The organism is Sphingomonas paludis (genome assembly GCF_053502515.1).
In genome coordinates, this window is record NZ_CP187558.1 from 1,511,215 (window position 1) to 1,624,422 (window position 113,208).

Here is a 113,208-nt window from a genome sequence, read left to right on the forward strand (position 1 = left end):
GTCGATCAGATCGGCCGCCAGCAGATCGCCGAGGAAGTCGTGACCCTCCTGCGTCGGATGCGCGCCGTCCGAGGCGTTCCAGAAATCGGTATTGCCCGTGCCGGTCAGCGTGCCCGCGCGGCCGCCAACCGTCAGCAGCTCATAGCCCGCGCCGCGCGTCTCCAGGAAAGCCGAGCGGCGACCATTGGGATCGTGGATTGCCTGTGCAGCCAGGAAGCCCGCGCGCACGGCGTTGTTCTTGCTGTCGGCAGGATTGACCAGGGCCGCACGCAGGATGCCTGTCTGGACGAAGTACATCGCGGCATAGGCGGGGGTGGTGAAGGCCTGGACCCAATAAGCGAACACCTCGGCCTGCAGGTCGGCATCGGCCGCCCCGCTGTCGTTGATGCTGCCCTGGGTCAGGAGGATCGCGGGGGTCAGCGGGTTGGCCGGCATCCGCGCCGCCAGATCGCCAAGGCGCTGGCGATAGGTGCTGACCGTGCCGCCATTGGTCGCCAGAAAGCCTGATCCGCCCCGTCCATTATGCCAGACATCGTCGATGCCGAGCCGCTGTCCGATGCGCCAGGGATAGCCGCCGCCCGCATAAAGCTGGAACGTGTCGCCATAGCTGTCCGTCATGACGAACAGCCGGGGACCATTGATCGGCCAGGGGCGCACGATGGAATGCAGTGGCACACGCAGCCCCTTGACCTTGCTGTTGGAGCTGAAGATCTCGAAGCGCCGCACGCGTCGGGTGCTATGGTTCGAAAAACGCGGATTGTTGTTGGTCAGGGTGAAGGTCGCGCCGACGCCTGCGCCGCTGCTGACCGTGGCCGCTCCCGCGCCAGGCAATGCCGTGTAAACCCCATAGTCGCGCACATACCAGCGCAGCACAGCGCCGGAGCCGTCGACGCCGGTGACGACGACGACCATCGGCCGACCGTTGTTCGTGCCGCCCTGGACGGTCAGCACGTCGCCGACGGCATGGCCGCTGCCGCCCGATCCCAAGGTCTGCGCAGCCACCTCGCCCTGGGCATTCGCGCCGAAGTCGACCCGGATGTACCGGCTCCCGCCCGCATTCGGCATCAGGATATTGACCGACCGGGCGACGGCCTGCCCGTCGACCGTTACCGCGAAGTGGCTTGCGCCCAACCCGTCGATCACCTCCAGTTCGAAGAACGGAGCATCGGTCATGAACCGCTGCGACCAGACTCCGCCTGCCGTGTTCGGCCCGGCCGGGGTGGTAACCCAGCCATTGGAGACCGAGCCGTTATAGGGAACGCCGGTGCCGACGACGGGCACGCCATGGGCATGGACGATGCGACGATCGGCAAACCCGATGTTTTCGCCATCGGCGATCGTGGTGGCAAAGGCTGTGGTCTGCGACAGGCGCGGCGGCGCTGCCATTAGCCCCATCGGCTCTCCATAGCGCAGCTGTCGAAGTGCCGCGATGCGCGGATTGGCACCGTCCTTGGCTGCCTGTGCATCGGCACGGGCCTGATCAAGCTGCGCCCATGCATCCGACCCGTCAGCGCGCAGCAGCTTAGCGATGATGACGCCACCACGCAGCTGGTCCCAGCCAAGCATGATCCGGCCGAACCGGTCTCGCCATGCCGTCAGGAACCGGCTCGTTTCGCCGCTTCGCACGGTCGAAACGCCAAAGGTCAGCTGGCGGATGCCGGCCACCAGCTGCGCGGCGAACCGGGGAGCGAACAGCCCGGTATCCTTGTTCAGCGATCCGTCGAGCAGCCGCCCGAACCGGTCGCGATACTGGACCAGCCATCCGCCCACCGATTCGATCCGCGCGATGATTGCCCGGATGCCGGCCAAAGCGGTTTCAGCCGCCGCGACCTTGGCGTCGAGCGCAGCGTTGGCCTCCGCGACCGCCTCGACGATGTCGGCGACCTCCAGATTGGCCAGCCGTACCCAACCCGTCCCCGGACGCGCCGAATAGATGCCCGTGTTCGGCACGGCGGTGCCCGAGCCGGGATCGATATGCGTCCCCGGGTCCGGGCCGTAAACCTTTGCCGCCTTGCCACGCTCGAACCGATCGGCGTCGATCGTGGCCAATTCGGGCCATTGCATGACGGCAATGCCTTCGCCCAGTGCCTGGGACAGAGCACCGACCAGCCCTTCCAACCGATCGGTGTTGATGGCGTCGCCCAAGGTTACCGTGGTGGCCAGCGCGGCGAGCTGATCGGCCAGTCCCTGGTCGCCCGCGACGCGCGCGTTCTGTTCGGCGGCGATCAGCGCCTGCAGGGTGGTGTCGCCGAGTGCCCGTTCGCCGGATACCGCTGCGACCTGGCTGCCCGCCGCTTCTTCCACCCCCGCAATGCTTGCGCGCAGTTCGTCGAGCACGACCTCGACCGCCGCAAGGCGGATTTCCAGATCGCTCGGCGCGCCTGATCCAAACACGCTCATGGGCAGACGCTCCGGCCGTCGATGATCCGCTGCTCCAGCTGCTCCTCGCGTGCGAAGCGCCGCCCGACATAATCGAGCGAAGCCTCGTCGCCGGTGATCGCCGCGCCTTCGGGCATGGGGATTGGATCCGGCAGCGGCGCTGTCAGCTCCGCCGGGCACACCATCTCGCGCAGGGTGCGGGTCTCGACCACCGGATCAGCGGCGATCGGCAGTGGGCGGGCGTCCGGCGAGCGTCCGCAGGCAGTCAGCATCGCACATGCGGCGGCCGTCATCAGCGCGCGGCGCACGTTCAATCGCAAGAGCATTGTCCCTGATCCTTTGTGATGTGGTTGCGCCGCGCAATTCGGCTCGGCCGACGGCCTGGTCCTGACTGCGGCGTGCTGCAGCCAGATCGGCGACAAGCCGGTCGCGCTCGCCTGTGGCGGCATCCAGCGCCGCCAGGGCGCGTTTGGTGGCAGCGCCACAGGCCGAGCGCTGGACGAACAGGTCGCCTGTGTTGATCGCCCGCTCGCATGCTGCCGAGCGGCGGCTGAGCGCAATGGCATCGGCCACTGACTGCGCGCAGCTGGTCACAGCGAGCTCATCATTGCCGGCAGCCTGCTCGCAGGCGCGCTGGCGGTCGACGATCGCGTCGAGCCGCTGCTGATCCATGAACAGCAGGACCAGGGCCAGCGCGCCAGCGACAGGCAGTGCGAAACGAAGGGCCGAGAGCCAGCTCATGCGCCCAGCTCCGCTGCGCGCCGCAACCATCCCTTCAGGAACACCGACTGCGACGGGTTCACGGCGACAATGCCGCGATACCGATCGGCCGCCGCCTCGCGATAGGCGGCGATCATGGCGGGCATGCCAAGGCCCGGTCGCTTGATTACCCAGTCCAGCGCATCGCGCGTCAGCGGCCCGATGTCTGCGTCCTGCTCCAGCATCGCTGGACGATCCGGTGCGCCTGCCTGCGGCTTGAACAGGCAGATGTTGACCGCCCGCTGAAGCAGCCGTCGCGCTGCCATCAGCCCGCCATTGACGCCCTGGTCGAACATCATCTCGCCGATCGGCGCGGCGAAGCTCTCGCAGTCCAGGCGCAGCCAGAAGCACGACTGGAACAGCCACTTCGCATCGGTGACGGTCAGCGCGCGGATGTCCGCGCCATCGATGTCGCCGTCCATGTCCAGGTCGAAGTCCCAGACGCCGTCGAAATCCTTGTCGACCTTGCCCTCGGCCACCAGGAAGCGGAGCGACACGCCGTTCTTGGTCTCGCCACCGCGATCAGCGGGGTGATTGACATATCCGCCCTCGATGCGGATGACCCGGTTGAAGGCGCGGAGATAACGCGGGCTGAATGCGTTGACGACGATGTCCGGGTGCTGGTCCATGGACCAGTCTATGGATGATCGGGAACCAGCGTCTGACGTCGCATATGCGACTTGAAGGGTTATCCGAACAGGCTCAGCTGGCCGTCGTCCAGTTGGCTCCGAATGTCCTTCAACATCCGGTAAATCTGGCTGCGGGTATAGTCTGTCGCGCGGGCGATCGCGTGGACCTGTGCCTCGGTGGTGCCGCCTTCGGCCTCGCTGGCCATCAGCATCTCGATCGCGCGCTGGCGGCGATGATGCGCCTTGGGCACGGCGATGACCATGCCATGCTTGAACTCGGCCAGCACCTGCGCGCGCTTCGGTCCGATTGCCAAGGCGATCTCATGATTCGCAGGGATGGTTCTGGGGACATAGACGGTGGTGCCGCCCAGCGTGTCGCACAAAGCGCGCGCGCCGTCCTCGCCGATGATACCGGCAAGATCGGCGAACACGTCGCTCGAGGTGCGGCTGCTGGCCATGATCAGTCGTCGGCGTCCGGCGATCCGCTCGCCAGCGGCAGGGCGGTGGCACAGCGTGGGCATTCGGCTGAGATGCGCCCGACGACCCAGTGACGCCCGCCACAACTCGGGCAGCGGGCACCTGAATGATACAGCGGCACTGGGGGCCGTTGCTGGATGGGCGAATGCGCGTTCATCGGCCGAACTCCCTCAGCTTCGCCCCCAGCGCGGCGGCAATGTCATCAAGTTCGCTGCTGCTCAGGAGCAGCAGATCTCGCACCTCGATGCCGCAAAGCCGCCACGCGGCCTCCGTCAGCCGCCAGTGCGCTGGAATCACGCCGCGATCGGCCAGCAGCGCCATGATCCGCTCGACCAGGCGGCGGCGCAGCACGATCGGCCCCGCTCCAGGTGCCAGCCCCTCGGTCGACTGGCTCCAGCCATGACGCTCGGCCATCGCTTTCAGCGCCTCGATCAGTCGAAAGGCGAGACGCTGGTCGGCAAACTGCAGCCGCTCGCATTTGAGCTGCCGCCGGGCGAACGCCTCCAGCGCCATCTCGCCGGCATCGTCGATCGCGCCCAGATGGTAGAGCGAGATCCATAGCGCCCGGGCTTTCGCCGCTACCTTGTGATCGGCAGCGCGAGCCTGGCGGCGCTCGCCGGTCCGTCCACGCGGGCTGGCGGGCTTCCATCCCAGTCCCTTCAGCCGGTCGAGCACTGCGCTCAGCTCGGCGTCGGTGCATTTCTTCGCGCTGTCCTTGCCGGTGACGCCGAACAACAGATCGAGATAGGCGTCGCCGACCAGGCCAAGGTCTTTTGCGCCCAGATGGACCTTGGCCAGCATGGCGTTGCGACGCTGATCGGCGGGGCTGCGCAGCTGCGCGGGAGCGTTCATGGCCTGCCCCCTAGTTCCTCGACCAGGCGGTCGGTCAGCATCCGGAACGCCGGATCGCGGCCCCGTCGCGCTTCGGCGCGGCGGCGCGCGACCAGGACCGATGATGGGTCACGGTTGCCCAGGACGCGGGCGGTCGCAGCATTGGATCGGCCGAGCTCGCCCGCAATCCATGCAACGGCATCCCGCGCCCGCACCAGCGTTGCCATGCGTAGCGGACCAATGATCAGCCGGCCCCTTTGGCCGGTTTCGAACGCGACCCGCTCGACGATGGAACGGACCGACGGCGGCGCTACCACCAGCTGCTGATCGTCGAGCAGTTCGGCACGGATCCGCGCGATGGCTTCGGGCGTCGCTTCGCCCTCGAGGATGACAGCCGCGATCCTCATGCCATCACCGCTTGGGTCGACAGCTGCGCCCAGGCATCCTGCAGATGGTCGACGGCAAGCGGCGACTGCTCGGATGCGGCGATCATCGTGGCCAGCTCCATCATGTGCGTTGCCCCGCGAAGGCCACCCGGCAGCGCACAGACCTTGCGGATCTCGGCCAGTTCCTTCGCGCCCCCGACGCCCCATGCCGCCGCCAGTGCATCGGCATCGCCCTGCAGGGCCGTAGTGCGGACCAGTCGCATGCCGATCCGGCTGTAAAGCTGGGCAAAGGCTGCCTTGCGCGACCCGCCTTCAATGCGCTGCATGACGCCGATGTTGCCAAACAGCGCGATGCCGACGCCGGTCATGTCGTGCCAGCTGCGCGCCTCCTCGATCGACTTTTCCGACAGGTGCTGGGCCTCGTCGAGGATGATGACCGGGTTCGACAGATCCTTGACCCGGTCGCGGATGCGGCGGCTCAGCTTCTGCGGCGTTCCGACCGCATTCGGCTCGCCCAGCGCCTCCAGCAGCTCGATCTGCATGTTGTTCACGCCGGCTGTCGAGGGCGACATGGTGGCGCGGAAAACGTTCGGGAAATAGCCCTGGAACTGCTGGGCGGTCTTCGTCTTGCCCAGGCCAGCGCCCATCGCCGCGACGACGATCCGGCCGCGTTGCGCCCAGCCGAGCAGTCGCATCAGCTGCTGGCTTGTCGGTGTCTCGTACCACACCGGCACGTCCGGCGCTTCGACCGCGATCGACGCCTGCTGGACGAGCAACTGGCGATACCGGGCGATCGTTTCCGCCAGATGTGTCTCGTCGGCATTGTAGTTTTTGGTGCCGAACAGGCTCAGCGTCTGATGCTTGATGCCGATTCGACCGCCAAGATCGCGCCAGCTCGAATTGGTCGAGGTCTTGTGATCGAGCAACCACTGGCGCTGCTCCTCGATGTCGATCTTGTGTTCCGCTGGGTCGTTCATGCTATTCAACTCCTGTCTCGCTTGGGACCAGGCGCGCGGGGGTGGTTCCTAGGCGACCCCCGTGCGCCGCTTCATTCGCCGCCCTCGATCACTCGAAGGGCACCGAAAACTCGGGATTCTCGTTTGGCTGCTGCCTCTGCGCGTGTTTCCGCGATCGGCTTTGCGGCGATTGCGACGTTGCCACGATGGCGGACCGGGCGGAGCGCCGGTGGCTCCGGGATCGCCGGTGCACTGACGCCGGGGGACATTGCCGCCAGCTGCTCGCTGGTCAGCAGCTGCTCGGCCTCCACGCCTTCGCGGATCTTGCGCCGGTAATCGGCTGCCCGCTTCGCGGCGGACTTCGCGCCATCGACCGTGCCCCAGGGGCTGTCGGCGATCAGCTGGGCGGTCAGCAAATAGGTCGGTCCGTCATATAGGTGGACGTCGCCGTGCAGCTGCTCGGGATCGAACCGGACGGTGACCAGCTGTCCGCGCAGCCGGTCCATGCCGTCGGCCCAGTAGCGGTTGCCAAACAGGCTGATCTCGCCCGTCTGGCGGTTCACCCGCACTTGGTCATGGGCCAGCAGCGCCAGCCGCAGGTGCTCCGGGGTCGCCCGGCCGACATCGCGCAGCGTGTCGATGAACACCTGGTCGAAACTCCGACCGCGATAGTCGCGCCCTGTCCGACCCAGCCGGGCATTGTGGCGGTTGACGCATCGCTCGACATGGGCGCGGAACGCTTCCCAGGGCATCGCCTTCGTCCGGTAGTTCTCGGGCTTGGCCAGGGGATTGGGGCCGGTATAGGCACCTTCGCATTCCGGCGCGCGCGACACGCGGTCGGCCAAGTCGCGGAATGCGCGCTCGATCGGCTTGGACTGGCCGCGCCCCGGGATCGCCCAGTTGATCTCCACGCCCAGCGCGGTCATCAGCCCGGTCGGCTCGTTCTCAAGGATGCTGAACCGGAAGCGGGTCGTCTGCCCGCCGCTGAACAGTTTGCTGGCGAATGCGCGACCATTGTCGCTGGTCATCCGCTTGGGAATGCCGAAATTCTTCAGCATGTCGGCGACCGCCAGCCGGGCCAGGGTGGTGCTCTCGGTCAGCCCCAGCCGCCATCCGACGATCTTGCTCGACCGCACGTCCTGGATGGCCACCATGATCGGCCGAACGGGATCGCCACCTTCGGGCGGGATGACCCAGACGTCGAACTTGTGCCCGTCGATATTGACCACTTCCATCGCGGACAGATGCTCGACCGTCCGGCGCTCGGCGGGGATCGATCGGCGCAGTGCCTCCTCGCCTTCGCGCTTCAGCAGGCGGATGGCCGGTTCGACCTCGCGCTCGAACCGTCGGCGCATCGTCCGCTCGGCGGGCATCGAAAGGCCCAGTTCCACCGCATATTCGGCCGTCCGCTCATAGCAATGGGTCAGGCTCGGCTTGGACAGGCTCAGGGCATAGCTCTTGTAATACTGCCAGACGCGCGGATCGATCTCGGCCGCTCGGCCGCCGCCCTTCCGGCGCGGGGCGAGCGCCGGCAGCCGGTCGCTGCTGGCCAGCCCATCGATCAGGCCCAACCAGTTCCACAGCGTCGCGCGGCTGACCCCGTGCTCTTCCATCACATGCGCGATCGCAGCGGTGCGGGTCATGCCAGCGGATTCGAGGAGCAGGATCTGGTTGACGATCGCCAGCCGCCGCTCCGCCTCGGCGCGCACCGCTCCGCTCTGAGCCTCCAGCCACCGCCAGCCGCCTTCGGTTTCGGCGCGCACCAGCGCGATCGCCGGAGCCTCCGTCTGGCGGAGCAGCGATGCGCGCCGTTCCAGCTCCAACCGGGCGGCGGCGGGCAGCAGCGTGACATGATATTCGACGCCGCCGCCCCGTCCCGCGCGCGGGCGAACCAGCGCCAGCCCGTCGGGACCGGTGCGGTTGATCCAGCGGTCCTGGTCGGCGCGCCGGTTGATCGACCGCTTGTCCCCGGGCAGGCCGGGCAGCGCCAGCGCCTCCAGCTCGGCCGCGCTGTACCATTCCAGGCGCGGATCGGGGGTGGCGACGGTCGCGGTGGGAACAGAATACTCAACCGCGCGACTAGCCATGCTTCCCCCCGGAACGGATCATCGGAGCGGAATCGGCGATCTTCGCGCGCTCCGCCTTCAGCGCGGCGATATGGCGGTCGATGTGACCCAGCCGCGCTGTGTGGATTTCTTCGCCGACCAGCGCAGCCGCGCCGATCTCGCGCAGCAGCTGGTCGAGAATGTCGTGGCGATCGGTGACCGCGATCAGCGCCCAGAAGCGCGACATCGGCACCTTGTGCTCCAGCCGCGCCGGGCTCGAATAGGCGTCCAGCATGGCCCGGCTGATGTCCTCGCCCAGCTTGACGCTCATCTCCGCCGCGATCACCTCGCGCGGGCGGCTGTCGCTGGCCAGGATCACGCCGACCGCCGAACAGATGCGCTGCTCCAGCCCCGCCAGCGCCGCCGGCAGCGTCGCCGCTTTGGGCGGCTCGAAGCAGAATGCGATCTGCTCGGTCTGGGCGCGCGCCTTGGGCATCAGCTGGCTGCAAATCCCTTGCTCTGCGCCAGCTCGACCAGATCGGCGGCACCGAAGGTGTTGGGATAGCCCGACACGTAATAGCGGGTGCCCTGCCAGCTATGGCTGGCGACCGACACGCTGATCCGCTGCCCACGCAGCCAGTCGAGTGCGGCACTGGCCTGCTCGATGGCGCGCGGCGAGATTCGTGCCGGGGTGGCGGGTGTCACAGCGCCCATCCGAATCCGGCCTGAAACAGTGGCAGGACCGGACGGCGCGATCGCCGCCGCCCGGCCTGCCTCCGGTGCATCCATGGCATCGATCGCCTGGACGCTTTGTGGCGGTTGGCAAGCGCCCGGTGCGCTCGCCTCATCACTGCCGCCTTCAGGGCAGGGTCGGCTGTCCGGCCGCACCGCCTGCTCCCGCTTAGCGAAGGGGACCGATCCCCTGGTGCCGGACGCGGGTTGAACTGTTGCTCCGGACGCCGCCGCGCGCCGCTCGGCGAGCAGCTGCACTACGTGCGCGACGATCGCAGCGTCGACTGTTCGGTAGGAGCGAGTCTCGATCACTGGGCGCGCTCCGGGGCCAGAACTGAGGTAATGGCCAGCAGCTTCGCCTCTGCCGCTTCGGCCCGCGCGATCGCCGCCTCCAGCGTCGTCGTGGTCGACAACCGGCTCACCAGCTCGTCGAGCAGGTCATCGGACGAAACGTCCGCCAGATTGAGCAGCGCCTGTGGTGCTTGCGGGGCTGTCGCACCGCCGGACAATGCTTCGTCGATCAAACTGATCGCGGCCTTGCCGAGCGTGATGGACCGCTCAGCGGCCCGTGCCCGCACCGCCTTCAGCGTGTCGCCGCGAAAATGAACGCTGATGTTACAGAAATTCGCAGGTTCGTCGGCCATGGCGATCACTCCTGTTCGGATTTCGGCGGCAGCGTTTCGACCAGGGCGCGGATTACGTCCGCGACCATCGGGTCGATCCGGGTGGGCTTGATGTTCATGAAGCCCGTTGGGGCCATTGGCGCGCTGCGGCGCACGGGCGCTTGGCGCGCCTTCAGGTGCTGCTCGGGTGTGCCGAGCGTGATGTTCAGCGCTGATGCCATGGTGCGTCCCAATCGGTCGGGTGGATGGTCGGCAGCGCCGGGGCCTCGGTGCCGCACAGCGGCGAAGCAGGCAGCGGCGACGATGGTTCGGACAGGGCGGCAGCGAACCGCTGGCGACGCTCTTCGCGCAGCAGCTGCTTGGCGACGCGCATCGGCACCTGATCGGCGAGGGACCGCTCGAACAATTCCCGCGCCGCGCGCAGTCGTTCAGCCTGACGATCAGGCGCGCTCATCGTCCGACCCTCTCGAGATGGATCTTGGTGTCGCTGAACGCCGCCTGGTAAGCGAATGTATCGCGCGATCGGAACGCGCCGATCAGCCGCTGCTGCATCCTCGGGGGCAGCATCCGCCAGTGCGTCAGGCAATACAGTTTGCCGCGCTCGACCACTTCGCCGCAGCCGTCATGGGCACAGGTGACCACCACGTCGCGGGCGATCGGCCGGGGCCGCGCCAGCGATGCCATCGTCACGCCGCGCCGTGCCAGCTCGGCCTTCAGCACTTCGGTGTCGACCAGCTGCAGGTCCGGCGCAGCCGGCAGCGCCAGACCGCGCGCCCGCTTCGGGTGGCGAACCAGCTTTCCGGCGTCGACCAGACTGTCGATGATCTCCGCGATCCGGCCCTTGCTGGTATCCGCCATGCCCAGGTGGCGGGCGATCTCGACATAGGTTGGGGCCAGCCCGAACCGGCCGATCTCGTCGCGGATGAAATCCAGCGCCTGCAGCGCGCGCGGGGTCATGACAGCATGCCCCAAAATGCCAGCCCCAGCACCACGATGCTCAGCACGATCGCGGCGACCAGCGCTCGCATCGCCAGCCGATCCGCATCCAGCCACGCCTGCGCCTCGTCCTTGCCGGGCCGCATCACAGCTTGCCCTGGAAATGCAGGATAATCAGCAAGATCAGCACCAGCTCGATCAGCGCCGCCGCCGCGATCACCGCGAAACCGGTCATCCGGTGCCAGTCGATCTCGATCGGCTCAGGCGAACGCCACACTTGCTGGACCGTCCAGCGGACCTCGTCTTTACGCTCGGGCATCGGTCGCCTCCCCGTGTCCGGCCAGGGCTGGGATGGCATGCCGCGCGTCCGACCGGTTGAGCGGCGGCAACCAAAGGATACGGGTTGAGCCCGGCGCGGTCGGACGGCTGACGTCCCACACGAACCAGGCATAATCGATCGTCCCGCCGTTGAAGGCGCGGCGCCCCATCAGGTCGATCATGTCGCCCGGCGGCATCGACGGCCGCTGGGTCAGCACCATCACCGACTGCGGCGGATGGTCTTCCATGAACAGCCGATACCGGCCCTGGCTCGCCAACCACTTGAGCGGCAGCACCATGCAAACCCGCCGTGATGCGACGCGCAGCGCCTGACGCACGAACGCCTCGGCGATGTTCTCGATGTAGCTATAGGGCGGATTGCAGACGATGCTGCAGCCCGGCCAGCGATTGCGGCCGCCGTCCCCCTCCAGGAAGTCCGCCTTGAAGAACATCGGCACTGGCGCGGATCCGATATTGGCCGATTCCGCCAGCATGGGCCGGTCGAGCCGGTCGACCAGGTCCGACATGGCGACGCGGTGCCCCTGTTCCAAGAACGCGCACATCGTCCGGCCGCTGCCGGCGCACGGGTCCCAGATCAGCTCGAACGAGGCCCTCTCCTCGGCGAATCCGCCCAGCGCGTCGGTCAGCTGCCACGCGACCCAGCTTTCATCGACATACCAGTCGACGGGCTGGCGCTTGGCCTTGCGCCCGGTGCCGACTTCAGCCCGCGACATCGCCCAGCTCCTCGTTCAGCCGGTCGCGCAGCTGGCGCTTGACCTCGATCGACTTCAGGGCGCGGACGATGCCGTCCACATTGTGCTTCTGCTGGGCAGCGGTCAGGCGGCTGAGCCCGCCGACAAAGGCGTTGACCGCCTTCTGCTCGGCGGTCGGTGCCGGACCGCCCAGCGCATCGATGCCGACCTCGACGCGGGCTGCATCGGCGCTCAATTCCGGATCGGCCAGCAGCGCCTCGATCACCCGGCGGCGATCCGCTTCGATCTTCACCTGGGCGACCTGGCGCAGCTGGCTGGCATTCTCGCCGACCACCGGATGGCGCGACAGCGCCTCGGCCAACGCCGGAAACGGCTCGATGATCAGCCGGTAAAGCTCAAGATCCCGGTGGATCGAGCGGCGCGCCATACCGAGGGCTTCGCCGACCGATTCCTCCCAGCCATATACTTGTGCCATCGTGGCACAAGTATCGCCGACCTCCTCAGTTAGGGCGTCGTCGGCGCGGGTTTCTCCCGCTTTTACGCGCTGCCAACGGAGCTTGATGCCCAGTTTCTGGTGGCTGATATTGCCATGCTCGCGCGCGATCCGCGTTTGCGCCGCCTGCACCAGTGCGGCGGTGAACTTGGCCCGCTCGATGGGTGCCAGCGGGCGGCGATGCAGATTCTCGCTCGCCTCCAGATCGGCCAGGTCCTCTGGCTTGCCGCTCACCTCGATGGCGAACACCGGAATGCACTCGATCCGCGCACCGATCAGCCGGTGCATGCCCGTCACCAGCCGCCAGGGCTTGTCCGGGTTCTTCGGATTGGCGACGACCTTGATCGGGTCGCGCTGCCCGTCGACCGCCATCAATCGACCGATCGCAGCTGCCTTGTCCTCATGCAGGAAACCGATCCGCTCGCCCTCGTCGACCAGGGTCGGCGACAGCTCGAGCAGGTTCGCACCGGAAAGCAGAGACGCGCCGCTCATTCCGACGCTCCACTTAGACGATGCGAATCGCTCGCTTGCCGGGCAACAACTGCCGCAGGAGGATAGTCCCGTGGATAGATGTCAGGCCGCAGATCGTGCCGCGAAACACCGAATAGCTGCTCCGCCTTGAGCACGTACTCGGCGGGCAGCCGCTTCGATGATTGAAGCCACTTCCAGACAGCAGCCTGGGTGACCTCTAATGCGCGCGCCAGGGCGCTTTGCGATCCGGCACGCTCGACCAGATCGGTCAGCGCTTCGAAGGGTGTAGGTGCCATAACCATGGTTTTAGCTAAATCCATGGTTATAGATAGTCAACACCAAAAGTGGGCGCGCGTTATTAAAGCGAAGGTTGTAGGTCGTGCCCTATGAGCAGGGTAGATTCCGACCGTCTAAAGCGGCTGATCGAAGAGTGCGGGTTGAGCCAGTCGGAGCTGGCACGGCGCGTCGGCATTTCCCAGGCTTCGGTGAACAAGCTCACCAGTGGCGAAGGCCAAGGTAGCAAGTATCTTCATCATATTGCTCGGGAATTGGGCACATCGGTCGAGTATCTGCTTGGCGAGACGGACGATCCAGGCATCGGCTCGGCGCCAGCGCCACGGCCAGCCCATGACGCAACCACATCTGCAGATCGGTCCGACCTGGTCGAGATCGCTCAGATCGACCTCAGCTACGGCATGGGGGCGACCTATCTGGAGGACAGCCCCGACGGGGAAGGTCGCGTCTTTTCTCGCGCCTGGCTGCGCCAGTTTACCGACAGCCCGCCTGAGCTGCTGTTCTGGGCAAAGGGGCAGGGGAACTCCATGTCTCCCACGATCGACGATGGTGAGATCGTGCTGATCGATCGCCGGCAGAACACGCCGCGCATGGCCGACTTGATCTGGGCGTTTGGCTTTGGCGAGATCGGCATGATGAAGCGGCTTCGCCCGATGCCCGACGGCAGCGTCAAGATCCTGTCCGACAACCCGTCGGTCCCGATCGAGACCGGCCACGATGGCGAGGTACAGATTATCGGCCGCGTAGTGGCGGTTGTGAAGAGGGTCTAAACGATGCGTGTGCGGATCGAGGCAACAATGCTGGCCTTGCTGATGCTCTCGTCACTGATTTGCGGCTGTGGATCAGCCCCGCCGCCTACGGCGGTTGAGAACGATCAGGACCGGCAACTGTCAACAGCCGCATGGTCTGAACCGCCGAAGTCGGCCGCGCGGTTCGACCCGAAGAAGGTCGCTGCCGCAAAGGAAGCAATCCTGGCCGAGCCGAAAGTCCGCGATCTGGTGTTTCAGGATGGAAAATACGATGTCGAATGGCAGGTTGGCATCATCCCCGACGGCACGCCTCGGCACGGCTATGCGGGTTACCTGTGCCAGACCCTGAGCGAGATCGGGTTGATCGACGACGATGTCAGCGTCCGGGTGATTGATATCTATGCGGTAGAGCGCGGCGCGGATTTCAGGACCGCCAGCCTTGGTCATGTTCGCTGCCATGACGGTGCGAACCTGGGGGTGTGAAACTCGGCCCTTGGATAACGGCGCTGCCCCGCACTGAGGTGCCCGAGTTAACCGAGCTGGCAGCGCTGTGCGATCGCCACGGCCTCCGCTGGCGATGGCGAGCTGAGCAGCTGACCTATGGCTGGCGCGCAGAGGTGAACGCCGGCTTTTTCGACGAACAATGGCAACGCCGGGGTGCGACGCCCCGCCACAGTGGTTCGGGTCCGACCGGGCCGGTCGCGCTCGGCCGTGCCGCCGCATCTGCCCTCCATTACTGGCAGCTGGAACGCAAAGAGCGCTTCCCGGGGCGCTAGAAAAATGTCCCAGTTCGACTGCCCGAACGACGCTTCCTGGGCGCGCCTTCATCGCGCTCAGCGCGCCGATTTCTGCGGGCTTCTGCCGAACTTGGACGCGCCCAGCGAACTGGGACACCGAATGTCCCACTTTCGTCCCGGTTCGATTTGCCCAGTCATTGCTGATCGACTGCTCAGAAGCCTCTCAACGCCCGTTTTTCCGCAATTGAGAGGCTTCTTGGTTGGTGTATGCCGAGTCCAGCTGCTCTTGGCCGCCATCGTCTAAATTAAGCAGGAGTCTAGACAGTGACGCGCACCGCACATCCCGCCGAAGGCAAAACGTGAAAACGGCCAATTTGCGTGGGTTCCATCCCACACAATCCCGCAATACCCCGCTTAATCCCGGCAACCCATGCAGTCTAAACCCTCGTGTCAACTAACAGCGGGCCATCACCCTCTCCAAGCTCTGCCAGCCGCTCTCGCGGCAAGCTGCGCTATCCTCCCCCGTTGAGGGGGAGGAGGGTTCAGCCGAATCGTCCTTTCAGCATCGCCCAGGCCGCACGCATTCCCAGCGCCTCGCCGCCCTTGGGCCTTCCGGCGCGGGGGGCGGGGCGCCAGGCAAAGGTGTCGAGATGCGCCCAGGGGATGCTGCCCGGCACGAAGCGCCGCAGGAACAAAGCGGCAGTGATCGCGCCCGCAAAGCCGCCATCGGGCGCGTTGACCATGTCGGCGATGTCGGAACGCAGCATGTCGTCATAGCCGTCCCACAGCGGCAGCCGCCACAGCGGATCGTGCGCCGCGTTCGCCGCCGTCATCAGGTCCGCCGCCAGCGCGTCGTCGTTGACGAAGGTCGCAGGCAGATCAGGCCCCAGCGCCACGCGCGCCGCACCGGTCAGGGTGGCGAAATCCAGCATCAGCACCGGCTTGCCCTCGACCGCCTTCACCAGCGCATCGCCTAGGATCAGCCGACCCTCGGCATCGGTATTGGTATTCTCGACCGTAATCCCCTTGCGCGTCTTCAGCACGTCGCCGGGGCGAAAGGCGTTGCCCGCAATCGCATTCTCGACCGCCGGGATCAGCAGGTGGAGCCGCACCGGGAGCCGCTGGCCCATCACCAGCGCCGCCAGCCCCAGCGCATGTGCGGCACCGCCCATGTCCTTCTTCATTAGCGCCATCGCGCCGCCGGGCTTGATGTTCAGCCCGCCCGAATCGAACACCACACCCTTGCCGATGATGGCCACGCGGGGATGGGCGGGATTGCCCCATTCCACCTCGATCAGGCGCGGCTCGCGGCCCCGCGCCGCAGCCTGTCCGACCGCATGGATCATCGGATAGCCGCGCTCCAGCTCCAGTCCCCTGGTCACCGTCAGCGTGCCGCCGTGGCGATCCGCCAGCGACTTCGCCTCTGCCTCCAGCTCAGCGGGGCCAAGATCGGCGGCGGGCGTGTTGACCAGGTCGCGCACCGTCGCCACCGCCTGCGCCAGCGCGACGGTTTCCGCGATCCGCGCCGGCTCGCTCGTCAGCAGCACGCGCGGGCCGGTGGGGGCAGGGTCCTTGCGATAGGCGTCGAACCGGTGCTGGGCCAGGCACCAGCCGAGCATCGCCGCGCCCGGCTCCCCGCTTGCCATCCGGTACGTCCCCTCGGGCAATTGCTCGCCCAGCGACGCGATCCGCCAGGGCGAGGTCTCCGCCTCGTCGCACACCAGCAGCATCGACCAGTCGTCCGCCCCCTCGCCGGGCAGCACCGCACGGTTGCCCGCCTTGCCGGCCAGCCGGTGCGCGGCAACGGTTGCCCGGATGCGCGGCGGCTGTTCGGCCAGCCATCCGTCCCATGCCTCCGGGCGGACGACATGGATCAGGCGCGCGGGCTGGCCGCGATCGGGCTGGAGCAGGGCAGTGAAGTCGGTCATCCGCCTTAGCTAGAGCGGATGACCGCGTTTCGCCAGATCAGCGTGGGACGATGATCTGGCGGCAGGTCTCCGGCGCGCTGCGGGCAGCGGTATTCCATGTGACGGTGCCGCCACTACGCTGCATCCGCTGGCCGCTGCGCCCCTCGAAGCTGTTTCCGTCGATGGACGGGGCGGGCAGCATCACGATGGTCTGGCTGTCATTGACGCGAACGATCGCGCCGCGATCCCGGTAATCCACCCGCAGTTTGGTCCCTCGGTCGCATTCGTAAAAGCTGCTGCCGCCCGGCGTCCCGATGGGCTGCATGCAGCCGGAAAGCGCCATGAATGCAGCGGCGCCCACGATCGTCTTTCGCATCGTTATCCCTCCCCTCCGCTTCTCAATTTCCCGTGCGTGTGCACAGCACGTCGGCAAGCATCACCCGGCGGCTGACTGTTTCCAGCGCCTGGCGTGCCGATCCGGTCCAGCCGCGCTGACGACAAAAGGCATCGGCGGTTTCCGCCGCGCACTGCGCGGTTGCGTTGCCGCGCGGACAGGCGGGGATGCGCTCGCCGAACCGTCGCGGGGCGGGGAAGAACTCCGCCGCCATGCCGCGCAGCGACGGTCCCGGGTTCCCGGTATCGCCACCGCCGCCGCCGCCCGCCCTGATCGGCCGGATCGAACCCAGCTGACTGCGCGGGCCGAGCCGCCCGGCGATATTGGCTTCGCTCCGGTCGACGGTGATGCAATTGCCCCGGAAATTCGGCTCGGCACACAGCTGCCACCGCCCCCGCGTCACCTGGATGCTGGTCACCGGCCAAGCCAGGCGCAGATTGGGCTGCGCCTCTTGGACGGCCATTGCCGGTCCCCGGTAGTTCAGGTCGCGATAGATGGTCGCTTCCGGACCGCCGCTTTGCGCCAGCATCATCGGGGCCGCCAATGCCGTCAGCATTGCTGCCCATGCGGTCTTCGCCCTCATGTCACCCGCTCCCCACGCAACATGCCGCGACTCGGACGGATCCGGTCCGGCCCGATCCAAAGGTTAGCCGCGCCCGAAACGATTGCCAGAGCGAAGGTGGTAAAGGATCAATTGGGTACGCCGTACAGGTCGTGTTCGTCCGCATCCTCGATGGATACCGGCACAATGTCGCCGACGGACAGGTGCCCGGCATCGCGCAGGAATACCTCGCCGTCGATTTCGGGCGCATCGGCCATGGACCGGCCGGTCGCGCCACTGTCCTCGTCGACCGCATCGATGATGACGTCCAGCGTCCGTCCGACCTTGGCAGCCAGCTTTTCCGCCGAAATGCGCGCGGTCAGCTCCATCAGCCGGGCATAGCGCTCTTCCTTGACCGCTTCCGGCACGGGATCGGGCAGGTCGTTGGCGGCGGCACCCGCCACCGGCTCGAAGCGGAACGCGCCGACCCGGTCCAGCCGCGCCTCGGCCAGCCATTCCATCAGATATTCGAAATCCGCCTCCGTCTCGCCAGGGAAGCCGACGACGAAGGTGGAGCGGATGGCGATGTCCGGGCAGATCTTGCGCCACCCATGGATGCGCTCCAGCACCTTGGCCTCGTTCGCTGGACGGCGCATCGCGCGCAGCACGGACGGGCTGGCATGCTGAAACGGAATGTCGAGATAGGGCAGGATCAGCCCATCGGCCATCAGCGGGATGACCTGATCCACATGGGGATAGGGATAGACATAATGGAGCCGCACCCATGCCCCCAGCTGGCCCAGCTCGCGGGCCAGATCGGTCATGTGCGGCACGACCTCGCGCCCCTTCCACGCGCGCGGTTCGCGGCGGATGTCGATGCCGTAGGCCGACGTATCCTGGCTGATGACCAGCAGTTCGCGCGTGCCCGCCGCGACCAGCTTTTCCGCCTCGCGCAGGATCGCGTCGGGCCGACGGCTGACCAGATCGCCGCGCAAGGACGGGATGATGCAGAAGGCGCAGCGGTGATTGCAGCCCTCTGAAATCTTCAGATAGCTGTAGTGTCTGGGCGTCAGCTTCAGCCCCTGTTCGGGGACCAGATTGACGAAGGGGGAGGGCGGCATGGGTGCCGCCTCGTGCACCGCGCTCACCACCTGCTCATATTCGTGCGCGCCGGTGATCGCTAGGACATTGGGGAACCGGTCGCGGATCACCTCCGCTTCCTTTCCCATGCATCCCGTCACGATGACGCGGCCGTTTTCGGCCAGCGCCTCGCCGATCGCCTCCAGCGATTCCTCCTTGGCGCTGTCCAGGAAGCCGCAGGTGTTGACCAGCACCACGTCCGCACCCGCATAATCGGGGGACAGTTGATAGCCATCGCTGCGCAATTTGGTCAGGATGCGTTCGCTGTCGACCAGGTTCTTGGGACAGCCGAGCGATACCATGCCCACGCGGGGCGGCTCGGGAAGAATGGTTGCCATGATCGGCGCGCAGATAATGCGAATGGCGTGATTTTGATAGTCCCCGCCGCGACTGGACTTGCAGAGGCCATCATCGGGGCGCAGCCTGTGCCGCAACAGAGACTCGTGCCGACCGCTGATCGATCAAGTTCGATCACTCTGATGCGATTTCCTGATTGGACCTTGCGGGCAGGCGGCATGATCTTGGCGACAGGATAAACAGGCAAAACGACTGGAGGAGCCATGAACGTCGAATCGAAATGCCCGATGCACGGCAACGAAATGGACGGCAACGCCGTCCTGTTCGGCATGACCAACCGCATCTGGTGGCCGCATCAGGTCGATCTTTCGATCCTCAACAAGAATTCGCCGCTCGTCGATCCGATGGGCGAGGATTTCGATTATGCGGAGGCATTCAGCAAGCTGGACCTGGCGGCGGTAAAGGCCGACATCGCAGCGCTGATGACCGACAGCCAGCCTTGGTGGCCGGCCGATTTCGGCCATTACGGCCCGCTCTTCATCCGCATGGCCTGGCACGCGGCCGGCACCTACCGCATCGGCGACGGTCGCGGCGGCGCGGGCGCGGGGCAGCAGCGGTTCGCCCCGCTCAATAGCTGGCCGGACAACGCCAATCTCGACAAGGCGCGGATGCTCCTGTGGCCGATCAAGCAGAAATATGGCCGGTCGCTCAGCTGGGCCGACCTGCTCGTCCTGACCGGCAACGTCGCGCTGGAGACGATGGGCTTCAAGACCGCCGGGTTCGGCGGTGGCCGCGCCGATGTCTGGGAGCCGGAAGAAGACGTCTATTGGGGTCCCGAGCGCGAATGGCTCGCCGATACCGGCCGCTATTCCGGCGAGCGCGAACTCGAAAACCCGCTGGGCGCGGTTCAGATGGGCCTGATCTACGTCAATCCGGAGGGGCCGAACGGCAATCCCGATCCGCTGGCGGCCGCGCACGACATCCGCGAAACCTTCAGCCGCATGGCGATGAACGACGAGGAAACCGTTGCGCTGATCGCCGGTGGCCACACCTTCGGCAAGACGCATGGCGCGGCGAACCCGGAGGAATATGTCGGACCCGAGCCGGAGGGCGCGGCGCTCGAGGCACAGGCGTTCGGATGGTCGAACAGCTATGGCAAGGGGCACTCCGAACACACCATCACCAGCGGTCTGGAAGTCACCTGGACCCAGGAACCGACGAAATGGACCAACCTCTATTTCAAGAACCTGTTCGAGCATGAGTGGGAGCTGACCAAGAGCCCCGCCGGTGCGCATCAGTGGGTGGCCAAGGACGCAGCAGAGGACGTGCCGGACGCGCACGTGCCCGGCAAGTTCCATCGGCCGACCATGCTGACGACCGACCTGTCGCTGCGCTTCGACCCGGCCTATGAAAAGATCTCGCGCCGATTCTACGAGAATCCGGACGCGTTCGCGAAGGCCTTTGCCGAGGCGTGGTACAAGCTGACCCACCGCGACATGGGCCCGGTCGAGCGGCTGCTCGGTGCCGAGGCGCCGACTGAACCGCGCATCTGGCAGGATCCGGTCCCTGCGGTCGATCACCCGCTGATCGACGGGGCGGACATTGCTGCGCTGAAGCAGAAGCTGCTGAACAGCGGCCTGTCCGTCTCGCGTCTGGTCAAGACGGCCTGGGCGTCGGCGGCCACCTTCCGCGCCTCCGACAAACGCGGCGGGGCCAATGGCGCGCGCATCCGGCTGGCCCCGCAAAAGGACTGGGCGGTGAACGAGCCGACGGAACTGGCCCACGCGCTGTCGGTGATCGAGGGCATCAAGGCCGAATTCGACGCCAATGCGGTCGGCGGCAAGAAGGTCAGCATCGCCGACCTGATCGTGCTGGGCGGCTGTGCGGCGGTCGAGGCGGCGGCGAAGGCAGCCGGCCACACCATCGACGTGCCGTTCACGCCGGGCCGGACCGACGCGACGGACGAGATGACCGATGTCGACAGCTTCAAGCCGCTGGAGCCGGTGTTCGACGGCTTCCGCAACTATGCCGGGCATCAGCCGGTGCGGACGCTGGAGGAAAACCTGGTCGACCGGGCCAATCTGCTCGGCCTGACCATGCCGGAAATGACCGCTTTGGTCGGCGGCCTGCGCGTGCTGGGAGCCAACACCAACGACAGCCCGCATGGGGTGTTCACTACCCGTGTCGGCACGCTCAGCAACGACTTCTTCGTCAACCTGCTCGGCTCGAGCTTCGCAGCGAAGTGGGAACCGTCGGCGGACGAGGACGGGGTGTTCCATGCCAAGGACCGCACGACCGGCGAGACGAAATGGTCGGGAACGCGCGTCGACCTGGTGTTCGGTTCCAACTCGGTGCTGCGCGCCCAGGCCGAGGTCTATGGCCAGAGCGACGGCGAACCGCACTTCGTCAAGGCGTTCGTCAAGGCATGGGTCAAGGTGATGGAGGCCGACCGCTTCGACCTTCACCGCTGACCGAATGGACAGTGAACGAAGACGGCCCGGTGTCCCCCGACACCGGGCCGTTTTCCTTTCGAGTGTCCGGCAATCGCGCGGGACGCAGCCCTGGCTGGCCGCGACCGGCGGATCGGGCGGTTCAAGCGGGCAGGATCACCTGCCCCCCGGCACCGCGACGCAACGGCGCGGCGGCGATCACCTGGCCATGGGTCAAGCGACCATAGAGGTGCGGGAACAGCGCTCCGCCGCGCGATTCCTCCCACCGAACCCTGCTGCCCAGCGCGGCCAGGTCCACTGCCGCAATCCACAGATGGGTTTGGCCGGCGAAATGCCGGTCCACCGTTTCCGTTACCTGATCGTCGGTCGACAGGTGGATATAGCCATCGGCGACGTCGATCGGTGCGCCATCGAACCGGTCCTCGGCCAGCGCGGCCATCTGCGCCGCGGTCAGGATCTTGTAGGCGGTGGTGGGGTGGCTCATGCCTCGCCCTCGCCGTCGTCCTGCTCTGCACCGGTGCCGTCATCGACTTCGATCGTCTTGTCCGGGTCGACCGGCGGGTTCGCCCGTTCCTCGGCGATGATCGCCTCGGCCGGGGTTTCCGGCTCCTCGTCGTCGTCGATCCGTGCCGCACCGACCACCTGCTCGCCGTCGCCGACATTGAACAGACGAACGCCAGCCGACCCGCGCCCGATGACGCGCAGCGAGGACAGCGGCATCCGAATGAGCTTCGCCTGATCGGTCACCAGCATCAGTTGCTGGTCGGTCGTCGCCGGGAAGCTGGCGACGACGGGGCCGTTGCGGGCGATATTGTCGATGTTGACGATGCCCTGGCCGCCGCGGCCGGTGCGCCGATATTCATAGGCGGACGACAGCTTGCCATAGCCGTTGGCACAGATGGTCAGGATGAACTGCTCGCGCGCCTGCATCTGGGCCATGCGTTCCGGCGCCAGCGCGGGCTCGCCGTCCCGCTCGCCCTTCCACGGGGCGAAGCGGAGATACTCCTCGCGCTCCTCCGGGCTGGCGCCGGACCGGTGCAGGATCGACAGCGAGATGACCGCATCGTCGGGCTTCAGGGTCATGCCCCGAACCCCCGTGGAATTGCGGCTCTGGAACTCGCGCACATCTTCTGCCGGGAACCGGATCGCCTTGCCGTCGCGGCTGGCCAGCAGCACGTCGTCGCCTTCTTCCAGCAGCGCGACGCCGATTAGCTTGTCATCGGCATCCTCGCCCTCGAACTTCATGGCGATCTTGCCGGCCGTGGGCACGTTGGTGAACGCATCCATCGAATTGCGCCGCACATTGCCCTTGGCGGTGGCGAACATAACGTGCAGCTTGCCCCATTCCGCCTCATCCTCGGGCAGCGGCAGGACGGTGCTGATGGTCTCGCCCGCCGCCAGCGGCAACAGGTTGACCATCGGCCGCCCGCGGGTCGCAGGGCCACCCTCGGGCAGCTTCCACACCTTCATCCGGTACACGCGGCCATGGGTGGAAAAGAACAGGACCGGCGTGTGCGTGCTGGTCACGAACAGGTTGGTGACCGCGTCCTCGTCCTTGGTTGCCATGCCGGCGCGCCCCTTGCCCCCGCGCGCCTGGGCGCGGAAGGTGGCAAGCGGCGTACGCTTGATATAGCCGGCGAGCGTCACGGTGACGACCATGTCCTCGCGCTCGATCAGGTCCTCGTCCTCGATCCCGTCGGCAGCCGCCGTGATCTCGGTGCGGCGCGGCGTCGCATAAGCATCGCGCACCGCCGTCAGTTCCTCGACCATCACCTCATAGAGGCGGGCCCGGTTGCCCAGGATTTCCAGCAGCTCGCCAATCGTTTCGGCCAGCTTGGCCAGCTCGGCCCCGATCTCGTCGCGGCCAAGCGCGGTCAACCGGTGCAGGCGCAGGTCCAGGATCGCCCGCACCTGAATGTCGGACAGGCGATAGACCGTCGCGCCTTCGTCGCTGACCGTCGCCTCGACCAGGCGGAGATAGGGCGCGATGTCGCCGATCGGCCATTCGCGCACCAACAGCCGTTCGCGCGCCACGGTGGGGCTAGGCGAACCGCGGATGATCCGCACGACCTCGTCCAGATTGGACACGGCGATGACCAGGCCGAGCAGGATGTGTGCCCGGTCCCGCGCCTTGGCCAGTTCGAACTTGGAGCGCCGGGTGATGACCTCTTCGCGGAACTTGACGAACGCCTCGATGATGTCGCGCAGGTTCAGCAGTTCCGGCCGCCCGCCACGGATCGCCAGCATGTTGGCCGGGAAGCTCGATTGCGCGGGCGTGTTGCGCCAGATCTGGTTCAGCACAACGTCGGGCGTCGCATCGCGCTTCAGGTCGATGACGATGCGCACGCCTTCACGGCTGGATTCGTCGCGGATATCGGCGATGCCGTCCACGCGCTTGTCCTTTGCCGCCTCGGCGATCTTTTCGACGAGCGCGTTCTTGCCCTGCTGGAACGGGATTTCGGTCAGCACGATCGACCGGCGCTCGCCGCGCTGCTCGACGGTGTGGCGGCTGCGGACGATGATCGATCCGCGTCCCGACTGATAGGCGGCGCGGCAGCCCGCGCGGCCCAGCACCAGCGCGCCGGTCGGGAAATCCGGCCCCGGCACGATCTCCATCAGTTCCTCGACGCTGATCCCGCCATTCTGGATATAGGCCAGACAGGCGTCGATCACCTCGCCCAGGTTATGCGGCGGAATGTTGGTCGCCATGCCGACCGCGATGCCGCCCGCGCCGTTGACCAGCAGGTTGGGGAAGCGGGCGGGCAGGACGGTCGGCTCGCTTTCTGAGCCGTCATAATTGTCCTGGAAATCGACGGTATCCTTGTCGATATCGTCGAGCAGCGCGCCCGCAACCTTGGCCAGCCGCGCCTCGGTATAGCGCATCGCGGCGGGCATATCCGGGTCCATCGATCCGAAATTGCCCTGTCCGTCGATCAGCGTGACCCGCATCGACCAGTCCTGCGCCATCCGAGCCATGGCCATGTAGATCGAACTGTCGCCGTGCGGATGATATTTGCCCATCACGTCGCCGACCAGACGGGCGGACTTGCGATAGGGCTTGTTGGCCAGATAGCCGCCCTCCTGCGCCGCATAGAGGATGCGGCGATGCACGGGTTTCAGCCCGTCGCGCACGTCCGGCAGGGCGCGGGCGACGATGACCGACATGGCGTAGTCGAGATAGCTCGACCGCATCTCGTCCACGATGCTGATCGGGGTGATATCGGAGGGGTCGGCGAGGATGGTCTCGTCGGTCAATTCGCGGCGCTTTCGGGATGTTGCGTTTCGGTGACTGTCTTAGCCGCGCCGTGCGCCCCTGCCAAGCGGAACGACATGGGGGACTGTTCAATCCTGCCGATCCGGCGCTATGTCCATCGCATAATCGTCAGGGCGCCGATGCGCCGCGGGGAGGGGTATGGGTACGTTTCTGGGCGGTCCGCAGAATGATGTCATCAACGGGACGGAGGAAGCGGACTATGCCGCCGGGTTCGGCGGCAACGATACCATCGACGGCAAGGGCGGCGACGACGACCTGCGCGGGGGCGACGGCAACGACGCGCTGACCGGTGGTGCCGGGAACGACAGGCTGGACGGCGAGGGGGGCGACGACGTCCTGAACGGCGGCGACGGCAATGACCAGATCTTTGCCTATGACGGGCTGGACCGGATCAATGCCGGGGCCGGGGACGACCGGATCGTGCTTGGTTACAGCGTCGATCTTGGCACGCTGGCGCAACTGGTGGGCGGTGCGGGGCGCGACACGCTGGTCTTTGACAATATCGCGACTCCTCTCGATCTGCGCGCCGTCACCCTGCCTGCCGATATCGAGGTGCTTGAGGCCAATTCTAGCGTCGAGATGACCGAGGCACAGCTGCGCTCGTTCGAGCGGATCAGCGGCCAGTTCCGCTTTTCGACCGCCGTCGACATCAGCTTTGCGGGCATGAACCTCGGCTTCATGGGGCTGGTCACATCCAACGGCAACGACCGGATCGATTTCGGCGGCGTCACCGTTACCGGCGTCGGGCAGGGGCCGATCGGCGTCAGCGTCTATGCCCAGGGCGGCAACGACACCGTCATCGGCAGCACGGGCGCCGACACGATCGAGGGCCGCGAGGGCGACGACGTGATCGAGGGGCGGGAAGGCAACGACTATCTGGTCGGCGGCACCGGCGTCGACCGGATCGACGGGGGTGCGGGCGACGACACCATCTATTTCGGTTCGCCGATCGAGGTGAATGCCGGCGACAGGGTGACGGGCGGCGCCGGATATGACCGGGTCGTCATCCGCAACGACAATTTCGCCGAAATCGATCTGACGGCGCTGACCATCGACCGCGATGTCGAGGTCCTGGTTGCCGAAGGTGGATTCGTCACCATCGGTTTCGCCACTCTGGCTCAGCTGAACGCGATCGAGGGGCTGTTCCGGATCACCGGATCGGGCCTGGTCGATCTGACCGGCAATCGCTTCACCAGCGGCTGGCTGCAGCCGGGCGACGGCAACGACCGCGTGACCCTGGCCGGAAACAGCGGGCCGAACACCGTGATCCTGTCCGGCAATGGCGGCGACGACGAACTGATCGGCGGCGAGGGGATCGACAATCTGGACGGAGGCGCTGGCGTCGACCTGATCGAGGGGCGCGGCGGCAACGATACGCTGTCCGGCGGCGACGGCAACGATATCGCGCGGGGCGGCGCGGGCAATGACGATTTCTTCGACGGGCTGGGCGACGACCGGATGGAAGGCGGGACCGGCGACGATCAATTCCGCGTCAAGCTGAACGAGGGCTATTCGGTCCGCGACGTGATCGATGGCGGTGACGGCAACGATCTGTTGTGGATCCAGGATGCCGATGCCGGCACCGTGTTCGACTTCGGCGCCTATCAGTTGACCAGCATCGAGGGGGTCTGGGGCCAGGGCCGTCTGGTGATCAGCATGGCTCAGGCCGGTGCGCTGCGACAGCTCGACATGGGTTCCATCCAGTTCACCAGCGCGGGCAGCTTCATTGCCGCCGTTGGGCGCGCTGCCGGGGCCTATGTGCTCGCTAACGGCACCAACAGCCTCGACCTGCGGGAATCGACGTTCAACGCCGTCATTCGTGTCGACGGCGGATCGGGCGCGGACACAGTGCTGGGCACGGGTGGCGGCGACCGGTTCGCGGGCAATGGCGGCGATGACGTGTTGCAGGGGCTGGGCGGCGCGGACGAACTGCGCGGTGGTGCGGGCGTTGACACGCTGGACGGCGGCGATGGCAACGATCAGCTGATCCTGGCCGATGGCGAGGCCGTATCGACGGGCGACCGCTTCATCGGCGGTGCGGGTACGGACACCATCCTGATCGAGGGCGATCCCACGCGCACGACCCGCGGACTGCGCGATCTGTCTGCCGCCGTCATCGATGCCAGCGTCGAGGAAATCCGGGCGACCGGCAACGACGCGATCCGCGCCACCGTCGCGCAGCTTGCGGCCCTGCGGCTGATCCAGGCTCCTGAGGTCAGGCTGGCCACCGGCGGTGCCATCGATTTCACCGGCATCGTGACCGGCGGCGAACTGACGCTCAGCGATGCCGGCAATCAGGTGGTGCTCGGCGCCGCGACCAGCTTCGGCGACAGCTTCTTTGCGGTCAATGGCGGCGCGGGCAATGACGGTGTGCTCGGCACCGGGCGCGGCGAGACGATCCGCGGCAATGGCGGCAATGATCGGCTGGAGGGCCGCGGCGGTGACGATGTGCTGATCGGCGGCGCAGGCGACGACCTGGTGCTCGGCGGCGACGGCAATGATTCGATCGAGGACGGCGCGGGCATCGACCGATATGACGGCGGCGCGGGCGACGACATTTTCACCATCGGAACGGGCACCGTCGCCGGGGACAGCTTCATCGGCGGCACCGGGTTCGATTCGATCAACGTGCTGGGCGAAGGGCCGATCAACCTGTCGGGCCTCAGCTTCTCGGCGGATATCGAACGCATCGTCGGCGGCGACCTGACGCTTACATCGACCCAGGCGGACGGCTTTGCTGAAATCAGCGTCAGCACCCTGACCCTGGCCGACGGCGGAACCGTCATCTTTGGTCCCAACGGCTTTTTGGGGCGGCAGATCACGCTCAGCAATTCGGGCAATTCCATCGACCTCAGCCAGGTCACGCTGGCCGCGCCGACGGTCATCGGCGGGACCGGGGCCGATCTGATCATCGCATCGGCGGTGGCCGGGGGCCAGCTGAACGGGGGCGGCGGCAACGACGTCATCTTTGGCAGCGCGGGGACCGACTTCATCAGCGCGGGCACTGGCATCGATGCGCTGGTCGGAGGCGGCGGCAACGACTTCTATGTCGTCGATCGCGCCGATGACATCATCTATGAAGGCGCTGGCGGCGGCATCGACACGGTCCGTTCGACCGCCAGTTACTATCTGTGGAGCCAGGTCGAATATCTGGAACTGCTCGGCTCCGGCGATCTGTTCGGCGTCGGCAACGAACTGGACAACCGGTTGATCGGCAATGGCGGCAGCAACCTGCTGATCGCGGGTGCGGGCAACGACGAAGTGGGCGGCATGGCCGGAAACGACCAGCTGTTCGGCCAGGATGGCGACGATATCCTCGCCGGCGGCACGGGCATCGACTATCTGGTCGGCGGCGCCGGGGCCGACACGCTGGACGGCGGCGATCAGGCCGATGCCCTGTACGGAGAGGCGGGCAACGACATCCTGCGCGGCGGCGAGGGGTTTCACACCGACATTCTGGTCGGCGGGGCGGGCAACGACGATCTGTACGGCGCGTCGGGTCTGGGCGATTATGACCTGCTCGACGGTGGCGAAGGCGATGATCGCTACTTCGTCGATACCGGTGCCGATCTGACGTTCGAGGCGGCGGGCGGCGGCACCGACACGGTGATCGCCGACATCGCCGATGGCGGCTATTACCTCTATGCCAATGTCGAAAATCTGGTGCTGAACGGGGATACCCTGTTCGGCGTCGGCAACGATCTGGACAACGCGCTTACCGGCAACGACGTCGCCAATCTGCTGATCGGCGGGGGCGGCAACGACGTGATCGACGGCGGGGCCGGGGTCGACGTGCTCTATGGCCAGGCGGGATCGGACCGCTTCGTCATCCGCCGGGGCACCGATGCCGACGTCATCGCCGATTTCCAGGCGGGAATCGACGATATCGACCTGCGCGGCATCGGCTTTACCAGCTATGCGCAATTGCAGGGCGCGATCGTCGACGGCAATGGCGGCGTCGCCATCGATCTGGGCAATGGCGAACTGGTCGTCGTGCTCGGCGTGACCAAGGCCCAGCTGACCGAGGGGGATTTCCTGCTCTAGGCGGGAACCTCGCTGCCGTCCCAGGCAAAGCATTTGCCGCTGTCCTGGGGTTTCAGCCCGTCGATTACGTCCAGCAGCTGCAGGGCGGCGCGTTCGGGATCGAACAGCTTGCCCGGCGCGACATTGCCCTGGAACGGCCGGGACAGGCCGGTATCAACCGTGCCGGGATGCAGGGCGACGACGACGCTGCGCTCGCTTCGCCGTTTGGCCTCGATGGCGAAATTTCGCACCATCATGTTCAGCGCCGCCTTGGACGCGCGATATCCGTGCCAGCCGCCCAGCCGGTTGTCGCCGATCGACCCGACCCGCGCCGACAATGCGGCGAACACCGGCCGCCCGTTGCGCGGGATCAGGGGCAGGAAATGCTTGGCGACCAGCGCCGGGCCGATGGTGTTGATGGCATAGACGCGGGCCAGCCATTCGGCGTCCAGGTCGCGCATTGCCTTTTCCGGGCCGCGCTCGCCTTCGCTCAGGACGCCCGTGGCCACGAAGATCAGGTCGGGCGCGCCCGCCGCTGCCACGCGCGCTGCCGCCGCTGCAATGCTGGCTTCGTCCAGGATGTCCAGATGATCCGCCCCGGTGCGGGAGCGGGCAAAGCCGAACACGCTGGCAAAGCTGCCCTCTTCCTTGAGTGCGGCCTCGACCGCAGCGCCGATGCCACCCGACGCCCCGATGACGACCGCGACGCTCATGCCGCCTCCGCCCGGCGCACGCGCTGGAACCGCCACACATCGTCGCTGCTCTCGCCCGCGACGAAGCGATAGCCGTCAAGGTCGAACCTCTTCATCGCCGCCGGATCGGTGATCCGATGCTCGCACATCCACCGGGCCATCAGGCCCCGGGCAACCTTGGCGTTGAAGCTGACGAAGCGCGGCCCGTCCGGCCCGTCCTCGCGGAAATCGACCGTGACGACGCGCAGGCCCGGCGGCAATCGCCCTTCGGCGACCCGCCAATATTCCTGGCTGGCCAGATTGAGGATCGTGTCGCTGCCCGCCGCATCGGCATCGGCAGCAATCTGGGTCGCCACGCGGTCGCCCCACAGGGCATAGAGGTCCTTTGCCCGGCCCGGCGCCCAGCGGGTGCCCATTTCCAGGCGATACGGCTTCATCGCATCCAGCGGGCGGAGCAGGCCGTACAGGCCCGACAGGATGCGCATATGATCCTGGGCAAAGGCCACCGCCTCCGGCTCCAGCGTCCTCGCCTCGAACCCGCGATAGACGTCGCCGGCGAACGCGAACAGCGCGCACCGCGCCTCCGCCTGGTCGAACTCGCGAAACCGCCGGGCATTCAGCGTCGCCAGCTTGTCCGAAATATGCATCAATTCGCCCAGCTTTTGCGCGCCCAGCCGCGCCGCGCTGCGCGCAGTGGCATCGGCCTGGTCCGCGAAAACGGGGTTGGTCGCGGCAAAGGGCGGGGGCGCGCTGTCGAAGTCCAGCGTCTTTGCGGGGGAAATCACGGCTAGCATCGCCGCTAGCTAGGGATGCGACCGCGATAATCAAAGCGCCAATGCAGGGAACCTCGCCGCTTCCATTCAATTTTGGTTCAGTCGGTCATAGGCATCGCCCGGCGGGGACGGGACGTGCTTGAACCATGGCCGGGTGGCCGATAGAGCAACATTGCGCCCGGCGTCCCCCAGCCGACGGCAAAGGAGATTGATAAGGATGAAACTGGTTTCGAAGGCCGCCCTGGCCACGGTCCTGGCAATCGGTGCCACCGCCGTTCTGACCACCGCGCCCGTCGAAGCGCAGCGCCGCAAGAAGGAAGAGCCTGTCGCGGCCGCGCCCAAGATTTCCGAGGCGTTCCGCGTGCCCGCGCTGGCCGCTGATACGGCGGCGTCGGCGAAGAACATTCCCGAAGCGGAGGCCCAGTTCGCGCTGGCCAATGCCGCAGTCTCCAACGACGACGAACGCTTCATCAACGAACGGCTGCGGCTCAAGATCGGCGAGATCAAGCAGGACGATGCCTGGATCGTCCAGGCGCTCGATTATCTGATCGCCAGCCCCAAGACCGAGGCACAGGACCTGCCGGCGTTCAACCTGAGCCGCGGTGTCATCGCCCTCAACCAGAAAAAGCCGGCCGAGGCGCTGCCCTATCTGCGCAAGGCGCGCGAACTGGGCAGCCGCGACGGCAATCTGCCGCTGCGCATCGGCACCGCGCTCATCGATTCCGGCGACGTCGAAGGCGGCGTCGCGGAAATCGACGCGGCGGTGAAGGCGACCAAGGCGGCGGGCCAGCCCGTGCCCGATACCTGGTACCGCTATGCCTATGGCAAGCTGCTGGGCGCCAACAAGCCCCAGGCGGCGAACGAATGGGTCCGCCGTCTGGTGACCGATTATCCGACGCCCCAGAACTGGCGCTCGATGCTGCTCACCTATCGTCAGAACCAGGCGAATGGCGATACGGCCGCCGACCGCAACCAGCGGATCGACCTGTACCGGCTGATGCGGGCCACCAACGCCCTGGCGGGTGAAGCCGATTACATCATCTATGCCGACGAAGCGTCCAAGCTCGGCCTGCGCCAGGAAACGATCGCGGTGATTGAGGACGGCCAGCGCAGCGGCAAGATCCCGGCAGGCAGCAGCGATGCGCGCGCGCTGCTGGCATCGGCAAAGCAGGGCATCGCCGCCGACAGTTCGCTGGCGTCGCTGGAAAAGGATGCGCGCGGTGCCGCCAATGGCCGCCTCGCCGCGCTGGCCGCCAATGGCTATCTGGCGCAGGGACAGGCGGCCAAGGCGGTCGAACTGTACCAGCTGGCGCTGCAAAAGGGCGGCGTGGACGAAGCCCAGACGCGGCTGCGGGTCGGCATTGCCCAGGCCCAGGCCGGTGATGCGGCGGCGGCAAAGACCAGCTTTGCGGCGCTCAACGGCACGCCGCTGGCTGAGCTGGCCGCATTCTGGACGCTGCACCTGAACCTGAAGGGCGGCGCGGCACCCGCCGCCTGACCTCAGCGTACGGCAGCGATCATGCCCGGTATTCCCGGTTCAGACCGGGATGCCGGGCAGATGCTTGGCGGTGCGGATGGTCAGCGACGTCTTGACGCTGGTGACGTTGGGCGCGGTCGTCAGCTGCGTGGTCAGCAGTTCCTGAAAGCCTTTCAGGTCGGTCGACACGATCTTCAGGATGAAGTCGATCTCTCCGTTCAGCATGTGGCATTCGCGCACCTCGGGAATGGTGGCGATATGCTGTTCGAACGCGGCCAGATCGGCCTCGGCCTGGCTGCGCAGGCTGACCAGTGCGAACACCGTGATGGGATGGCCCAGCGCAACCGGATCCAGTTCGGCATGATAGCCCCGGATCACGCCCGCTTCCTCCAGCGCGCGCACCCGGCGCAGGCATGGCGGGGCGGTCAATCCGACGCGTTCGGCCAATTCGACATTGGTCATTCGGCCCTGTTCCTGCAACAGGGCCATGATTTGCCGGTCGATCCGGTCGAACGCCATTCGCATCACTCCATGAAGGGCCGCGATTCTGTCGTGCGGCCCGGGGCGAGCATAAGATAATTACGCGGCAACGCAATTGTCCCACAATGCGACGTGCCAAAATCAGCGCCTTGTGGGCAGGGCGGAACCGGTTAAGGATTCCTTGACGCCGGAATAGTCCGGTGACCCCGAACGGACGGTTCAGTTGCGCTTTGACGACACGCTGACAACGGTGCTTGCCGCCGACTGGTCGACCCCGTCCGGACGGGCGGCGGCCTGGCGCCAGCTGATCGACCTGATCGGCCGGCGACGGGTCGATGTCGATGCGGCGGTGCTCGATCGGCTGCGCACGCTGCGCCCCCAGGTGCCGTTGCCGGTCCGCATCGCCAGTGCCGGCGGGCTGGCTTATGCCGATCCCCCTGCCGGTCTGGTCGCGCTGCTGGTCGAGGACGAGCCGATGGTGGCGCTGCCGGTTTTGCGGACGGCGCATCTGGACGATGCCGAATGGACCGAATTGCTGCCCCGGCTGGGCGGCGCTGGACGGGCCGTGCTGCGGCATCGGCGCGACCTGTCCGCCGCCGTCGAGCGTGCACTGGCCGCATTCGGGGCGGCGGATTTCGTGCTCGACGACCAGCGCCCGGCGGAAAACCGGATGGCGGATGCCGACGTGCCGGACCTGCCCGCTGCCGAAGCCACGCCGGACGCCGACGTTCCGCTGGAGGAGCCGCCGGTCGAACCGGCGATGCCGACCGGTGAAGTTCCCGTCCTCGCCGCTCCCGATGCACCCCCGGCCGAACCCGGCCCGGAGGCGGAAGCCGAAGTGTCGCCGGCACCCATTGCCGCGCCCGCCGCCACGCCGTTCCAGTCGCTCGCCACGGTCGCCATGGGCATCCCGGTGGTTGCCGAGGCCATGCGCCGTGCCCGCAGCGGCGGCGATGCCGTGCCCCCCGTTGCCGAACGGGAACCCAGCCCGATCGCATCCTGGTTCGCACCGTCAGCGGGTGTCGCACCGGACGCGGTGCCCGCCTCCGAACCGGCCGCCCCCGCACCGACGCCGCCTGCCGATGCCGACGGGCCGTTCCGGATCGCGGATGTCATGGCCCTGATCGACGCGCATCAGCGTCGTCAGCCGGCTCAGGACGGGGAAGAGGCGCGCGGCCCGGATGCTGCCGCCGGGTTCCGCTTCGAAACAGACGCGCACGGCGTCATCCGGGTGGTCGAGGGGGTGACTCGCGCACCGCTGGTGGGGCTTGCGCTCACCCAGACCGGCGGGGCGGGCGAAACGGGTTTCGATGCCGGGGTCGCAGGCGCGTGGCGCAAGCGGTCCAGCTTCCGCAACAGCCGATTGTTCGTGGCGGGCAGCAGCGATGCGGGCGGCCAATGGCGCGTGTCCGCCATGCCCCTGTTCGATTCCGCAACCGGACGCTTTACCGGTTATGCGGGGGGTGCCCGGCGGCCGCGCGCCGACGAACGGGCGGAGCCACAGGCGGTCGTGCGGCCCGATGCCGATATCGATACGCTGCGCGAACTGGTCCACGAACTGCGCACCCCTGCGGGTGCGATCACGGGATTTGCCGAGCTGATCGAAAGCGAAATGCTCGGACCGGTGCCGTCCGTCTATCGGGAGCGCGCCAGCGCCATCCGCGCACAGGCGCGGGAACTGGTCGGTATCATCGACGATCTGGACCTGTCTGCCCGGATCGAGGCGCAGGCACTGCAGCTGCGGCCGGCTGAGGTCGCGCTGGCCCCAATGCTGGAAGGCATCGCCGCCGATCTGGCGCCGCTGGCCGAATTGCGCGGCACACGCGTCGCCATCGGCGCAATCGACGGCGCGGTCGATGCCGACCGGCGCGGGACCGAGCGGCTGCTTGCCCGGCTGATGGCGACCCTGGTCGCGCACGGCGCAACCGAAGAGGTTATTGCGGTTGGCCAGGAACAGGGGGCGGCCGATTGCGTCACTCTATCGTTCACCCGGCCGCAGCGGCTGACGGTCGATGCCGATGCGCTGGCGGCAGCAGAGGCTGACGGCGCCGACGACCTGACGCCGCTTGGCACACGCTTTACGCTGCGGCTGGTGTCGCGCCTGGCGGCGGAACTGGGCGGCGCGCTGACCATCGGTGCGGATCGCTTGACACTTGCCCTGCCGGCGGTCGATGGTCGGGTGATGGAGCGGACGGCACAGCACTGACGGTGGCATCGGGCCAGCTTCCTGCCAGGGCTTCCGGGCCGTTTCGCGCGGCAGCCCCCGATCGGTCGCAGCTCGTCCGGCTGCCTGCTGCGCTGGGCACGCGCTTCACGATCTTCGTCGACACCGAAGAGGAATTCGACTGGGCGGCCCCGTTGTCGCCAGCCAATCGGTCGGTCAGCGCTATTGCCGGTCTGCCCGATGCGCATCGCCGCTTTGCCGAACGCGGCGTGCCGATCACCTATCTGATCGATTATCCGGTCGCCGACGATCCCGCTGCTATCGATATCCTGCGCGGGGTGCTGGCCGATGGCCGCTCCGCCATCGGGGCGCAGCTTCACCCCTGGGTCAATCCGCCGCTGGAAGAGGCGGTGGGGGCGGGCAATAGCTTTCTCGGCAATCTGCCGCCCGCCTTGCAGTCGGCAAAGATCGCTGCACTGACCGATCGGATCGAACAGGCATTCGACAGACCGCCCCGGGTGTTTCGCGCCGGCCGCTATGGCCTGGGTCCGGATACGCTGGCCCTGATCGAGGCGCAGGGCTATCGCATCGACAGCTCGATGCGGTCGCGGTACGATTATTCGGGCGAAGGCGGCCCGGATTTCCGCGCCATCGCCAATCATCCTTTTCGCCCCACCGCTGGCGGGCGGCTCGTGGAACTGCCGCTGACGACGGTGTTCGTCGGTGGGCTGGGGGACAGGGGGCGGCGGCTGCAACGGATGCTGGGCCGGGTGCCGCTGGCGCGCGGCGCGCTGGCACGGGCGGGGCTGCTCCGCCGCATCGCCCTGACGCCAGAGGAAATGCCCCTGGCCGATGCGCTGGAGGCAGTGCGCGTGGCGGTCGATCACGGGGTGCGGCTGCTCAATTTTTCGTTCCATTCGCCGTCGCTGGTGCCCGGCCACACGCCCTATGTCCGCGATGCCGCCGATCTGGCGGCGTTTCACTGCTGGTGGACGGATATGCTGGATCAGCTCGACCGGATGGGCATTGCCCCGATCGCTGAATCCGAACTGGTGGCGGTGATGGATGCGGCGCATTGAAGCGGGGCTTGCCCGCCCCATCGCCTTTCCGCTACGCCGCCCCCTCGTCTGATGGGCCTGTAGCTCAGCGGTTAGAGCTGGCCGCTCATAACGGCTAGGTCGCGGGTTCGAATCCTGCCGGGCCCACCAGACGGAATTGGGGATGGCGCGGGCGCGGTTTCGCCGCTATGTCGCCCCTCCGGTCGGGGAGTGGCGCAGCCCGGTAGCGCGCTTGCTTTGGGAGCAAGATGTCGCAGGTTCGAATCCTGTCTCCCCGACCAATATCCCCTTCTCTGATTATATTGCCGGGGCCTTGGCGCATCGGGCGGTGATTGCCCTGGCCTTGCGGCGTGATAGAGGACGCTATGCTGTCCGATATCGAAATCTCGCGCGCTGCTGCGATCCGCCCCGTCCTGGAAATTGCCGAACGTGCCGGCATTCCGGCGGCCGCGGTCGAGCCTTATGGCCATTACAAGGCAAAGATCGACACTGGCCGGCTGTTGCCGGACGATGCCGCGGGCAAGCTGATCCTGGTCACCGCGATCAACCCGACGCCTGCGGGCGAGGGCAAGACCACGACTTCGGTCGGCCTGGCCGATGCGCTGAACCGGATCGGCAAGCGGGCGATGCTGTGTCTGCGCGAACCCTCGCTCGGTCCCTGTTTCGGCACAAAGGGCGGGGCGGCCGGCGGCGGCTATGCGCAGGTCGTGCCGATGGAAGACATCAACCTGCATTTCACCGGGGATTTCCACGCGATCACCAGCGCGCACAATCTGCTGGCGGCGATGATCGACAATCACATCTATTGGGGCAATGCGTTGGGCATCGACACCCGTCGGGTCGTCTGGCCGCGCGTGCTCGACATGAATGACCGGGCGCTGCGCGATGTGGTGCAGTCGCTGGGCGGCGCGGCAAATGGTTTTCCGCGCCAGTCGGGGTTCGAGATCACGGTCGCTTCCGAGGTGATGGCGATCCTGTGCCTGGCCGAGGGGCTGGACGACCTGGAGGCGCGGCTCAGCCGGATCGTGGTCGGCTATACTCGCGACCGGCGGCCGGTCACGGCGCGCGACCTGAATGCCGATGGCGCAATGGCCGTGCTGCTGGCACAGGCGATCAAGCCCAATCTGGTGCAGACGCTGGAGGGCAATCCCGCGCTGGTGCATGGCGGGCCGTTCGCCAATATCGCCCATGGCTGCAATTCGGTGATCGCGACGCGCACCGGTTTGAAACTGGCCGATTATGTGGTGACGGAGGCCGGGTTCGGCGCCGATCTGGGCGCGGAGAAATTCTTCGACATCAAATGCCGTCAATCGGGCCTGCGGCCGGATGCCGTGGTCATCGTGGCGACGGTGCGGGCGCTGAAGATGAACGGCGGCGTCGCCAAGGGCGATCTGGCCCGGCACGACGTGGATGCCGTCCGCCGCGGTGCGGTCAACCTGGTCCGGCACATCGAAAATGTCCGTCAGTTCGCCGTGCCCGCGGTGGTTGCGATCAACCGGTTCCATACCGACGGCGACGACGAACTGGCCGCGATTTCGGCCATTGCAGGGGACCATGGATCGCCGGCGATCGTCTGTACCCACTGGGCCGATGGCAGCGCGGGCGCGGAAGCACTGGCGCGGAGCGTGGTCGAGATCGCCGACGCCCCGTCGCAATTCGCGCCGCTTTACGACGACGATCTGTCGTTGATCGACAAGATCAACACGGTTGCCACCCGCATCTATCGCGCCGAGGCGGCGGTCGCCTCGCCCGAAGTACGCGCACAGCTCGCCCGTTGGGAGGAGGCGGGATACGGGCATCTGCCGGTCTGCATCGCCAAGACCCAGTACAGCTTTTCCACCGATCCACAGGCGCTGGGCGCACCGACCGGGCATATCCTGTCGGTGCGCGACGTGCGGCTGGCGGCGGGGGCCGGGTTCGTGGTTGCGATCTGCGGCGACATCCGGACGATGCCGGGCCTGCCGCGCGTGCCGGCGGCAGAGGCGATCCGCATCGATGCCGATGGACAGGTCCAGGGCCTGTTTTGACCGTTGCGCTGGGGATGGCATCCGCTAGCACAGGGGTTCGGCGATCGATCGGGGGCATGATGCACAGGACTGGATTGGGGTTGCGGGCGGCGCTGATGGCGACGGCGATGCTGGCATCGGTTGGCCCGGCACCGGCGCAGGGATTGATCGAGGCGCAGCGCGATGCCGCCGTCCCGACGCTGGAACAGGTTATCGGCCATGCCAGCGGCGCACGGATCACCCGGCCGGAGGATCTGGTCCGCTACCTCGAGGCACTGGCTGCAAAGTCGCCCGACCGGGCGAAACTGGTCACCTATGCCCGCTCATGGGAGGGGCGGCCGCTCGTCTATCTGGTGATCGGCAAGCCCGAGCATCTGGCCCGCCTGTCCGAGATCCAGGCCGATACCGCACGGCTCGCGGAGGGGCGGGCGCTGTCCCCGGCGGAGCGCAGTGCGATCATCGCGCGCACCCCCGCCATCGCCTGGTATGCAGGCGGCATCCACGGCAACGAGATCACGCCGCCGGACAGCGCGCTGGCGCTCGCCTATCACCTGCTGTCGGCCCAGGGCGATCCGCTGGTCGACAAGATCCTCGCCGAGACGATCGTCATCATCGACCCCAGCCAGAATCCCGATGGCCGCGCCCGGTTCGTCAACGGGTTTCAGGCCGCCGAGGGCCTGGAGCCGCAGGGCGACCGCTATACCGCCGAACATGACGAGCCGTGGCCCGGCGGGCGGACCAACCATTATCTGTTCGACATGAACCGCGACTGGTTCGCGCTCACCCAGCCGGAAACGCGCGGGCGCGTCGCTGCCTATCGCCAGTGGAATCCGATGGTGTTCATCGACAGCCATGAGATGAGCGGCGACGACAGCTATTATTTCGGGCCGCCCGCCGATCCGGTCAATCCGCTGATCACCTCGCGTCAGAATGCCGCGCAGAGCGAGTTCGGGCGCAATCGCGCCGCCTGGTTCGACCGCAACGGCATCCCCTATTTCACGCGCGAAGTGTATGACGCCTTCTATCCCGGCTATGGCGACATGTGGCCGACGCTCAACGGCAGCATCGCCTCGACCTTTGAACAGGCATCGCCGCGTGGGCTTGCCTGGAAACGCCGCGACGGCACCACGCTCACCTATCGCGACGGCGTGTTCAACAATTTCATCGCGGCGATGGCCACGCTGGAAACGCTGGCCAATGGCCGCGAACGCTATCTCTCCGACTATGCCGATTTCCGCCGGTCTGCGGTTGCAGAGGGCGAGCGGGCGTCCGACCGCTATGTCGTCATCGACCGCGCCGTCCGTCGCGGCCAGGCCGAACGGCTCGCATCGACGCTGGCGTTTCAGGGGATTGCCGTCACCCGCACCGGCCCGGGCACGATCTGCGGGCGCAGCTATCCGATGGGTGCGCTGGTGGTGGACAAGGCACAGCCGAATGGCCGCCTGATCCGCGCGCTGCTCGACCGCGATGTCGCCCTGCCGCAGCAATTCATGGCCGAACAGGAACGGCGCAGGAAAGCGGGCCTGCCGCACCTGCTCTATGACGTGACCGCCTGGAACCTGCCGCTGATGGAGGGGGTATCGGCCACCGCCTGCGCCGGGGCGGGTGCAGCGTCGGGCGAGCCTGTGTCATCCGATGCGCCGCCGCCCGCCATGGCCTCGATCGGCGCAGGCTTCGGCTATGCTGTCCCTTGGACCGATGCGGGTCAGGCGCGGTTCGTCATCGCGGCGCTGCGCGAAGGGCTGGTCGCGTCGACCACGGACGAGGCGTTCAGCCGCGACGGGCGCGACTTCGGCAAGGGCACGGTGGTGTTCCCGGCCAAGGGCAATCCCGCCGACCTGCCCCAGCGGCTGGCCCGCTTGGCCGAGGCGCATGGGGCTGAGGTCGTCACGCTGGACACGAGCTGGGTGGATCGCGGCCCCAATTTCGGCAGCGACGCCTTTGCCCGGCTAAAGGCGCCGCGCATCGCGCTCGCCTGGGACGAGGGCACTTCCGGCGGGGAGGCGGGGGCGGCCCGCTACGTCCTCGAACGCAAGCTCGGCCTGCCCGTCGCGCCGATCCGGGTGCGCACCATGGGCGCGGCGAAACTGGCCGATTACGACGTCATCGTGTTGCCCGAGACGACCGGGCGGTTCGCTCCGCTGCTCGGAAACCGGGGCGCGGCGGCGCTGAAGGCGTTCGTCGAACAGGGCGGGGTGGTCGTGGCACTGGGCTCGGCCACCGGCGCGCTGACGTCGGACAGCCTGAAACTGCTGGCCACCACCGAGGAACAGGCGTTTCAGGAAGAGGACAAGGACAAGCCCGCCGCCCCGGAAGAGGGCACGCGCATCGCCAGCCTGTCCGATTACGAGCGCATGGTGAACGATCCCAAGGCATCCCCCGACGAAGTGCCCGGCGCGCTGGTGCGGGTGGAGGCTGATCCGGATCACTGGCTGGCATCGGGCTATACCGATGCCACCGCGCTGGTCTCCGGCACGTCGATCTTCAAGCCGGTGAACGCCGCCGACGGCACCAATGTCCTGCGCTTCGCCGCCGCCGACAGCCTGGTCGCCAGCGGCTATCTCTGGGAGGAAAACCGGCTTCAACTCGCCTTCAAGCCGTTCGTGATCAGCCAGCCGCGCGGAGAGGGGCTGGTCATCGGCTTCACGCAAAGCCCGGTGACGCGCGGCTATCTGGGCGGGCTCGACCTGCTGCTCGCCAACGCCGTCCTGCTCGCTCCCGCGCGGGCGGAGGCGGGTACGGCGCGATAGACGTCATGTGCTCCTGCGAAAGCAGGAGCCCAGGGCTACAATGGACTGTCCTGTGAAACCCTGGGCTCCCGCTTTCGCGGGAGCACGGGCATATGATGACCGCTCGTGCGACCGGTCCGGATTTCCGCTCCCTCTCCCGCTTGCGGGAGAGGGAAGGGGCCCGCCGCGAAGCGGTGGGAAGGGTGAGGGTCTCCCTTCCGCCCTATTCGATCCCCAGCGCCGCCTTGACCGCGCGCCAGTCGACCAGCTTGAAATTCTGCGGCCCGCCCTCGTTCACATCGTCCTGGATCGCCAGCAGCCCGTTCGGGAATGCACCGATCGGCCCGCTCCACGCATCCAGCCCGTCGGTGCCGCTCACCGCATCCACGCCGCCCGCCGCCGCTACGCGGAACCGACCGACATAGCGCTGGCTTGCCTCCTCCAGCGCAAAGACCGCAAAGGCGCTGTCGCCCTGGCTCGATCCGATCAGCCAGGCGCGGTCGCTCTCGCGGATGATCGTCTGCCCCTCGACATCCGGCACGAAATGCTGCTCGGCTAGCATCGATACCGGCGTGCGCGCGACATCGGCCGGATCGACCGAATAGCGCCACAAGCCAGTCATCTCCTCGCCGATATACAGCGCCCCGGTGCGGTCATCGACCACGCACCCTTCGGACTGGCTGCCGACCGCAAACCGCTTTTCCTCGACGCCGGTAACGGTGGTGCCGTCGTCGCTCAGCCGATATTGCCGTGTCGCGCCGTCCTTGGCGACCAGCACCGCGAGCAGCGCATCCCCGCGCCGCCCCATGCAAAAGCCATAGGGCTCGACGACGTCGGACTTCACGAACCCGGCGGGGACCAGCTCGCCGCTGCCGGCATAGCGATAGAATGCAATGCCCATCCGCCCGCGATCCGACGCGCCAGCGATAAAGCCGTCGCCCACAGCACGCAGATCGACATTGTTGAGCAGGCCGTCGGGCAAGAACTGGAGCGCGCCGCCGCCAAGGGCAAAGACATAGAGCCCCGCCTTCTTGTCGGTGCCCAGGATCAGGCCCGGCTCGTCCTTGCCCTTGAACGACAGGGGTGCGCCGTCTGCCTTCGCAAAGATCGCCGGATCGTCCGCCGCATCGGCATTGGGCGTGGCGACCGGCACGGTTTCCCCCGCCGCCGGGACATTGACCGTTGGCAGGGGGGAAGGCGGCAGCGGCCGCTCCCCCTGCCATTCCGCACAGGCGGCACACAGGACCGCCAGCAGCGGGACGAACAGCGGGTTCGGCTTCATCACTCGCTCCGGGTCAGAAATTGCCACGCACGCCGAATTTCAGCGTGTAGCTATATTCCTCGTACTGCAGCAGGTTCCGGGCAACCGGGCCGGTCTGATAGGCGACATATTTCGCGTTGTTGATGTTCACCCATTCGCCGAACAGCTGGAAATTGCGGTTCAGGCGATAGCGGGCGCTGGCGTCCAGCTGGAAATGCTGGCGGACATACCGGTCCTCTTCGGCGACGGACGCAACCTCGTCCAGATACCGGTCGCGGTAGGTGCCCGCCAGGCGCAGGCTGATCGGACCCTTTTCATATCCGAGCACCGCGTTGAACGTGTGCTTCGACGCCGCCGGCAGCGCGATGTCGCGCAGGTCCCCGGTGTCGCCGTCGAACGTCTGACCATCCGTGTCGGTGTAGGTATAGTTGAAATTGGTCAGCAGCCCGTCGAACGGCGCCGGCAGCATCGAAAACAGCTGGGTATAGCCGAACTCGAAGCCGCGGATCGTTGCCTTGCCGCTGTTCTGCGGGATCTCCGCCTCGGTGAACGGAATGTCGCGGTAGATGCCGTTGAACGGCGCATCATCGGCCTCATAGGTCACGGCGATGATGTAATTGTCGATGTCCTTGTAAAAGAACCCCGCCTGCAACGCGCTCGATTTGGCGAAATACCATTCTGCGCCGATATCCAGGTTCCAAGCGCGATAGGGAACCAGATCGGGGTTGCCGAACACGCCCTCCAGGTCGTCGCCGTCGCGCTCGATGGCAAAACGGGGTGCCAGCTGGCCGATCCCCGGCCGCACCAGGCTCTTGAACGCGCCCGCGCGCAGGATCAGATCGTCGGCCGCCTCGTACCGCGCGACGATGCTGGGCAGCCAGTCGGTATAGCTGCGCTCGACCCGGTTGGGTGCGACGATCAGCTGTTCGTCATCCTCGCCGTCCTCGTTCAGCGTGACGGTGTTGCCGCGAATGTCGTTCTTCGTGTGCTCGACGCGCAGGCCGCCGATGATCCGCAGCGCATCGGTCTGGTACCGGCCGAGCAGATAGCCGGCATAGATGTCCTCGCCGACGGCATAGTCCTCTGCAATGGAATCGAAACCGGATCCGAGCGCATCGCGTTCGAACCCTGCCGCATTGGCGTCCAGGAAATCGCGCTCGCCCTGCTTGGCAACCAGATTGCCCAGATCGGCCAGCCGATAGGTCTGGGTGCCCAGTACATCGGCCAGGGTGAAATCGCCGTCAAAGCCGTCGAACGTATCCACATTCAGGTCGAACCGCTTTTCGCGCAAGCGCACCTTACCGCCCGCCTGCACGTCGAACTGGCCCTGATCCAGCGCGAAGCTGCGCGTGACATCGGTGCGGAACGTCCATTCGCGATCCGTCGAGCTGGACCGGCTGGTCCGGTCGAACGAATCGAATTCGAACTCGGTCGGCGTGTCGAACAGCGCGGCATCGCCGCCCCCGACGGTGAATCGTGGCAACAGGTAATTGCTGTAGTCGAACGCGATGGTCAGGTTGTCCTCATCCTCGAAATCGCGGCGGAAGGTGATCGGATCGATCGATCCGTCCTCTTCCTCCGCCGCGCGGGAATAGGCGGCCTGATACTGGATGCGCCACGGCCCGGTATTGGTCTCGCCGCCCACCTGATAGGACTGGATGGTCTGCACCTCGAACCGGTCCTTCAGGTCGCGCTCGACCCGGATGCGACCGTCGGCGCTGTCGAAGCTGGCGGTTTGTCCGGTCGATGCGGTGGGATCCTCGTCCAGCTCGATGATCAGGCGGCGGCGATCCTCCTGGTCCGAAAAGCGGTTATAGATGCCGCGCGCATAGAGCACCGTGTCGGGAGAGGCGCGCCAGTCGAACGACAGCGACCCGCCGGTGCGCAGGCGGCGGACGTCATAGTCGCGATACTCGACCGCATCGGCGAAGCGGTTATCGTTGTCGTCGGTGCCCCATCCGTCCATTTCGACATTGTCGGTCTCGAACCGGCGTAGATAATAGGATGCGCCGCCCGAAATGCCGAAATTGTCGCCCAGCCGCGTCGAAAAATTCACGCTGCCCTTGGGCGTCACCAGGTTGGTGTAGTCGTTGAACGACCCCTCGGCGCTGACGACCAGCAGGTCCTTCTTGCGGTCGAACGCGCTGGTCGTATTGATCTCCACCGACGCGCCGATGGTGTCGGCGTCCATGTCCGGGGTCAGCGACTTTTTGATCTCGATCGATTCGACCAGCTCGGACGCGACCACGTCCAGCGCAGCGCCCCGAACATCGGCCTCTGGCGCGGGCACGCGCACGCCGTTGATCGCGGCGGCATTCAGATTGGGGTCAAGCCCGCGCACCGCGACGAAGCGGCCCTCGCCCTGATCGTTCAGCACGTTGACGCCGGGCGCGCGGCGGACCGATTCGGCGACGTTCTGGTCGGGAAACTGGCCGATCGAATCGCGGGTCAGCACGCTTTCAAACCCGTCGGCATTGCGCTGGCGGCTGAGCGAGCTGGCCAGCGTCGCGCGCTGGCCGGTGACCAGGATCTCGCCTTCGCCGCCGATCAGGATGTCCTGAACCAGTTCGCCGGTCGCATCGACCGTGATCGACATCGTGACCGTATCGGCACCGGCATATCGGACGCGCAGGGTATAGTTGCCGGCGGGCACATCGGTGAAGCGAAACCGGCCGTTGCTGTCCGCCTCGACCTGGCGGCCCAGCTCGACGATCGTCACTTCCGCACTGGGCAGCACGCGCGTGCCTGACGAATCGGCAATGGTCCCTGTGACCTGTCCAGCCACGGCGATGACAGGAACGACGAGCAGTGCTGCGCCCAGCAACAAGCGCGCGCGAAAAGCGACATGAGCCATTTTGAACCCCCCTGGCTGTCCGAATGCCGTGCCAGTGGCTGGGTTTGATGACAGTCTGATGCGACTCGCATTGCAGATCGATGTCAGTCGGTCGCTTTCATCGGTTTATGCGCAACGCCCATTGATTGCGCGACGGTGATTGCCTGGGTGCTGACCCGATGGCGGCGAATCCGCTTGCATCGGGCAGGCCATCGAAAGGGCAGGCCATAGAAAAAGGGCGCCGCCATCGCTGGCAGCGCCCTTTCCCTAACTCGTCCGGCCATGGGGCCGGAAAAGCAACCGGCTGAAATCAGCCCATGTTGCCCATGGCGTCCATGGAATTGTCCATGGTGTTGCCCATCGCGTCCATTTCGTTGCCCATTTCGCCCATGGTGTCGTTGGCCATCGCTTCGATGTTGCCCATGGTGTCTTCGACATTCGCTTCCGGGGCTTCCGGCGAGGTGCACGCGGCCAGGGTCATCAGGCCGGCGGCAGCAGCGACAAGAACGATCTTCTTCATTCGAATGCTCCCAAGCAATTCTAATTCGCGGCCGGCCCGAATGCCGTCGCGAAGCCTTGGCAATAACGTCCGCTGCGATTGCGTCAATCGGTAATTCATAGTCGCGACGGGGTGGAATGTCCGAAACCCACGCGAATCAGCGGCTGACTACGGGAAAATCCTCGGTTGCATCGGCGGTCACGGCCAGCATCGCGGTCCATGCGGCGACATTTTGCCGCAGTTGCACAGGATCGATCTTGTCCAGCGTGTCGTCGGGCGTGTGGTGCAGATCGAAATATCGGCTGCCATCCTGCTGCAGGTCGATGACCGCTACGCCGTTGGCGCGCACCACCGGGCCGATGTCCGCGCCGCCGCCGGGCCTCGAATCGCTGCCCCGGTTGATGCCCAGCGGGGCCAGCGCCGTCGCCAGCCTGGCCGCGACCGGTGCGGCGCCCCCCTCGATGCTGGTGTCGAACCGCCAGATCCGGTCCGCGCCGAAATCGGATTCCGCCGCCACCACATGCCGTTCGCTCTTGTGCGCATCGGCATAGGCGCGGCCGCCATGGATGCCGACCTCCTCGGCGCCCGCAAACAGCACGCGGATCGTCCGCCGCGCGCCGCCTCCATCCATGATCCGCTTGGCCGCCGCCGCCACGATCCCGCAACCGGCGGCATCGTCGAACGCGCCCGTGCCCAGGTCCCAGCTGTCCAGGTGACAGGCGACCAGCACGATGCCCGCCGCCGGATCGCGGCCCGGCACTTCGGCGATGACGTTGCCTGACGGGTGATTGCCCGTCTGGCGCGGCGTCATCACCAGCTTCATCGTCACGGGCTTGCCGCGCTTCAGCACGCGCTCCAGCTGATCGGCGTCGGGCAGGGCCAACGCGCCGGCCGGAATCGCCTTCACCCCGTCGGGAAAGGTCATCACGCCCGTATGGGGGTTGCGGTGATGATCGGTGCCGATCGACCGGATCAGGATCGCCGCCGCGCCCTTTTGCGATGCGATTCCCGGTCCCTGCCGCCGCGCCGCCCCGAACGCGCCGTAATGCGACCCGTCCTGCGTGGCGCGCATCGCATGGCTGATATAGGCGATCTTGCCCTTCAGGCTGCCATCGGGCGCTGCCTGAAGGTCGGCGAAGCTGGGAAAGAACACGATCTCGCCCTCGATCCCCTTGTCCCCGGTGCTGCCCGAATTGCCGAGTGCCGTCACGGCCAGCGGCTGGGGAAAGGGCGCGGTGATGAACGCCTTTTCCTCGCCGCGCACCCAGACCGGCATGGTGAAGGATTCGGCGCGCACGTTGCTGAATCCCAGCGCCGTCAGCCTGGCTACCGCCCAGTCGCGCGCCCGCGCCTCCGCCTCGGTCCCGGCCAGACGCGGCCCGACCTCGGTGGTCAGGCTCTCGGTCAGGTCATAGGCGAGCGTATCCGCCAGCGCCGCATCGCGCAGCGCGGCCACGTCCAGCGACTGGGCCAGGGCGGGAAAGGGAAGGGCGAGGGCGGCGATCGTGCCGATCATCAGCTTTTTCATGGGGCGCGACGCTAGTGCCTGCCCGCAGGTTTGCCAACGGCCCGACCCGCCGCTAAATGGCGCGACGAATTTCCCCAACCTGACATCCAATCAACGGAGACCGCCCCGTGGCCGCCCAATACGCCTTTGTGATGAAGGACATGACCAAGACGTTTCCCGGCGCGCCCAAGCCGGTTCTGTCCAACATCAACCTGCAATTCTATCAGGGCGCAAAGATCGGCATCGTCGGCCCCAACGGCGCGGGCAAGTCGACGCTGATGAAGATCATGGCCGGCGTGGACCAGGAATTTTCGGGCGAGGCGTGGCCGGGCGAAAACATCACCGTCGGCTATTTGGAGCAGGAGCCGCAGCTCGATCCGGCCAAGACGGTGCTGGAAAACGTGAAGGACGGCGCACGCGAAACCGCCGATCTGGTCGAGCGGTTCAACGCCATTTCCGCCGAGATGGGTGATCCCAAGGAGGACACCGATTTCGACGCGCTGATGGAGGAGATGGGCGAGCTTCAGGCCAAGATCGATGCGGTCGACGGCTGGAGCCTCGACAACCAGCTTGAAATCGCGATGGAGGCGCTGCGTTGCCCGCCCGGCGACATGGGCGTCGAAACCCTGTCGGGCGGCGAGCGTCGCCGCGTCGCGCTGACCCGGCTCTTGATCCAGAAGCCGTCGATCCTGCTGCTCGACGAACCGACCAACCACCTGGACGCCGAAAGCGTCAAATGGCTGGAAAATCATCTGAAGGAATATGCCGGCGCGGTGCTGATGATCACCCACGACCGCTATTTCCTCGACAATGTCGTCGGCTGGATCCTGGAAATCGATCGCGGCAAATATTTTCCTTACGAAGGCAACTACTCCACCTATCTGGAGAAAAAGGCCAAGCGGCTGGAGCAGGAGGACCGCGAGGCCACGGGTCGCCAGAAAGCGATCAAGGACGAGCTGGAATGGATTCGTCAGGGCGCCAAGGCGCGCCAGACCAAATCCAAGGCGCGTATCGCCCGCTTCGAACAGCTTGTCGCGAGCCAGGAAAACCGCTCGCCCGGCAAGGCGCAGATCGTCATTCAGGTGCCGGAGCGGCTGGGCGGCAAGGTGATCGAGGCCAAGGGCCTGACCAAGGCTTATGGCGACAAGCTGCTCTTTGAAAACCTGTCCTTCTCGCTGCCGCCCGGTGGCATCGTCGGGATCATCGGGCCGAACGGCGCGGGCAAGTCGACTTTGTTCAAGCTGCTGACCGGACAGGAACAGCCCGATGCGGGCGAAATCGACATCGGCACCACGGTCCGCCTGGGCTATGTCGACCAGAGCCGCGACCATCTCGATCCGTCGAAGAATGTCTGGGAGGAAGTTTCCGACGGCCTCGATTACGTCAAGGTCAATGGCCACGACATGTCGACGCGCGCCTATGTCGGTGCGTTCAACTTCAAGGGGCAGGACCAGCAGAAGAATGTCGGCAAGCTGTCCGGCGGCGAGCGCAACCGCGTCCACATCGCCAAGATGCTGAAAAAGGGCGGCAACGTCCTGCTGCTCGACGAACCGACCAACGACCTGGACGTCGAGACGCTGGGCGCGCTGGAGGAAGCGATCGAGAATTTCGCTGGATGCGCCGTGGTGATCAGCCACGACCGCTTCTTCCTCGATCGCCTTGCCACGCACATCCTGGCGTTCGAGGGCAACAGCCATGTCGAATGGTTCGAGGGCAATTTCGAAGCCTATGAGGAAGACAAGCGCCGCCGCCTTGGCGACGCCGCCGATCGCCCGACCGCGCTTGCGTACAAGAAACTGACGCGCTGAAGCAGTGGCGGGCGGTCGCCCGGACGGCACGCTCGCCGAATGGATGGCGGCGGAGGGGTTCGCGCCCGAATCCGCCGCCAGCGTCCTTGCCGATGTGCCGCGCATCCGCGCGATCCTGATCGCAGCGGCGCGGGAAGGGCGGGCGGTCAGCTATTCCGAAGCGCTGGGTGCGCTTGGCCTGCGCTTCACCCGGCCGAAGATGCGGGCATTATGCCGCACGCTGGATGCGATCGACCGGGATGAACTGGCCGCCGGCCGCCCGGCGCTGGCCGCGCTGGTGGTGCGCGAAAGCGACGGCCTGCCGGGGCAGGGCTGGTGGACCGGCTCCGACGCGCGCGGCTATGCCGGAGCGTGGACCGGACCGGAGGCGGCAACGCATGTCCGCGCGCTGCAAGAACATGCGTTCGATTACTGGGCGGGCTGAGCCGCTACAGCCCGCTTGTTTCCACCTTTAATCCGTCGATGGTGACACTGACCATCGCATCGCCGAAAGCGACTTTTCGGCGCTCCCGATACCCGTTGCCATCCGGACCCCACATCTGGCGGAGTGTACGCCCCGCCAGATCGGCCACCCAATATTCCGGTATGCCTGCCACGGCGTAGAGCGCTGCCTTCTGGGTCAGGTCGGTCGAAAGCGTGGTGTCCGCCACCTCGACCACCAGTGCCACCGAAGCCAGCGGCACCAGCCCGTCACCATCCGCCTCGCTGGTAAGCACAATGTCCGGCTCCGGCGCGCTGGTTTCGGACAGGGCGATGCTTGCCTCGACCAGTGCAGTGACCTGCGAACCCATCGCCTTCAGTGCAGCGCTGATCTCTAGAAACAGCCGCGATTTGACCCGCGCGTGGGGCCGGTGCCGGGCGTTCATACAGAAAAGCTCACCGTCCAGCAGCTCGGTCTTGGCATAGCCGTCAAATGCACCCGACCGGTCAAGGAGCAAATAGTCCTCGACACGCAGCTTTACGCGCTGATGCTCGGTATTCAGGGGCCTGTGCTCGGTCATGGTGCCAAACTATCACCCTGGCGGGTCGCAACCAAGCGGTCATCGGCGGGGCGAGTGCCAGGCGGACGGGGTGACCCGCCCGGCTGATCACCTCACGCCTTCACAACCTTGTCCACCGCCTTGATGAACGCGGCCATTTCCGCCTGCGATCCGATCGTCACGCGGCTGACCGTCGGCCAGATTGGCCAGTTGCGGCCGATCTGCACCTTTTCCGCGAGCAGGGCGGTCTGCACCTCCTTGGCGGGGCGGGTCTTCCAGTCGACCATGATCATGTTGCCCTCGCTGCCGCCGTGCACCTCGATCCCGCGCTTGGTCAGCGCATCGACGGTCATGGCCCGGGTGGCGACCATTTCCGCCCGCCGCGCCTTGATCGCATCCTTCATCGGATAGGCCGCCGTGCCGCAGGCGAGCGCGGTGATCGGCAGCACGCCCGATACCTGGAACCCGTCATAGCGCATCATCCGCTTGTGCAGTTCCGGGTTGGCCAGCGTCAGGCCCAGCCGGATGCCCGCCATGCCGAACAGCTTGGAAAAGGTGCGCATGACGATCACGTCGTCGCGCGCGGCGGCCAGCGGCGCGGCGGTCGGACCGTCATAGAAGTGGATATAGGCCTCGTCCACCAGCAGCACCGAATCCTTGGGCTTGTTCGCCGCCAGCCATTCGATGTCCGCCATCGGCGTCACCGCGCCGGTCGGGTTGTTGGGCGAACAGACATAATAAAGGCCTGCATTCGGGTTGGCGGCCAGCATCGCCTTTACGTCCGCGCCCTTGCCCGGCTGCAACGGTACCCTGGCCAGCGGCGCGTTCAGCCAGGCGGCGGCGCGCCATGCGGCCTCGAACGTCGGATCGGCGGTCACCAGCCCCTTTTCGGGCGAACAGAAGGAAATGACCGATCGGACCAGCGGATCGCCCGATCCGGGCCAGGGCAGGATATGGCTTTCCGGAATGCCGTCCACCGCCGCGGCGGTGGCGATCAACTGGCCACGCGCATTGACGGGATCATAGCGATTGCCCATCGACACGATCCGCGCCGCCGCCTCTGCCGCCTCGGGAAAGGGGCCGGTCCAGCATTCATTGGCGCCGATTTGCACTGCGCCCTCGACGGCTCGCGCTGCCTGGCTCTGGGCAAAGGCCGGGGCGGAAAGCGACGGGCCGATGGCGGCTCCGGCACCCATCAGCGCGACGATGCGTCCCAACTGGCGGCGGGAATAGCCCCGCGCCATCAATTCACCCTGCGTATCGGTATCGAACATGAAGACCCCCGTTTGTCGTCAATGAATTCCAACCCGAAACCGCTTCGATTTCAGGGTGATTCACTCGTGCGGGGGTGACATGCTCTTTATCGTCCGGCTGGCCGGGCGCGGCGCGTCTGCCCGCACCATGTTTCAGTCGCACGGTGCGGGCAAATGCAATTATGACAACCGAGCGTCAGCGCCGGTGCAGCGCGTGCCTCAATAGGCGACGATCTTCACCCGGTCGCCGGTGCGCACGGTGGCGTTGCTGGCCAGCCCGTTGAGCACCAGAAACCGTTCCAGCTTGAAATCGTCGAACGCCATCCGGCCTGCCAGCGACTGGACGGTATCGCCAGCGCGGACGGTGACGACCCGCACATATCGGGGCTTTATCTGCGCCGCCTGTGCGCTGGTCAGGGCGCGGAACGACTGGACCAGGCCGGTGGCACCGCCCAGACCCTGCCCGGCGGGGGCCAGCACGGTGAAGTGATAGGCGCGGTCGTTCGCCACCTGATAGGCAAAGACGGTGACGTCCAGCTGCTGGTTGTTCGCATTGGCGCGGGTGGTGGTATAGGCCGCCTGCAGCCCGTTGACCGTGGTCCGCTGCACCGCCGTCTGCGGCAACTGGGCATTCTGTCCGGCCAGGTCGCCCAATACCGCGCGGACATAGCTTTCCAGATTGCCCGAATAGGCCCGCATCGAAAACTGCGCCTGCACATTGCCACCGGCGATCGTCACCGCGCTGGGGCTGTTCGACATCGTGAAGCCCTGGGGCGCGGTAAAGGCGATGCGCAGATCCGGGTGCAGGAAATCGCGACCCTGGATCACGCCCTGGCGCGGATTGTCGCCATAGAGCAGGCCATCGACCGCCGCCAGAAACGGCTCGCGGTTGCGCGGAAACTGCGTCCCGCCGGTGCGGTTTGCGTCGTTCAGCGCGGTGCGCACGCGCGCCTGTGGCTCCGGGTGCGTGCTGGCAAAGGCGGGGACCGACCGGGTCTGCCCCTGAATGCGGCCATTCAGGCTGTTCTGCGCGGCCAGGCTGGCCAGCATCGACGACAGCGCATCCGTGTCCAGCCGGGCAGTGTTCAGATAGCGGACGCCCAGCTGGTCGGCCTGCGTTTCCTGGCTGCGCGAATAGCCGAGCGTCGCCAGCTGCGCGCCCGTGCTGATCCCCTGATTGAGCAGGCGGCCGATGGTGCCGTCGCCCGCCACCGCGCCGACCAGCACCTGGCCCAGCACGCCCAGGATCGAATTGCGCGTCGCGGTGCGCTGGCGGCTCTGCGAATGGCGGGCGGCAACATGGCCGACCTCGTGGCCCAGCACTGCGGCCAGTTCCGCCTCGTCGTTCATCAGCGCCATCAGGCCGCGCGTGACATAGATATAGCCGCCGGGGGTGGCGAAGGCATTGTCCACCGGGCTGTCCAGCACCGTCACCGTGAAATCGGACGGCGCCGCCGACAGGCCGGATTGAACCGCGATGTTGCGCCCGACGCGCGTGACATAGGCGACCTGCGGCCCCGACCAGGCCCCGCCGAACTGCTGGATCAGCTCCTGGCTGATCTGTTGCCCCTGCTGGCGCTCGGCCGCCGTGATCGGCTGCGCCTGTCCGGCGCTGGCAGGGCGCGTCTGTGCGGCGGTCGTACCCCCGCAAGCCGCAAGCGACAGTGCGGCAGTGGCGAGCAACAGGTTTCTGACGGTCATGGCGATCCCCTTCCTAGACAGGTTTAGGGGCAGAATGGCTATCCCGGTCAATCGTTCCCTGCCCGTTACGGCAGAACGGCGTCAGACATTCAGCCTTTTGGTGAAGCCCTTCTCGCCGCCATAAGCCGCCGGATAGGCCTCCACCTGCTCCACCCGGGCACGGGGCGGCCCCTGGCGACACGCATCGACCAGCGCACCCAGCGCCGCGTCGTCGCCCGTCGCCATGATTTCGACCGAACCGTCGCTGCGATTGCGCACCCATCCGATCAGGCCATGCTGACGCGCGGTACGCACCACGAAATCCCGAAACCCGACGCGCTGAACCTGGCCCGTCACCACCACCTGCTGTGTCGTCATCAACTACCTTACGCGTTTCACGAACACGCGGCCCCCGTCGCGCCGCTCGATCTGGAAATTGGGAACGGCCTCCATCAGGTCGGATAGCCGCGCATAACCGAAATTGCGGGTGTCGAAACTCGACCGGTTGCCCGCCCGCTGGCCGACATCGGTCAGGCTGGCAAACCCGCGCTCGTCGCGCTTGGCGGAATTATACGCATCGATCAACAATTTGATCAGTTCGGCATCGTCAACGGTCGGTTTCCCCTCCGCGCGGGGCGGGGCGGGGGCACCTTCGGCAGTGGTCAGTGCGCTCACGTCGATGAACCGCGTGCATGCCTCGCGGAACCCCTCCGGCGTGCGGCTGGTGCCGAAACCATAGACGGGCAGCCCTTCCTGCCGGATGCGCATGGCCAGCGGCATGAAATCGCTGTCCGAACTCATGATGCCGAATCCGGTGACCCGCCCCCGGTGCAGCAGGTCCATGGCATCGATCGTCATCCGCATGTCGGTGGCGTTCTTGCCCTTGGTGATGTCGAACTGCTGATAGGGTTCCAGCCCGTGGCGCAGCGACTGGTCCTGCCAGCCCTTCAACGCGGGTTTCTTCCAGTTGCCATAGACGCGGCGGATATTGACCGTGCCAAGCTCCGCCAGCACGGTCAGGACGGGATCGAGCGAGCTAGGCGAGGCATTGTCGGCATCGATCAGCAGCGCGACATTGCCCCCCGATGCGCTGCCATTGCCGTTGCTGTTCGTCATGGCCGCATCCTAGCCCCGCACAGGGCCGCCGAACATGGGCTTAAAGCGCCATCCGCCGTGCAAATCCGCTCGCTCGACCCGAAAACCGGGCTTGGCAGCGATGTTCGTTTCGTGAAAGTATCGAACCGCGGGCGGGGGGTGCCCGCGCCACCGAGTCGGGGGACATGGGCGCAATCACCATGACGGGCTGGGCAGCGCTTGTCCTGATGCTGACAGTTATCTATCTGGTCGGGCCGGTGCTGGCGTCGGCCACCGTCGCCCGGCTGCGCGGCGACGAATGGCTGGAATGGCTGGAGGAGGATGGCGAGGCGATGGCCGAATCGGCCTTGCGGCGTATCTTCACCCTTGCGATGGCGGCGCTTGTGCTTGGCCTGGCTTATTGGGGCTATGTCACCTTCATCGCCGGATAATCGATCGCCATTACCTCATATTCCCGCTCGCCAGCGGGCAGGATGACGCGGCGCAGGTCACCCACCGCCGCGCCGCGCAGCGCCCGCGCGATGGGCGCGTTCCAGCCGATGCGCCCCGCACCCGCATCCGCCTCGTCATCACCGGTCAGGGTCAGGACGCGTTCCCGCTCGTCCTCGTCCACGATCGTCACCGTCGCGCCGAACCAGACGCGCGACCGGTCCGCCTGCCGCGCGGGGTCCACCACCTGTGCCGCCTTCATCCGCTTGGCCAGCCAGCCCAGCCGCCGGTCGATCTCGCGCAGCCGCTTCTTGCCGTACAGATAATCCCCGTTTTCCGACCGGTCGCCATTGCCCGCCGCCCAGGAAATCACCTCGACCAGCTTCGGCCGCTCGTCCGCGAACAACTGGTCATACTCGGCCTTCAGCGCGGCATAGCCGGCGGGGGTGATGAAATTGGGGCGCTGTTCCATGGGCGGGGGCTTAGCGCGACAACCCATCAATCGTCATCCCGGAAGCCGGTTTTCTTCAAATCGCAGATTTGATCGGAAGATCGAGCTGTCCGGGATCCATGGTGAGGTAGCCGCCGACGGAGAGATGGATCCCGGAGTGCAAGGCTTTCCAACGGAAAACCTGCCGGTTTTCCGGGAAAGCCGAACATCCGGGATGATGGGGGCCAGAGGGCAACCCGCCTCAGCCCGGCTGCCGCTTCCCCAGATACCAGCTCACATGATGCGGCCCGCGCGAGCGGGCGCGCTGCGGGTGCATCAGGTCATAGACGACCGCGTTTTCCAACACGCGCTGCACATAGTTCTTGGTTTCGTAGATCGGGATCGCCTCGACCCAGCGGACCATGTCGATGGCACCCGTGCGCGGGTCGCCATTGGCGCGCAGCCATTTGTTCACATTGCCCGGCCCGGCATTGTACGCCGCCACCGCCAGCGGATAGCTGCCGCCATAATAGTCCAGCATCCGCTGGAAATAACCGCTGCCCAGCTGGATATTGTAACTGGTATCCTGTGTCAGCGCCGACGGGTTGTAGCTCAGGCCCAGCTTGCCCGCCTGTTCGCGCGCCGTGCCGGGCATCAGCTGCATCATGCCGCGCGCACCCGCATGGCTGATCGCCTCGCGGTCGAACTGGCTTTCCTGGCGCGCGATCGCGTGGATCATCGTCCAGTACGCGTCCTGCCCCATCGGCACCGGCACGGCGGGATAGCCAGCGACGCTATAGTCGGACAGGCCATTGAGCAGCGCCGACCGCCCCACCATCACGCCCAGATCAGGGCGTCCCAGCGTCTTGGACAGCTCGGCTGCCAGCGCATGATCGGTGTCGCTGGTCGCGTCATTGGCGATCTGGCGGATGAACAGCGTCTGTTCCTTCCGCGCGCCGCTGCGGCCCAGATAGCTTGCAGCGCGCACCACGCCCCGGTTCATGAACGCGCGCCGCGCCTCCTCTGCCACCGGCATCGCGACAGTCGACGGCGCGCGATAGGGCTGTCCCAGCCGCTCCAGCGCCAGCTGCCCGTAATAGAGGTCGGGGTACCCGGCGGCGCGGGCATACCATTGCTGCGCGCCCGCCCGGTCGCTAGCCGCTTCCGCCGCGCGGCCCGCCCAGTAATAGCCCTTCGACCGGGTCTGCGGCGTGCGCGATCCGTTGCCATAGCGGCTGAACATGCCCACCGCGTCCGCCGGACGATTCAGCTTGTCCAGCGCGGTCGTGCCCGCCAGCCAGACCAGGCTGGTATAATCGTCCCGCTCACCCAGCGATTTCGTGCTGACATCGGTGCCCGCCGGATAGGCGTCGTCCACCTGCGCCGCGATCTGATAGGCAAGCGCATGCTGGCCGTCGCTGGCCGCCGCGCGGGCCATGGTCAACAGCGTTTCGAACCATTTCTCCGCATCGCCCGGCGTCGCGGTCAATTGCCGCGGCTGGGCCAGCATCGCGCGCGCCGCCTGGCTCTGCCCGGTATAGCGCAGCCAGTTGGCCCGGTCCGCGATCAGGCCGGGATCGCCGCGTCCCAGGTCGGGCGGCACCAGCGCCGCATCGGCGGCCGTCGTGCGATAGGCGAGCCGTGCGGCAAAGATCGGCCGCATGGTCGCGGAGGTGAAACCCAGCTGACGCTGCGCCGCGCTGGTCGCATTCTGCCAGAGCAGCCGGTCCATGCGCGCGTCATGATCCGCCGGGGTCAGGGCGCCCGGAAACCGGCCGAGCAGCGCGCTTTCGTCCTGCGGGCGCAGGCTGCCCATCCGCCAGGCGCGCCGCGCCGCCTCGTTCGCCTCCGCGATCCGCCCCATCGCTGCCAGCGCCTCGGCATGGCGCAACTGGCCAGCGCCTGTCAGCGGCGCGAAGCGGGCAAAGAACTGGTCCACCAGTCGCGGGTCGCTTGCCCCGCTGGACAGGCTGGTCTCGGCGGCGGCACGGCGGCTGCGCTCGCCCGGCCAGCCCGGATGGTTCAGCATGAACCCGGCATAGCTGGAAAAGGGCAGGTTGTCCGACTGCTGCAACTGGCGCCAGCGGTCGATGTCCGCCGCGATCGGATCGACAGGCTGCACCATGCCCCCGCCGCCCGGGATCGGCTGAACGATCTCCTGCGACGTCACGGCGGCGGAAGTCGCGATCAGGCCGGTGCCTGCCGCGATCCAGGCGATACTCTGCCAGAACCAGTGCTGCATACTGGACATCATACGGAATCCGGCCCTATTGGCCAGCCGCAATCGCCGCGATGAAGGGGTTTTTCGGTCATGTCGCTCTCCGGGTCCATTCCCGCGCTCGTCACCCCCTTCGTGAACGGCGCTTTCGTCGAAAGCCTCTACCGCGACTTTATCGAATGGCAGCTGAACAAGGGGTCGTCGGCGCTCGTCCCCTGCGGCACGACCGGAGAGGCGGCGACGCTGACGGCGGAGGAGCATTTCCGCATCGTGCGGGTCTGCGTCGATCAGGCGGCGGGCCGCGTGCCGGTGATCGCGGGCGCTGGGTCGAACGACACCCGCGTCGCCATCGCCAATATCCGCGCGGCAAAGGAAGTGGGGGCCGACTATGCGCTGATGGTCCCGCCCTATTACAACCGCCCCAATCAGGAGGGGATCTTCCGGCATTTCGAGGCGATCGTGAACGCCTGCGACCTGCCGATCGTTCTTTATAACGTACCCGGCCGCACGGTGACGGACTTTGCCGTCGAAACCATTGGCCGGCTGGCAGCGGCGTTCCCCTCGATCGTCGGCATCAAGGACGCGACTGGGGCCATCGCCCGCGTGTCGGCCCAGCGCGCTGCGGCGGGAGCGGACTTCGTGCAGCTGTCCGGCAATGACGACATGGCGCTTGCCTTCAACGCGATGGGCGGGGTGGGGTGCATCTCGGTCACCGCCAACGTCGCCCCGCGCCTGTGCGCCGAGTTCCAGGCCGCGACGCTGGCGGGGGATTATGCCGCTGCGCTGGATTATCAGGACAGGCTCTGGCCGCTCCACCACGCGTTGTTCACCGATGCCTCGCCCGGCCCGGTCAAATACGCCCTCAACCGCATCCGCCCCGATTTCCCCGCCGAACTCCGCCTGCCCATGACCCCGCCCGGCGAAGCGAGCCGCGCTGCGGTCGATGCGGCGCTGGCCCATGCGGGGCTGGTCTAGCATCACCTGCGACGGAAGCGGCCCTTCCGCAACCGACCCCATTGCGGTCGTCTCGCCCGAGTCATAAACTTCGGAAATGGTTACCCCGCCGCCAACTTCGAGCCACACAAGATTGGCGGACTCGATCGAAGATTTGTATCGGGTGTTCGCTGCAAAGGCTCCGCCCCTCATCGAGGGTTGTCCTTGTTGTATCGACACGCGAAATGTCGATGTGTTGCTCTCTAACCCCCTCCGGGAATTGGACGGGGATCAGCTGTGGCGCTACATCACCGGCGCATACCTGACGGTAGGGGGCGACCGAGATTTTCGGTATTTGATGCCCCGAATTTTTGAGTTGGCCGCAGTTGGCCCTTTCGGGGTGCCACACACGGAAATCGTGCTTGGCAAACTCGCTCTTGCGCGATGGGAAACATGGTCAGTCGCCGAGAGGGAGGCTGTTCTAGAGTTTATTGACGCATGGTTCTCCGCGGCGCTTGAGCAAGATTTGCTGCACGCAGAGGACGGTTGCATCGACCAATCCCAGACCATTTTATGCGGCATGGCTCGTGCTGGCCTACCACTTACCGATTGGCTCATTCGGTTGACCGAACCTGAGTATGAGCCGATCTTGGCGGACCTACGTCAGCGTTACCCGCGAGACCTATCCCCTTTTTGGAACAGCGCCCCGGACGGTTTCGCGCAGTTGTCGGCGGTTCTTGCGGAAGGGGCGGCCTGAAGGCAGCTATCCACCCAGTAGCTGCCAATCAGCGTGTCTGTCGAAAGCTGCCATCTTAGACGCCGCGGCCCGATGCGATGCGCTCCCCTCGCGCTTCCCGCTTCCCTTTCGCGCCTCGCCTCCCTACATCGCGCGCTCCATGGCTCGTCCGCGTCCCCAATCCTTCGAGAAGGTCAAGACCGTCGCCGAAAACCGGCGCGCACGGTTCGATTATGCGATCGAGACGGTGTACGAGGCGGGGATCGCGCTCACCGGCACTGAGGTGAAGAGCCTGCGCTTTGGCGAGGGGTCGATCGTCGAGGCCTATGCCGAGGTAAAGGACGGGCAGGTCTGGCTGGTCAATTCCAACATCCCGGAATTCAGTCACGGCAACCGCTATAATCACGAGCCGAAGCGTCCGCGTAAACTGCTCCTTCACGAGCGTGAGATAAACAAGCTGCACGGGGCGGTGGCACGCGAGGGGATGACCCTGGTGCCGCTGTCGGTTTATTTCAACGGGCGGGGCCGGGCAAAGGTCGAACTCGCGCTGGCCAAGGGCAAGAAGGCGCATGACAAGCGCGAGACCATCAAGGAGCGCGAATGGAAGCGTGACCAGCAGCGGCTCCTTCGCAACCATGGGTGATCGCATGGCGGGCCGCCGCTGGATCGCTCGCCTGATGGCGGCGATGCCGACCCGCGAGCAGCTGGCCGATCATCGCCTGACCCGCCCCTTTGCCAACCGCATCCTGGCACCCTCCTTGTGGCGCTTTACCCGCCGGTCGGTCCCGCGCGGCGTCGCCCTGGGCGTCGTCACCGGCATCATGATCCCGGTCGCGCAGATTCCGGCAACCGCGCTTCTGGCGCTGCCGCTGCGCGCCAATATCCCGGCGGCGGCGGCGACCACGTTCATCACCAATCCCTTCACCACGCCGCCCATCTGGGTCGCGGCCTATATGGTCGGCAAATGGCTGCTTCGCATCGACGAACAGTTGCCGGGCAACCCGATCCGTTCGGGCGCGGTGGCGGCGGATCGCGGCTGGCTCGACTGGCTGCTGGTGGAGGCGGGACCGGCGACGCTGACCGGGCTGATCGTCTTTTCCGTGCTGGGCGCCCTTATCGCCTATTTCGGCACCGCCTTTGGCTGGCGCTGGTGGATCGGGCGCAAATGGCGGCGGTCGCGCCGGGGCGTGCGAAACTGACGTCACGCCGGTTGACCCGGCGTATGGCGGGACTAAGACAGCGCATCCCAATTTTCGACGAAGGATGCGTCCATGCGGATTTCCGCTCTCACCCTGTCCCTCCTCGCCAGCGCCGCATTGGTCGGTGCCTGCGCGCCCGTCACTAGCGAAACGACGACGGCGACTGCCTCGACCGCGACGCCGGCCGCGCCACAATATGGCGTGTTTGGTTTCGATGCCGCCGGCATGGACCGGTCGGTCGCCCCGGGCGACAATTTCTATGATTTCGCCAACGGCGCCTGGATGAAGGCGAACCCGGTGCCGGCGGACAAGTCGAACTACGGCATGTTCACCGTGCTCGACGAACTGTCGCGCGAACGCACCCGCGAAATCCTGGAAGCGGCGCAGGGCGATGCGAACAGCAAGATCGGCACCGCCTATGCCAGCTATCTGGATACCGCCGCGATCAACGCCGCCGGGCTTGCGCCGATCCAGCCCTGGCTGACGCAGATCAAGGGCCTGTCGGACAAGTCGGGCTATCCCGCGCTCGTCGCCCAGGCGCAGGTGAACGGCGTCGGCGGCCCGTTCGGTGCCTATGTCAACAATGACGACAAGCGGCCGGACACCTATGCGCTCAATCTGGTGCAAAGCGGGCTGGGGATGCCCGACCGTGACTATTACCTGTCCAGCGAACCGCGTCAGGCAAAGGTGCGCGCGGCCTACCTGGCGCATCTGGCCAAGGTGATGACGCTGGCGGGCGAGCCGAACGCCGATGCGCGCGCACAGGCGCTGCTGGCATTCGAAACCGAAATCGCGCGCGTCCACTGGACCCGCACCGAAAGCCGCGACGCGGAAAAGACCTATAACAAGATGACGCTGGCCGAACTGGCGGCGAAGGCCCCCGGTTTCGACTTCGCGCCCTATTTCCGCGGGCTGGGCGCCAATGTCGACAGCGTGATCGTGGCCCAGCCGAGCGCGGTTGCGGGCATCGCGAAGCTAATCGCCGCAACGCCGGTATCGGTGCTGAAGGACCAGTTGCTCGTCCGCTCGCTCAACGGCTTTGCCGACGTGCTGCCCGAAGCGTTCGACCGCGAACAATTCGCCTTCTACGGCACCACGCTGTCCGGCACCCCGCAACAGGAACCCCGCTGGAAGCGGGCGGTGGGCTTCACCACCGGCGCCTTGGCCGATGACGTCAGCAAGCTTTATGTCGCCAAATATTTCCCGCCGGAAACCAAGGCGGCGATGGACGAGCTGGTCCGCAACGTGACCGCGGCGATGGGCCGCCGCATCGACGGGCTGACCTGGATGGATGCCCAGACCAAGGCAAAGGCGCGGGCCAAGCTTGCGTCCTTCACGCCCAAGATCGGCTATCCGGATCGCTGGCAGGATTATTCCGACCTGGAAATCCGCGCGGGCGACGCGCTGGGCAACAACCTGCGCGCCAACCAGTGGGCGCACCGCGACAATTTCAGCAAGCTGGGCCAACCGATCCGCAAATGGGAATGGGGCATGACGCCGATGACGGTGAATGCCTATGCCAACCCCACAATGAACGAGATCGTGTTCCCCGCCGCGATCCTGCAACCGCCCTTTTTCGATCCCAACGCCGATCCGGCGGTGAACTATGGCGGCATCGGCGCGGTGATCGGGCACGAAATCAGCCACCATTTCGACGATCAGGGCCGGAAATACGATCCCAATGGCGCGCTGACCGACTGGTGGACGGCCGAGGACGTGAAGCGCTTCGACGCGCTGACGGCGCAGCTGGTCAAGCAGTATGACGGCTATGAGCCGCTGCCCGGCGGCAAGGTGAATGGCAGCCTGACGCTCGGCGAAAACATCGCCGACCTGGCCGGGCTTACCGTCGCATGGGACGCCTATCAGGCATCGCTGGATGGCAAGGCGGCACCGGTCATCGACGGCTTCGGCGCGGAACAGCGTTTCTATCTGGGCTGGGCGCAGATCTGGCGGCGGACCTATCGCGAGGAGAATCTGCGCCAGCGGCTGCTGACCGATCCGCACTCGCCCTCGGAACAGCGGGCCTGGGTCGTGCGCAATCTCGATCCCTGGTATGCGGGCTTTAACCCGCAGCCGTCGAGCCGCCTGTATCTGGCACCGGAAGCGCGCGTCCGCATCTGGTAAAAATGGCCAACCGGCATGGGCCGGCCGGGCGATCCGTCGTCCGGCCGCCTTTCCCTGCACGGTCGCTTGACCGGCGACGGCGCGGGCGTGACAAGGGCGCAACGCCATGACCATGCCCGCCGCTTCGCCCAATCGTTCCCCGTTGATCTGGGCGCTGCTCGCCACGCTGGCGGCCAGTGCGTTGCTGCTGTGGTTGGTGCGCAGCCCCATATTCGCCGGCGGGTTCGCCGCCGCCGCGCTGGTGCTGGTCGCCCTTGCCGCGCTGATCGTCCGTCGGCCCGCTGCCGACGGTACCGAACCGTCGCCGGTCGAACCGGACTGGGCATTGGCCCGGGTGATCGCCGACGGCCTGTCCGATGCGGCAGTCGTCACGGATCGTGCCGGGCGCATGGTCTTTGCCAACCAGGCCTATGCCCACCAGTTTCCCGATCTGCCCGCGCCGCCCATGCTGCCGATGAGCGATGCGGATATCGCCGCATTGACCGCCGCTGCCCGGCTGGCCTGGCGCGATGGTCAGGCGGAAAGCGAACTGCTGACGCTCGGCGCGCGCACCGTCCGCGCGGTGATCGTGCGCGGCGGTCAGCAGGGGCTGATCTGGCGCTTTGTCCTGCCGGACGACGCGGTGCGCCGTGCGACCCTTCCCGGCATGATCGCAGGCCCGCTTGGCGATCGGCTGGGGCAGGCGGGGGTGATGGCGGTGCTGGTCGAGGGCGACGGGCGGATGATCGCCGCCAGCCGCGTGTTCCGCCACCGTGCGCTGGGCGGCATCGACGTGCCCGTCGAGGGGCGCAACCTCGCCCCGCTGTTGCTGCCCGCCGATGATGACGTCAGCCGGTTTCGCCTGTCGGGCGAGGGGGAGGGGGCGGGCCTGTTGCGCCTGTTCCAGCTGCCGCTGGACGATGCAGAATCGGGCCGGGACGACGGGCCGATCCTGCTGGCAATGGTGGACGAGGAGGAACGGGCCGCCCCGGCCTCGCCCAACCTGGATGCGCAGGGCTGGTTGCAGGCGATGATCGCACTGTTGCCGGGGGGCGTCGCCTTGCTCGATGAACAGGGGCGGCTGGCCTGCGTCAACGACGGCTTCTACCGCGCGACCGGAACCAGCGACGCGACGCGCCCCACCTGGCCCGGCGACCTGCTGGTGCGCGAGGACAAGGCGGCGCTGGCCGATGCCATTCACCGCATGGCCCGGCCCGGCGCGCGGTCCACCGACCTGTCCGTTCGGCTGCGGGTCCGCCCGGACGAACCGGTCTCGCTGCGCGCCACCGGGCTTGGCGCGATCGCGCGCGGTCAGGTGATGCTGGCGTTCAAGGATACGGGCGAGGAACAGGAACTGAAGCGTCAGGTGGCGCAGGCGATCAAGATGCAGGCGGTTGGCCAGCTGGCCGGCGGCGTCGCCCATGATTTCAACAACATCCTCACCGCCATTCTCGGCCATTGCGACCTGATGTTGATGCGCCACGACCCCGGCGACAGCGACCATGACGATATTCAGCAGATCCGCTCCAACGCCAATCGCGCCGCCAGCCTGACCCGCCAGCTGCTCGCCTTTTCCCGGCAACAGACGCTGCGGCCCCAGGTGCTTCAGTTGCCTGACGTGATTTCCGAGGTATCGGCCCTGCTCAAGCGGCTGCTGGGCGAAACCGTCGAGCTGGTGGTTCAGCACGGGCGCGGACTTGGCCCCGTCCGCGCCGATCCCGGTCAGCTGGAACAGGTGGTGGTCAACCTGGCCGTCAACGCCCGCGACGCCATGCTGGCCGCGCATCCCAATGGCGGCGGGGTTCTCAGGATCGAGACGCTGGCGGTCAGCGCTGCCGATGTGCGCAAGCGCGGCGACGGGGTGCTGCCGGAGGGCGACTATACGGCGCTCCGCGTCTCCGACACCGGCACCGGCATCCCGCCGGACATCCAGGCAAAGATCTTCGAGCCCTTTTTCACGACCAAGGAAACCGGCAAGGGCACGGGCCTCGGCCTGTCCACCGTCTATGGCATCGTCAAGCAATCGGGCGGCTATATCTTTGCCGATTCGACACCGGGCAGCGGGGCGACCTTCACCATCTATCTGCCGGTCCACCGTGCCGCCGAACCGGCGGGCAAGGCGCTGAAACCGGCGACCCCTGCGGCAAAGGCGGCGGTGCCCGACCTGTGGGGCACCGGCACCATCCTGCTGGTGGAGGACGAGGACATGGTCCGCGCCGTCGCCGAACGGGCACTGGCGCGTCAGGGCTACCGCGTGCTCACTGCCGATAATGGCGAAGTGGCGATGCAGATGCTGGCCGACGGGGTCCGGCCCGATCTGCTCATCACCGATGTCGTCATGCCGGTGATGGACGGTCCCACCCTGGTCGGCCATGTCCGGCGCGAGTTCCCCGATCTGCCCATCCTGTTCATGTCGGGCTATGCCGAGGAACAGGCGCGGCGGCAGATCACGATCGACAATGTCGGGTTTTTGCCGAAACCCTTTTCCGTACAACAGCTTGCACAAGCGGCCCGGGACGTTATGACGGCGCAATGAACGCTGGCGACTTGCCGTCTGCGGCTTTAGGATCGTTGCATGAGCGTTTCGCAATCCCGTATTCTGATCGTCGAGGATGAACCCTTGATCGCCATGATGCTGGAAGATTTCCTGGACATGCTGAGCCACGGCGTCGTCGGCCCGGCCGATGCCGTCGACAAGGCTGCGGCCCTGGTCCAGTCCGGCGGGTTCGACGCCGCGATCGTCGACGTCAATCTGCGGGGCGGCGAACAGTCGTGGCCCGTTGCCGACGCGCTGGATGCCGCCGGCATCCCCTTCGCGCTCGCCACCGGTAGCGGGGGAGAGGACATCGCCCAGCGCCATGCGGGCCGCCCCGTGCTCGCCAAGCCGTTCACCTTCGATCAGGTCGAACGCACCCTGGGCATGTTGCTCGGCTGAGCCTCTCACTGTTCCACTCTTGTTCTACAGGAACAAATGCGATACATGACGTTCAACACGATTGAACGCATGATCCATTTCCTCTAGCGACAGGGACAGCGCAGATGGCCGCGAAACTGAAGGTGATCGACACCGATATGGCGACTTCCACGGATCGGCAAAAGGCGCTCGACGCCGCCCTGGCCCAGATCGACCGGGCGTTCGGCAAGGGCTCGGCGATGAAGCTGGGGCAAAAGGAAGCGATGCAGGTGGAGGCGATCTCCACCGGGTCGCTCGGCCTCGACATCGCGCTCGGCGTCGGCGGCCTGCCGCGCGGCCGCGTGATCGAGGTTTACGGGCCGGAAAGCTCGGGCAAGACCACCCTCGCCCTGCACGTCATTGCAGAGGCGCAGAAGGGTGGCGGCACGGCGGCATTCGTCGATGCCGAACACGCGCTCGATCCCGTCTATGCCAAGAAGCTGGGCGTCAATATCGACGAACTGATCGTGTCCCAACCCGATACCGGCGAGCAGGCGCTGGAGATCGTCGACACGCTGGTCCGCTCGAACGCGATCGACGTGCTGGTGGTCGATTCGGTCGCTGCCCTGGTGCCGCGTGCGGAAATCGAGGGCGAGATGGGCGACAGCCATGTCGGCCTTCAGGCCCGCCTGATGTCGCAGAGCCTGCGCAAGCTGACCGGTTCGATCAGCCGCTCGCGCTGCATGGTGATCTTCATCAATCAGCTGCGCATGAAGATCGGCGTCATGTACGGCAATCCTGAAACCACGACCGGCGGCAATGCGCTGAAATTCTACGCCTCCGTCCGGCTCGACATCCGCCGCACCGGCCAGATCAAGGACCGCGACGACATCATCGGCAACGCGACCCGCGTGAAGGTGGTGAAGAACAAGGTCGCCCCGCCGTTCAAGCAGGTCGAATTCGACATCATGTATGGCGAGGGCATTTCCAAGATCGGCGAGATCCTGGACTTGGGCGTCAAGGCGGGGCTGGTCGAGAAGTCGGGCGCCTGGTTCAGCTATGACAGCGTCCGCATCGGTCAGGGCCGCGAGAACGCCAAGACGTTCCTCAAGGAAAATACCGAGCTGTGCGCCAAGCTCGAGGCCGCGATCCGCGCGCGCACCGAAAAGGTGGCCGAGGAAATGATGACCGGCCCCGACGCGGACGACGATAGCGACGATATGTAACCCGCTGCCGCTGCGTGGCAGGTTGGGAATGGGGCGCGGCCCGGTGGAACGTCCACCGGGCCGCGTTCGTTTTGGGGACCGCTTCATCGCCCAGGGACCTGTTGACACCTGACCGCCAAGTCCTTCCAACACGGTCAGGAAGAATTGTCCCGCATCGCTCGTCGCTTCAGGGAGCCATCGCCATGACCATCCGCGTCCATCACCTCGAAAACTCCCGCTCCCAGCGCATCCTGTGGCTGCTCGAGGAACTCGGCCTGCCCTATGAAGTGGTCCGCTATCAGCGGGACAAGGTGACGATGCTCGCCCCGCCGGAGCTGAAGCGCGTCCACCCGCTCGGCAAATCGCCCGTGATCGAGGATGACGGGCGCGTCATCGCCGAAACCGGGGCGATCGTCGACTATCTGGTCCACCGCGCCGATGGCCAATTCGGTCAGCCGGCGCACCGCGAGGATGCGCTGCGCTGGACCTTCTTCATGCATTATGCCGAAGGGTCGCTGATGCCGCCGCTGCTTCTCAAGCTGGTGTTGTCGAAAGTGCCGCTGTTCGGCGGTATGGCACAAAAGAAGATCCAGCCGATGATCGATGTCCATCTCGATTATGTCGAGGCGGAACTGGCCAGCCGGCCCTGGTTCGCCGGCCAGTCCTTTACCGCCGCCGACATCATGATGAGCTTTCCGCTGGAGGCCGCCCGGTCGCGCGCTGGGCTGGACAGTCGTCGCCCCGCAACCCTTGCCTGGCTCGACACCATCCATGCCCGCCCCGCCTATCAGGCCGCGCTCGCCGCCGGCGGCCCCTATGCCTATGCCTGACGGCTATTGCCGCCCGGCGATGGCCGGTCTGATCCTTGTCGGGCTGGCCGTCCCGTTCGCTACCCCCCGGTCGGTCGCCCAGGTCGCTACTCCCGGGCCCGATGACGGGCCAGATATCGTCGTCGACGCCGTTGCCGGGATCGTCGTCAACGGTCGCGTGCGGCGCTGCACCCCGCTGCGCGACGATCCAGCCAATGGGGTGGACGTCTACAGCGGAGGGAACGGCTCCAGCCTGATGACGCTGGTCCCCGGCAAGTCGGGCGGCTTTGCCTTTGTCCCCAATGCCGAACAGGTCACCGGCCCGGATTATTGGCAGCGCACCGGCATCGGGCTTCACCGCTATGTGTTTCGCGCGCCTGCCGACGGCTCGCCGATGTGCATCGGGGCACGCAGTGGCGGCGGCAATCATGCGGCCTTTCGCCGGATCGTCGATGCGGCGCCCTATCGCGGCCAGCGGGTCCGCTTCACCTTGTGGGTGGCGACGCGTGCCGTCGATCAGGTGAATTTCTGGGCGGCGGCCGGCAATGCGTGGCAGCAACCGGAGCCATCCGGCGCGCCGGACGCCGCCGCTCGACCGGAACCGGCAAAGCGCGCTCGACGATTGCTCAACGGCGGTAACAGCAATTTCCGGCCCTTTGCCGGGTCGCGCGGCTGGACACCGGTAATGGTGGAAATCGGGCCGATCGCGCCGGACGCCGATCATGTCAGCTATGGCTTCGCGCTGGTCGGCGACGGCGATGTCTGGGCGCACCGCCCGATGATCGAACCCGTGCCTGCCACGCCGGGCGTGACGGGGGACAAGCTGGTCATCGGCCGGGAATGGCGGCCGCCACAACCGGTCACGGCGGATTGATCCTCCCCCGTCTGCGCCGCACCGCGGCATTTTTCGCCGTGCGTGGCTCGACTTGTGCCCGGCCCCCCGTCTAGGCTGGCGCGATAGACCAGGCAGACGGGGGCGCACACGGCATGACGACGGCGACGGCAACGGATGAGAGCGCGCACGGCCTGTCGCTGCAATGGCAGATGCTGATCGGCTTTGCCGCCGGTCTGATCGTCGGACTGGTCGTCCATTACGGCGCGGGCGATGCGGCCTGGGTCAAGACCGTGACCACTTACGTCACTGCCCCCATAGGCCAGCTGTTCCTGCGCCTCTTGTTCATGCTGGTCATCCCGCTCCTGTTCTCGGCGCTGGTCGTAGGCATTGCGGAAATGGGCGAGGTGCGGTCCCTGCGCCGCATCGGGCTCAAGACACTTGGCTGGACGCTGGTTGCATCGACCGTCGCGGTCATCGTCAGCCTGGTGCTGGTCAACCTGCTTCAGCCCGGCAGCGGCGTCGATCCCGCCGTCGCGCGGCAGATGCTGGCGGACGGGCAGGGCGCGGCCGGATCGATCCTCGAACGCACGGCGACCACGCCCACCGGCATGGACGCGCTCCTCGCCATCGTGCCGACCAACATCGTCACCGCCATGGCGAACAACGACATCCTCGCCGTGATGTTCTTTGCCCTGTTCTTCGGTATCGGCCTGGTGCTGGTCGATCGGCCGGAAACGGAGTCGATCAAGCGGGCGATGCAGGGCCTGTTCGAAATCTCGATGCGCCTGATCGGCATCGTCATCCGCTTGGCCCCAATCGCAGTCTTCTGTTTCATGTTCAATCTGGCCGCCCTGTTCGGCTGGGATCTGCTGATCCGCCTGTCGGCCTATGTCGGTGTCGTCGTGCTCGCGCTCGGCATCCAGATGTTCCTGATCTTTCCTGCCCTGATCGCGCTGGTCGCCAAGCGTTCGCCCATCCAGTTTTTCCGCGACGTGCAGGAGGCGATGGTCATGGCCTTTTCCACTGCCAGCTCCAACGCCAGCCTGCCCACCGCCCTGCGCGTAGCGGACGAGAAACTGCGCCTGCCGCCAAAGGTCGGGCGTTTCGTCCTCACCATCGGCGCAACCGCCAACCAGAACGGCACGGCCATGTTCGAAGGGGTGACGGTGATCTTCCTCGCTCAGTTCTTCGGCGTCGACCTGACTATCTGGCAACAGGTGACGGTGATGCTGATCTGCATCCTGGGCGGAATCGGCACGGCCGGCGTCCCCGCCGGATCGCTGCCCGTCGTCGCGCTGATCCTCGGCATGGTCGGTGTCCCGCCAGAGGGGATCGGCCTGGTCCTCGGTGTCGACCGCTTCCTCGACATGTGCCGCACGACCCTCAACGTCACCGGCGACCTCGCGCTCGCCACGCTGGTTGCTGCGGGAGAGGACTCGGTCGAAGAGCCATTGGCGGCATGAGGCTGACCCGACGCGCGCTGATCGGCACGGCCGCGCTCGCGCCGCTGGCGACCAGCGCCATAGCCCGTGCCATGGAGCCGGACCTGTCCGCGCTCGCCCCGATCACCGGCGCGGCCAAGCCCATCGGCTCGGACGAACGCCGCGCCCGCCTCTCCCGCGCGCAATCGCTGATGAAGGCATCGGGCATCGGCGCGGTCCTGATCGAACCGGGCGCCAGCCTGGTCTATTTCACCGGCGTCCGCTGGGGGCGCAGCGAACGGCTGACCGCCGCCGTGCTGCCGGTGGAGGGCGATCCGCTGATCGTCACGCCCTTTTTCGAGGAACCCTCGGTTCGCGAAACGCTGGGCATACCGGCGGAGGTCCGCGTGTGGCAGGAACATGAGGACCCGCTTGCGTTGGTCGCCGAGTGGCTAAGGGAAAAGGGGTTGGCCACCCGCCGCGTCGGGATCGAGGAAACCGCCCGCTATTTCGCCGTCGACGGCCTTGCCCGCGCGCTCGGCGATGCCCGCCTGATCGTCTCCGCCAACCCGGTCGTGCGCGGCTGCCGCATGATCAAGAGCGCGGCCGAAATCGCGCTGATGCAGGCCGCGTCAGACGTCACCATGGCCGCCTATCGCTGGACCCATCCCCGGATCGAGGCGGGCATGACCCCGCGCGACATCGCCGCGATGATGAGCGCCGCGACGGTCAAACTGGGCGGCGAAGTCGCCTTCAACCTGATCCTGCTGGGCGAGGCGTCCGCCTACCCGCACGGCACGCGCAAAGCCCAGCGGGTGACGCCGGGCGAGGTCGTGCTGATGGACTGCGGCGCGGTCGTCCATGACTATGAAAGCGATATCAGCCGCACCTTCGTCCACGGCACGCCCACGCCGGAACAGCGCAAGGTATGGGGCGAGATGCGCCGGGGCCAGGACGTGGCACTCGCCGCCGCCTGCAACGGCGCGCCCGCAGGCAGCGTGGACGATGCCGTCCGCGCCTATTACGAATCGCTCGGCTATGGCCCGGATTACAAGCTCCCCGGCCTGTCCCACCGCACCGGCCACGGCATCGGCATGGACGGCCATGAACCGATCAACCTGGTCCGCGGAGAGACGACGCCGCTCGCCCCCGGCATGTGCTTCTCCAACGAACCCGGCATCTATCTGCCCGGCAAGTTCGGCATCCGGCTGGAAGACTGCTTCCACATGACCGAAGCGGGTCCGAAATGGTTCAGCCAACCCGCCCGCTCGATCGACGAGCCGATTGGCTAGATGCTGTTCGAAGGCAACAGTAGCGAATTATCTGCTTACCTCAGGGGGACGCGCAACAGTTACTATGTCTATTTGCTATGCCGTCCCGATGGCACCCCATTTTACATTGGCAAAGGAACTGCCCGTAGGGCGCTAGAGCACGAGGCGGAAGCGCGGCGGGCTCACTTAATCGGCGAGAGCAATCCCTTCAAATGCAATGTGATCCGGAAGATCATTAGAACTGGCAGGCAGGTCCTATATCGCATCGACTCAGTATACGACAAAAAAGATCAGGTGGATTGTTTGCTACGCGAAGCCGCATTGATCGCAGAGTATAAACGTCTACATGAGGGGGGCTGTCTCACTAATCTGGCTGGAGGCGTCGGGGCCGTGTCAGGGGCTGCCCCATTTAGCTTAGCAAAGCACGCTGCAACACTGTCGGGAGAACGTGCTGACAATCCTGAGCGAGCAAAGCTGAACAAGTTTATCGCAGGAATTGGTGAAGTTCAGAGCGTCCCAATCAAGCCGCTGCGACAAATTTCCAGAGTTCTTCCAACCACACCCCATCCGTCGCCTCGCAAACCGACCGCTCGGTGTGCGTTTGCGCTGGTCGCTAGTGCTTCAGCCCACGGATTGCCGCTGACAGCTGGCATGAGCATTCCCCGCTCATTCATCTATGATGGCGTGGAAGCAATAATTGAAAATGGAGTGGCTCGGGACATTCTTAAAGCTGGCGTAGCAAGCTTGGATCCGGCAGTCGATCCGCGCGACGAGGCGTTCGCACTTTCGGCAAAGCAAATCGAATGGATCGTAAGCGCAGTCGGGAAAAAAGCGCTGGAGGTGCGTGGCCTGCTCTGAGGCGAGCGGTGAATCATCCCAACCAGTCGTTTCGCTTGAGCGAAGCGGTTTGCCCCACTAAGTCGGCACCATGACCTCGACGAACGATATCCGCCGCTCCTTCCTCGATTATTTCGAGGGTCAGGGCCATGCCCGCGTCCAGTCCGCGCCGCTGGTGCCGCACAACGATCCGACGTTGATGTTCGTCAATGCGGGCATGGTGCCGTTCAAGAACGTCTTCACTGGCCTGGAAACGCGGCCCTATTCCACCGCCACCTCTTCGCAGAAATGCGTCCGCGCCGGCGGCAAGCACAATGACCTCGACAATGTCGGCTATACCGCTCGGCACCACACCTTCTTTGAAATGCTGGGGAATTTCAGCTTCGGCGACTATTTCAAGGAACAGGCGATCACCCACGCCTGGACGCTCCTCACCCGCGAATGGGGGCTGAACCCGGAGCGGTTGACCGCGACGGTCTATCACACCGACGATCAGGCGTTCGACCTGTGGAAGAAGATCGCGGGCCTGCCCGAGGAACGCATCATCCGCATCGCTACCAAGGATAATTTCTGGGCGATGGGCGCGGACGGCCCCTGCGGTCCCTGTTCCGAAATCTTCTACGACCATGGCGACCATATCTGGGGCGGCCCGCCAGGAAGCCCGGATGAGGATGGCGATCGCTTCGTCGAAATCTGGAACCTCGTCTTCATGCAGCATCTGCAGGAAGCGGACGAGATCGTCAGCGATCTGCCGCGGCCCAGCATCGATACCGGCATGGGGCTGGAGCGCGTGGCCGCGGTGCTTCAGGGCGTGCACGACAACTACGATACCGACACGTTCAAGGCGCTGATCGCCGCCAGCGGGGCGCTCACCGGCTCGGCTACCACCGGTGACAATCAGGCGAGCCACCGCGTCATCGCCGATCACCTGCGCTCGGCCGGGTTCCTGGTCGCGGACGGGGTGCTGCCCGCCAATGAAGGGCGCGGCTATGTGCTCCGCCGCATCATGCGCCGCGCCATGCGCCATGCGCATCTGCTGGGGGCGAAGGACCCGCTGATGCACCGGCTGGTGCCGGAACTGGTTTCCGAAATGGGCGCTGCCTTCCCCGAACTGGTCCGCGCCCAGCCGCTCATCGAGGCGACCTTGCTGCAGGAGGAAACCCGCTTCCGCCAGACGCTTGCCAATGGCCTGCGCCTGCTCGACGAAGCGACGGCTACGATGAGCGAGGGCGATACGCTGCCCGGCGAGACCGCGTTCAAGCTCTATGACACGTACGGCTTCCCCTATGACCTGACCGAGGACGCGCTCCGTCCTCAGGGCATGGCTGTCGACCGCGCCGGTTTCGACGCCGCGATGAAGCGGCAAAAGGATGCCGCCCGCGCCGCATGGAAAGGGTCGGGTGCCAAGGCCAGCGACGATGTCTGGTTCGACATTGCCGAGGAACTGGGCGGCACCGAATTCACCGGCTATGTCTCGTCAGAGGGCGAGGGCCAGGTGGTGGCGCTGGTCCGCGACGGTGCGCGGGTCGACCGTGCCGCACCGGGCGACAGCGTGATCGTCCTGACCAATCAGACGCCCTTCTATGGCGAAAGCGGCGGCCAGACCGGTGACGCCGGGATCATCAGCAATGACAAGGGCTTGCGGGTCGTCGTTGAAGATACGTCGAAGCCGCTGGGCAGGCTCCATGCGCATCAGGCTCGGGTGGAATCCGGCCAGATCGCTGTCGGTGACACGGTGAAACTGGCGATCGATGTCGAGCGCCGCGATGCCATCCGCGCCAACCACTCCGCCACGCATCTGCTGCACGCGGCGCTCCGCAACCGGCTCGGCACCCATGTCAGCCAGAAGGGCTCGCTGGTCGCGGCCGATCGCCTGCGCTTCGATTTCTCGCATCCCTCGGCGCTCAGCCCTCAGGAGATCGCCCAGATCGAGGCGGATGTGAACGCCGAAATCCGCGCCAATGAACAGGTGACGACCCGCCTGATGACGCCCGACGACGCCATTGCCGCCGGGGCCATGGCACTGTTCGGCGAGAAATATGGCGACGAGGTCCGCGTGCTTTCCATGGGCCGCCTGACCGACAAGCATTATTCTGTCGAACTGTGCGGCGGCACCCATGTCCGCGCCACGGGCGACATCGCGGTGTTCAAGATCGTCAGCGAAAGCGCGGTTTCCAGCGGTGTCCGCCGGATCGAGGCGCTGACCGGGGAGGGCGCGCGACTGTGGCTCGCCGATCGCGACGCCAAGCTGCGCGAGGCGGCGGCGGCGCTCAAGGCTGCGCCCGACGAGGTGCCCGCCCGCGTCATCAGCCTGATGGAGGAACGCAAGCGGCTGGAACGCGAGCTTGCCGAGGCGAAAAGGGCGCTGGCGCTGGGTGGGGGGGGTGCCGCAGCGCCTGCTGGCCCGGAACAGGTCGCTGGCACCAGCTTCATCGGTCAGGTGCTGGACGGCCTCGATCCCAAGGCCCTGCGCGGGGCGGTGGACGAGGCAAAGGCTCGTATCGGCAGCGGCGTCGTCGCTTTGGTCGCGGTCAACGAAGGCCGTGCCTCGATCGCGGTGGGCGTAACCGACGACCTCACTGCCCGGTTGAGCGCGGTCGACCTGGTCAAGGCGGGCGTCGCCGCGCTGGGCGGACAGGGTGGCGGCGGCCGTCCCGACATGGCCCAGGGCGGCGGCCCGGATGGTGCCAAGGGCGCGGACGCGCTGGCGGCAGTCAGGGACGCGCTGGAGGGCGTCGCGGCGGCGGCGTGATGCCGCTTCCCTAATCGCTTTTCCCATGCCACGCTGATCGAACGTCAGGGGAGGGGATAGGCCGATGGGCAGGCTATGCTGGATGCTCGCCGCGATGGGATTGACGCTTGCCGCCGCAGCGCCGCTTCATGCGCAGGACGAGGTTATCGTCACGGCAAGCCTGAAGCGCGAGTCCGCAGCATTTGTCGACTCGATCGATGCCGAGGAGATTACCCCGCCGGTGCCGCCCGCGTCCGCAATGGTCCTGCGCCGCCGGGCCGACTTCGCGGTTCAGCCGGTGGAGATCAAGGGCGATACGCTGGATGCCGATCAGCGGCGCGCGGAAATCATGGCGATGGCCCGCAAGGCCGTGGAGCTTGCCGGTCGAAGCGGCGTCGAGCTCGCCATCGGTGGCATGACGCTTGAACCGCTGACGGCGGACAAGGTGGACGGCCTTGATGTTCAGCGGATCACCTATCCCAACGAAGGCAGCCGTGTGCTGTTTTTGGTCAAGGTGCCGCTGACGGCCGATCTCAGCTATCCCGACGTGCTGAAGCGGGTCGATGCGTTCATCAAATCCGTGCCACCGGTAGGCCGTGCCCAGATGAACAGCTTCGCCGATCTGGCGCTCAGCGTCGTCGACCCGGAGCAGTATCGCGGTGCGATCATGGAACGCATTGCCGCCAATTCGGGGACGAGCGCGGCTGCCTTCGGCCAGGGCTATGCGGTCACCGTCACGGGGGTCGAGCGGCCGGTCCAATGGGCATGGGCCGGATCGAACGACGTCAATCTCTTTCTCCCGATCACCGTCAATGTGGTGCCCCGCCCATGAAACACAGGCTCAGGATCGTGCTGTCCTCGCTGGCAGTTATCGCCATGGATGCGGCTCCCGTTTTCGCTCAGGAAGTCCTGGTTTCCGGCCAGTATCGACGTGGCTATGCGGTGGCTTCGCCCAATGTCTCGGCTCCTACCCAGCTTCCTTCGGTCATCGGGCTCCGGCGCAATGCCGATTTCGTCGTGCAGTCCGTTATCCTGACGGGGGATACGCGGGATGCGGAAACGCGGCTTCAGGAGTTGCAGGCGACGGTGCTCGCCGCCATTGCTCAGGCCCAGCGATCCGGCCTGCAGCTCGCGGTCGGAACCGAGGTGCTGGAGCCGCTGACCCAAGCCAATCATCGCCAGCTCCTGCTCGGCACCACGGGCCGCCCGGATACCGTTCAGACGACCGTGCAGGTAAAGGTGCCGCTGACCACCGGTATGACGCTGAACGACACCGGCGAACGGATCGCGGCGTTCGTCAAGGCGGTAAAACCCGTTGGCCGCACCACGATTGCCGTCTCTGGCGATCCGGCGCTGTCGGTGCTGGAACCCGATCAGTATCGCGGCCAGATCGTGGATTTGATCGCGGCGGATGCGAAAGCGATGAGCGCGCGCTTCGGGCCGGGCCACGGGGTTCAGGTCACCGGCCTTGATCGCCCGGTGCAATGGCGACGCACCGGCGCGACCGAAGTGATGCTGTATCTGCCGGGCTGGTATCTGGTCGTTCCGGCTTCGCGCTGACCGATGGCCTATTGTCGCTGCATCTCGCTTGCCCGCATCGGCATGGCGTCGATGGTCTCGAACAGTCGGTCCTGCGACACGGGCTCGGCGGAGCGCAGCTTCACGCCGCCATCCTTGCCGATCAGCAGTACGGTCAGTGGCCCATCGGGTTTCAGCCGCTGGCGCAGCGCGGCGGCGGAGGTGCTGGAGCCGCTGACCCGGTCGCCGATAACCTCGATCCGGTGCAGGTCGCGCTCCGCCATGCCGCTCGCATCGGTGAGCAGCGCTCGCTGGCGTTTGGCCATTGCCTCGTCGGCGGCAAAGACGACGACGACCCGCTTGTCCCAGCGCATCGACTCCAGCGTCGGGGCGGATTGCAGGGCCAGGGCGGCGGTCAGGGCGGGAAGGAGAGCCATGGCACGTTGAACGCCCTATTCGGCGCGAGGCTCCACACCCCGCATCCGGATCAGCCCTTCCTGGGCGACGCTTGCGATCATCCGGCCGTCGCGGCTGAATATCTGCCCTCGGTTGAAGCCCCGCGCTGCCCCGGCCCAGGGGCTGTCGCAATCGTACAGCAGCCAGTTGTCTGCCCGGAATGACTGATGAAACCACAACGCATGGTCAAGGCTCGCTGTCTGGAACCCCGGCGTCATCCAGTTGACCCCGTGGGGCAGGGTGCAGGTGCCGAGCAGCGTCATGTCGCTGGCATAGGCCAGGATCGCCCGGTGCAGCGCAGGATCGGCGGGCAGCTCGGTCGCTGTCTTCAGCCAGCTTGCCTGCCGGGCGGGCCTGGGCTTCGGGCGAAACCAGTCACGCGGCTCGCACGGCCGGATCTCGATGGGGCGGGCGCGCAGGAAGAAGCGGCGGAGCTTGTCCGGCACCTGCGCCTCGATCTCCGCGCGCAGCTCGCGCTCGGACCGAAGCTGCTCCGGCATCGGCACGTCGGGCATCGCATCCTGATGCGCCATGCCTGCTTCCTCGATCTGAAAGGACGCGATCATGTTCAGGATCGGTTGCCCGCCCTGCGACGCGATCACCCGGCGATTGGCGAAGCTGCGCCCCTCGAAATCCCGGACCACGCGGTAGATGATCGGGTGCCGCTCATCGCCCGCCCGCATGAAATAGGCGTGCAGCGAATGGCACGCCTTGCCCTCCACCGATCGCTGCGCCGCCTGCAAAGCTTGCGCGATCACCTGTCCGCCGAACACACGACCCGTCCCCTCCGGCTGGCGGGCACCGCGATACAGGTCGGTGTCGATCCGCTCGACATCCAGGAGGGCAATCAGCTGGGCGACCAGCCCCTCGGGCGTATCGGCGCGGCGTTCGTCGCTCATGCCTGGGCCATGTTCAATATCCCTCCGCCTCGGCCAGCGCGTTGGCGTGGAAATTGGCGTCGCCGAACAGTTCGCTCAGCACCCGCGCCCGCTTCATGAAAAAGCCGATATCATATTCGTCGGTCATGCCGATCCCGCCATGCATCTGTACGCCCTCCTGCACCGACAGGGTGGTGGCCATGCCGGTCATCGCCTTGGCGATGGCCACGGCATGATCCGCCTGCGCCGACCCTGCGTCCAGCAATTGCTGCGCCTTCAGCACCGCAGCACGAGCAACCTCCATTTCGGAATAGAGGTGAGCGGCGCGATGCTGCAGCGCCTGGAAACTGCCGATCAGGGTGCCGAATTGCCTGCGCTGCTTCAGGTATCCGATGGTCATGTCCATCGCGCCCCCGCCGACGCCCAGCAACTCCGCAGAGGCTGCCGCCCTGCCGCCCGCCAGCAAACGCCGCAGCGGAGCGTCATTATCCACCTCGCCCACCACCGCATCGGCGTCCACTTCGACGCCGTCCAGCGTCAGGCGACTGGCAAGGCTGGCATCCGCCAGCCGCTGCGGGTCGATGGTCAGCCCCGCTGCCCCGGGATCGACCGCGAACAGCGTTGGCGGCGCACCCTCCGCCGTGGTCGCCGCGATCAGCAGCAAGTCGGCGGCATGGGCGTGATGGACGAACTGCTTGGTCCCGGTCAGGCGAAAGCCGTTGCCCGACCGCTCCGCCCGCATCGCCACCCGGCCGGTAAACTTTGCGCCTTCGTCGATGGCGATCGCCGCCACCGTCTCACCCGCGACGATGCCCGGAAACCAGCGGTCGGCATGAGCAGTGCCCTTCATCGCTTCGACCGCCGCAACCGCCGTGGTCAGAAAGGGGGAGGGGGTCAGGTTGCGCCCGATTTCCTCCATCACCACACCTGCCTCGACATGGCCGAGGCCCAGCCCGCCCTGCGCCTCCGGCACCAGCATCCCGGCAAAGCCCATCTCCCCGGACTGCCGCCACAGGTCGCGGGAAAAGCCGGTGGCATCGTTGGCATCGCGCTGCGCCCGCAGGTGGCTGACCGGCGCGGTTTCGCCAACGAACTGGCGTGCAGTGTCGGCGAGCATCGCCTGTTCTTCGTTCAGAAACAACGGCATGGATCAGTTCCCGTGCTTCCCGTTGCCCGGATCAGGCGCCGGGCAATTCCAGTATCCGCTTGGCGACGATGTTGAGCTGGATTTCGCTCGTGCCGCCTTCGATCGAATTGGCCTTGCTGCGCAGCCAGCCGCGCGCCTTGGCCCCGCCCGCCGAACGATCGCTTTCCCATTCCAGCGCATCGCTGCCGCCTGCCGCCATCACCAGTTCCTGGCGGCGCTTGTTCAGTTCGGTGCCGACATATTTCATCATGCTCGGTTGGGCAGGATGAGCGCGCCCTGCCTTCAGCTCGTCGATGAAGCGCTCGCTCATCGCCGCAAAGGCACGGGTCCGCACTCGGAACTCCGCGATGCTGGCGCGCAGCAGCGGATCGGCCAGCCGCCCGCGCTCGTCCAAGCCGATGGTTGCGATCGCCCCGGCGATCAGGGGATCGTCACCGCCCGACTGGCCGAGGCCCATGCCCGAGATCATCTCCCGCTCATGCCCCAGTAGATATTTGGCGACATCCCATCCCTTGTTCAGCTCGCCGACCAGATTGGCCTTGGGTACGCGCACATTGTCGAAGAACGTTTCGCAGAACGGCGAATTGCCGCTGATCAACAGGATCGGCCTGGTGGAAACGCCGGGCGTTTCCATGTCGAACAGGACGAAGCTGATGCCGCCCTGCTTGCTCTCCTTGGACGTGCGGACCAGGCAGAAAATCCAGTCCGCCTGATCGGCATAGCTGGTCCACACCTTCTGCCCGTTGACGATGAAGTGATCGCCCGCATCCTCCGCGCTGGTGGCAAGACCGGCAAGGTCGCTGCCCGCATTGGGCTCCGAATAGCCCTGGCACCAGCGGATTTCGCCGCGCGCGATTCTCGGCAGATGCTCCAGCTTCTGCGCCTCGGTCCCGTATTTCAGGAGCGCCGGGCCGAGCATCGAGATGCCGAAACTGCGCAGCGGCAGGCGACAGTTCAGCGCCGCCATCTCCTCTCGCAGAATCTTGGTCTGGGCTGGAGACAGGCCGCCACCGCCATATTCGGTCGGCCAGTCCGGTACCGTCCAGCCGCGCGCCGCCATCGCGTCAAGCCATTCGCGCTGCCCCGGCTGATACACCGCGCGCCGTCCACCCCAGCACACGTCCTTGTCGCTGCGCACGGGCGCACGCATTTCGGCGGGGCAGTTCGCCTCCAGCCAGGCGCGGGTTTCGGAGCGGAACTGGTTGAGGTCGGTCATGGTTTGTCCTCTCCAAATCCCTCTCCCCTTCAGGGGAGAGGCGCGAGACTTGGCGGCGTGCCGCCTAGTCGCAGCGGAGAGGGGTTGCTTTCGAGCAGAACGCTTGCGGCACTGCCCCTCTCCCAACCCTCTCCCCTGAGCCGCAGGCGAGTGCAGCTCAACGGGAGAGGGCCAGTGGTATCACCGGTTGAACCGCTCGCCCTTCTCGGCCTTCTCCCGCAACAGGGGCGCGATCTCGAAGCCGTGCTTTTCCATGCCCGCGACGATCTTCTTCGCGCCCTCCAGATCGGCCCAGAACATCGGTCCGCCGCGATAGGGGGGCCAGCCATAGCCATAGACCCAGACGACATCGATGTCGGAAGCCCGCTGCGCCTTGCCCTCGGCCAGGATCAGCGCACCCTCGTTGACCATCGGATAGAGCGTGCGCTCGACAATCTCCTCATCGGTGACATCGTGCTGCGACGTGCCGGTCTTGTCGCGCCACTCCTGAATGATCTCCGCGACGCGGGGGGAGGGGGAGGGGTTCCGCTTGTCGTCGTAATCGTAAAAGCCCGCGCCCTTTTTCTGCCCCCAGCGCTCCTCGGCGCAGAGCTGGTCGCGGATATCCTCGATGCGGCTCGGATCCCGATGCCAGCCGATATCAACCCCCGCCAGGTCGGCCATCTGGAACGGCCCCATCGGCATCCCGAATTCGACATGCACCCGGTCGATCTGCTCCGGCGTCGCGCCCTCCAAGAGCAGCCGGTTAGCCTCGATCTGACGCGGCATCAGCATGCGGTTGCCGATGAAACCGTGACAGACGCCGGCAACGACCGCGACCTTGCGGATCTTCTTGGCCACCGCCATCGCCGTTGCCAGCACATCGTCGGCGGTCTTTTCGCCGCGCACGACCTCCAGCAGCTTCATGATGTTGGCGGGCGAGAAGAAATGTAGGCCCAGCACGTCCTGCGGGCGCGAGGTGCTCGCCGCAATCTCGTCGATGTCCAGATAACTGGTGTTGGTGGCCAGGATCGCGCCCGGCTTGGCGACCCGGTCCAGCTTGCCGAAGATGTCCTTTTTCACATCCATGTTTTCATAGACGGCCTCGATGATCAAATCGCAATCGGCCAGGTCGTCCATCGACAGGCTGGGCTTCAGCAGGCCCATCGCGCCCTCGACCTGCCCGGCGGTCATCCGGCCCTTGGCGGCAGTCGCGTCGTAATTCTTGCGCATCGTGGCCGTGCCGCGATCCAGCGCCTCCTGCTGCATCTCGACGATCGTCACGGGGATGCCGGCCGACAGGAAGTTCATCGAAATGCCGCCGCCCATCGTGCCGGCACCGATCACGCCGACGCGGTTCACCGGGCGCAGGGCGACATCCTCGGCAATGCCGTCGATCTTCGATGCCTTGCGCTCGGCGAAGAAGATGTGGCGCAGCGCTGCCGACTGGACGCCGAACATCAGCTTCATGAAGGACTGGCGTTCGATCTGCACACCCTCGGCATAGGGCATTTTCGTTGCCGCCTCGACACAGGCGATGTTCGCCTCCGGCGCGTCGAGCCCCCGGAACCGCTTGGCATTGGCCTTGCGGAACGCCTCGAACACCGACGGATCATGGGCCAGCGGCTTTTCCGACACGCGCGGGATGGGCCGCACGTCCTTCACCTCATTGGCAAGCGCCAGCGCGTCGGCGATCAGGCTGTCCTCGCCCGCCAGTCGGTCGACAAGGCCCGCATTGTGCGCGTCGGTGGCCGAAATCGGCTCGCCCTTGGTCACCATTTCCAGCGCCAGTTCGACCCCCGCCGCGCGGGGCAGCCGCTGCGTGCCGCCCGCACCTGGCAGCAGGCCCAGCTTGACCTCGGGCGTGCCCAGCCTGGCGGACGGCACCGCGATCCGGTAATGGCTGGCCAAGGCCACCTCGCACCCGCCGCCCAGTGCCGTGCCGTGGATGGCGGCGATGACCGGCTTGTCCAGCGCCTCGATCGCATCGACCAGTTCGGGAAGCAGCGGCTGCACCGGGGGCTTGGTGAATTCGGTGATGTCCGCGCCCGCAAAAAAGGTCTTGCCGCGACAGGCGATGATCACCGCCTTCACCCCGTCATCCGCCGCAGCCGCCTTGATGCCCTCGGCCAGGCCGATCCGCACCGCCGCGCCCAGCGCATTCACCGGCGGATTGTCGCTCCACAGCACCAGCACGTCGCCATGCCGTTCCTGCGTGATGGGGGACGATTCGCTGCTCATTCAGGCTCTCCGACAAAATCTCGTTCAATCCGTAGCGTCACCATACCCCAATTTCGAAAGGGCGTTGCACCGCAGCGGACCATCCGGACCTGTATCGCCTTGAGCTTACGGGAAATCAACACTAGCCTTGGCATGGAAAGGGCGAAAACGCCTGTTCGATCGATAAGTGGAGAGCGTGCCGTGCATTCCGAAACGCCGATTGCGATCCCCGATGGCTGGCCCCGCATGACCCTGGATCAGGTCCGCGCCCTGCTGACCGCGCCGGGCCAGAAATTCGAAATGGCGACCGAGACGATCCGGGGCGTGGAAACGCGGGTGTGGAAACAATGCCCGCCCTCCCTGTCGATGCTGCTGCATTTTTCGCGAAGCCATGGGACGCGGGAATGCGCGATCCTGAACGACGAGCGCGTGACCTATGATGCGATGTTCCGGGCGACGGCGCGTCTGGCTACGCATTTGCAGGCGATGGGCGTGGAAAAGGGCGACCGCGTGGCGTTCGTCATGCGGAACCTGCCCGAATGGATCGCGATCTTCTTTGCCGTCACGTCGATCGGCGGCATCGCCGTGCCCCTCAACGCCTGGTGGACCGGGGCGGAGCTGGAATATGGCCTGAAGGATTGCGGGGCAAAGGTCGTCATCGCCGATGGCCGCCGCCACCGCGTGCTGGCACGGCATTACGCCAGCTGCCCGGAAGTCGCCCGTGTCATCGTCACCCGTGCCAAGGATCCGCTGGCGAACGGCGAATACGCACTTGAGGACCTGATCGGCGCGCCGAGCGACTGGGCTTCGCTGCCCGATGTGCCGCTGCCCATGGCCGATCTGCACCCCGATGACGATGCGACGATCTTCTATACCAGCGGCACGACCGGTGCGCCAAAGGGGGCGCTCGGCACGCATCGCAATATCCTGACCAACATCCATTCGACCTTCTATGCCGCCGCTCGCGCGATGCTCCGCCGGGGCGAGGTGCCGCCGCCGGTGCCGGAGCCAAAGGTCGGGCTGCTGGTCATCCCGCTGTTCCACGTCACTGCCTGTTCGGCGTTTCTGATGGCGAACATGGCGCTGGGCGGCACGATCGTGATGATGCGCAAATGGGATGCGGGCGAGGCGCTGGCGCTGATCCAGCGGGAGCGGATCAACGCGACCGGTGGGGTGCCGACCATCGCCTGGCAGTTGCTCGAACATCCCGACCGCGACCGATATGACCTGTCCAGCCTGGAGGGCATCTCCTATGGCGGCGCGCCCGCCGCGCCCGAACTGGTGCGGCGCATTTATGACGAATTCGGCGCATTGCCCGGAAATGGCTGGGGCATGACCGAGACGATGGCCACCGTCACCAACCATCAGGGCGAGGAGTATCTGGCGCGGCCCGACAGCTGCGGCCTGCCGGTGCCGGTTGCGGACCTGAAGATCATGTCGCTCGATGGCAGCACGGAACTGCCGACCGGCGAGGTCGGCGAGCTGTGGGCCAGAGGGCCGATGATCGTGAAGGGCTACTGGAACAAGCCGGACGAGACCGCCGCCTGTTTCGTCGATGGCTGGGTGCGCACCGGCGACCTCGCCCGGCTGGACGAGGACGGCTTCTGCACCATCGTCGATCGCGCCAAGGACATCATCATCCGGGGCGGCGAGAATATTTATTCGATCGAGGTGGAAAGCGTGCTGTACGCTCATCCCGCGGTCACCGATTGTGCGCTGGTCGGCGTGCCGCACCGGACGCTGGGCGAGCAACCGGCCGCTGTCGTGCATCTGTGCCCGGGCTGCGAGGCGAGCGAGGCGGAGCTTCAGGACTGGGTGCGGCGGCACCTGGCCGGGTTCAAGGTGCCCGTAGCGATCCGCTTCGTCGATCAGGTCCTGCCTCGCAACGCTCAGGGCAAGATCCTGAAGACCGAACTGCGTGGCTTGTTCGCGGCCGTGGAGACTTAGCAAATCAATGACGGCGCGGCATGAAGATTAGAGCCGCAGCGCCAGCCCCGCCCAGAGCTGCCTCGGCCGCGCCCGTTCCAGCGCCGCGCCGCTGAAGCCGGTGGGCACTAGCGCGTCGAACAGGTTCTCACCGCGTAAGCGCAGGGTCAGGGCCGGGACCAGCGGCACGTCCGCCACCGCATCGACCGTGGTCGCGGCGCCCAGCGTCCGGCCATTCTGGTCATCCTCGAACACCGATGCGCTATGGCGCAGCGTCGTGGAGACCAGCCAGTCGCCACGCTGCCACCCGATCGTGCCGCTGAACTGGTGCGGCGGCACCTGGGCGGGGCGAAGGCCGTCGAGCGGCGCGGACAATCCCTGGCCGCGCACGGTCGCATCGACATAGGCATAGGACAGCCGGGCCGACACGGTACCGATCTGCGCCCGCCCGTCGATTTCCACCCCCACGCTCTCGATCGAATCCAGATTGTCGCGCCGCCGAAAGAAGCCGGCGGCCGATACGAACCCGACGCCGGGAAACGTGCCCGGACCCCGTGCCACCGTGACATTGGCGACAGCATCGTTCAGCCGGTTGGCGAAAGCGGTTGCGGAGAGGGTGAGGGCAGGGCTGGGGGCCAGGTCGATTCCCGCCTCCACTCCTTCCAGCCGTTCGGGGGACAGCTCGGCATTGGCGGCCGTCGCGTCCGCACCAGCGCGGAACGGGCGATACAATTCGTTCGGGGTGGGCAACCGCCATGCCCGATAGGCGGCGGTGCGGAGCGTGACCGCGTCGATGGGCGACCAAGCGATGCCCAACCGGCCGGTGGCTTCGCTGCCGGACCGGTCGGCGAACCGTGTGTCGGTCAGCGCCGGGCCGGTGGCACCCAGCGTCCGTTCGGTCAGTCGCCCATCCTCGATCCACCAGCCGTCGATCCGGGCATCCCCCTCGATCCGGATGCGTCCGGCGCGGATGCCGAGCGTGGCAAACCCGCCCAGCGTTTGCGTGCGCCCGCCCGCCACCCGGCGGCGGGTCGGCGATCCGGCGACATAGGTGAACAGCTCCTGCGTCTCCCCCTCGATCGCGCGAACATCCGCACCCAATGCCAGCGTCACCTGTCCGCCCAGCGGCGGGATCACCTCGATGCGCCCGCCCACGCCGGTGGCCGGCGTGTTTTCCTGATCCAGCGTCTGCGTCGCGGTCGTTCGTGCGTTGTTGATGGCGGCGAACTGGCTGGAAAAGCGCCTGGACTGGACATAGCCGAGCGCCGACCAGCGCCAGTCGCCCGTCCCGACCAGGCGAATGCTGGCGTCCGCGCCGTCGCTGCCGATGGCGGTGAAGTCCAGGCCCCGGTCGCGCCGGTCGGTAAATGCCTGCACCGTTGCCTGCAACTCGGTCGACGGTGCGATGGACAGGACGCCGCGCAGCGCCACGCTGGCCTGCTCGAAGGGCGCGGCTCGATCCACCGGGCCGCGCTGATCCTGCACGATCGGAATGAAGCCGTCGCCGCGCGCATAGGCTGCGGTCACGGTTGCGAAGCCTGCTCCGCCTTTCATCAGGCCGCTGGCCCGCGCAGCCACAGCGTTGCGTTCGCCATAGCTGATCTCGCCGGTCAGGGGGTCCAGCTGATCGGGCGTTGCGCTTTCCATCTCGATCACGCCGCCGATCGCGCCCGATCCCCAGGTGCCGCTGCCGCCGCCCCGTCGGACCCGGATGGCGCCGATCCGGTCGGTCGCATAGGCGGGAAACGCGATCCAGCCGCCGAACGGGTCGGCCTGGGGCACACCGTCCACGATCAGCAATGCTCGGCTGGCCGCATTGCCGCCCAGTCCGCGCAGGGTGATGCCCTGTGCCGTCGGATTGGCCGACCGGGAATCCGCGCGGCGAAAGCTTTGTAGTCCGGCGACGTCGCTCAACACGTCTTCCAGGCGACCACTGGCGGTGCCGGTGATGCGTGCGCGGTCGATGACGGTGTCGGCGTCGCTTGCCCCGTCACCCAGCGTCAGGCCGCGACCGGTGACGATGATGGCGGGCGCTTCGGTTTCTCTGGGGGCAGGCGGCGGCGCATCCTGCGCAACAATGGCAAGCACTTGGACAAGGAACAGGGAAGGGGTCATTCAGGACAATCCGACGATGCTTGGACAAAGGATGCGCTGGCGGGCGTCAATCGCCATGCGCCCGCAGCGCACGGATTGGCAAGCCGTGCGTCAGCCGGCCATCCGCTTCAGCATCCCGTCCTTCAGCAGCCACTGATGGCGCAGCGCCGCCAGGATATGCCCGATCGCCAGCGCACCCAGCGCCAATCCCAGCAATTCATGGCCCTCATGCGCCACGTCATAAAGCGGCGTATCGCGGACGACCGGCAGCTTGGGCACCGGAAACAGGCCGAACCAGTCGAGTGGCCGGTTGCCCGCCGACGACATGGCATAACCGCTGAGCGGCACCAGGATCATCAGCGCATAGAGGAAGGCGTGCACTGCGCCTGCCAGCCGGCGCTCTGCCGCCGACACGGTGGCGGGCAGCGGCGGTGCAGGATTGGCGATCCGCCAGCCCAGCCGCGCGACGCTCAACGCCAGCACCGTCAGGCCGATGGATTTATGCAGCGGCATGACCGGGCCGGTCACCGGCGCCAGCGCATCGGAAAACAGGCCCAGCGGCAGATTGACCAGGATCGCGGCCGCGATTGCCCAGTGAAACGCCTGGGCGACGCGCGAATAGCGGCGGCTTGATTCGATCATGTGGTGGAGGATGCGCCGAATGTCGCAAAAGCGCCAGCGGTCCGTTCCCTGTTTTCCAGGTCATTCAGTGCCCCGTTGGCAAATCCGCCATGCTTCCTTTATGCCCGGCGCCATGAAACCTGTTCTGACCCTGGTCCTCGCGCTCGGGCTGGCCGCCTGCGACACGGCGATGGCCCCTGCCGACCCTGCCGCCAATGCCAGTGCGGATACGCCCGACACGCTGCCGACCCCGGTCGCGTCGGCCAAGGCGCTCAGCAAGGAAATCCCCGATAGCTTTCAGGGAAAATGGGACAGCGACCGCATGGCGTGCAGCCAGGATGTCAGCGAAATGCGCCTGATCGTCGCCGCCGATGGCCTGCGCTTCTATGAAAGCGTCGCGCGGGTGGACGCTGTCGCCCAGCCCGAGCCGAACCGCATCGAAATCGATGCCGCGTTGGACGCAGAGGGGATGACCCAGGGACGGCACTTGACCCTGACGCTCCGCGACGACGGGATGCTGGCGACCACGACCGACGGTGCCACCGCGATCCGTATCCGGTGCGAAAGCGGCGCCGCGCAATGATCCGGCTGGCGGCACTGGCCGGGCTGATCCTGTTGACGGCATGCGATCCGCAGCCATCCGGGGACGATGATGCGGGCAATGCCGTAGCGCCGGAGCCATCCGTCACGCCCGTGCCCACGCCGACCGCCGCAGCCGCCGGGCCGCTGCTCAATCTTGCCCCGGATGGGTTGCAGCTGGTGGACGCCGCCACCGGTTCGACCCGGCCTTTGGCGTTCGGCATGGCGCGCGACGATGCGGTCGCCGCCGTGCAACGCGCGCTGGGGCCGGGGCAGGGCGGCGATCCGTGCCCGCTCGCGCCGCTGGAAAGCGTCCGGTTCAAGGGCGTGGACCTCAGCTTCAACGACGGCAAGCTGGCCGGGTGGACCGCCAATCGCGACGGCGGCGATGCCGCGCTGACCAGCATGGCGGGCGTCGGGATCGGCAGCCCGCTGGCTGATCTGGAAAAGGCCTATGCCATCGAAGTTGCCGAAACCAGTCTGGGGATCGAGTTCACGGCGGGGGCGATGGCCGGCCTGCTCAGCTCCGATGCGCCGACGGCAACCATCACCAATTTATGGGCAGGCGAAACCTGCATCGCGCGATGACCGGCATCGTCCTCTACGGCATTCCGAATTGCGACACCGTCAAGAAGGCGCGGGCGGCGCTGGATGATGCCGGGATCGCCTATCGCTTTCACGATTTCAAGAAGCTGGGCGTGCCGGAAGACCGTCTGCGCGCATGGGTGGCCGAACATGGCTGGGAACGGGTGCTGAACCGGTCCGGCACCACCTTTCGCAAGCTGCCCGACAGCGACCGGGCCGATCTGGATGCCGAACGCGCCATCGCGCTGATGCTGCTCCACCCATCGGCGATCCGGCGTCCTGTGACTGAAACGTGGAATGCGATCCTGATCGGCTTCGACCCAGCCGCCTATGCGGCCATCCCGCGATGAGCAAGGCAGTTGATCGGCTGATATACCTCAAATAGGGTAGTTTTGCCGATGATCTGGGGGATCGTCGCAGTCCTTTCCTTTCGTTTCACCAGCTATTCCGCCTGCCACTGGAACACCTCTTCCAGCGGCTTGCCCAGCGCGTGGGCGATGCGGAATGCGGCCTCCAGCGTCGGCGAATATTTCCCCGCCTCTATCGCTGCGATCGTCTGGCGGGTGACGCCCACCCGCTCACCCAGTTCGGCCTGGGTCATTTCGCCGTTCAGAAAGCGCAGCGTCCGCACCTGATTGGTCAGCCGCATGGTCATCCCGTCAGCCCCAGGCGATAGCCGATGGCGACCGTGCCGAACCGAACCGCCTCTGCCAGAACGAACGCACCGACCAGCGCAAAGATCACGTCCGGGCCGTGCAGCCCGAAATGCAGCCATGCGATCACGGCGAACATGGTGATGACCAGCACGCCATAGGCGACCCCGGTCGCCCGAAAGCTCAGCAGGCGTTCGCGCTCATCGGCTGGCGCACGCGCTTCGGATGGCGCCCGCGCTGCCCAATAGCCGGCCGCCGCCGCCATGACCGCCGCTTGTACCACCGTCGCCACGATGAACGGGCCGATCATGCCGATCCCCCGGGCCTGTTCCGGCACGCCGAACAGCACCCCGAAAAACCCGCCCCAAACCAATATGGTGCTGACAAAGGCCAGCCAGGCAATCTTTTCCCGAAACGCCATCATCGTCATCCTTGTCAAAAATTATGCTCACCATGTTATATAAACCAAACATTGAGTCAATGATGAATAACATGGATTGGCCGATTGCGGTGGCGAAGCATGGGGCAAGCCGCTAAGGGCGGGTCATGTCGACGACCTTTACCCTGGACACCGGCACCAGCCGCGCCAACCCGACCCCTGCGCCGATGAAGCGGTTGACGGTGCCCGCCATCCGCCAGCGCAAGGGCGGCGAACCGCTGGTAATGCTGACTGCATACACCGTGCGCATGGCCCAGCTCATGGATCCGCATTGCGACATGCTGCTGGTCGGCGACAGCCTGGGCCAGGTGATCTACGGCCTGCCGTCGACCGTCCCGGTCACGCTGGACATGATGGCGGCGCACGGCGCGGCGGTGGTGCGGGGCAGCTATCACGCGCTGGTCGTGATCGACATGCCGTTCGGCAGTTACGAGGCATCGCCCGAACAGGCATTTGCCAGTGCGGCCCGGCTGATGAAGGAAACCGGCGCGGCGGCGGTCAAGCTGGAGGGCGGGGCCGCGATGGCGCCGACGGTACGGTTCCTGACCGAACGGGGTATTCCGGTGATGGCTCATGTCGGGCTCACGCCTCAGGCGGTCAACATGCTGGGCGGTTATGGCGCGCGCGGTCGCAGCCATGACGAGGCGGTCAAGATCCTGGGCGATGCCCAGGCGGTGGCGGATGCGGGCGCGTTCGCGCTGGTGATCGAAGGCGTGATGGAGCCGATCGCGCTCGATATCACGCGCATGGTCGGGTGCCCCACCATCGGCATCGGCGCATCGGCGGGATGCGATGGCCAGGTGCTGGTGGCCGAGGATATGCTGGGCATGTTCGATCGGGTCCCCCGGTTCGTGAAGCGGTTCGATGATCTGGCTGGCCGTATTTCTGCCGCGGTTGAAACCTACGCCGCCGATGTCCGCGCCCGCCGCTTTCCGGGCGACGAACAGATTTACCGCCCAAAGGATTGAGCGGCTTTTGTTTGGCCGAATGCGCGGCTAAGGTCCGCCGCCTTCGGGCACCCGGAATGAATGGAGCAACACTTGGCGCTGACCCCGCAGAATAACGATGCCTTCCTGCGCGAAGTGGATGAGGAACTGCGCCGTGAACAGGCGAATGCGCTGTTTCGGCGGTGGGGGCTGCTGATCCTGGCGGTGGTGCTGCTGGCCGTGGCCGCCTTTGGTGGCTGGCTTTGGTGGCAGAGCCATCAGAAGGCGCAGGCAGCGGAACAGGGCGCGGCGCTGACCAAGGCGCTGGATTCGCTGGCTCAGAACAAGCAGGAAGAAGCCGCCAGGCCGCTGGCCACGCTCGCCGGGTCGGATATCGAGGGCATCCGCTTTGCCGCGCTGTTTACCGAAGCCGACGTGATGCTGGCCAAGAACGACCTGAAGGGCGCCGCCGCCAAGTTCGCCGCCGTCGCCAGCGACACCAGCCAGCCCGCGGCCGTGCGCGAACTGGCGCTGCTGCGCCAGACCCTGGCCGAATATGACCAGCTGACCCCGCAGCAGGTCATCGATAGGATGAAGCCGATGGCGGTCAAGGACAGCGCCTATTATGGCACCGCCGGCGAGCTGACGGCGATGGCGATGCTGGCGTCGAAGCGAGAGGCAGAGGCCGGCCGCCTGTTCGGCGAACTGGCCAAGGCGGAGCAGGTGCCCGAAACGATCCGCGCCCGCGCCGTCCAGATGGCCGGTCTGCTGGGTGTCGATGCCATTGACCAGAGCGCCGCCGCCGGGGAAGAGGGCAATTCCACTGCGGCAGCTGGACAGGCTGAGGGAACGGACGCGAAATGAAGATGAACGGCAAGCTGCTGCTGGCCGCAACCGCGCTGGCGATGCTCAGCGGCTGCGGCATTTTTGGTGGCAAGGGCAACAAGCGTACGCCGGTCGTCGGTCAGCGCGTGCCGATCCTGGTCAGCGAGAACGAGGTCCGCGCTGATCCGACGATCGCTCAGGTCGAGGTGCTGTTGCCCGCCGCCGCCAGCAATCCGGCGTGGAGCCAGCCTGGCGGCAATGCCTCAAAATCCATGGGCCATCCCTCGCTGGGCCAGAGCCTGACGCGCGCCTGGACCGTGACCATCCCCGGCACGACCAAGACCGTGCGGCTGGCCGCCGCGCCGGTGGTGGCGGGCGGCCGCGTCTATGTGATGGACAGCAGCGGCGTCGTCCACGCGATGTCCGCCGATACCGGCACCACCATCTGGACGCAGCAGACATCGACCGACGAAGCGAACGAACGCTCGCGTTTCGGTGGCGGGGTCAGCGTCGACGGCGCTCGGGTCTATGCCACCAACGGCGTCGGCGAAGTGGTTGCCATGGAGGCAGCCGACGGAACCCAGGTCTGGCGCGCAAAGCCGGGCGGCCCGCTGCGCGGCGCACCGACGCTGGCCAACGGCAATGTCTATGCGCTCAGCCAGGATAACCAGCTGTTTGCCCTGTCGCAGGCGGACGGATCCGTCGTCTGGACCCAGGCGGCGTCGCTGGAGCCCCAGGGCGTGTTCGGCGTGGCCGCCCCGGCCGTGGCACAGGGTACTGTCGTCACTGGATTTTCGTCCGGCGAACTGAACGCCTATCGCTATGAAAACGGCCGTTCGCTGTGGTCCGACGCCCTGTCGCGCACCAGCATTTCGACATCGGTGTCGGCGCTGGCCGATATCGATGCCGAACCGGTCATCGATCAGGGCCGCGTCTATGCCGTGGGGCAGGGCGGGCGCATGGTCGCGGTCGAAATCCTGAACGGCCAGCGGCTGTGGGAACAGAATATCGGCGGGATCGCCACCCCGTGGGTGATCGGCGAATGGGTATTCGTCGTGACCAGCGAAGGCCGGCTGGCCGCTATCGCCCGCGCCAATGGCAAGGTGCGGTGGATCACCCCGCTCCAGCGCTATCGGAACGAAAAGAAGCGCAAGGGCCCGATCAACTGGGTCGGGCCGGTCTTGGCCGGCGGGCGCCTGATCCTCGTCAACTCGCGCGGCGAAATGGCGCAGGTGTCCCCGGCCGATGGCAGCGTGATTTCGACGACCGAGGCGGACAAGGCCGGCTTTACCCTGGCCCCGGTCGTGGCTGCCGATACGCTTTATACCCTGTCCGATGACGGTCGCCTGACCGCCTGGCGTTGATCGGGCGACGGGCAAGGCATTCGATATGGCGCATCCCCTGCCCGTCGTGGCGATCATCGGCCGACCCAATGTCGGCAAATCGACCCTGTTCAACCGGTTGGTCGGCAAGCGGCTGGCATTGGTCGACGATCAGCCGGGCGTGACCCGCGACCGGCGGGAGGGCGAGGCGCATCTGCTGGGCCTCGAATTCATCGTCATGGATACCGCCGGCTATGAAACCGAGGATGCAGCGACACTGCCCGGCCGGATGCGGGCGCAGACCGAGGCTGCGGTGCGCGATGCCGACGTGGCGCTGTTCATGGTCGACGCCCGGGCCGGGCTGACCCCGCTCGACGAGGAAATCGCCCGCTGGCTGCGCGTTGCCGATACCCCCGTCGTCCTGATCGCCAACAAGGCGGAGGGCCGGGCAGGGGAGGCGGGCGTGATCGAGGCGATGGCGCTGGGCCTGGGCGATCCCATTCCGCTGTCGGCCGAACATGGCGAGGGGGTGGTGGACCTGTTCGAGGCGCTTCGCCCCCATTGCGAACGTCCTGAGGGCGAAGCGGACGGCGACGAACCCGAAGATGCCGAGGGCGGGCCGCTGAAACTGGCGATCGTCGGGCGGCCAAACGCGGGCAAATCGACGCTGATCAACCGGATGCTGGGCGAGGACCGGCTGATCACCGGGCCGGAGGCGGGCATCACCCGCGATTCCATTGCGGTCGACTGGGTCTGGCGGGACCGGCCGGTGCGGCTGATCGATACGGCCGGGATGCGCAAAAAGGCGCGCGTTCAGGAAAAGCTGGAAAAGCTGTCGGTCGCCGATGCCCTGCGCGCCATCGATTTCGCCGAGGTCGTCGTCCTGTTGCTCGACGCGACCAAGGGGCTGGAGCTTCAGGACCTGAAGATCGCCGACCGCGTCCTGCAGGAAGGACGCGCGCTGATCATCGTCCTGAACAAATGGGATGTGGCCGAAGAGGCATCGAGCCTGTTCAACGGCGTGAAGGCGGCGCTCGAAGAGGGACTGGCCCAGGCAAAGGGCATTCCGCTGCTGACCGTATCGGCGATCACCGGCAAGGGGATCGACACGATGATCCAGGTCGCGTTCGAAACCCGCGAAGCCTGGTCGCGCCGCGTCTCCACCGGTCAGCTCAACCGCTGGTTCGAACGCGCCATCGAAACAAACCCCCCGCCCGCACCCGGCGGACGGCGCATCAAGCCGCGCTATATTACCCAGAACAACACGCGTCCCCCGGCATTCGTCCTGTTCGGCACGCGGGTCGATCAGCTGCCCGAAAGCTATCGCCGCTATCTGATCAACGGGTTGCGGCGCGAGTTCGGCTTTGGCGCGGTGCCGGTCCGCCTGTCGCTACGCGCGCCCAAGAATCCGTTCGATCACCGCGAATGATCCGCCGGATCGACGCACGGGGCTTGCGCTGCCCCTGGCCGGCGGTGCGCCTGGCCAGGGCGTTGAGAGAGGGCGGGGGGGATCAGCCGCTGGAAATCGCAGCGGACGATCCAGCCGCGGCCGTCGAGCTGGCGATTGTCGCTAGCCAGCACGGCCGCACGATTGAAAAGATCGCAACCGACCTGTTTCGTCTGTCCTAATCCTCGGCGTTTAACCGTCTGCTTACCCTTTCGGGCTTAGGGAATGGCAGGACGCGGTAGCGGGATTTGGGAGTTTCCTATGGGCGAAATCGGGCAACGTGCCCTGGTCGATTGGACCGCCTATTCCCAGGCGCGGGCCGAGCTGGGCGCGAGTTTCGTCCGCATCCTCGGCTATTTCCGGGAAGACGGCGTCAAATCGGTCGCCGCCATCGAAGCCGCGATGCGCGCACAGGATGCCGCCGCCATGGTGATCCCGGCCCACACGCTGAAAGGGGAATCGCGCCAGTTCGGGGCAGAGCCGCTGGCGGAACTGGCCGAAACGATCGAAATGATCGCGCGGCTCAGCATCGAAAATCACGATCGGCCGACGGCTGCGCTGGAACATATCGTCCAGCTGCGCCCGGTGTTCGATGCCACGCTTGCCCTGCTGGAACGCGACGCAAACCCGCTGGTCATGCGCAAGCCCCAGGCATTTGGCCGCCGGGTGTCGCCCACCACCTGAACGGTGCCGGGCGACGATGCCTGCGTTCAGGCTTCCTCGGCCTTTGAATTCAGCTGAACATAATTCTGGATGCCCATGCGTTCGATCATCTCGAACTGGGTCTCCAGCGTGTCGATATGCTCTTCCTCACTGTCGAGGATCCGGCGGAACAGGTCGCGGCTGACATAGTCGCGCACCGTTTCGCAATGTTCGATCGCGTCCTTCAGGTCCCGGACGGCATCATATTCCAGTGCCAGATCGGCCTTCAGCACCTCTTCGACGCTTTCGCCGATGCGCAGCCGCCCCAGCATCTGGAAATTGGGCAGGCCATCCAGGAACAGGATGCGTTCCGACACCCAGTCGGCATGCTTCATCTCGTCGATGGATTCGTGCCGCTCGTATTCGGCCAGCTTCTTGACGCCCCAATGATCGAGCAGGCGGTAATGCAGCCAATATTGGTTGATCGCGGTCAGCTCGTTCTTGAGCACCGTGTTCAGAAATTCGATGACCTTTGGGTCGCCCTTCATCGTCGCGCTGTCCTGTTGTTTCCCGGCCTTTTTCTACCGACAAAAAGCCTGGTCAGACAGCCCAAAAATGGCGGTTTTACGCGACTTTTTTCATGTGAGACTGGCAATCAATTGCACGCGCCTCGTCAATGATCTGCCGCGCGAAACAGGTGCATTGTCCGCATTTCGCCTGTTTGCCGAGCGCGCGGTACGCTTGTGCCACAGTGCAGGCACCCATGCGGGCCACCTGTTCCACCTCGGTTTCGCGGATGGCATTGCAAACGCAAACGATCATCGATTCCCTCGCTCGTTGAAGGGATGCTATCGATAATGCGATTGGCTCGCAAGCCGAAATGCGAGGCGTTATCAAAAAGAGCGGGCGACCGTCAGCTTAGTGACGCTGCCCCACGCATCGGCTGCATTCGGCCGCGCGCCAGGCTGCGCCACGCCCATTCGAACGGACCGAAGCGAAAGCGGGCAAGCCAGATCGGCGATACGATCAGCATGGCGGCCCACATGCCCAGCACGGGCAGATAGACCTGCCACCGATCCAGATAGCCATAGAGACCGATGCCATAGCCATAGAACAGGGTCGTCATGACGATGCTGGTCATCAGATAGTTGGTGAACGCCATCCGGCCCGTCGCGGCCAATCGCTGCGTCAACGGCCCGCCGCCCTGCGTCGCCAGCACGATCAGGCTGGCCCAGCCGACGATCATCAGCGGGCGGAACGGCACGGTCATCACCATGGTCGCCCCGATCACCGCGATCATGTCGAACCCGTAATGCACCATCATCGCCGCAATGGCGACATAGCCGATCAGGCCGACGCCCAGGCCGGTCAGCATCCAGAATCGCGTCCGCCCGGTCGGCCATTCGCCGGTCAGCAGCCCCGTTTTGAACGCGGCCATGCCGAACAGCATATAGGCCAGGGTTTCCCAGCCATATTGAAATAGCCCGGCAAGCGGGGCCACCGCATATTTCTCCCACCGTTCCGCGAGCAATCCGGGGTAATCGCCGCGGTGGAGCGCCAGGTCGGCGGCAAGATCGGCGGGCACCGGGACACCGAAGCCATTGCGAAACTCGGCCAGCGCCGCTGCCATCTCGGCCGGTGCATCGGGTTGACCCGCGATCACCGCGACGCCAAGCACCATCAGTCCGACCAGCAGCTGGATGGCGAGCAGGGCGATGCCCAGGCCGACCAGCTTCGGCACGCTCAGATAACGCATCAAAAAGGCGATACAGCCGATCAGCGCATAATGGCTGAGGATATCGCCCCACCAGACCAGGAACAGATGGGCCAGGCCAAAGACGAGCAGCCAGGCCATCCGGATATAATGGGTCCGCGGCGCGCTGGCCCCGGCAGCCGCTGCCCGCTGGGCGATCAGCAGCATCGAAGCGCCGAACAGGAACGAGAACAGCCCCCGCATCTTGCCGTCGAACAGGACGAAATTGACCAGATAGACGCCCATGTTCAGCGGATCGGTGCCGCCATAGGCCAGCGGGTTGAAATAGGCCGCCTGAGGCATGGAAAATGCGATGATGTTCATCAGCAAAATGCCCATCACCGCGACGCCCCGTGTGGCGTCGAGCGTCAGGATGCGCGCTGGCACCGGCTGGTTCATCGTCAATCTGTCTCCCCCGATATCGGCGTTGAACCATGGCCGTGCGGTTCGGGCAAGCGCCTATCGACTGCGAACGCTGGTATAGGGGATCTGGACATATTCCAGCGCCGATCGCGCGGCCCGGCGCCACGATCGTCCCTCGCCGCGACGGCGCGATAGCAATTGCTGGACGTTCAGGCCGATGCCGACATAAAGCGCCCGGCGCGGCTCGACGCCGCGGTCCCGTTCCCATTCGGTGAACCCGCGCGCATAATAGCCGCCATGCACTTCGACGAAGCGCATCGGTCCGCGCTCGAGTGGCTTGAACCCGGCCAGCTTCACCGCCAGCAGATAGCGTTGCCCAGCATAGTCGCTCAGTGGACGGAAGCCGCGTTCGCCGGATGGCAGATATTCCATGCGGAAATCCAGCTTGTCGTTCAGCCCCGGCACCTGATGGCGCAGCACCGACAGGCCGATGCCGGTCGCGTTCGACGCCATGTCCTCCCACGAAAAACCGTGATCGCCGGAAAAGCCGTCGAAAATCTCGACATAGGTCATCAGGCCCGCCGCCATCAACGCCGCACTGCGCTGCGCATGGCGGGGATTGGCGGCATTGGCGCGGATCGATGCGCCCAGAAACTCGGTGATGACAAAGGACGAATAGGCATGGCCGAGCTTGTCCATGCCGAAACTGCTCGTCTCGCGGCCGAACCATCCTTCGGAATTGAACCGGAAACTGGAATTGCCCCAGTTCCAGTTGGCGATGCCGATGGCGGTGATCCCGGCCGCCACGCCGCCCAGTTCCAACGGAATCTCTCCGGCATGATCGAACACGCCGCTACCGCCGGTTGCCGGTTCGACCGCTGGCTGGGCGTCGTCATCGGTGGGGTCCTGACGCAGCGTCAGGGGGTCGATCGGTCCGAACACCGCATGGGCTGGGGGCGGGGCCTCAACCGCCGATACCGGGCTGAACGCCACCGGATCGGCACTGGCCGGGTCGCCGGGTGGCAGCGAATAACAGCACAAAGCGAGCATCGCCGTCCCGCCAATCATGCCCATCCACCGCCGCCCTTCATCGATACCCGGCTGACAAGGCTAGAGAATTCGGCGGCATCCGGCAATGCGTCGCGCGCTGTCGCTCCGGCCGATCGATTGACCGGAGCGACTGAGTGCGTTCAGAAGCCGAACCGCGCCTGGATGCCGTAGAAGCGGGGCAGGCCGGGATATCCGGCGATGTTGCCCGTCTGCTCCGGCACCGGAAAGCTGGTGATGTAGTAGAATTCGTTCGTCAGATTTTCGACGAAGAACTCCAGCCCCCGCGTGCCATCGGCATTCTGGATGCCGATCCGGGCATTGATCAGCGGATAGCCTTGATTGCGAAGCGCGGTTTCGCCCGTCACCGGGTTGGGCGTGTTCGAATTGAGGTTCACTTCGCTGTTGTAGCGCATGTCCGCGTGGAACAGGGCATGGACGCCGTTGGAGATTTCCGGGGTCCAGGTGGTGGCGATTGTCACCGTATGCTTGGGCTGGTTGAACAGCTGCAGCCCCTCCTGACCCTGCAGCGGGGTACCGGCAAAGTTGTTGTCGGCATCATACTTGGCATCGATATAGCTGTAGCCCAGCCGGATCAGCAGAGCGCGGTCGGGCTGGATGGTCGATTCCACCTCGACGCCCTTGCTGGTGGTGCTGTCGACATTCTGCACCACGAAATTGGTGCCGCTGAACACCAGCGACTGCAGGTCCTTGAACTTGGAATAGAAGCCGGCGACGTTGAACGTGAACCCGCGCAGCGGCGAAGTCTTCACGCCCAGCTCGAACGAATCGACGGTTTCGCCATCAAATTGCAGGTCGCTGGCCTGTGCGCCGTTGCCGCCCAACAGGACGCTGTCGAACGTCGCCTGGTCCATGTTGTAGCCGCCGGATTTGAACCCGCGGTCATAGCCGCCGTAAAGCAGCACGTCGTCGCTGACCTTGTACGACAGCTTGGCCGTGCCGGTGATCTGGCTGTCGCTGAAATCGTCGGCATAGGTGCCGTTGAATTCGCTGTTCACCGCCGGGTTGCAGCTGAGCAGGAACAGGTTGTTGAACAGCGCATTATTGGCCGATGCCCCGCGCAGCAGCGTTGCATAGGTCGCCGCCGCCTGGTTGCCGGCACGGACCTGATTAAAGAACGCGCAGCTGCCCGTGGTGCTGTTGATCGTCGCGTCCAGCTCCTTCTTTTCGTAATTCCAGCGCGCGCCCAGGGTCAGCGACAATTCGTCGGTGAAATTGAAGATGTTGTGCGTGAACAGCGCGATTGCGTTGGTCTTTACGCGGAAATCGTCGTTGTTGTTGCCCTGGCCGGGCTGTGCGCCGGGCAGGGGATTGGTCAGCAGGTTGAACAGCGCCGATCCGGCGGGCGCGATCTGCTGCAACCGGATGGGTGGCAAGCCGGCCGCCGGCGGCGGGGCGACGATCGGGTTCTGCTGCAGCAGGACCTGACCGAACAGCGGCACATTCGGCCCCAGCGTGCCATAGAATTGCGCACCCGTGGGCAGCAACTGGCTGCGCGTCGCGCCGTTCAGCAGGAAATCGACATAGCGGTTGCCATCGTTGCCGATGCGCACGGTATCGCGCAGCGTGTTGGTTTCGTTCAGGTAGAAGCCCCCGACCAGCCAGTCGAGCGCGCCGTCGAACGCCGATCCCTGGAACCGCAGTTCCTGGGTAAAGGTGTTCAGCCGGTTGAGGTAATCCTCACGATAGGCGCGGTCGATGCCGGAAAAATCGATGTCCTGATCGCGCAGTGCCCGCCATTTGCGATAGGCGGTGATCGACGTCAGCGATACGCCGCCCAGATCCCAGTTGAGCTCGCCGGAAACGCCGAAATCGCGGACCTTTTCGGTAAAGGCGCGGTTCGGCGAAATCGCCATCTGACGCAGCGACGGGTCGCCGGTGAACAGGCCGTCCAGACCCTGCAGCGCGCCGATCGCCTCGATCGCCGGCGTCGGATTGGTCGCGCCGATCCGCGCCGCGCTGACCGCGCCGCAGCAGTTTTCGTCGGTTTCGTAATAATCGCCGATCAGACGGAAGGTGACGTCGGTGGTTTCAAACAGCGCCTGGCCGCGAACATAATATCGGTTGATGTCGTTGATCGCACGGTCGCTGTTCACGTCGGAGATGTATCCGTCGCGCTTGCGATACCCGGCGTCGACGCGCAGCGCCAAATTTTCGGACACGGGGCCGGTCAGCGCGCCTTCCAGTTCATAGGCATCGTAATTGCCATAGCCGGCCTGGACATAGCCCCCCAATTCGAACTTCGGCTTGGCGGTAAAGATCGACAGCGCACCGGCCGACGTATTGCGACCGAACAGCGTTCCCTGCGGCCCGCGCAGCACCTCGACCCGCTCCAGCTGCGGCAGTTCGGCCACGGCCACACCGGCGCGGGGACGATACACGCCGTCGATGAACACGCCCACCGCCGGCTCGAACCCAGGATTGTCGCCCGCCGTGGTGATGCCGCGGATGAACAGGGTGGTGCCGGTGGCCGAGGACTGGCCGGTCGACGACTGAATCGACGGGGCCAGCTGCTCCAGCCCGCGAATGTCCTGAACGCCCGAATTCTGCAGCAAGGTCTGGGAAATCGCGGTTACCGCGATCGGAATGTCCTGGATCGACTGTTCGCGCCGGGTAGCGGTGACGATGATGTCGCCGGCGTTTTCGAATGTTTCTTCCTCGGGCGCGGGATCGACGGCGTCCTGTGCGAGGGCGGGCGATGCGCCGAATGCTGCGACGGCAAGGGCGCTGACGGCGAAGAGATGGCAGGCTTTCATAACGGCATCCTCTCTGTTCGGTCGCTCGGGTTCTTTTGACCGGTCGGCCTTCTGTCTGATTGCTGCGCAGCTAACGCGCGAAATTTTACCCCGTCAACGGAATTTGCACTGTGGAGAATACGGCGGTTTCCCTATGTTTCTTGGCCGCAACAGTTGCATTTGCGAAACCACTGCCCATGTCCCGCCCTGCCGTAGCGGCACCCGCATCAGGAGAGTCCATTTTGGCCGATCACGACGAAGACCTGTTTGGAAATGGCGATCTGGTCGCGCCGCCTCCCAAGATTCCCGTTCCCGACGATGTCGCCGCTGCTGTCGCCACCTTGATTCGCTGGGCCGGGGACGATCCGACGCGCGAGGGATTGCTGGACACGCCGAAACGCGTCGCCCGCGCATGGAAGGAATATTGTTCCGGTTACGGAGAGGATCCGGCCTATCACCTCTCGCGCATCTTCGAAGAGGTCGGCGGCTATGACGAGATCGTGCTGCTGCGCGACATCCCGTTCCAGTCGCACTGCGAACATCACATGGCCCCGATCATCGGCAAGGCGCACATCGCCTATCTGCCGCAGAACTGGGTCGTCGGCATCTCGAAACTGGCGCGCGTGCTCCATGCCTATGCCCGCCGGTTGCAGGTTCAGGAACGGCTGACCGCCGAGGTTGCCGACTGCATCTGGAACAACCTGCGCCCGCGCGGCGTCGCCGTGGTGATCGAGGCGACCCATGCGTGCATGACCGCGCGCGGCGTACGGACCCCCGGCGTGACGATGACGACGAGCCGCATGATGGGGGTATTCCGCGACGATGAGCGCAGTCGCAAGGAGGTGCTGGCGCTGATGGGCAAGGGCTGAATGGGGCAATGGTCCGACCGCAGGGCGCCGGAAGCGACGCCGCGGTCGGGCGTCTGGCCGCTCTCGGACGCCGCCGTCTGCGTTCAGGCCGGGGTGTTGAACGTCCGTGCGGACTGACAGCCGCCAACCACACTTTCCCAACCGCCAAGATGGTCGTTGGTGTCGGTGGAAAGGCACCAGCCGCCGCCATTGTCGCGGCCGTCCCACAGGATCTTGCGACCATCCCGGAACACTTCGACTTCATCGATGAACAGGGCGTCGCCGCCGGTATTCTCGATGATCACCGCCGCCAGCTCGCGTACGCTGGTCACTTCCACCTTGAGATCGGATGACACCGGCGCCCCCAGGACCGAGCAGGAGCCGGTCCCTTGAACGCGCCGTTCGTACAGCCGATCCGCACCGGTGAATGCGAACGTCACGACCAGCGCGTCCGCCGTGCCCGTGTCGCTCAGCGCCGAATGACAATAATCGATCGCCACGACATAGGTCTTTTTCGTGCCGGCCAGGTCCGACGGCGGCGGGCCGCTGACTCCTTCGGTGATGACCGATATGTCCCGCCCCCTTGTCGTCGGTGGCGGAGTCGACGGATTGATCCTGGGCTGCGGTGCGGGGGTCGCCTGTTGCCCCTATGCCGCGGCGGCAGCCGCCCGGGCCTATGCCGCGGCGCGTCCGTTCAATGCCTGTGCCCTGGCAATTTGGAACGCCCGCTCGTCCAGCACCCACAACTCATTGCGATTGGTCGCGGGTATCGGCGCGACCGTCAGCGCACCGTCGCGCATCTGCAGGTACAGGTTGGGGCGGCTATAGGGCCTGATCCTGAACAGCGGGATGACTCCGACAATCCGCTCGATGACCCAGGGATCATTCGCCGTCCCTTTTTCCAGGGCAAGCGCGCCGCGGACTGTGCCGTCATCGGTGCCGCCGCGGTTGACCAGATATTCGCCGGTATATCGGTTGCGCAGCAGATAGGCATCGGTGGGGCCATAGATATGGGAACCGATCAATTCCCATTGCGCGCTCCACCACCCCTCTGGGGCGGGGGTCGCGGCGATCGTCCGGGTTTCGAGGTTGATCGCCGTCGTGCCGTCGCCACCGCTGACGATCCGGCTATAGCTTTGCGCCGATACGGCCATGGGAAAGGCGAGGCTGGCAAGCACCGCCATGATCACGATGCAGATACTGCGGATGCTCATCGCATCTGTCCCCCGCCCGTGCCGCGCAGACCGGTCGTGCCGCGCTGAATTTCCTTACGATAGCGTAAGAATCACAGGATGAACACGGTTCATTCCGGCAGTGTATCGGCGCATGGGCAATATATGGCGGGCGCCCGGCAATGCGGGGCGCCCGCAGCAGCGCATGTCAGGCGCGCGCAGCGTTTGCCGCCGAGATGACCGCGCGGACGCTGGCGGTCGCGATGTCCTCATCCACGCCCACCCCCCAATGAATCCGGCCATCGGCATCGACACATTCGACATAGGCTGCGGCCCGAGTTGTCGCGCCCTTGCCGATGGCATGCTCGCTATAGTCAGCCACATCCAGCGACAGGCCAGCCGCTTCGTTGAGCGCGGCGACGACCGACGAGATCAGCCCGTTGCCCCGCCCGCTGACCGACCGGCGCTGGCCGCCCATGCCGATATGCCCGGCGAACAGCCGGTCGCCATTCGGCGCGCGCGCCTCTTCATAGGCTTCCAGCGTGAAATGCTGGTCGCCGGTCAGCCGATATGCCGACTGGAAACATCCCCAGATGTCGCCGGCGTTCAATTCGCGGCTGGTCGCGTCGGCCAGCGCCTGGACGTGACGGCTGAAATCGGCCTGCAGCCGCTTGGGCAGTTTCAGCCCCTGGTCCTGTTCCAGCACCCAGGCGACGCCGCCCTTGCCGGACTGCGAATTGACGCGGATCACCGCTTCGTAACTGCGGCCCAGGTCTGCCGGGTCGATGGGCAGATAGGGGACTTCCCACAGGGCGTCGTTGCGCGCTTCCTGCGCTGCGAACCCTTTCTTGATCGCATCCTGATGGCTGCCGGAAAAGGCGGTGAACACCAGGTCGCCGGCATAGGGTGTGCGCGGATGCACCGGGATGTTGGTGCAATATTCGACCGTGCTGACAATGGCATCGATATTCGAGAGGTCCAGCCCCGGATCGATTCCCTGCGTATAGAGGTTCAGCGCCACGGTCACGAGGTCGCAATTGCCGGTCCGCTCGCCATTGCCCAGCAGGCAGCCCTCGACCCGGTCGGCGCCCGCCATCATGCCCAGTTCAGCCGCAGCGACGCCGGTGCCGCGATCATTATGGGTATGCAGCGAAATCACCGCCGCTTCGCGGTTCGGCAGGTTGCGGCAGAACCATTCGATCTGGTCGGCATAGACGTTGGGTGTCGCGCATTCCACCGTGGCGGGGAGATTGAGGATCAGCGGTTTGTCAGGCGTCGGCTGAATGACTTCCATCACCGCCGCGCAAACCTCCAGGCTGAAGTCCAGTTCGGCGGTTGAGAAGGTTTCCGGCGAATATTGGAAATGCCAGTCGGTGCCGGGGCGGGCGGCCGCATTGTCCACCAGCATCCGGGCGGCATCGACGGCGATCTGCTTCACCTGCGCGCGGTCCATGCCGAACACGATCCGCCGCCAGGCCGGGCTGACCGCATTATAGACATGGACGATGGCGCGGTGGATGCCCTCCAGGCTGTCGAAGCTGGTGTCGATCAGGTCGCGCCGCGCCTGGGTCAGCACTTGTACCGTCACATCCTCCGGGATGGTGCCGGAGCGGACCAGGCCGGAGATGAAGTCGAATTCGGTCGCACCGGCCGCTGGGAAGCCGACCTCGATCTCCTTGATGCCGACGCGGACCAGCAGGTCGAAGAAGCGCTGCTTCTTTTCGCTGTCCATCGGATCGATCAGCGCCTGATTGCCGTCGCGCATGTCGGTCGACAGCCAGCGCGGGGCGCGGGTGATCGTGCGGTTCGGCCATTGCCGGTCGGGCAGGGCGATGGGCGGGAAGGGGCGGTATTTGGTCGAAGGATCGCGGAGCATCGGTTCACATTTCCATCATCGGCATCCGGCGTGGGATGCGAAGGCGTTGCGGCTGATTGGCTCTTGGATCATCCCCCAGGCGGCGCGACAGCGCGCGGACACACACCGCCTAAGGGCGGATAAGTCGTAGGGTGGCGAGGGGCGCAGCCGCGATCATTGTTGCGCTATGGCGGGCGCGGCCAACTTTTGTCCAGCCAAAAAATGGCCGGTTCGGTAGTTTTGTGGCGGAGGGAGAACACCCTCACTCTTCCGGAGCTGCGCTCCTCCCTCCCTCTCCCGCAAGCGGGAGAGGGAAGGGGCCCGCCGCGAAGCGGTGGGAAGGGAGAGGGTCTTCCCTTGGACCTTTACTGCTTTTCGAACGCGATCGAGATGTCCAGTTCCACCTCGTCCGACACCAGGGGCAGCGCATAGTTCACACCGAAATCGCTGCGCTTGATCGAGGTTTCAGCCTCGAAGCCGACGGTTTCCTTCTTGTTCATCGGGTTGGCGCCCGCGCCAGTGAACTCCGCCTCGAACGTGACCGGCTTGGTCACGCCGTTCAGGGTCAGGTTGCCGGTGATCTGAGCCGTCTTGCCGTCGGCGCCGGGCACCACCTTGGTCGACACGAAGCGCGCATCGGCCGGGTTGGGGCCAAAGAAGTCCGGCTTGCCGCCGTCCTTACCCGCCCGCAACAGGTGATTGGTCAGGCCGGCGCTGGCCGTCGTCACCTTGGATACGGGAATGGTCACGTCCACCTTTGCGGCAGCAGGGTTCTTGGGGTCCAGCGTCAGCGTGCCCGCAACGTCCCCGAACAGGCCGTAATAATCGTTGAACCCGAAATGATTGACTTCCCAGCCGATCAGCGAATGGCCGGGATCGGCGGCATAGGTGCCGCCGGTGACGCGGGATGCATCGACCGCGCCGGGCAGTTGCGGGGCAGACTGCGCCATCAGCGGGGCAGTGGCGGCGACGGCCGCGAGGATCAGGACGTTACGCATTGGGGGCCTCCTGTTGTTGAACTGGCAGCGGTTATGTGTGGTGTCGTCTGCCCAACGTCCAGCCAAGGGATGGAAACATGCCGTTTTCGGTGGTGCTTGTCGCCGCGCTGACCATTTCTTTAAACAATTGCAGGCAATTCCTTCGGGAAAGTACGGCTTGAACGGGTGAAACATGATACAACTGGTCTATGTCAGTTCGGTCGGGGCCAATGTGACGGCGCGCGATATCGACCAGATTTTGGACGTTTCGCGGCGGAACAACCGGCGCGACGGCATCACCGGCCTGCTCTATTCGGACGGTCGACGGTTTCTTCAGGTGCTGGAGGGGCCGGAACCGGCAGTGCTTGCCGCCTATGGGCGGATCAGTGCCGATGCGCGGCACCGTGCCGCCGTCACCCTGTCGCGCACGCCGATCGAGCAGCGCCAGTTCGGCAACTGGGCGATGATGCATCTGCACGATCCGAGCGAGCGCGACGCCTTTATTGGCCGGATACAGTCGATGGTCGCACAAGCCAGCCCCGCGGTGCGCGCGACGTTCGAGGGCTTCGCCCAGGCCCGCCGCGCCGCCTGAACCCCGGCAAGGGAGCAGGCGACGCGGGACCGACCAATCAGTTCTTGGCCTTGTCGACCAGCTTGTTGGCGCCGATCCAGGGCATCATGCCGCGCAGCTTGCTGCCGACTTCCTCGATCTGGTGGCGCTTGGCGGCCGCACGGCTGGCCTTCAGCTCCGGCTGACCGGCGCGGTTGTCCAGCACGAAGTCGCGGACGAAGCGGCCCGACTGAATGTCGGCCAGCACGCGCTTCATTTCCTTCTTCGTCTCTTCGGTGATGATGCGCGGACCGGTGCGGATGTCGCCGAACTCGGCGGTGTTGCTGATCGAATAGCGCATGTTTGCGATGCCGCCTTCATACATCAGGTCGACGATCAGCTTCAGTTCGTGCAGGCACTCGAAATAGGCCATTTCGGGGGCGTATCCCGCCTCGACCAGCGTTTCGAACCCGGCCTGGACCAGCGCGGTGGTGCCGCCGCACAGCACGGCCTGTTCGCCGAACAGGTCGGTTTCGCATTCCTCGCGGAAATTCGTCTCGATGATGCCCGAACGGCCGCCGCCGACGCCGCTGGCATAGGCGAGCGCCACGTCGTGCGCGTTGCCCGACACGTCCTGATGAATTGCGATCAGGCAGGGGACGCCGCCGCCCTTCAGATATTCGCCGCGCACCGTATGGCCCGGCCCCTTGGGCGCGATCATGATGACGTCGACATCGGCGCGCGGCTCGATCAGGCCGAAATGCACGTTCAGGCCGTGCGCGAACGCAAGCGCCGCGCCGGGCTTCAGCTTGGCGTGGAGATCCTTGGCATAGATGTCCGCCTGATGCTCGTCGGGGGCCAGGATCATCAGAATGTCGGCCCAGGCAGCGGCATCGGCGTTCGCCATCACCTTGAAGCCTGCACCCTCCGCCTTGGCGGCGCTCGGCGAACCGGGGCGCAGCGCGATGGCGACATTGGCGATGCCGCTGTCGCGCAGGTTCTGCGCATGGGCATGGCCCTGCGATCCGTAACCCAGAATGGCGATATTCTTGCCCGTGATGAGGTTCAGGTCCGCATCGGCATCGTAATAGACACGCATTTGAAGTCAGTCCCCTTTGTGATGCCGTCATGCCGAACTTGTTTCGGCATCCATCGGCCCCCAGCCGCTCAGTCGCATATGGCGGGATGGACCCTGAAACAAGTTCAGGGTGACGGCTGTTTCAATTCTGGCTTATGCGGCTTCTTTCCCCCGCGCGATGGCGACGATGCCGGTCCGCGCAATCTCGACCAGCCCCAGTTCGCGCATCAGTTCGACGAACTTGTCGAGCTTCTCGGTGCCGCCCGTCACTTCGAACACGAAGCTTTCGGTCGTCGCATCGACCACGCGGGCCCGGTACACTTCGGCCAGGCGAAGCGCCTCGATCCGGTGATCACCCGTGCCGCGCACCTTCACCAGTGCCAGCTCGCGCTCGACATGCGGGCCAAGCGCGGACAGGTCGGTCACCTTGTGCACCGGCACCAGCCGGTCCAGCTGGGCGATGATCTGTTCCATCATCGGCGCCGATGCGCTGGTGACGATGGTGATGCGGCTGATCGCGTCATCATCGCTGATCTCGCTGACCGTCAGGCTTTCGATATTATAGCCGCGCGCGGTGAACAGCCCGGCGATCCGCGCCAGGATGCCCGGCTCGTTGTCAACGATGACGGCGAGCGTGTGCCGCTCGGCAATTTCCTGTTTGATGTGCATGAGCTTAAACCAGCGCCTTCGCTTCGTCGTCCATAGTGCCCGACACCTCGGCCGCCTGCAGCAGCATGTCGGTGTGCGCCGCGCCTGACGGGATCATCGGGAAGCAGTTGGCGAGTTTCGCCACGCGGCAATCGACGATCACGGGGCCGTCATGGTCCAGCATCGCGGCGATGCCGTCATCAAGCTGGTCCGGCCGCTCGATCAGGATGCCCTTCCAGCCATAGGCTTCGCCCAGCTTCACGAAATCGGGCAGGCTGTCGGAATAGCTCTCCGCATAGCGGCTTTCATAGGTCAGTTCCTGCCACTGGCGGACCATGCCCATATATTCGTTGTTCAGGATGAAGATCTTGACCGGCAGCCGGTACTGCGTCGCCGTCGCCAGTTCCTGAATGTTCATCTGAATCGACGCCTCGCCCGCAATGTCGATGACGAGCGCGCCCGGATTGCCCAGCTGCGCCCCGATCGCGGCAGGCAGGCCATAGCCCATGGTGCCAAGGCCACCGCTGGTCAGCCACTTGTTCGGCGCGTCGAACCCGAAATGCTGCGCGGCCCACATCTGATGCTGGCCCACCTCGGTCGTGATGATCGGCTGGCGCGCCTTCGTCGCCTCATACAGCGCGCGGATCGCGTGCTGCGGCATGATCTCCGCGCGGGATGCGGGGAAATCGAGACAGCGGACCGCGCGCCATTCGGCAATGCGCGCCCACCAGGCCGAAAGGTCGGGCTTCGGCGTCTGCCGCGCCTTCCACACCTTCAGCATGTCTTCCATCGCCAGCCCGACATCCCCGACGACGGGCAGGTCGACACGGACGGTCTTGTTCATGCTCGACCGGTCGATGTCGATATGGATCTTCTTGGAATGCGGGGCAAAGGCATCCAGCCGCCCCGTCACCCGGTCGTCGAACCGCGCGCCCAGGCACAGGATCAGGTCCGCCTGGTTCATCGCCCAGTTCGCCTCATAGGTGCCGTGCATGCCGAGCATGCCCAGCCACTGGTCACCCGTCGCCGGATAGGCGCCGAGGCCCATCAGCGTCGACGTGACGGGCGCGCCGGTGATCCGCGCCAGTTCGCGCAGTAACTGCGTCGCCTGCGGACCCGAATTGATGACGCCGCCGCCGGTATAGAGGATCGGCCGCTCCGCCGCCGCCAGCATTTCGACTGCCGCCTCGATCAGATGGGCATCGGCCTTCACCTGCGGGCGATAGGTCTTGTGCTGGATGGGGCCGGGCTTGCGATATTTGGCGGTGGCGACCTGAACATCCTTGGGAATGTCGATGACCACCGGGCCGGGGCGTCCGTTGGTGGCGATATGAAACGCCTCATGGATCACCTCGCCCAGCTTGGCCGGGTCCTTCACCAGATAATTATGCTTGGAACAGTGGCGGGTGATTCCGACCGTGTCCGCCTCCTGAAACGCATCCGATCCGATCAGCGTGGTCGGCACCTGGCCGGTGATGACCACCATCGGGATCGAATCCATCAGCGCATCGGCGATGCCGGTCACCGCATTGGTCGCGCCGGGTCCGGAGGTGACGAGCACGACGCCGGGCTTGCCGGTCGACCGGGCATAGCCCTCTGCCGCGTGCGTCGCCGCCTGTTCGTGGCGGACCAGGATATGCTTGATCTGACGCCGGCCGGGGACCGCGTTCTGCTTGAACAGCGCGTCATAGATGGGAAGCACCGCCCCGCCCGGATAGCCGAACACGACCTCCACGCCGAGGTCGATCAGCGCCTCGACCAGGATGTCGGCTCCACTCTTCTCGGTCACGGTTCGTCTCCCATCATTCGCAGGCGCAGTATCAGAATTCGAGCCGCGCTGCTAACCGCATAAAAAATACGCGTCAATGCCTATGTGTGTAATTTAGTTTCAAAATGATCAATCAGCGCAGATTTTTCTGTCGTCATCAGTCGCGGCCAGTCTGACGGTGGCTGGTTACGGAACCACGTATATTGCCGCTTGGCATATTGGCGGGTCGCCAGCATGGCCCGGTCCAGCGCCTCGGCTCGGGTGATGTCGCCCGCCAGCATGGCCGCGATTTCCGGCACGCCGATCGCGCGCATCACCGGCAAGTCCGGGGGCAGGTGGCGGCTAAGCAACGCCCGTACTTCCGCCATCGCGCCGCCATCGAACATCGCGGTCAGCCGTGCATCGCACCGCTGCGTCAGCCAGTTCCGGTCGGGCAGCAGGATGGCGGCGGTCAGGGCGATGCGCTCGCTGATCCCGCCTTCGCGCTGCGCCTGCCATTCCGCTAGCGTCCGGCCGGTGGACAGCTTCACCTCCAGTGCCCGTGCCACCCGCGTCGTATCGCCGGGGTTCAGCCATGCCGCCGCCGCCGGATCGACGGCCTGAAGCTGGTGATGGGCCTCGGCGACGGGCAGCGCGCGGACCTGCACCCGGATCGCCGGGTCGATCTCTGGCACGGGCGCAATGCCGTCGAGCAGGGTGCGCAGATATAGCCCGGTGCCTCCGACCAGGATGGGCAGACGGTCCTCAGCCAGCGCGGCATCGATCGCCGCCCGCGCATCGGCGGCATAATGCGCCGCGCTATAGGCATCGGCCCCGTCGACATGGCCGAACAGCCGGTGCGGTGCCTGTGCCTCCTCTGCCTCGGTCGGGCGGGCGGACAGGATGCGCAGATCGGCATAGACCTGGCTTGCATCGGCGTTGATGACCACGCCATCGTGCCGCCGCGCCAGTTCCAGCGCGATTGCGCTCTTGCCGCTGGCGGTCGGCCCTGCGATGAGCGCGACGCGCGGAAGGGAAGGGCCGGAAGACATGTTCATCGCCACACTGATAGCATCGGAACGATTGACCGAGGGGGATTTTTCCGCCGCTATGGATCGGCTGGCGGGGGCTGGCTGTGCCCCGTCCGCCCGGCAATGGATCGATGAAGGCGTGGCGGGCGACATCCGCTTCATGGTCAATCCCGACGCTGCCCGGCTCAATCTGGAACTAGCCTTTCCCGGCGTGGACATCGCGGTCCAGCCCGATACCCCGGACCGGCGCAAGCGGTTGATCGTCGCCGACATGGATTCGACGATGATCACCGTCGAATGCATCGACGAACTGGCGGACTATGCGGGGATCAAGCCGCAGATTGCCGAGGTGACCGAACGGGCGATGCGCGGCGAGCTGGACTTCGCCGAGGCGCTGGACGCGCGGGTCGCCCTGCTCGCCGGACTACCGGAAAGCGCCATCGAACTATGCCTGGCCGAACGGGTGCGGATCATGCCCGGCGCGCCGGAGCTCGTTCGCACGATGCGGGGCTGGGGAGCGACGGCCATCTTGATTTCGGGTGGCTTCACCCGTTTTGCCGGGCCGGTGGCGGACCGGATCGGCTTTTCCCGGATGATCGCCAACGAACTGCTGATCGCGGACGGCAAGCTGACCGGGGCAGTGGCCAAGCCCATCGTGGATTCGGCAACGAAGGAAGCGACGTTGGCCGCCGCGACGGCCGAACTGGGGCTGAATCCGGAACAGACGCTGGCCGTGGGCGACGGGGCCAACGACCTCGCAATGATCGAGCGGGCGGGGCTTGGCGTCGCCTATCATGCCAAGCCGGTGGTCGCCGCCGCCGCGCAGATGCGCGTCGATGCGGGCGACCTGACCACCCTGCTCTATGCGCAGGGGGTCAGCCGGCGGGAATGGGCCGCCGGCTGAACCGGCCTATTCGAACTCCAGGATCGCGGCATCCACGGCCAGGCTGTCGCCCGGCGCAAAGTTCGCAGCCTTGACCACCGCGCTTTTTTCGGCGCGTAGGATATTTTCCATCTTCATCGCCTCGATCACCGCCAGCGGCTGACCGGCCTCCACCTTGTCGCCGGGCGCGACGTGCAGCTGGGTCAGCAGGCCCGGCATCGGGCACAGCAGGAACCGGCTCATGTCCGGCGGGACCTTTTCGATCATGTGCCGGCGATAGGGGGCAATGTGCGCGGGCAACACCTCGACCCGGTGGACGGCGCCGCGCGTCGTCAGCAGCCACCCGGTCCGCGTGCGCTTCACCTTCACCGACAAAGTGTCGCCATTGGCGGTGGCAGTCACCATTCGGTCGCCGGGCTGCCAGTGCATGGTGCCATCAACGCGCTGACCGTCGACCATCGCGTGGCCCTCGGTCAAGGTGACGGCATGATCCTCCCGGCCGATCCGCACGGTCCAGTCGGACGGCGGCAGCTGCGCGGTGCCAAGCTGTCCTGAAATCTGCCGAGCGCGGCCTGCAGTCGTGAACGAAAGCCCCGCCGCAACCGCCGCCAGCGCGCGGGTCAGCTCGGCCGATGCCGGTGCACCCGAAAACCCCTCCGGGTATTCCTCAGCGATGAATCCGGTGGTCAGCGCGCCCGACCGGAACCGCGGATGCTGCATCAGCGCGGACAGGAAATCGATATTCTGGCCAAGCCCCTCGATCTGGAATCCGTCTAGCGCCTGCACCTGCAGATCGGCGGCCGCGTCGCGGGTGGGGGCCCAAGTGATCAGCTTGGCGATCATGGGATCGTAGAACATCGATACTTCGCCGCCCTCGGCCACGCCGTCATCGACGCGGATATAGGCGCAGGCCGAATCCGGTTCGCCATAGGGCGTGGTGGATGCCGATGGCGGGGCATAGCGGACCAGCCGACCGGTCGATGGCAGGAACCCGCGATAGGGATCCTCGGCATAGACGCGGTTCTCGATCGCCCAGCCGTTCAACCGGATATCCTTTTGATCGAACGCCAGCCGCTCGCCGGCCGCAACCCGGATCATCTGTTCGACCAGGTCGATGCCCGTCACCGCTTCGGTCACCGGATGCTCCACCTGCAGCCGGGTGTTCATTTCCAGGAAGTAGAAGCCCTGGCCGCTGGTATCCGCGCCGCTGACGATCAATTCGACCGTACCTGCGCTGTAATAGCCGACCGCGCGGGCCAGTGCGACCGCCTGCTCGCCCATCGCCCGGCGCATATCCGGCGTGACAAAGGGGGGGAGGGCGCTTCCTCCACCACCTTCTGGTGCCGCCGCTGGATCGAACATTCCCGCTCGCCCAGGTACAGGATGTTGCCATGCTGGTCGCCCAGCACCTGGATCTCGATATGGCGCGGGCTTTCGATGAACTTCTCGATGAACACGCGGTCGTCGCCGAAACTCGCCAGACCCTCGCGCTTCGTCGCCTCGAACCCGTCGCGGACATCCTGTTCGCTCCACGCCAGCCGCATCCCCTTGCCGCCGCCGCCCGCCGATGCCTTCATCATCACCGGAAAGCCGATATCGCTGGCGATCTGCACCGCCTCCTCGGTATCCGCGATCTCGCCCAGATAGCCGGGGACGACATTGACCCCCGCCGCCTTGGCCAGCTTCTTGGATTCGATCTTGTCGCCCATCGCGGCGATGGCGTTGGGCGGCGGCCCGACGAACGCGATGCCCGCTTGCGAGCAGGCGCGGGCAAAGCTCTCCCGCTCCGACAGGAATCCATAGCCTGGATGGATGCAGTCCACGCCGGTCGCCTGCGCTGCGGCCAGGATCAGCTCCGCCTTCAGATAGCTTTCGGCGGCAGGCGCCGGGCCGAGCCGCACCGCCTCGTCCGCCATCAGCACATGCGGGCTGCGCGCATCCGCATCGGAATAAACCGCCACGGTGGCAATCCCCATCCGCTTGGCCGTGCGGAACACCCGGCACGCGATTTCGCCGCGATTGGCGACCAGGATCTTCTTGAACATCATTCAGCCTCGGCTTGTGCGAACAGGTGACGCAGCGCGATCATTGCCGCGCCGTGATAGATGCTGGCATGGGTTTCGTTCGGCATGGGTGCGAACGTCCATGTCAGACCCGCCGGTGCGTTGGTGCGGAGCAGGTCGGCAAAGGGCGTGACGCCCATGCCCTGTTCATTGGCGACGCTCAGCCACAGGGTTCTTCCCGCCGTCCCAGGCAACATAGGCCGGGCGGCGGTCAGCAGCGACTGGTTGTCCCACCACAGGCTGGGGCTGATCGCGATATACTGATCGAACAGCGCGGGCTGACGCAGCAGCGTTTCGACGACGAACAGCCCGGCCAGCGATTCCCCCATCACCGCGTCGGTGCCATCGGTCCGATAGCCATGCTCCACCCAGGGCTTGACCTCATCGGCGATGAAGCGGCGAAACCGTGCGCTGTCTCCCGCAGTGGGATATTCCGCCTTCAACGCGGGATCGGTCGTGGGAAAGGCGAGTTCGTTGCGACGGTCGACAGTCTCGATCCCCACGACGATGACGTCCCGCGTCGTGCCGTTGACCGTGCCCAACTGGGCCAGGCCGCTGATGTGATGGAAATCCTGGTCAACCCCGCCGTCGAGCAGATAGAGGACCGGGTAGCGCTTGCCGCCATCGGCATAACCGGGCGGCAGCCAGATATTGATCGTTCGCGTCGTCGGCATGATCGTGCTGGCCAGCCGATAGGACTGGCCGACGACGATCGGAGTCGCTTCCGGTGCCGTCTGGGCGCTTGCGACCGAGGTCCAGCAGGCCAGTATCAGCAGCCAGAAAGCATGGTGTAACCGGCCGATCACGCATCGACCTCCACTGGCGGCATGTTGTGGCCGAGCAGGCGAAGCACGTCGGCTGCGCATTCAACGACGTTGCTGCCCGGGCCATAAATGCCCTGAACTCCCGCGTCGCGCAGGAAATCATAATCCTGGGGCGGGATGACGCCGCCTGCGATCACCTTGATGTCGCTGCGCCCCGCCTCGCGCAGCCCGGCGATCAGCGCGGGGATTAGCGTCTTGTGACCCGCCGCCAGACTGGATGCGCCGACCACGTCGACCCCGCTGTCGAGTGCCAGGACGGCGGTTTCCTCCGGCGTCTGGAACAGGGGGCTACTGACCACCTCGAACCCCAGATCGGCAAAGGCGGATGCGATCACGTTCGCGCCGCGATCATGCCCGTCCTGCCCCATCTTGGCGACCAGCAGGCGGGGTTTGCGACCCAGTCGACGGGCGACGGCATCAACGCCGGCCGTCACCTGCGCCCAGCGGTCATCCTCGGCATAGGGCGCGGCATAGACGCCCCGGACCGGGGTAGGGGTGGTGGCATGACGGCCGAACACATCCTCCATTGCGGCGGAGATTTCGCCCAGCGTCGCCCGCGCCCGCGCCGCCGTGACGGCCAGAGCGAGCAGGTTCGTTTCCCCCCCAACTTCCCCGACCCCCGCTCGTGCTGAGCTTGTCGAAGCACTGTCCTTTTCCTGGGCCGTGGCAGGAGAAGGCAGCCCTTCGACAAGCTCAGGGTGAACGGACTGGGCGGCGACCCTAAGCGCATCCAGCGCTGCCCGCACCGCCGCGTCGTCCCGCGCGGCCTTGACCGCCGCGATGCGCGCCACCTGCGCCTCGCGCACGGCGGCGTTATCGACCTCCAGCGTCTCCAGCCGGTCTTCCTCACCCAGCCGGTATTTGTTCACCCCGACGATAACATCCTCGCCGCGATCCACCCGCGCCTGCCTTGCGGCGGCGGCTTCCTCGATCATCGCCTTTGGCCAGCCGGCGGCGACCGCTTTCGCCATGCCGCCCTCGGCCTCGACGCGCTCGACGATTTCCCACGCCTTGTCGGCCAGTTCCTTCGTCAGCGCCTCGACATAGTAACTGCCGCCCAGCGGATCGACGACCTTTGTCATTCCAGTTTCCTCCTGCAGCACGATCTGCGTGTTGCGGGCGATCCGGGCGGAGAAATCGGTGGGGAGGGCAATGGCCTCGTCAAGCGCGTTGGTGTGCAGGCTCTGCGTCCCGCCAAGCATCGCCGCCATTGCCTCAACGGTCGTGCGGATGACGTTGTT

At 66.0% G+C, this 113,208-nt stretch carries 106 protein-coding genes, 2 tRNA genes and 1 pseudogene (2 of these 109 cut by a window edge); 44 read left to right on the plus strand and 65 right to left on the minus strand.

Translation table 11 applies throughout. From position 1 onward, the window contains the following. The 20 genes from ACPVPU_RS07365 to ACPVPU_RS07460 form a co-directional block, all read right to left on the minus strand. A protein-coding gene (locus tag ACPVPU_RS07365; protein WP_448660321.1) for a hypothetical protein crosses the window boundary here: on the minus strand, positions 1–2,400 show its 5' portion. 21 nt of this gene lie to the left of the window's left edge; the window shows 2,400 of its 2,421 coding nt (coding positions 1–2,400); the start codon lies at positions 2,398–2,400; its stop codon lies beyond the left edge, outside the window. Continuing rightward, positions 2,397–2,591: a hypothetical protein gene (locus ACPVPU_RS07370; RefSeq protein WP_448660322.1), complete on the minus strand. Its 195-nt coding sequence runs from the start codon at positions 2,589–2,591 to the stop codon at positions 2,397–2,399. The genes ACPVPU_RS07365 and ACPVPU_RS07370 overlap by 4 nt, the downstream gene beginning before the upstream one ends. 4 nt (positions 2,592–2,595) lie before the next feature. Next, a complete protein-coding gene (locus ACPVPU_RS07375; RefSeq protein WP_448660323.1) occupies positions 2,596–3,120 on the minus strand; it encodes a hypothetical protein in 525 nt (174 codons plus the stop codon). After that, positions 3,117–3,767, minus strand: coding sequence for a glycoside hydrolase family 108 protein (locus ACPVPU_RS07380; RefSeq protein ID WP_448660324.1), 651 nt, complete (start codon positions 3,765–3,767; stop codon positions 3,117–3,119). Before ACPVPU_RS07380 ends, ACPVPU_RS07375 begins: the two co-directional genes overlap by 4 nt. 59 nt (positions 3,768–3,826) lie before the next feature. Continuing rightward, positions 3,827–4,288, minus strand: coding sequence for a hypothetical protein (locus ACPVPU_RS07385; protein ID WP_448660325.1), 462 nt, complete (start codon positions 4,286–4,288; stop codon positions 3,827–3,829). A 109-nt stretch (positions 4,289–4,397) separates the two neighbouring features. Then, complete coding sequence (locus tag ACPVPU_RS07390; protein ID WP_448660326.1) at positions 4,398–5,096, minus strand: gp16 family protein; 699 nt, start codon at positions 5,094–5,096, stop codon at positions 4,398–4,400. After that, on the minus strand, positions 5,093–5,482 hold the full coding sequence (locus ACPVPU_RS07395; RefSeq protein WP_448660327.1) for a hypothetical protein: 390 nt from the start codon (positions 5,480–5,482) through the stop codon (positions 5,093–5,095). Before ACPVPU_RS07395 ends, ACPVPU_RS07390 begins: the two co-directional genes overlap by 4 nt. Continuing rightward, positions 5,479–6,438 carry an AAA family ATPase gene (locus ACPVPU_RS07400; protein ID WP_448660328.1) on the minus strand — a complete coding sequence of 320 codons (960 nt, stop codon included), beginning with the start codon at positions 6,436–6,438 and terminating at the stop codon, positions 5,479–5,481. The genes ACPVPU_RS07395 and ACPVPU_RS07400 overlap by 4 nt, the downstream gene beginning before the upstream one ends. A gap of 71 nt (positions 6,439–6,509) precedes the next feature. Continuing rightward, positions 6,510–8,504: a transposase domain-containing protein gene (locus ACPVPU_RS07405; RefSeq protein WP_448660329.1), complete on the minus strand. Its 1,995-nt coding sequence runs from the start codon at positions 8,502–8,504 to the stop codon at positions 6,510–6,512. After that, positions 8,497–8,958 (minus strand): hypothetical protein, encoded by a 462-nt coding sequence (locus ACPVPU_RS07410; protein ID WP_448660330.1) that lies wholly within the window; start codon positions 8,956–8,958, stop codon positions 8,497–8,499. Before ACPVPU_RS07410 ends, ACPVPU_RS07405 begins: the two co-directional genes overlap by 8 nt. Continuing rightward, entirely contained in the window at positions 8,958–9,176 is a 219-nt protein-coding gene (locus ACPVPU_RS07415) for a hypothetical protein (RefSeq protein ID WP_448660331.1), read from the minus strand. Before ACPVPU_RS07415 ends, ACPVPU_RS07410 begins: the two co-directional genes overlap by 1 nt. 326 nt (positions 9,177–9,502) lie before the next feature. Further along, the gene (locus tag ACPVPU_RS07420; protein ID WP_448660332.1) at positions 9,503–9,838 is read right to left on the minus strand and encodes a hypothetical protein; all 336 of its coding nucleotides are present in this window, start codon (positions 9,836–9,838) and stop codon (positions 9,503–9,505) included. Between the two features lie 5 nt (positions 9,839–9,843). After that, on the minus strand, positions 9,844–10,038 hold the full coding sequence (locus tag ACPVPU_RS07425) for a hypothetical protein (protein ID WP_448660333.1): 195 nt from the start codon (positions 10,036–10,038) through the stop codon (positions 9,844–9,846). Next, positions 10,023–10,271 (minus strand): hypothetical protein, encoded by a 249-nt coding sequence (locus tag ACPVPU_RS07430; protein WP_448660334.1) that lies wholly within the window; start codon positions 10,269–10,271, stop codon positions 10,023–10,025. The genes ACPVPU_RS07425 and ACPVPU_RS07430 overlap by 16 nt, the downstream gene beginning before the upstream one ends. Next, positions 10,268–10,774, minus strand: coding sequence for a LexA family protein (locus ACPVPU_RS07435; protein WP_448660335.1), 507 nt, complete (start codon positions 10,772–10,774; stop codon positions 10,268–10,270). Before ACPVPU_RS07435 ends, ACPVPU_RS07430 begins: the two co-directional genes overlap by 4 nt. Then, positions 10,771–10,899, minus strand: coding sequence for a hypothetical protein (locus tag ACPVPU_RS07440; protein ID WP_448660336.1), 129 nt, complete (start codon positions 10,897–10,899; stop codon positions 10,771–10,773). The genes ACPVPU_RS07435 and ACPVPU_RS07440 overlap by 4 nt, the downstream gene beginning before the upstream one ends. Further along, complete coding sequence (locus tag ACPVPU_RS07445; RefSeq protein WP_448660337.1) at positions 10,899–11,072, minus strand: hypothetical protein; 174 nt, start codon at positions 11,070–11,072, stop codon at positions 10,899–10,901. The genes ACPVPU_RS07440 and ACPVPU_RS07445 overlap by 1 nt, the downstream gene beginning before the upstream one ends. Beyond that, a complete protein-coding gene (locus ACPVPU_RS07450) occupies positions 11,059–11,805 on the minus strand; it encodes a class I SAM-dependent methyltransferase (RefSeq protein ID WP_448660338.1) in 747 nt (248 codons plus the stop codon). The genes ACPVPU_RS07445 and ACPVPU_RS07450 overlap by 14 nt, the downstream gene beginning before the upstream one ends. Beyond that, positions 11,792–12,769 (minus strand): hypothetical protein, encoded by a 978-nt coding sequence (locus ACPVPU_RS07455; RefSeq protein ID WP_448660339.1) that lies wholly within the window; start codon positions 12,767–12,769, stop codon positions 11,792–11,794. The genes ACPVPU_RS07450 and ACPVPU_RS07455 overlap by 14 nt, the downstream gene beginning before the upstream one ends. After that, positions 12,766–13,068, minus strand: a complete 303-nt coding sequence (locus tag ACPVPU_RS07460) for a YdaS family helix-turn-helix protein (RefSeq protein ID WP_448660340.1) — start codon at positions 13,066–13,068, stop codon at positions 12,766–12,768. Before ACPVPU_RS07460 ends, ACPVPU_RS07455 begins: the two co-directional genes overlap by 4 nt. A gap of 66 nt (positions 13,069–13,134) precedes the next feature. Here ACPVPU_RS07460 and ACPVPU_RS07465 point away from each other — a divergent pair, with 66 nt between their 5' ends. Genes ACPVPU_RS07465 through ACPVPU_RS07475 form a run of 3 tightly spaced genes read left to right on the plus strand, consistent with a single transcriptional unit; the run spans position 13,135 to position 14,567 of the window. Then, positions 13,135–13,812 (plus strand): XRE family transcriptional regulator, encoded by a 678-nt coding sequence (locus ACPVPU_RS07465; protein ID WP_448660341.1) that lies wholly within the window; start codon positions 13,135–13,137, stop codon positions 13,810–13,812. A gap of 3 nt (positions 13,813–13,815) precedes the next feature. Continuing rightward, positions 13,816–14,274 (plus strand): hypothetical protein, encoded by a 459-nt coding sequence (locus tag ACPVPU_RS07470; protein WP_448660342.1) that lies wholly within the window; start codon positions 13,816–13,818, stop codon positions 14,272–14,274. Beyond that, complete coding sequence (locus ACPVPU_RS07475) at positions 14,271–14,567, plus strand: hypothetical protein (RefSeq protein ID WP_448660343.1); 297 nt, start codon at positions 14,271–14,273, stop codon at positions 14,565–14,567. The genes ACPVPU_RS07470 and ACPVPU_RS07475 overlap by 4 nt, the downstream gene beginning before the upstream one ends. A gap of 503 nt (positions 14,568–15,070) precedes the next feature. Here ACPVPU_RS07475 and ACPVPU_RS07480 read toward each other — a convergent pair. The 4 genes from ACPVPU_RS07480 to rimO form a co-directional block, all read right to left on the minus strand. Further along, positions 15,071–16,456 (minus strand): leucyl aminopeptidase family protein, encoded by a 1,386-nt coding sequence (locus ACPVPU_RS07480; protein WP_448660344.1) that lies wholly within the window; start codon positions 16,454–16,456, stop codon positions 15,071–15,073. A 37-nt stretch (positions 16,457–16,493) separates the two neighbouring features. After that, positions 16,494–16,811, minus strand: a complete 318-nt coding sequence (locus ACPVPU_RS07485) for an MliC family protein (RefSeq protein WP_448660345.1) — start codon at positions 16,809–16,811, stop codon at positions 16,494–16,496. Positions 16,812–16,833: 22 nt separating this feature from the next. Continuing rightward, positions 16,834–17,412, minus strand: coding sequence for a beta/gamma crystallin-related protein (locus ACPVPU_RS07490; RefSeq protein WP_448660346.1), 579 nt, complete (start codon positions 17,410–17,412; stop codon positions 16,834–16,836). A gap of 107 nt (positions 17,413–17,519) precedes the next feature. Continuing rightward, positions 17,520–18,848 carry a 30S ribosomal protein S12 methylthiotransferase RimO gene (gene rimO, locus ACPVPU_RS07495; RefSeq protein WP_448660347.1) on the minus strand — a complete coding sequence of 443 codons (1,329 nt, stop codon included), beginning with the start codon at positions 18,846–18,848 and terminating at the stop codon, positions 17,520–17,522. Between the two features lie 222 nt (positions 18,849–19,070). Between rimO and katG the strand changes: the two genes are divergently transcribed. Further along, a complete protein-coding gene (katG, locus tag ACPVPU_RS07500; RefSeq protein ID WP_448660348.1) occupies positions 19,071–21,278 on the plus strand; it encodes a catalase/peroxidase HPI in 2,208 nt (735 codons plus the stop codon). A gap of 121 nt (positions 21,279–21,399) precedes the next feature. Here the strand turns inward: katG and ACPVPU_RS07505 are convergent, their stop codons facing one another. Both ACPVPU_RS07505 and gyrA read right to left on the minus strand, forming a co-directional pair. Then, positions 21,400–21,741 carry a DUF952 domain-containing protein gene (locus tag ACPVPU_RS07505; protein WP_448660349.1) on the minus strand — a complete coding sequence of 114 codons (342 nt, stop codon included), beginning with the start codon at positions 21,739–21,741 and terminating at the stop codon, positions 21,400–21,402. Beyond that, positions 21,738–24,512 (minus strand): DNA gyrase subunit A, encoded by a 2,775-nt coding sequence (gyrA, locus tag ACPVPU_RS07510; RefSeq protein ID WP_448660350.1) that lies wholly within the window; start codon positions 24,510–24,512, stop codon positions 21,738–21,740. Before gyrA ends, ACPVPU_RS07505 begins: the two co-directional genes overlap by 4 nt. A gap of 157 nt (positions 24,513–24,669) precedes the next feature. Here gyrA and ACPVPU_RS07515 point away from each other — a divergent pair, with 157 nt between their 5' ends. Then, positions 24,670–28,575 (plus strand): beta strand repeat-containing protein, encoded by a 3,906-nt coding sequence (locus ACPVPU_RS07515; protein ID WP_448660351.1) that lies wholly within the window; start codon positions 24,670–24,672, stop codon positions 28,573–28,575. Here ACPVPU_RS07515 and ACPVPU_RS07520 read toward each other — a convergent pair. Then, positions 28,572–29,267, minus strand: a complete 696-nt coding sequence (locus ACPVPU_RS07520; protein ID WP_448660352.1) for an SDR family oxidoreductase — start codon at positions 29,265–29,267, stop codon at positions 28,572–28,574. The genes ACPVPU_RS07515 and ACPVPU_RS07520 overlap by 4 nt on opposite strands. Beyond that, positions 29,264–30,040 carry a peroxide stress protein YaaA gene (yaaA, locus tag ACPVPU_RS07525; protein WP_448660353.1) on the minus strand — a complete coding sequence of 259 codons (777 nt, stop codon included), beginning with the start codon at positions 30,038–30,040 and terminating at the stop codon, positions 29,264–29,266. The genes ACPVPU_RS07520 and yaaA overlap by 4 nt, the downstream gene beginning before the upstream one ends. Before the next feature lie 196 nt (positions 30,041–30,236). Between yaaA and ACPVPU_RS07530 the strand changes: the two genes are divergently transcribed. After that, a complete protein-coding gene (locus tag ACPVPU_RS07530) occupies positions 30,237–31,517 on the plus strand; it encodes a tetratricopeptide repeat protein (protein ID WP_448660354.1) in 1,281 nt (426 codons plus the stop codon). Between the two features lie 39 nt (positions 31,518–31,556). On the opposite strand, the gene ACPVPU_RS07535 is transcribed toward ACPVPU_RS07530, so the two are convergent. Continuing rightward, positions 31,557–32,015 carry an Lrp/AsnC family transcriptional regulator gene (locus ACPVPU_RS07535; RefSeq protein WP_448660355.1) on the minus strand — a complete coding sequence of 153 codons (459 nt, stop codon included), beginning with the start codon at positions 32,013–32,015 and terminating at the stop codon, positions 31,557–31,559. A 184-nt stretch (positions 32,016–32,199) separates the two neighbouring features. On the opposite strand from ACPVPU_RS07535, the gene ACPVPU_RS07540 reads away from it, so the two are divergent. The 6 genes from ACPVPU_RS07540 (at position 32,200) to ACPVPU_RS07565 (ending at position 39,954) form a co-directional block, all read left to right on the plus strand. Further along, on the plus strand, positions 32,200–34,182 hold the full coding sequence (locus ACPVPU_RS07540) for a sensor histidine kinase (protein ID WP_448660356.1): 1,983 nt from the start codon (positions 32,200–32,202) through the stop codon (positions 34,180–34,182). A gap of 2 nt (positions 34,183–34,184) precedes the next feature. After that, positions 34,185–35,219 carry a polysaccharide deacetylase family protein gene (locus tag ACPVPU_RS07545; protein ID WP_448660357.1) on the plus strand — a complete coding sequence of 345 codons (1,035 nt, stop codon included), beginning with the start codon at positions 34,185–34,187 and terminating at the stop codon, positions 35,217–35,219. A 53-nt stretch (positions 35,220–35,272) separates the two neighbouring features. Next, positions 35,273–35,348, plus strand: a tRNA-Ile gene (locus tag ACPVPU_RS07550). Between the two features lie 54 nt (positions 35,349–35,402). Next, a tRNA-Pro gene (locus ACPVPU_RS07555) sits at positions 35,403–35,479 on the plus strand. A gap of 84 nt (positions 35,480–35,563) precedes the next feature. After that, positions 35,564–37,225 carry a formate--tetrahydrofolate ligase gene (locus tag ACPVPU_RS07560; RefSeq protein WP_448660358.1) on the plus strand — a complete coding sequence of 554 codons (1,662 nt, stop codon included), beginning with the start codon at positions 35,564–35,566 and terminating at the stop codon, positions 37,223–37,225. Between the two features lie 56 nt (positions 37,226–37,281). Continuing rightward, complete coding sequence (locus tag ACPVPU_RS07565) at positions 37,282–39,954, plus strand: M14 family metallopeptidase (protein ID WP_448660359.1); 2,673 nt, start codon at positions 37,282–37,284, stop codon at positions 39,952–39,954. 202 nt (positions 39,955–40,156) lie between these two features. Here ACPVPU_RS07565 and ACPVPU_RS07570 read toward each other — a convergent pair whose 3' ends face one another. From ACPVPU_RS07570 to ACPVPU_RS07585, 4 genes are all read right to left on the minus strand, one after another. Further along, positions 40,157–41,242, minus strand: a complete 1,086-nt coding sequence (locus ACPVPU_RS07570; RefSeq protein WP_448660360.1) for a phytase — start codon at positions 41,240–41,242, stop codon at positions 40,157–40,159. After that, complete coding sequence (locus ACPVPU_RS07575) at positions 41,229–44,048, minus strand: TonB-dependent receptor (RefSeq protein ID WP_448660361.1); 2,820 nt, start codon at positions 44,046–44,048, stop codon at positions 41,229–41,231. Before ACPVPU_RS07575 ends, ACPVPU_RS07570 begins: the two co-directional genes overlap by 14 nt. 289 nt (positions 44,049–44,337) lie before the next feature. Then, positions 44,338–44,547, minus strand: coding sequence for a hypothetical protein (locus tag ACPVPU_RS07580; protein ID WP_448660362.1), 210 nt, complete (start codon positions 44,545–44,547; stop codon positions 44,338–44,340). Between the two features lie 136 nt (positions 44,548–44,683). Continuing rightward, complete coding sequence (locus ACPVPU_RS07585; RefSeq protein WP_448660363.1) at positions 44,684–46,054, minus strand: M28 family peptidase; 1,371 nt, start codon at positions 46,052–46,054, stop codon at positions 44,684–44,686. A 107-nt stretch (positions 46,055–46,161) separates the two neighbouring features. On the opposite strand from ACPVPU_RS07585, the gene ettA reads away from it, so the two are divergent. Both ettA and ACPVPU_RS07595 read left to right on the plus strand, forming a co-directional pair. Then, positions 46,162–47,841, plus strand: coding sequence for an energy-dependent translational throttle protein EttA (gene ettA / locus ACPVPU_RS07590; protein ID WP_448660364.1), 1,680 nt, complete (start codon positions 46,162–46,164; stop codon positions 47,839–47,841). 4 nt (positions 47,842–47,845) lie between these two features. Further along, positions 47,846–48,265, plus strand: coding sequence for a ribose-phosphate pyrophosphokinase (locus ACPVPU_RS07595; protein WP_448660365.1), 420 nt, complete (start codon positions 47,846–47,848; stop codon positions 48,263–48,265). A 4-nt stretch (positions 48,266–48,269) separates the two neighbouring features. Here ACPVPU_RS07595 and ACPVPU_RS07600 read toward each other — a convergent pair whose 3' ends face one another. The 5 genes from ACPVPU_RS07600 to ACPVPU_RS07620 all read right to left on the minus strand — a co-directional run bounded on the left by ACPVPU_RS07600 (position 48,270) and on the right by ACPVPU_RS07620 (position 52,870). Further along, complete coding sequence (locus tag ACPVPU_RS07600; RefSeq protein ID WP_448660366.1) at positions 48,270–48,842, minus strand: Uma2 family endonuclease; 573 nt, start codon at positions 48,840–48,842, stop codon at positions 48,270–48,272. Positions 48,843–48,934: 92 nt separating this feature from the next. Then, the gene (locus ACPVPU_RS07605; RefSeq protein ID WP_448660367.1) at positions 48,935–50,095 is read right to left on the minus strand and encodes a pyridoxal phosphate-dependent aminotransferase; all 1,161 of its coding nucleotides are present in this window, start codon (positions 50,093–50,095) and stop codon (positions 48,935–48,937) included. 198 nt (positions 50,096–50,293) lie between these two features. Next, the gene (locus ACPVPU_RS07610; RefSeq protein WP_448660368.1) at positions 50,294–51,775 is read right to left on the minus strand and encodes a M48 family metalloprotease; all 1,482 of its coding nucleotides are present in this window, start codon (positions 51,773–51,775) and stop codon (positions 50,294–50,296) included. Positions 51,776–51,856: 81 nt separating this feature from the next. Then, complete coding sequence (locus tag ACPVPU_RS07615; protein ID WP_448660369.1) at positions 51,857–52,132, minus strand: acylphosphatase; 276 nt, start codon at positions 52,130–52,132, stop codon at positions 51,857–51,859. Between the two features lie 3 nt (positions 52,133–52,135). Then, positions 52,136–52,870, minus strand: coding sequence for an NYN domain-containing protein (locus ACPVPU_RS07620; protein WP_448660370.1), 735 nt, complete (start codon positions 52,868–52,870; stop codon positions 52,136–52,138). 164 nt (positions 52,871–53,034) lie between these two features. On the opposite strand from ACPVPU_RS07620, the gene ACPVPU_RS07625 reads away from it, so the two are divergent. Further along, the gene (locus ACPVPU_RS07625) at positions 53,035–53,280 is read left to right on the plus strand and encodes a hypothetical protein (RefSeq protein ID WP_448660371.1); all 246 of its coding nucleotides are present in this window, start codon (positions 53,035–53,037) and stop codon (positions 53,278–53,280) included. Here the strand turns inward: ACPVPU_RS07625 and greB are convergent. Next, positions 53,256–53,750: a transcription elongation factor GreB gene (greB, locus tag ACPVPU_RS07630; RefSeq protein WP_448660372.1), complete on the minus strand. Its 495-nt coding sequence runs from the start codon at positions 53,748–53,750 to the stop codon at positions 53,256–53,258. The two genes, ACPVPU_RS07625 and greB, sit on opposite strands and share 25 nt — an antisense overlap. A gap of 220 nt (positions 53,751–53,970) precedes the next feature. After that, positions 53,971–55,959 (minus strand): lytic transglycosylase domain-containing protein, encoded by a 1,989-nt coding sequence (locus ACPVPU_RS07635; RefSeq protein WP_448660441.1) that lies wholly within the window; start codon positions 55,957–55,959, stop codon positions 53,971–53,973. Positions 55,960–56,019: 60 nt separating this feature from the next. Here ACPVPU_RS07635 and dapA point away from each other — a divergent pair, with 60 nt between their 5' ends. From dapA to ACPVPU_RS07715, 16 genes are all read left to right on the plus strand, one after another. Continuing rightward, positions 56,020–56,901 (plus strand): 4-hydroxy-tetrahydrodipicolinate synthase, encoded by an 882-nt coding sequence (dapA, locus tag ACPVPU_RS07640; protein ID WP_448660373.1) that lies wholly within the window; start codon positions 56,020–56,022, stop codon positions 56,899–56,901. Positions 56,902–57,013: 112 nt separating this feature from the next. Beyond that, on the plus strand, positions 57,014–57,616 hold the full coding sequence (locus tag ACPVPU_RS07645; RefSeq protein WP_448660374.1) for a hypothetical protein: 603 nt from the start codon (positions 57,014–57,016) through the stop codon (positions 57,614–57,616). 139 nt (positions 57,617–57,755) lie between these two features. Continuing rightward, a complete protein-coding gene (gene smpB, locus ACPVPU_RS07650; protein WP_448660375.1) occupies positions 57,756–58,238 on the plus strand; it encodes an SsrA-binding protein SmpB in 483 nt (160 codons plus the stop codon). A 4-nt stretch (positions 58,239–58,242) separates the two neighbouring features. Beyond that, positions 58,243–58,794: a DUF2062 domain-containing protein gene (locus ACPVPU_RS07655; protein WP_448660376.1), complete on the plus strand. Its 552-nt coding sequence runs from the start codon at positions 58,243–58,245 to the stop codon at positions 58,792–58,794. 72 nt (positions 58,795–58,866) lie between these two features. After that, positions 58,867–60,918, plus strand: coding sequence for a M13 family metallopeptidase (locus ACPVPU_RS07660; RefSeq protein WP_448660377.1), 2,052 nt, complete (start codon positions 58,867–58,869; stop codon positions 60,916–60,918). A 106-nt stretch (positions 60,919–61,024) separates the two neighbouring features. Further along, the gene (locus tag ACPVPU_RS07665) at positions 61,025–63,433 is read left to right on the plus strand and encodes an ATP-binding protein (protein ID WP_448660378.1); all 2,409 of its coding nucleotides are present in this window, start codon (positions 61,025–61,027) and stop codon (positions 63,431–63,433) included. Between the two features lie 39 nt (positions 63,434–63,472). Then, positions 63,473–63,832 carry a response regulator gene (locus ACPVPU_RS07670; protein WP_448660379.1) on the plus strand — a complete coding sequence of 120 codons (360 nt, stop codon included), beginning with the start codon at positions 63,473–63,475 and terminating at the stop codon, positions 63,830–63,832. 104 nt (positions 63,833–63,936) lie between these two features. After that, a complete protein-coding gene (recA, locus tag ACPVPU_RS07675; RefSeq protein ID WP_448660380.1) occupies positions 63,937–65,016 on the plus strand; it encodes a recombinase RecA in 1,080 nt (359 codons plus the stop codon). 182 nt (positions 65,017–65,198) lie between these two features. Next, complete coding sequence (locus tag ACPVPU_RS07680; RefSeq protein ID WP_448660381.1) at positions 65,199–65,825, plus strand: glutathione S-transferase family protein; 627 nt, start codon at positions 65,199–65,201, stop codon at positions 65,823–65,825. A 19-nt stretch (positions 65,826–65,844) separates the two neighbouring features. After that, positions 65,845–66,678, plus strand: a complete 834-nt coding sequence (locus ACPVPU_RS07685) for a hypothetical protein (protein WP_448660382.1) — start codon at positions 65,845–65,847, stop codon at positions 66,676–66,678. Positions 66,679–66,791: 113 nt separating this feature from the next. Beyond that, on the plus strand, positions 66,792–68,102 hold the full coding sequence (locus ACPVPU_RS07690) for a dicarboxylate/amino acid:cation symporter (protein WP_448660383.1): 1,311 nt from the start codon (positions 66,792–66,794) through the stop codon (positions 68,100–68,102). Next, a complete protein-coding gene (locus tag ACPVPU_RS07695) occupies positions 68,099–69,352 on the plus strand; it encodes a M24 family metallopeptidase (RefSeq protein WP_448660384.1) in 1,254 nt (417 codons plus the stop codon). The genes ACPVPU_RS07690 and ACPVPU_RS07695 overlap by 4 nt, the downstream gene beginning before the upstream one ends. Beyond that, complete coding sequence (locus ACPVPU_RS07700; protein ID WP_448660385.1) at positions 69,353–70,189, plus strand: GIY-YIG nuclease family protein; 837 nt, start codon at positions 69,353–69,355, stop codon at positions 70,187–70,189. 70 nt (positions 70,190–70,259) lie between these two features. After that, positions 70,260–72,920 carry an alanine--tRNA ligase gene (alaS, locus tag ACPVPU_RS07705; RefSeq protein WP_448660386.1) on the plus strand — a complete coding sequence of 887 codons (2,661 nt, stop codon included), beginning with the start codon at positions 70,260–70,262 and terminating at the stop codon, positions 72,918–72,920. 64 nt (positions 72,921–72,984) lie between these two features. Continuing rightward, on the plus strand, positions 72,985–73,731 hold the full coding sequence (locus tag ACPVPU_RS07710) for a TonB-dependent receptor (RefSeq protein ID WP_448660387.1): 747 nt from the start codon (positions 72,985–72,987) through the stop codon (positions 73,729–73,731). Then, positions 73,728–74,459, plus strand: a complete 732-nt coding sequence (locus ACPVPU_RS07715; protein ID WP_448660388.1) for a TonB-dependent receptor — start codon at positions 73,728–73,730, stop codon at positions 74,457–74,459. Before ACPVPU_RS07710 ends, ACPVPU_RS07715 begins: the two co-directional genes overlap by 4 nt. Before the next feature lie 8 nt (positions 74,460–74,467). Here the strand turns inward: ACPVPU_RS07715 and ACPVPU_RS07720 are convergent, their stop codons facing one another. The 5 genes from ACPVPU_RS07720 to ACPVPU_RS07740 all read right to left on the minus strand — a co-directional run bounded on the left by ACPVPU_RS07720 (position 74,468) and on the right by ACPVPU_RS07740 (position 80,334). Beyond that, entirely contained in the window at positions 74,468–74,854 is a 387-nt protein-coding gene (locus ACPVPU_RS07720) for a DUF4174 domain-containing protein (protein ID WP_448660389.1), read from the minus strand. Between the two features lie 15 nt (positions 74,855–74,869). Further along, positions 74,870–75,772, minus strand: a complete 903-nt coding sequence (locus ACPVPU_RS07725; RefSeq protein ID WP_448660390.1) for an acyl-CoA thioesterase — start codon at positions 75,770–75,772, stop codon at positions 74,870–74,872. 13 nt (positions 75,773–75,785) lie between these two features. After that, complete coding sequence (locus ACPVPU_RS07730) at positions 75,786–76,898, minus strand: acyl-CoA dehydrogenase family protein (RefSeq protein ID WP_448660391.1); 1,113 nt, start codon at positions 76,896–76,898, stop codon at positions 75,786–75,788. Between the two features lie 31 nt (positions 76,899–76,929). After that, positions 76,930–78,114 (minus strand): acyl-CoA dehydrogenase family protein, encoded by a 1,185-nt coding sequence (locus ACPVPU_RS07735; protein ID WP_448657333.1) that lies wholly within the window; start codon positions 78,112–78,114, stop codon positions 76,930–76,932. Between the two features lie 180 nt (positions 78,115–78,294). After that, complete coding sequence (locus tag ACPVPU_RS07740) at positions 78,295–80,334, minus strand: 3-hydroxyacyl-CoA dehydrogenase NAD-binding domain-containing protein (protein WP_448657335.1); 2,040 nt, start codon at positions 80,332–80,334, stop codon at positions 78,295–78,297. Between the two features lie 225 nt (positions 80,335–80,559). Between ACPVPU_RS07740 and ACPVPU_RS07745 the strand changes: the two genes are divergently transcribed. Next, a complete protein-coding gene (locus ACPVPU_RS07745; protein ID WP_448660442.1) occupies positions 80,560–82,260 on the plus strand; it encodes a class I adenylate-forming enzyme family protein in 1,701 nt (566 codons plus the stop codon). Positions 82,261–82,287: 27 nt separating this feature from the next. On the opposite strand, the gene ACPVPU_RS07750 is transcribed toward ACPVPU_RS07745, so the two are convergent. Together ACPVPU_RS07750 and ACPVPU_RS07755 are read right to left on the minus strand one after the other, a co-directional pair. Then, positions 82,288–84,354, minus strand: a complete 2,067-nt coding sequence (locus ACPVPU_RS07750; RefSeq protein WP_448657337.1) for a TonB-dependent receptor — start codon at positions 84,352–84,354, stop codon at positions 82,288–82,290. A gap of 90 nt (positions 84,355–84,444) precedes the next feature. After that, on the minus strand, positions 84,445–84,975 hold the full coding sequence (locus tag ACPVPU_RS07755) for a cytochrome b (RefSeq protein ID WP_448657338.1): 531 nt from the start codon (positions 84,973–84,975) through the stop codon (positions 84,445–84,447). A 112-nt stretch (positions 84,976–85,087) separates the two neighbouring features. Here ACPVPU_RS07755 and ACPVPU_RS07760 point away from each other — a divergent pair, with 112 nt between their 5' ends. From ACPVPU_RS07760 to ACPVPU_RS07770, 3 genes are read left to right on the plus strand one after another with little or no spacing between them, the layout of a single operon-like run. Further along, positions 85,088–85,537 carry a hypothetical protein gene (locus ACPVPU_RS07760; RefSeq protein WP_448657339.1) on the plus strand — a complete coding sequence of 150 codons (450 nt, stop codon included), beginning with the start codon at positions 85,088–85,090 and terminating at the stop codon, positions 85,535–85,537. Further along, a complete protein-coding gene (locus ACPVPU_RS07765) occupies positions 85,513–86,121 on the plus strand; it encodes a hypothetical protein (protein WP_448657341.1) in 609 nt (202 codons plus the stop codon). The genes ACPVPU_RS07760 and ACPVPU_RS07765 overlap by 25 nt, the downstream gene beginning before the upstream one ends. Then, positions 86,091–86,468, plus strand: a complete 378-nt coding sequence (locus ACPVPU_RS07770) for an arsenate reductase (RefSeq protein ID WP_448657343.1) — start codon at positions 86,091–86,093, stop codon at positions 86,466–86,468. The genes ACPVPU_RS07765 and ACPVPU_RS07770 overlap by 31 nt, the downstream gene beginning before the upstream one ends. Before the next feature lie 92 nt (positions 86,469–86,560). Here ACPVPU_RS07770 and ACPVPU_RS07775 read toward each other — a convergent pair whose 3' ends face one another. Both ACPVPU_RS07775 and ACPVPU_RS07780 read right to left on the minus strand, forming a co-directional pair. Next, a complete protein-coding gene (locus ACPVPU_RS07775) occupies positions 86,561–86,773 on the minus strand; it encodes a helix-turn-helix transcriptional regulator (RefSeq protein WP_448657345.1) in 213 nt (70 codons plus the stop codon). Further along, positions 86,770–87,201, minus strand: coding sequence for a hypothetical protein (locus ACPVPU_RS07780; protein WP_448657347.1), 432 nt, complete (start codon positions 87,199–87,201; stop codon positions 86,770–86,772). Before ACPVPU_RS07780 ends, ACPVPU_RS07775 begins: the two co-directional genes overlap by 4 nt. A 116-nt stretch (positions 87,202–87,317) precedes the next feature. Between ACPVPU_RS07780 and panB the strand changes: the two genes are divergently transcribed. The 6 genes from panB (at position 87,318) to ACPVPU_RS07810 (ending at position 92,414) form a co-directional block, all read left to right on the plus strand. Continuing rightward, a complete protein-coding gene (gene panB, locus ACPVPU_RS07785) occupies positions 87,318–88,178 on the plus strand; it encodes a 3-methyl-2-oxobutanoate hydroxymethyltransferase (RefSeq protein ID WP_448657349.1) in 861 nt (286 codons plus the stop codon). 72 nt (positions 88,179–88,250) lie between these two features. Then, positions 88,251–89,000 (plus strand): tetratricopeptide repeat protein, encoded by a 750-nt coding sequence (locus ACPVPU_RS07790; RefSeq protein ID WP_448657351.1) that lies wholly within the window; start codon positions 88,251–88,253, stop codon positions 88,998–89,000. Continuing rightward, positions 88,997–90,325, plus strand: a complete 1,329-nt coding sequence (locus ACPVPU_RS07795; RefSeq protein WP_448657352.1) for an outer membrane protein assembly factor BamB family protein — start codon at positions 88,997–88,999, stop codon at positions 90,323–90,325. Before ACPVPU_RS07790 ends, ACPVPU_RS07795 begins: the two co-directional genes overlap by 4 nt. Before the next feature lie 25 nt (positions 90,326–90,350). Continuing rightward, the gene (gene der / locus ACPVPU_RS07800) at positions 90,351–91,712 is read left to right on the plus strand and encodes a ribosome biogenesis GTPase Der (protein ID WP_448657354.1); all 1,362 of its coding nucleotides are present in this window, start codon (positions 90,351–90,353) and stop codon (positions 91,710–91,712) included. Beyond that, complete coding sequence (locus tag ACPVPU_RS07805; RefSeq protein WP_448657356.1) at positions 91,709–91,912, plus strand: sulfurtransferase TusA family protein; 204 nt, start codon at positions 91,709–91,711, stop codon at positions 91,910–91,912. Before der ends, ACPVPU_RS07805 begins: the two co-directional genes overlap by 4 nt. 79 nt (positions 91,913–91,991) lie before the next feature. Beyond that, on the plus strand, positions 91,992–92,414 hold the full coding sequence (locus ACPVPU_RS07810) for an Hpt domain-containing protein (protein ID WP_448657358.1): 423 nt from the start codon (positions 91,992–91,994) through the stop codon (positions 92,412–92,414). A 26-nt stretch (positions 92,415–92,440) separates the two neighbouring features. Here ACPVPU_RS07810 and bfr read toward each other — a convergent pair whose 3' ends face one another. The 5 genes from bfr to ACPVPU_RS07835 form a co-directional block, all read right to left on the minus strand. Continuing rightward, entirely contained in the window at positions 92,441–92,920 is a 480-nt protein-coding gene (gene bfr / locus ACPVPU_RS07815; RefSeq protein WP_448657360.1) for a bacterioferritin, read from the minus strand. A gap of 76 nt (positions 92,921–92,996) precedes the next feature. Beyond that, entirely contained in the window at positions 92,997–93,194 is a 198-nt protein-coding gene (locus ACPVPU_RS07820) for a (2Fe-2S)-binding protein (RefSeq protein WP_448657362.1), read from the minus strand. A 91-nt stretch (positions 93,195–93,285) separates the two neighbouring features. After that, positions 93,286–94,524, minus strand: a complete 1,239-nt coding sequence (locus ACPVPU_RS07825) for a DUF418 domain-containing protein (RefSeq protein ID WP_448657364.1) — start codon at positions 94,522–94,524, stop codon at positions 93,286–93,288. 60 nt (positions 94,525–94,584) lie between these two features. Further along, a complete protein-coding gene (locus ACPVPU_RS07830; RefSeq protein ID WP_448657366.1) occupies positions 94,585–95,562 on the minus strand; it encodes a DUF2279 domain-containing protein in 978 nt (325 codons plus the stop codon). Between the two features lie 116 nt (positions 95,563–95,678). After that, positions 95,679–98,312 (minus strand): TonB-dependent receptor, encoded by a 2,634-nt coding sequence (locus ACPVPU_RS07835; RefSeq protein WP_448657368.1) that lies wholly within the window; start codon positions 98,310–98,312, stop codon positions 95,679–95,681. A 221-nt stretch (positions 98,313–98,533) separates the two neighbouring features. Between ACPVPU_RS07835 and folE the strand changes: the two genes are divergently transcribed. After that, the gene (folE, locus tag ACPVPU_RS07840; RefSeq protein ID WP_448657369.1) at positions 98,534–99,160 is read left to right on the plus strand and encodes a GTP cyclohydrolase I FolE; all 627 of its coding nucleotides are present in this window, start codon (positions 98,534–98,536) and stop codon (positions 99,158–99,160) included. Positions 99,161–99,243: 83 nt separating this feature from the next. On the opposite strand, the gene ACPVPU_RS07845 is transcribed toward folE, so the two are convergent. The 4 genes from ACPVPU_RS07845 to ACPVPU_RS07860 all read right to left on the minus strand — a co-directional run bounded on the left by ACPVPU_RS07845 (position 99,244) and on the right by ACPVPU_RS07860 (position 103,164). Beyond that, positions 99,244–99,639, minus strand: a complete 396-nt coding sequence (locus tag ACPVPU_RS07845) for a hypothetical protein (RefSeq protein ID WP_448657370.1) — start codon at positions 99,637–99,639, stop codon at positions 99,244–99,246. 174 nt (positions 99,640–99,813) lie between these two features. Continuing rightward, a complete protein-coding gene (locus ACPVPU_RS07850) occupies positions 99,814–100,353 on the minus strand; it encodes an RICIN domain-containing protein (protein WP_448657372.1) in 540 nt (179 codons plus the stop codon). A gap of 166 nt (positions 100,354–100,519) precedes the next feature. Then, a complete protein-coding gene (leuA, locus tag ACPVPU_RS07855) occupies positions 100,520–102,187 on the minus strand; it encodes a 2-isopropylmalate synthase (RefSeq protein WP_448657374.1) in 1,668 nt (555 codons plus the stop codon). Between the two features lie 344 nt (positions 102,188–102,531). Then, on the minus strand, positions 102,532–103,164 hold the full coding sequence (locus ACPVPU_RS07860; RefSeq protein WP_448657376.1) for a YceI family protein: 633 nt from the start codon (positions 103,162–103,164) through the stop codon (positions 102,532–102,534). Between the two features lie 172 nt (positions 103,165–103,336). Here ACPVPU_RS07860 and ACPVPU_RS07865 point away from each other — a divergent pair, with 172 nt between their 5' ends. Beyond that, complete coding sequence (locus ACPVPU_RS07865; protein ID WP_448657378.1) at positions 103,337–103,735, plus strand: BLUF domain-containing protein; 399 nt, start codon at positions 103,337–103,339, stop codon at positions 103,733–103,735. A 37-nt stretch (positions 103,736–103,772) separates the two neighbouring features. Here ACPVPU_RS07865 and ilvC read toward each other — a convergent pair whose 3' ends face one another. The 4 genes from ilvC to miaA form a co-directional block, all read right to left on the minus strand. After that, positions 103,773–104,792: a ketol-acid reductoisomerase gene (ilvC, locus tag ACPVPU_RS07870; protein ID WP_448657380.1), complete on the minus strand. Its 1,020-nt coding sequence runs from the start codon at positions 104,790–104,792 to the stop codon at positions 103,773–103,775. A gap of 132 nt (positions 104,793–104,924) precedes the next feature. Then, positions 104,925–105,440, minus strand: a complete 516-nt coding sequence (gene ilvN, locus ACPVPU_RS07875; RefSeq protein WP_260019768.1) for an acetolactate synthase small subunit — start codon at positions 105,438–105,440, stop codon at positions 104,925–104,927. A gap of 4 nt (positions 105,441–105,444) precedes the next feature. Further along, positions 105,445–107,208, minus strand: a complete 1,764-nt coding sequence (locus ACPVPU_RS07880) for an acetolactate synthase 3 large subunit (protein WP_448657381.1) — start codon at positions 107,206–107,208, stop codon at positions 105,445–105,447. Between the two features lie 80 nt (positions 107,209–107,288). After that, positions 107,289–108,224, minus strand: a complete 936-nt coding sequence (gene miaA / locus ACPVPU_RS07885) for a tRNA (adenosine(37)-N6)-dimethylallyltransferase MiaA (RefSeq protein ID WP_448657382.1) — start codon at positions 108,222–108,224, stop codon at positions 107,289–107,291. Here miaA and serB point away from each other — a divergent pair. After that, positions 108,217–109,101, plus strand: coding sequence for a phosphoserine phosphatase SerB (serB, locus tag ACPVPU_RS07890; protein WP_448657384.1), 885 nt, complete (start codon positions 108,217–108,219; stop codon positions 109,099–109,101). The two genes, miaA and serB, sit on opposite strands and share 8 nt — an antisense overlap. 6 nt (positions 109,102–109,107) lie before the next feature. Here the strand turns inward: serB and ACPVPU_RS07895 are convergent. The 3 genes and pseudogenes from ACPVPU_RS07895 to scpA form a co-directional block, all read right to left on the minus strand. Next, positions 109,108–111,125, minus strand: a pseudogene (locus ACPVPU_RS07895) (ATP-binding protein). Then, entirely contained in the window at positions 111,125–111,949 is an 825-nt protein-coding gene (locus ACPVPU_RS07900; RefSeq protein WP_448657386.1) for an alpha/beta hydrolase, read from the minus strand. The pseudogene ACPVPU_RS07895 and the gene ACPVPU_RS07900 overlap by 1 nt, the downstream one beginning before the upstream one ends. Continuing rightward, on the minus strand, positions 111,946–113,208 hold the 3' portion of the coding sequence (gene scpA, locus ACPVPU_RS07905) for a methylmalonyl-CoA mutase (RefSeq protein WP_448657388.1). Its footprint extends 981 nt past the window's final position; 1,263 of the gene's 2,244 nt are visible here — the last part of the coding sequence; its start codon lies beyond the right edge, outside the window; the stop codon is at positions 111,946–111,948. The genes ACPVPU_RS07900 and scpA overlap by 4 nt, the downstream gene beginning before the upstream one ends.

What these genes read in the sequence shown, in the direction of transcription:
- ACPVPU_RS07375 (WP_448660323.1), bottom strand. Translation starts at nt 3,120, where the DNA reads ATGAGCTGGCTCTCGGCCCTTCGTTTCGCACTGCCTGTCGCTGGCGCG.
- ACPVPU_RS07380 (WP_448660324.1), bottom strand. Translation starts at nt 3,767, where the DNA reads ATGGACCAGCACCCGGACATCGTCGTCAACGCATTCAGCCCGCGTTAT.
- ACPVPU_RS07385 (WP_448660325.1), bottom strand. Translation starts at nt 4,288, where the DNA reads ATGCCCACGCTGTGCCACCGCCCTGCCGCTGGCGAGCGGATCGCCGGA.
- ACPVPU_RS07390 (WP_448660326.1), bottom strand. Translation starts at nt 5,096, where the DNA reads ATGAACGCTCCCGCGCAGCTGCGCAGCCCCGCCGATCAGCGTCGCAAC.
- ACPVPU_RS07395 (WP_448660327.1), bottom strand. Translation starts at nt 5,482, where the DNA reads ATGAGGATCGCGGCTGTCATCCTCGAGGGCGAAGCGACGCCCGAAGCC.
- ACPVPU_RS07400 (WP_448660328.1), bottom strand. Translation starts at nt 6,438, where the DNA reads ATGAACGACCCAGCGGAACACAAGATCGACATCGAGGAGCAGCGCCAG.
- ACPVPU_RS07405 (WP_448660329.1), bottom strand. Translation starts at nt 8,504, where the DNA reads ATGGCTAGTCGCGCGGTTGAGTATTCTGTTCCCACCGCGACCGTCGCC.
- ACPVPU_RS07410 (WP_448660330.1), bottom strand. Translation starts at nt 8,958, where the DNA reads ATGCCCAAGGCGCGCGCCCAGACCGAGCAGATCGCATTCTGCTTCGAG.
- ACPVPU_RS07415 (WP_448660331.1), bottom strand. Translation starts at nt 9,176, where the DNA reads ATGGGCGCTGTGACACCCGCCACCCCGGCACGAATCTCGCCGCGCGCC.
- ACPVPU_RS07420 (WP_448660332.1), bottom strand. Translation starts at nt 9,838, where the DNA reads ATGGCCGACGAACCTGCGAATTTCTGTAACATCAGCGTTCATTTTCGC.
- ACPVPU_RS07425 (WP_448660333.1), bottom strand. Translation starts at nt 10,038, where the DNA reads ATGGCATCAGCGCTGAACATCACGCTCGGCACACCCGAGCAGCACCTG.
- ACPVPU_RS07430 (WP_448660334.1), bottom strand. Translation starts at nt 10,271, where the DNA reads ATGAGCGCGCCTGATCGTCAGGCTGAACGACTGCGCGCGGCGCGGGAA.
- ACPVPU_RS07435 (WP_448660335.1), bottom strand. Translation starts at nt 10,774, where the DNA reads ATGACCCCGCGCGCGCTGCAGGCGCTGGATTTCATCCGCGACGAGATC.
- ACPVPU_RS07440 (WP_448660336.1), bottom strand. Translation starts at nt 10,899, where the DNA reads ATGCGGCCCGGCAAGGACGAGGCGCAGGCGTGGCTGGATGCGGATCGG.
- ACPVPU_RS07445 (WP_448660337.1), bottom strand. Translation starts at nt 11,072, where the DNA reads ATGCCCGAGCGTAAAGACGAGGTCCGCTGGACGGTCCAGCAAGTGTGG.
- ACPVPU_RS07450 (WP_448660338.1), bottom strand. Translation starts at nt 11,805, where the DNA reads ATGTCGCGGGCTGAAGTCGGCACCGGGCGCAAGGCCAAGCGCCAGCCC.
- ACPVPU_RS07455 (WP_448660339.1), bottom strand. Translation starts at nt 12,769, where the DNA reads ATGAGCGGCGCGTCTCTGCTTTCCGGTGCGAACCTGCTCGAGCTGTCG.
- ACPVPU_RS07460 (WP_448660340.1), bottom strand. Translation starts at nt 13,068, where the DNA reads ATGGATTTAGCTAAAACCATGGTTATGGCACCTACACCCTTCGAAGCG.
- ACPVPU_RS07465 (WP_448660341.1), top strand. Translation starts at nt 13,135, where the DNA reads ATGAGCAGGGTAGATTCCGACCGTCTAAAGCGGCTGATCGAAGAGTGC.
- ACPVPU_RS07470 (WP_448660342.1), top strand. Translation starts at nt 13,816, where the DNA reads ATGCGTGTGCGGATCGAGGCAACAATGCTGGCCTTGCTGATGCTCTCG.
- ACPVPU_RS07480 (WP_448660344.1), bottom strand. Translation starts at nt 16,456, where the DNA reads ATGACCGACTTCACTGCCCTGCTCCAGCCCGATCGCGGCCAGCCCGCG.
- ACPVPU_RS07485 (WP_448660345.1), bottom strand. Translation starts at nt 16,811, where the DNA reads ATGCGAAAGACGATCGTGGGCGCCGCTGCATTCATGGCGCTTTCCGGC.
- ACPVPU_RS07490 (WP_448660346.1), bottom strand. Translation starts at nt 17,412, where the DNA reads ATGAGGGCGAAGACCGCATGGGCAGCAATGCTGACGGCATTGGCGGCC.
- rimO (WP_448660347.1), bottom strand. Translation starts at nt 18,848, where the DNA reads ATGGCAACCATTCTTCCCGAGCCGCCCCGCGTGGGCATGGTATCGCTC.
- katG (WP_448660348.1), top strand. Translation starts at nt 19,071, where the DNA reads ATGAACGTCGAATCGAAATGCCCGATGCACGGCAACGAAATGGACGGC.
- ACPVPU_RS07505 (WP_448660349.1), bottom strand. Translation starts at nt 21,741, where the DNA reads ATGAGCCACCCCACCACCGCCTACAAGATCCTGACCGCGGCGCAGATG.
- ACPVPU_RS07515 (WP_448660351.1), top strand. Translation starts at nt 24,670, where the DNA reads ATGGGTACGTTTCTGGGCGGTCCGCAGAATGATGTCATCAACGGGACG.
- ACPVPU_RS07520 (WP_448660352.1), bottom strand. Translation starts at nt 29,267, where the DNA reads ATGAGCGTCGCGGTCGTCATCGGGGCGTCGGGTGGCATCGGCGCTGCG.
- yaaA (WP_448660353.1), bottom strand. Translation starts at nt 30,040, where the DNA reads ATGCTAGCCGTGATTTCCCCCGCAAAGACGCTGGACTTCGACAGCGCG.
- ACPVPU_RS07530 (WP_448660354.1), top strand. Translation starts at nt 30,237, where the DNA reads ATGAAACTGGTTTCGAAGGCCGCCCTGGCCACGGTCCTGGCAATCGGT.
- ACPVPU_RS07535 (WP_448660355.1), bottom strand. Translation starts at nt 32,015, where the DNA reads ATGGCGTTCGACCGGATCGACCGGCAAATCATGGCCCTGTTGCAGGAA.
- ACPVPU_RS07560 (WP_448660358.1), top strand. Translation starts at nt 35,564, where the DNA reads ATGCTGTCCGATATCGAAATCTCGCGCGCTGCTGCGATCCGCCCCGTC.
- ACPVPU_RS07565 (WP_448660359.1), top strand. Translation starts at nt 37,282, where the DNA reads ATGATGCACAGGACTGGATTGGGGTTGCGGGCGGCGCTGATGGCGACG.
- ACPVPU_RS07575 (WP_448660361.1), bottom strand. Translation starts at nt 44,048, where the DNA reads ATGGCTCATGTCGCTTTTCGCGCGCGCTTGTTGCTGGGCGCAGCACTG.
- ACPVPU_RS07580 (WP_448660362.1), bottom strand. Translation starts at nt 44,547, where the DNA reads ATGAAGAAGATCGTTCTTGTCGCTGCTGCCGCCGGCCTGATGACCCTG.
- ACPVPU_RS07585 (WP_448660363.1), bottom strand. Translation starts at nt 46,054, where the DNA reads ATGAAAAAGCTGATGATCGGCACGATCGCCGCCCTCGCCCTTCCCTTT.
- ACPVPU_RS07600 (WP_448660366.1), bottom strand. Translation starts at nt 48,842, where the DNA reads ATGACCGAGCACAGGCCCCTGAATACCGAGCATCAGCGCGTAAAGCTG.
- ACPVPU_RS07605 (WP_448660367.1), bottom strand. Translation starts at nt 50,095, where the DNA reads ATGTTCGATACCGATACGCAGGGTGAATTGATGGCGCGGGGCTATTCC.
- ACPVPU_RS07610 (WP_448660368.1), bottom strand. Translation starts at nt 51,775, where the DNA reads ATGACCGTCAGAAACCTGTTGCTCGCCACTGCCGCACTGTCGCTTGCG.
- ACPVPU_RS07615 (WP_448660369.1), bottom strand. Translation starts at nt 52,132, where the DNA reads ATGACGACACAGCAGGTGGTGGTGACGGGCCAGGTTCAGCGCGTCGGG.
- ACPVPU_RS07620 (WP_448660370.1), bottom strand. Translation starts at nt 52,870, where the DNA reads ATGACGAACAGCAACGGCAATGGCAGCGCATCGGGGGGCAATGTCGCG.
- ACPVPU_RS07625 (WP_448660371.1), top strand. Translation starts at nt 53,035, where the DNA reads ATGGGCGCAATCACCATGACGGGCTGGGCAGCGCTTGTCCTGATGCTG.
- greB (WP_448660372.1), bottom strand. Translation starts at nt 53,750, where the DNA reads ATGGAACAGCGCCCCAATTTCATCACCCCCGCCGGCTATGCCGCGCTG.
- ACPVPU_RS07635 (WP_448660441.1), bottom strand. Translation starts at nt 55,959, where the DNA reads ATGTCCAGTATGCAGCACTGGTTCTGGCAGAGTATCGCCTGGATCGCG.
- dapA (WP_448660373.1), top strand. Translation starts at nt 56,020, where the DNA reads ATGTCGCTCTCCGGGTCCATTCCCGCGCTCGTCACCCCCTTCGTGAAC.
- smpB (WP_448660375.1), top strand. Translation starts at nt 57,756, where the DNA reads ATGGCTCGTCCGCGTCCCCAATCCTTCGAGAAGGTCAAGACCGTCGCC.
- ACPVPU_RS07655 (WP_448660376.1), top strand. Translation starts at nt 58,243, where the DNA reads ATGGCGGGCCGCCGCTGGATCGCTCGCCTGATGGCGGCGATGCCGACC.
- ACPVPU_RS07660 (WP_448660377.1), top strand. Translation starts at nt 58,867, where the DNA reads ATGCGGATTTCCGCTCTCACCCTGTCCCTCCTCGCCAGCGCCGCATTG.
- ACPVPU_RS07665 (WP_448660378.1), top strand. Translation starts at nt 61,025, where the DNA reads ATGACCATGCCCGCCGCTTCGCCCAATCGTTCCCCGTTGATCTGGGCG.
- ACPVPU_RS07670 (WP_448660379.1), top strand. Translation starts at nt 63,473, where the DNA reads ATGAGCGTTTCGCAATCCCGTATTCTGATCGTCGAGGATGAACCCTTG.
- recA (WP_448660380.1), top strand. Translation starts at nt 63,937, where the DNA reads ATGGCCGCGAAACTGAAGGTGATCGACACCGATATGGCGACTTCCACG.
- ACPVPU_RS07680 (WP_448660381.1), top strand. Translation starts at nt 65,199, where the DNA reads ATGACCATCCGCGTCCATCACCTCGAAAACTCCCGCTCCCAGCGCATC.
- ACPVPU_RS07685 (WP_448660382.1), top strand. Translation starts at nt 65,845, where the DNA reads ATGGCCGGTCTGATCCTTGTCGGGCTGGCCGTCCCGTTCGCTACCCCC.
- ACPVPU_RS07690 (WP_448660383.1), top strand. Translation starts at nt 66,792, where the DNA reads ATGACGACGGCGACGGCAACGGATGAGAGCGCGCACGGCCTGTCGCTG.
- ACPVPU_RS07695 (WP_448660384.1), top strand. Translation starts at nt 68,099, where the DNA reads ATGAGGCTGACCCGACGCGCGCTGATCGGCACGGCCGCGCTCGCGCCG.
- ACPVPU_RS07700 (WP_448660385.1), top strand. Translation starts at nt 69,353, where the DNA reads ATGCTGTTCGAAGGCAACAGTAGCGAATTATCTGCTTACCTCAGGGGG.
- alaS (WP_448660386.1), top strand. Translation starts at nt 70,260, where the DNA reads ATGACCTCGACGAACGATATCCGCCGCTCCTTCCTCGATTATTTCGAG.
- ACPVPU_RS07710 (WP_448660387.1), top strand. Translation starts at nt 72,985, where the DNA reads ATGGGCAGGCTATGCTGGATGCTCGCCGCGATGGGATTGACGCTTGCC.
- ACPVPU_RS07715 (WP_448660388.1), top strand. Translation starts at nt 73,728, where the DNA reads ATGAAACACAGGCTCAGGATCGTGCTGTCCTCGCTGGCAGTTATCGCC.
- ACPVPU_RS07720 (WP_448660389.1), bottom strand. Translation starts at nt 74,854, where the DNA reads ATGGCTCTCCTTCCCGCCCTGACCGCCGCCCTGGCCCTGCAATCCGCC.
- ACPVPU_RS07725 (WP_448660390.1), bottom strand. Translation starts at nt 75,772, where the DNA reads ATGAGCGACGAACGCCGCGCCGATACGCCCGAGGGGCTGGTCGCCCAG.
- ACPVPU_RS07730 (WP_448660391.1), bottom strand. Translation starts at nt 76,898, where the DNA reads ATGCCGTTGTTTCTGAACGAAGAACAGGCGATGCTCGCCGACACTGCA.
- ACPVPU_RS07735 (WP_448657333.1), bottom strand. Translation starts at nt 78,114, where the DNA reads ATGACCGACCTCAACCAGTTCCGCTCCGAAACCCGCGCCTGGCTGGAG.
- ACPVPU_RS07740 (WP_448657335.1), bottom strand. Translation starts at nt 80,334, where the DNA reads ATGAGCAGCGAATCGTCCCCCATCACGCAGGAACGGCATGGCGACGTG.
- ACPVPU_RS07745 (WP_448660442.1), top strand. Translation starts at nt 80,560, where the DNA reads ATGACCCTGGATCAGGTCCGCGCCCTGCTGACCGCGCCGGGCCAGAAA.
- ACPVPU_RS07750 (WP_448657337.1), bottom strand. Translation starts at nt 84,354, where the DNA reads ATGACCCCTTCCCTGTTCCTTGTCCAAGTGCTTGCCATTGTTGCGCAG.
- ACPVPU_RS07755 (WP_448657338.1), bottom strand. Translation starts at nt 84,975, where the DNA reads ATGATCGAATCAAGCCGCCGCTATTCGCGCGTCGCCCAGGCGTTTCAC.
- ACPVPU_RS07760 (WP_448657339.1), top strand. Translation starts at nt 85,088, where the DNA reads ATGAAACCTGTTCTGACCCTGGTCCTCGCGCTCGGGCTGGCCGCCTGC.
- ACPVPU_RS07770 (WP_448657343.1), top strand. Translation starts at nt 86,091, where the DNA reads ATGGGCAGGCGAAACCTGCATCGCGCGATGACCGGCATCGTCCTCTAC.
- ACPVPU_RS07775 (WP_448657345.1), bottom strand. Translation starts at nt 86,773, where the DNA reads ATGACCATGCGGCTGACCAATCAGGTGCGGACGCTGCGCTTTCTGAAC.
- ACPVPU_RS07780 (WP_448657347.1), bottom strand. Translation starts at nt 87,201, where the DNA reads ATGACGATGATGGCGTTTCGGGAAAAGATTGCCTGGCTGGCCTTTGTC.
- panB (WP_448657349.1), top strand. Translation starts at nt 87,318, where the DNA reads ATGTCGACGACCTTTACCCTGGACACCGGCACCAGCCGCGCCAACCCG.
- ACPVPU_RS07795 (WP_448657352.1), top strand. Translation starts at nt 88,997, where the DNA reads ATGAAGATGAACGGCAAGCTGCTGCTGGCCGCAACCGCGCTGGCGATG.
- der (WP_448657354.1), top strand. Translation starts at nt 90,351, where the DNA reads ATGGCGCATCCCCTGCCCGTCGTGGCGATCATCGGCCGACCCAATGTC.
- ACPVPU_RS07805 (WP_448657356.1), top strand. Translation starts at nt 91,709, where the DNA reads ATGATCCGCCGGATCGACGCACGGGGCTTGCGCTGCCCCTGGCCGGCG.
- ACPVPU_RS07810 (WP_448657358.1), top strand. Translation starts at nt 91,992, where the DNA reads ATGGGCGAAATCGGGCAACGTGCCCTGGTCGATTGGACCGCCTATTCC.
- bfr (WP_448657360.1), bottom strand. Translation starts at nt 92,920, where the DNA reads ATGAAGGGCGACCCAAAGGTCATCGAATTTCTGAACACGGTGCTCAAG.
- ACPVPU_RS07820 (WP_448657362.1), bottom strand. Translation starts at nt 93,194, where the DNA reads ATGATCGTTTGCGTTTGCAATGCCATCCGCGAAACCGAGGTGGAACAG.
- ACPVPU_RS07825 (WP_448657364.1), bottom strand. Translation starts at nt 94,524, where the DNA reads ATGAACCAGCCGGTGCCAGCGCGCATCCTGACGCTCGACGCCACACGG.
- ACPVPU_RS07830 (WP_448657366.1), bottom strand. Translation starts at nt 95,562, where the DNA reads ATGGGCATGATTGGCGGGACGGCGATGCTCGCTTTGTGCTGTTATTCG.
- ACPVPU_RS07835 (WP_448657368.1), bottom strand. Translation starts at nt 98,312, where the DNA reads ATGAAAGCCTGCCATCTCTTCGCCGTCAGCGCCCTTGCCGTCGCAGCA.
- ACPVPU_RS07850 (WP_448657372.1), bottom strand. Translation starts at nt 100,353, where the DNA reads ATGAGCATCCGCAGTATCTGCATCGTGATCATGGCGGTGCTTGCCAGC.
- leuA (WP_448657374.1), bottom strand. Translation starts at nt 102,187, where the DNA reads ATGCTCCGCGATCCTTCGACCAAATACCGCCCCTTCCCGCCCATCGCC.
- ACPVPU_RS07860 (WP_448657376.1), bottom strand. Translation starts at nt 103,164, where the DNA reads ATGCGTAACGTCCTGATCCTCGCGGCCGTCGCCGCCACTGCCCCGCTG.
- ACPVPU_RS07865 (WP_448657378.1), top strand. Translation starts at nt 103,337, where the DNA reads ATGATACAACTGGTCTATGTCAGTTCGGTCGGGGCCAATGTGACGGCG.
- ilvC (WP_448657380.1), bottom strand. Translation starts at nt 104,792, where the DNA reads ATGCGTGTCTATTACGATGCCGATGCGGACCTGAACCTCATCACGGGC.
- ilvN (WP_260019768.1), bottom strand. Translation starts at nt 105,440, where the DNA reads ATGCACATCAAACAGGAAATTGCCGAGCGGCACACGCTCGCCGTCATC.
- serB (WP_448657384.1), top strand. Translation starts at nt 108,217, where the DNA reads ATGTTCATCGCCACACTGATAGCATCGGAACGATTGACCGAGGGGGAT.
- miaA (WP_448657382.1), bottom strand. Translation starts at nt 108,224, where the DNA reads ATGAACATGTCTTCCGGCCCTTCCCTTCCGCGCGTCGCGCTCATCGCA.